This is a genomic window from Microcoleus sp. T3_D1 (assembly GCF_036700405.1).
In the GTDB taxonomy this organism is placed as follows: domain Bacteria; phylum Cyanobacteriota; class Cyanobacteriia; order Cyanobacteriales; family Microcoleaceae; genus Microcoleus.
The window spans coordinates 1-83,495 of the sequence record NZ_JAUBOV010000026.1; the positions used below are offsets into that span (position 1 = coordinate 1).

The 83,495-nt window shown below is 45.4% G+C and carries 73 protein-coding genes and 1 tRNA gene; 44 read left to right on the forward strand and 30 right to left on the reverse strand.

Going from position 1 to position 83,495, the window contains the following annotated elements; translation table 11 throughout:
- The 13 genes from QT992_RS13910 to crtB all read left to right on the forward strand — a co-directional run.
- The coding region (locus QT992_RS13910) for a hypothetical protein (protein ID WP_333339762.1) at positions 1-218 on the forward strand (218 nt) is incomplete at its 5' end.
- Between the two features lie 73 nt (positions 219-291).
- Complete coding sequence (locus tag QT992_RS13915; protein ID WP_333339760.1) at positions 292-453, forward strand: hypothetical protein; 162 nt, start codon at positions 292-294, stop codon at positions 451-453.
- Between the two features lie 90 nt (positions 454-543).
- Positions 544-1,242: a hypothetical protein gene (locus QT992_RS13920; protein ID WP_333339757.1), complete on the forward strand. Its 699-nt coding sequence runs from the start codon at positions 544-546 to the stop codon at positions 1,240-1,242.
- Entirely contained in the window at positions 1,185-1,379 is a 195-nt protein-coding gene (locus QT992_RS33605; RefSeq protein WP_445299889.1) for a universal stress protein, read from the forward strand. Before QT992_RS13920 ends, QT992_RS33605 begins: the two co-directional genes overlap by 58 nt.
- A gap of 290 nt (positions 1,380-1,669) precedes the next feature.
- Positions 1,670-1,924, forward strand: coding sequence for a hypothetical protein (locus tag QT992_RS13925; protein WP_333339755.1), 255 nt, complete (start codon positions 1,670-1,672; stop codon positions 1,922-1,924).
- Positions 1,921-2,328 (forward strand): type II toxin-antitoxin system tRNA(fMet)-specific endonuclease VapC, encoded by a 408-nt coding sequence (vapC, locus tag QT992_RS13930; RefSeq protein ID WP_333339753.1) that lies wholly within the window; start codon positions 1,921-1,923, stop codon positions 2,326-2,328. The genes QT992_RS13925 and vapC overlap by 4 nt, the downstream gene beginning before the upstream one ends.
- Before the next feature lie 80 nt (positions 2,329-2,408).
- The gene (locus QT992_RS13935) at positions 2,409-3,158 is read left to right on the forward strand and encodes a Uma2 family endonuclease (protein ID WP_333339751.1); all 750 of its coding nucleotides are present in this window, start codon (positions 2,409-2,411) and stop codon (positions 3,156-3,158) included.
- Positions 3,159-3,281: 123 nt separating this feature from the next.
- On the forward strand, positions 3,282-4,370 hold the full coding sequence (locus QT992_RS13940; RefSeq protein ID WP_333339748.1) for an SPFH domain-containing protein: 1,089 nt from the start codon (positions 3,282-3,284) through the stop codon (positions 4,368-4,370).
- An 86-nt stretch (positions 4,371-4,456) separates the two neighbouring features.
- The gene (locus QT992_RS13945) at positions 4,457-5,767 is read left to right on the forward strand and encodes a hypothetical protein (RefSeq protein ID WP_333339746.1); all 1,311 of its coding nucleotides are present in this window, start codon (positions 4,457-4,459) and stop codon (positions 5,765-5,767) included.
- Positions 5,768-5,955: 188 nt separating this feature from the next.
- On the forward strand, positions 5,956-9,369 hold the full coding sequence (locus tag QT992_RS13950; RefSeq protein WP_333377130.1) for a helicase-related protein: 3,414 nt from the start codon (positions 5,956-5,958) through the stop codon (positions 9,367-9,369).
- 280 nt (positions 9,370-9,649) lie between these two features.
- A complete protein-coding gene (locus QT992_RS13955) occupies positions 9,650-13,111 on the forward strand; it encodes an Eco57I restriction-modification methylase domain-containing protein (protein ID WP_333377132.1) in 3,462 nt (1,153 codons plus the stop codon).
- Positions 13,112-13,596: 485 nt separating this feature from the next.
- Positions 13,597-14,970: a 15-cis-phytoene desaturase gene (gene pds / locus QT992_RS13960; RefSeq protein WP_333377134.1), complete on the forward strand. Its 1,374-nt coding sequence runs from the start codon at positions 13,597-13,599 to the stop codon at positions 14,968-14,970.
- Between the two features lie 91 nt (positions 14,971-15,061).
- Positions 15,062-15,991 carry a 15-cis-phytoene synthase CrtB gene (crtB, locus tag QT992_RS13965; protein WP_333339733.1) on the forward strand — a complete coding sequence of 310 codons (930 nt, stop codon included), beginning with the start codon at positions 15,062-15,064 and terminating at the stop codon, positions 15,989-15,991.
- A 154-nt stretch (positions 15,992-16,145) separates the two neighbouring features.
- Here crtB and QT992_RS13970 read toward each other — a convergent pair whose 3' ends face one another.
- A complete protein-coding gene (locus tag QT992_RS13970; protein WP_333339730.1) occupies positions 16,146-16,622 on the reverse strand; it encodes a hypothetical protein in 477 nt (158 codons plus the stop codon).
- A 435-nt stretch (positions 16,623-17,057) separates the two neighbouring features.
- Positions 17,058-19,808, reverse strand: coding sequence for a valine--tRNA ligase (locus tag QT992_RS13975; RefSeq protein WP_333339727.1), 2,751 nt, complete (start codon positions 19,806-19,808; stop codon positions 17,058-17,060).
- A 160-nt stretch (positions 19,809-19,968) separates the two neighbouring features.
- Here QT992_RS13975 and QT992_RS13980 point away from each other — a divergent pair, with 160 nt between their 5' ends.
- A complete protein-coding gene (locus QT992_RS13980; protein ID WP_333068154.1) occupies positions 19,969-20,331 on the forward strand; it encodes a hypothetical protein in 363 nt (120 codons plus the stop codon).
- Between the two features lie 381 nt (positions 20,332-20,712).
- On the opposite strand, the gene QT992_RS13985 is transcribed toward QT992_RS13980, so the two are convergent.
- A complete protein-coding gene (locus QT992_RS13985) occupies positions 20,713-22,365 on the reverse strand; it encodes an FAD-dependent oxidoreductase (RefSeq protein WP_333339724.1) in 1,653 nt (550 codons plus the stop codon).
- Positions 22,366-22,573: 208 nt separating this feature from the next.
- Here QT992_RS13985 and QT992_RS13990 point away from each other — a divergent pair, with 208 nt between their 5' ends.
- The 3 genes from QT992_RS13990 to QT992_RS14000 all read left to right on the forward strand — a co-directional run bounded on the left by QT992_RS13990 (position 22,574) and on the right by QT992_RS14000 (position 26,245).
- Positions 22,574-22,801: a hypothetical protein gene (locus QT992_RS13990; RefSeq protein ID WP_333339721.1), complete on the forward strand. Its 228-nt coding sequence runs from the start codon at positions 22,574-22,576 to the stop codon at positions 22,799-22,801.
- Between the two features lie 547 nt (positions 22,802-23,348).
- The gene (locus QT992_RS13995; protein WP_333339717.1) at positions 23,349-24,992 is read left to right on the forward strand and encodes an AAA family ATPase; all 1,644 of its coding nucleotides are present in this window, start codon (positions 23,349-23,351) and stop codon (positions 24,990-24,992) included.
- Between the two features lie 56 nt (positions 24,993-25,048).
- Complete coding sequence (locus QT992_RS14000) at positions 25,049-26,245, forward strand: 5-methylcytosine restriction system specificity protein McrC (protein WP_333339714.1); 1,197 nt, start codon at positions 25,049-25,051, stop codon at positions 26,243-26,245.
- A 91-nt stretch (positions 26,246-26,336) separates the two neighbouring features.
- On the opposite strand, the gene QT992_RS14005 is transcribed toward QT992_RS14000, so the two are convergent.
- Positions 26,337-27,341, reverse strand: coding sequence for a phosphoribulokinase (locus QT992_RS14005; protein ID WP_190739441.1), 1,005 nt, complete (start codon positions 27,339-27,341; stop codon positions 26,337-26,339).
- Between the two features lie 864 nt (positions 27,342-28,205).
- Between QT992_RS14005 and petH the strand changes: the two genes are divergently transcribed.
- The 4 genes from petH (at position 28,206) to QT992_RS14025 (ending at position 32,981) form a co-directional block, all read left to right on the forward strand.
- Positions 28,206-29,411 carry a ferredoxin--NADP reductase gene (gene petH, locus QT992_RS14010; protein WP_333339710.1) on the forward strand — a complete coding sequence of 402 codons (1,206 nt, stop codon included), beginning with the start codon at positions 28,206-28,208 and terminating at the stop codon, positions 29,409-29,411.
- Between the two features lie 142 nt (positions 29,412-29,553).
- The gene (locus QT992_RS14015; protein WP_333339707.1) at positions 29,554-30,309 is read left to right on the forward strand and encodes a Uma2 family endonuclease; all 756 of its coding nucleotides are present in this window, start codon (positions 29,554-29,556) and stop codon (positions 30,307-30,309) included.
- Between the two features lie 132 nt (positions 30,310-30,441).
- A complete protein-coding gene (locus QT992_RS14020; protein WP_333317890.1) occupies positions 30,442-31,758 on the forward strand; it encodes a homoserine dehydrogenase in 1,317 nt (438 codons plus the stop codon).
- A 371-nt stretch (positions 31,759-32,129) separates the two neighbouring features.
- Positions 32,130-32,981, forward strand: a complete 852-nt coding sequence (locus QT992_RS14025) for a hypothetical protein (RefSeq protein ID WP_333317888.1) — start codon at positions 32,130-32,132, stop codon at positions 32,979-32,981.
- A gap of 168 nt (positions 32,982-33,149) precedes the next feature.
- Here the strand turns inward: QT992_RS14025 and QT992_RS14030 are convergent, their stop codons facing one another.
- The 12 genes from QT992_RS14030 to QT992_RS14085 form a co-directional block, all read right to left on the reverse strand.
- Complete coding sequence (locus QT992_RS14030) at positions 33,150-34,034, reverse strand: PhzF family phenazine biosynthesis protein (RefSeq protein WP_333317886.1); 885 nt, start codon at positions 34,032-34,034, stop codon at positions 33,150-33,152.
- A gap of 157 nt (positions 34,035-34,191) precedes the next feature.
- Positions 34,192-34,527: a type II toxin-antitoxin system RelE/ParE family toxin gene (locus QT992_RS14035; protein ID WP_333317884.1), complete on the reverse strand. Its 336-nt coding sequence runs from the start codon at positions 34,525-34,527 to the stop codon at positions 34,192-34,194.
- Complete coding sequence (locus QT992_RS14040) at positions 34,514-34,765, reverse strand: hypothetical protein (protein WP_333317881.1); 252 nt, start codon at positions 34,763-34,765, stop codon at positions 34,514-34,516. Before QT992_RS14040 ends, QT992_RS14035 begins: the two co-directional genes overlap by 14 nt.
- Positions 34,766-34,880: 115 nt before the next feature.
- Entirely contained in the window at positions 34,881-36,494 is a 1,614-nt protein-coding gene (locus QT992_RS14045; RefSeq protein ID WP_333317880.1) for an anthranilate synthase component I family protein, read from the reverse strand.
- Between the two features lie 131 nt (positions 36,495-36,625).
- Positions 36,626-37,486 carry a GNAT family N-acetyltransferase gene (locus tag QT992_RS14050; RefSeq protein WP_333317878.1) on the reverse strand — a complete coding sequence of 287 codons (861 nt, stop codon included), beginning with the start codon at positions 37,484-37,486 and terminating at the stop codon, positions 36,626-36,628.
- Between the two features lie 163 nt (positions 37,487-37,649).
- Entirely contained in the window at positions 37,650-38,075 is a 426-nt protein-coding gene (locus tag QT992_RS14055; protein WP_333106609.1) for a photosystem I reaction center subunit II PsaD, read from the reverse strand.
- 428 nt (positions 38,076-38,503) lie between these two features.
- Positions 38,504-39,004: a peptidoglycan-binding protein gene (locus QT992_RS14060; protein WP_333319047.1), complete on the reverse strand. Its 501-nt coding sequence runs from the start codon at positions 39,002-39,004 to the stop codon at positions 38,504-38,506.
- A gap of 423 nt (positions 39,005-39,427) precedes the next feature.
- Positions 39,428-41,419 carry a DICT sensory domain-containing protein gene (locus tag QT992_RS14065; RefSeq protein ID WP_333319046.1) on the reverse strand — a complete coding sequence of 664 codons (1,992 nt, stop codon included), beginning with the start codon at positions 41,417-41,419 and terminating at the stop codon, positions 39,428-39,430.
- A 129-nt stretch (positions 41,420-41,548) separates the two neighbouring features.
- Positions 41,549-42,745, reverse strand: a complete 1,197-nt coding sequence (locus tag QT992_RS14070; protein ID WP_333319044.1) for a transposase — start codon at positions 42,743-42,745, stop codon at positions 41,549-41,551.
- Positions 42,746-43,231: 486 nt separating this feature from the next.
- Positions 43,232-43,543, reverse strand: coding sequence for a DUF2973 domain-containing protein (locus tag QT992_RS14075; RefSeq protein ID WP_333106625.1), 312 nt, complete (start codon positions 43,541-43,543; stop codon positions 43,232-43,234).
- 608 nt (positions 43,544-44,151) lie between these two features.
- Complete coding sequence (locus QT992_RS14080) at positions 44,152-44,481, reverse strand: DUF2605 domain-containing protein (protein WP_333319042.1); 330 nt, start codon at positions 44,479-44,481, stop codon at positions 44,152-44,154.
- A 93-nt stretch (positions 44,482-44,574) separates the two neighbouring features.
- Positions 44,575-44,766, reverse strand: a complete 192-nt coding sequence (locus QT992_RS14085) for a hypothetical protein (protein ID WP_333319040.1) — start codon at positions 44,764-44,766, stop codon at positions 44,575-44,577.
- Positions 44,767-44,889: 123 nt separating this feature from the next.
- Here QT992_RS14085 and QT992_RS14090 point away from each other — a divergent pair, with 123 nt between their 5' ends.
- The 4 genes from QT992_RS14090 (at position 44,890) to QT992_RS14105 (ending at position 48,607) form a co-directional block, all read left to right on the forward strand.
- Positions 44,890-45,039: a hypothetical protein gene (locus QT992_RS14090; protein ID WP_333319039.1), complete on the forward strand. Its 150-nt coding sequence runs from the start codon at positions 44,890-44,892 to the stop codon at positions 45,037-45,039.
- On the forward strand, positions 45,032-46,861 hold the full coding sequence (gene thrS / locus QT992_RS14095; RefSeq protein WP_333319037.1) for a threonine--tRNA ligase: 1,830 nt from the start codon (positions 45,032-45,034) through the stop codon (positions 46,859-46,861). The genes QT992_RS14090 and thrS overlap by 8 nt, the downstream gene beginning before the upstream one ends.
- 109 nt (positions 46,862-46,970) lie before the next feature.
- A complete protein-coding gene (locus QT992_RS14100; RefSeq protein WP_333106636.1) occupies positions 46,971-47,762 on the forward strand; it encodes a DUF4058 family protein in 792 nt (263 codons plus the stop codon).
- 32 nt (positions 47,763-47,794) lie between these two features.
- Entirely contained in the window at positions 47,795-48,607 is an 813-nt protein-coding gene (locus QT992_RS14105; RefSeq protein ID WP_333319035.1) for a DUF4058 family protein, read from the forward strand.
- Here the strand turns inward: QT992_RS14105 and QT992_RS14110 are convergent.
- Both QT992_RS14110 and QT992_RS14115 read right to left on the reverse strand, forming a co-directional pair.
- Positions 48,604-49,539, reverse strand: coding sequence for a DUF1350 family protein (locus tag QT992_RS14110; RefSeq protein WP_333319033.1), 936 nt, complete (start codon positions 49,537-49,539; stop codon positions 48,604-48,606). The two genes, QT992_RS14105 and QT992_RS14110, sit on opposite strands and share 4 nt — an antisense overlap.
- A gap of 99 nt (positions 49,540-49,638) precedes the next feature.
- The gene (locus QT992_RS14115; RefSeq protein ID WP_333138388.1) at positions 49,639-50,457 is read right to left on the reverse strand and encodes a hypothetical protein; all 819 of its coding nucleotides are present in this window, start codon (positions 50,455-50,457) and stop codon (positions 49,639-49,641) included.
- A 434-nt stretch (positions 50,458-50,891) separates the two neighbouring features.
- On the opposite strand from QT992_RS14115, the gene QT992_RS14120 reads away from it, so the two are divergent.
- The 6 genes from QT992_RS14120 to QT992_RS14145 all read left to right on the forward strand — a co-directional run bounded on the left by QT992_RS14120 (position 50,892) and on the right by QT992_RS14145 (position 55,593).
- A complete protein-coding gene (locus QT992_RS14120; protein ID WP_333300442.1) occupies positions 50,892-51,110 on the forward strand; it encodes a DUF3285 domain-containing protein in 219 nt (72 codons plus the stop codon).
- A 206-nt stretch (positions 51,111-51,316) separates the two neighbouring features.
- Positions 51,317-51,853: an rRNA maturation RNase YbeY gene (gene ybeY, locus QT992_RS14125; protein ID WP_333319031.1), complete on the forward strand. Its 537-nt coding sequence runs from the start codon at positions 51,317-51,319 to the stop codon at positions 51,851-51,853.
- A gap of 161 nt (positions 51,854-52,014) precedes the next feature.
- Positions 52,015-52,527, forward strand: a complete 513-nt coding sequence (locus QT992_RS14130; protein ID WP_333319029.1) for a diacylglycerol kinase family protein — start codon at positions 52,015-52,017, stop codon at positions 52,525-52,527.
- A 177-nt stretch (positions 52,528-52,704) separates the two neighbouring features.
- On the forward strand, positions 52,705-53,292 hold the full coding sequence (locus QT992_RS14135) for an aminodeoxychorismate/anthranilate synthase component II (RefSeq protein WP_333103343.1): 588 nt from the start codon (positions 52,705-52,707) through the stop codon (positions 53,290-53,292).
- A 702-nt stretch (positions 53,293-53,994) separates the two neighbouring features.
- On the forward strand, positions 53,995-54,777 hold the full coding sequence (locus QT992_RS14140; protein ID WP_333319027.1) for an MBL fold metallo-hydrolase: 783 nt from the start codon (positions 53,995-53,997) through the stop codon (positions 54,775-54,777).
- A 165-nt stretch (positions 54,778-54,942) separates the two neighbouring features.
- Entirely contained in the window at positions 54,943-55,593 is a 651-nt protein-coding gene (locus QT992_RS14145) for a fasciclin domain-containing protein (protein WP_333319025.1), read from the forward strand.
- Between the two features lie 138 nt (positions 55,594-55,731).
- Here the strand turns inward: QT992_RS14145 and QT992_RS14150 are convergent, their stop codons facing one another.
- Both QT992_RS14150 and QT992_RS14155 read right to left on the reverse strand, forming a co-directional pair.
- Positions 55,732-56,649, reverse strand: a complete 918-nt coding sequence (locus QT992_RS14150; protein WP_333338978.1) for a cobalamin-binding protein — start codon at positions 56,647-56,649, stop codon at positions 55,732-55,734.
- Between the two features lie 91 nt (positions 56,650-56,740).
- Positions 56,741-59,461, reverse strand: coding sequence for a glycosyltransferase family 39 protein (locus tag QT992_RS14155; RefSeq protein WP_333338981.1), 2,721 nt, complete (start codon positions 59,459-59,461; stop codon positions 56,741-56,743).
- A 133-nt stretch (positions 59,462-59,594) separates the two neighbouring features.
- Between QT992_RS14155 and QT992_RS14160 the strand changes: the two genes are divergently transcribed.
- Positions 59,595-59,667: transfer RNA gene (locus tag QT992_RS14160), tRNA-Phe, on the forward strand.
- A gap of 112 nt (positions 59,668-59,779) precedes the next feature.
- Here the strand turns inward: QT992_RS14160 and QT992_RS14165 are convergent.
- Both QT992_RS14165 and QT992_RS14170 read right to left on the reverse strand, forming a co-directional pair.
- Positions 59,780-60,046: a hypothetical protein gene (locus QT992_RS14165; protein WP_333138405.1), complete on the reverse strand. Its 267-nt coding sequence runs from the start codon at positions 60,044-60,046 to the stop codon at positions 59,780-59,782.
- Between the two features lie 111 nt (positions 60,047-60,157).
- Positions 60,158-60,541 carry a DUF4339 domain-containing protein gene (locus QT992_RS14170; protein WP_333319021.1) on the reverse strand — a complete coding sequence of 128 codons (384 nt, stop codon included), beginning with the start codon at positions 60,539-60,541 and terminating at the stop codon, positions 60,158-60,160.
- Positions 60,542-60,741: 200 nt separating this feature from the next.
- Here QT992_RS14170 and QT992_RS14175 point away from each other — a divergent pair, with 200 nt between their 5' ends.
- Entirely contained in the window at positions 60,742-60,873 is a 132-nt protein-coding gene (locus QT992_RS14175) for a type II toxin-antitoxin system HicB family antitoxin (RefSeq protein ID WP_445305347.1), read from the forward strand.
- On the opposite strand, the gene QT992_RS14180 is transcribed toward QT992_RS14175, so the two are convergent.
- Positions 60,870-61,043 (reverse strand): hypothetical protein, encoded by a 174-nt coding sequence (locus QT992_RS14180; RefSeq protein ID WP_333338984.1) that lies wholly within the window; start codon positions 61,041-61,043, stop codon positions 60,870-60,872. The genes QT992_RS14175 and QT992_RS14180 overlap by 4 nt on opposite strands.
- 99 nt (positions 61,044-61,142) lie before the next feature.
- Between QT992_RS14180 and QT992_RS14185 the strand changes: the two genes are divergently transcribed.
- Positions 61,143-61,475 carry a DUF433 domain-containing protein gene (locus tag QT992_RS14185; RefSeq protein ID WP_333054723.1) on the forward strand — a complete coding sequence of 111 codons (333 nt, stop codon included), beginning with the start codon at positions 61,143-61,145 and terminating at the stop codon, positions 61,473-61,475.
- Positions 61,450-61,782 (forward strand): DUF5615 family PIN-like protein, encoded by a 333-nt coding sequence (locus QT992_RS14190; RefSeq protein WP_333338987.1) that lies wholly within the window; start codon positions 61,450-61,452, stop codon positions 61,780-61,782. Before QT992_RS14185 ends, QT992_RS14190 begins: the two co-directional genes overlap by 26 nt.
- 282 nt (positions 61,783-62,064) lie before the next feature.
- Here the strand turns inward: QT992_RS14190 and QT992_RS14195 are convergent, their stop codons facing one another.
- Positions 62,065-71,046 carry a PA14 domain-containing protein gene (locus QT992_RS14195; RefSeq protein WP_333377138.1) on the reverse strand — a complete coding sequence of 2,994 codons (8,982 nt, stop codon included), beginning with the start codon at positions 71,044-71,046 and terminating at the stop codon, positions 62,065-62,067.
- Between the two features lie 356 nt (positions 71,047-71,402).
- Here QT992_RS14195 and bchI point away from each other — a divergent pair, with 356 nt between their 5' ends.
- Together bchI and ruvC are read left to right on the forward strand one after the other, a co-directional pair.
- Positions 71,403-72,518 carry a magnesium chelatase ATPase subunit I gene (bchI, locus tag QT992_RS14200; protein WP_333338995.1) on the forward strand — a complete coding sequence of 372 codons (1,116 nt, stop codon included), beginning with the start codon at positions 71,403-71,405 and terminating at the stop codon, positions 72,516-72,518.
- A gap of 96 nt (positions 72,519-72,614) precedes the next feature.
- Positions 72,615-73,148 carry a crossover junction endodeoxyribonuclease RuvC gene (gene ruvC, locus QT992_RS14205; RefSeq protein ID WP_333338998.1) on the forward strand — a complete coding sequence of 178 codons (534 nt, stop codon included), beginning with the start codon at positions 72,615-72,617 and terminating at the stop codon, positions 73,146-73,148.
- A 75-nt stretch (positions 73,149-73,223) separates the two neighbouring features.
- Here the strand turns inward: ruvC and QT992_RS14210 are convergent, their stop codons facing one another.
- Together QT992_RS14210 and QT992_RS14215 are read right to left on the reverse strand one after the other, a co-directional pair.
- Positions 73,224-73,817, reverse strand: a complete 594-nt coding sequence (locus QT992_RS14210; RefSeq protein WP_333339001.1) for a Uma2 family endonuclease — start codon at positions 73,815-73,817, stop codon at positions 73,224-73,226.
- Positions 73,818-73,940: 123 nt separating this feature from the next.
- Complete coding sequence (locus QT992_RS14215; RefSeq protein WP_333319009.1) at positions 73,941-74,423, reverse strand: hypothetical protein; 483 nt, start codon at positions 74,421-74,423, stop codon at positions 73,941-73,943.
- 561 nt (positions 74,424-74,984) lie between these two features.
- Here QT992_RS14215 and QT992_RS14220 point away from each other — a divergent pair.
- Complete coding sequence (locus QT992_RS14220; RefSeq protein ID WP_333319049.1) at positions 74,985-75,359, forward strand: hypothetical protein; 375 nt, start codon at positions 74,985-74,987, stop codon at positions 75,357-75,359.
- A 127-nt stretch (positions 75,360-75,486) separates the two neighbouring features.
- Here QT992_RS14220 and QT992_RS14225 read toward each other — a convergent pair whose 3' ends face one another.
- Positions 75,487-75,756, reverse strand: coding sequence for a hypothetical protein (locus tag QT992_RS14225; RefSeq protein ID WP_333339004.1), 270 nt, complete (start codon positions 75,754-75,756; stop codon positions 75,487-75,489).
- A 220-nt stretch (positions 75,757-75,976) separates the two neighbouring features.
- Between QT992_RS14225 and QT992_RS14230 the strand changes: the two genes are divergently transcribed.
- From QT992_RS14230 to QT992_RS14240, 3 genes are all read left to right on the forward strand, one after another.
- Complete coding sequence (locus tag QT992_RS14230; protein WP_333339006.1) at positions 75,977-77,200, forward strand: hypothetical protein; 1,224 nt, start codon at positions 75,977-75,979, stop codon at positions 77,198-77,200.
- Positions 77,201-77,210: 10 nt separating this feature from the next.
- Positions 77,211-77,444, forward strand: a complete 234-nt coding sequence (locus QT992_RS14235; protein WP_333339009.1) for a hypothetical protein — start codon at positions 77,211-77,213, stop codon at positions 77,442-77,444.
- A 244-nt stretch (positions 77,445-77,688) separates the two neighbouring features.
- A complete protein-coding gene (locus QT992_RS14240) occupies positions 77,689-78,327 on the forward strand; it encodes a restriction endonuclease subunit R (protein WP_333319002.1) in 639 nt (212 codons plus the stop codon).
- Between the two features lie 80 nt (positions 78,328-78,407).
- Here the strand turns inward: QT992_RS14240 and QT992_RS14245 are convergent, their stop codons facing one another.
- From QT992_RS14245 to QT992_RS14255, 3 genes are all read right to left on the reverse strand, one after another.
- Positions 78,408-78,743, reverse strand: coding sequence for a ribulose bisphosphate carboxylase small subunit (locus QT992_RS14245; protein ID WP_190745620.1), 336 nt, complete (start codon positions 78,741-78,743; stop codon positions 78,408-78,410).
- Positions 78,744-78,788: 45 nt separating this feature from the next.
- Positions 78,789-79,199 (reverse strand): RuBisCO chaperone RbcX, encoded by a 411-nt coding sequence (gene rcbX, locus QT992_RS14250; RefSeq protein ID WP_333258351.1) that lies wholly within the window; start codon positions 79,197-79,199, stop codon positions 78,789-78,791.
- A gap of 137 nt (positions 79,200-79,336) precedes the next feature.
- Positions 79,337-80,767 (reverse strand): form I ribulose bisphosphate carboxylase large subunit, encoded by a 1,431-nt coding sequence (locus QT992_RS14255; RefSeq protein WP_333045238.1) that lies wholly within the window; start codon positions 80,765-80,767, stop codon positions 79,337-79,339.
- 67 nt (positions 80,768-80,834) lie between these two features.
- Here QT992_RS14255 and QT992_RS14260 point away from each other — a divergent pair, with 67 nt between their 5' ends.
- The 3 genes from QT992_RS14260 to QT992_RS14270 all read left to right on the forward strand — a co-directional run bounded on the left by QT992_RS14260 (position 80,835) and on the right by QT992_RS14270 (position 83,352).
- On the forward strand, positions 80,835-81,077 hold the full coding sequence (locus tag QT992_RS14260) for a hypothetical protein (RefSeq protein ID WP_333319000.1): 243 nt from the start codon (positions 80,835-80,837) through the stop codon (positions 81,075-81,077).
- 294 nt (positions 81,078-81,371) lie between these two features.
- Positions 81,372-83,129, forward strand: coding sequence for a serine/threonine-protein kinase (locus QT992_RS14265; protein WP_333339013.1), 1,758 nt, complete (start codon positions 81,372-81,374; stop codon positions 83,127-83,129).
- A gap of 19 nt (positions 83,130-83,148) precedes the next feature.
- Positions 83,149-83,352: a hypothetical protein gene (locus QT992_RS14270; protein WP_333318996.1), complete on the forward strand. Its 204-nt coding sequence runs from the start codon at positions 83,149-83,151 to the stop codon at positions 83,350-83,352.
- The last annotated feature ends 143 nt before the right edge of the window (positions 83,353-83,495 follow it).

The window sequence follows — 83,495 nt, forward strand, 5'->3', positions numbered from 1 at the left end:
TATTTAGTTGTCCTAACCAATTGGTTAGGCTAACCGTCCCTGAGTATTTCTACCCATTTAGGTTAAACGAATCGCACATGATTGCACTTATTGTACCGCGTCGAGAAGCGGGGGCTGCAGGGGGATTGCCTCACCTGCGGTTCAGGTTGCTGGGGTTGGCTGGGTGCGATCGACCTTTTTTCGATCGGCTTTGGCGCAGCAACCGAGGAGCAAATTGATTAGAATTGAGAGCAAATTAAGGAATTAATTATAATGACCAATATCAAATAAATATTAAAATCCGTTCAATTTGTGGTTGATGCTAACGGTAAAAAGAAAGCCACACAGTTGAGCATATCGGCTTGGGAAGCTTTGATCGACTGGATCGAAGTTCGGGAAGACGAACAGGTTTTCTTGCACGGCGATGGCGCAATTGCAAAAATGCGGCAGTCCAGAAAAAGCGGGTTGGCTTGATTGGGAAACCGTTAAAGATGAATGGGATGAAGATTGAGGTTATTATCAGTAGAATAAGCGTTGATACAAAAATCATACAGAGGAAGAGCAGTGGACATACTACCTACCTTTATCACCCATTACTATTGGGGCAAGCATGAGATGCTAAAAAATTTGTGTAATCTTCCTCTGAATGAAGGTGAAATTATTATTGCCAATCTTAGAAGCAGTGGAAAACGTGTCTGGCTCCACTCAGGCTACCTCAAGGATCGGCATCGCGTAGAGGAATGGCTCTATCACGAGTTTGAGAACAAGGGAAAAAAGCCCCGCCTCCGTCACCCACTTTACTTTGTTCTTGGTGAGAATGATGATTTTTTTAGTAAGAATGGTTTCTTCAGTGATAAAGAGCCTGCAAAACTTCAGCTTCCTCTGGCTATTTTTACCAGTGATACGATTTCTTTTACCTATCCTGACAGCATGACTAGCCTTAATCTAGTGAGTCCTCCCCCACCAGATACCTATGAGCTTAGACCTCGCGAGGATGGTCAAATGCCGACATTGGAGGAAATTGATGAAGAGATGAGAAGGTTTGCAGAATCGTACCGCAAGCCTCAACACGGTCAAGTGTTTACGTTGTCAGAAATTGCAGACGTGGTGAAAAGGTATGGAATGCCAGGAACAAAATGGCAGTCCGAGCCACAATGGAGGATCGATCGCTATATTGAGGCTCAAGTCTGGGATGAGCGCCCTATATGGGAGTTTCTATCCACAAACACGTTAGACTGCAACGATTACAGCAAGCAGCTTTAGCGCAAGGACTGCGATTGCAGGCGGAACTAAAACACAGGGAACCTGCGGCTGAGATTTTAGCAATGGCAGAAGCGGTTCAAGCAGATTTGATTGTGGTGGTCTCAACTATAATTAAGTTATACCTATTATCAAAGTAGAGGTAGCCTGAATGACCGGATTAGAAGTATTGCAGTCAGTTAAGTTTCTCAATCTAAAAGGCAAACAACTTGCTGTCTTAGATGTCGAAAATTGGCAAGCACTCATCGAATAGTTAGAGACTTTAGAAGAGTTGCAAATTCCCAAACAAGCATTAAATGAGTTAAAAGCTGCTGGTGGAAATCGCGATCGTGCCGGTTGGCTGGATTGGGAAGGACTTAAAGATAAGTGGGATGAAAACTGAGGTTATTACCCGATTAAATTTCAGTACAAACTTAAGGAGGCAAGAGTTATGCAAAGCATTAAACTACGATCGCACGTCGGTTCGGACGGGATGTTGCATTTGCAAATCCCCGGTGGTATCAAAGATACAGATTTGGAAGTTATTGTAATTTTCCAGCCTATAGCAACTGCAAGTGAGGCTAAAACACCGGAAGATTTAGGCTGGCCGCCCGGTTTTTTTGAGAGAACTTTCGGGTGCTTTCAGGATGAACCTTTAGTTCGAGGAGAGCAAGGGGAATATGAAGAGCGAGAGGAATTGCTGTGATTTATTTACTGGATACCAATACCTGTATCGGTTACTTGAACGGCAGATCGATTGGAGTTTTGCGAAGGTTGCAGGCTCTACCTTCACAGGATGTCGCAGTATGTTCTGTTGTTAAAGCTGAACTGTTCTATGGATCTATGAGAAGCAACAATCCCGGTCGATCGCTTGCCCAACAGCAAGATTTTTTGAATCGCTTCATATCTCTTCCCTTTGATGACCAGTCTGCCCTAATTTACGGTCAAATTCGCACTCAATTAGCTGCATCTGGAACACCAATTGGCCCTAATGACCTTTTGATTGCCTCTATTGCTCTCGCCAACAACCTAATTCTTGTAACTCACAATACCCGCGAGTTCAGCCGTGTTGAGGGTTTGCGTCTGGAGGATTGGGAGATAGAGGTCTGAGTTAGATGTATCGAGTTTCCATCTACTCAAAATCAAAACTTCTTTCAAAACAAAACAATGCTTGCGACCCAAATAACATTATGAAATTCACCTTAGATGTAGAAAACAATCCCACAGGCTGGCCCGACCACACTCAGCTACCAGAATCCGACGGTACTTTTGTGAAAAACTTTCAAGAACATCCCCAAAGCATCCTACTAACAGATTCAATTACTCCTGTTTTAGAAAGAATTCACGCTGACGGTAACTACTGCATCGGTCAAGATAGCGGTATTTATTGGCGATTAACTGAGCCACTAGAACGGGGTGCAGAAGCACCTGACTGGTTTTATGTGCCTAATGTCCCGCCAACACTAGACGGTCAATTGCGCCGTTCTTATGTGATGTGGCAAGAATTCGTAGCACCGTTAATTGTGTTAGAATTTGTATCGGGCAATGGTGCAGAAGAACGGGACAGAACGCCTTTGTTGCGATCGGGTCAACAAGAAACTAAGCCGGGTAAATTCTGGATTTATGAAAATGTCATCCGTCCGGCATTTTACGGGATTTATGAAGTAACTAAGGCTAGCGTTGAAGTCTATCACCTGATCGAAGATAGGTATCAATTAGTTGCTGCAAATGAGCGCGGTCATTATCCCATTGAACCGTTAGGAGTGGAATTGGGAATTTGGCAAGGAAGGTATCAAAATGTTGAGTTACCTTGGCTGCGCTGGTGGGATAGTGAAGGGAATTTGCTGTTATCGGGAGCAGAAAGAGCCGATCGCGCCGAAGACCAATTAGAGCAATTGCGCGCTCAGTTGCGATCGGCTGGAATTGAACCAGAATTGTGAATTGGAGTGCAAGGGCGATCGCCCCCATCGCCAGCGATCGCACGTAAAAACTTTACAATGGCGATCGGGAACATCGATCGCTCCTATTGAAGCTAAAATCGAACAACAACCCCAAATAAATCTATGGGACTCTTTGACAAGATTCGCGGCGAATTTGTCGATATCATCGAATGGTTGGACAATACCAGCGACACCATTGCCTATCGATTCGAGCGCCACCAAAACGAAATAAAACAAGGTGCTAAACTAACTGTACGACCCGGACAAAGAGCAGTCTTTGTCAGCGAAGGCCAAGTGGCCGATGTCTTCGATCCGGGAATGTACGAACTGTACACCCGCAACTTACCCATTCTGGGCACCTTAAAAGGTTGGCCCTACGGTTTCAACTCTCCCTTCAAAGCAGAAGTCTACTTTTTTAACACGAAAATATTTACGAACCTGAGATGGGGAACCTCTAACCCTGTAATTATCCGCGATCCAGAACTCGGCCCAGTGAGAATGCGGGCTTTTGGCACATACAACATTAAAGTTTCCCATCCAGAACAACTCTTAAAACAACTAATCAGCACTGACGGACTATTTCAAGTAGATGAAATCACCGATCAACTCCGCAATACAATAGTCAGTGCCTTTGCCAATTGGGTTGGCAATTCCCGCGTTCCCCTGCTGGACTTTGCAGCCAACTACACCCACATGGGCGAACAGGTGCGAGTTGCCATAGAGCCAAGTATCCAGCAGTTTGGGTTAGAGTTAACTCAGCTATTAATTGAAAATATTTCGATGCCGCCTGAAGTTGAAGAAGCACTCGACAAACGAGCCTCGATCGGACTTCTGGGAAATATGCAGCAATATACCCAATATCAAGCTGCTAACGCCATAGAAGCATCAGCAAATAACCCTAGCGGCGGCAATCAAGCATTAGAATTTGGCATGGGAATGGCACTAGGTCAGCAAATGACAAATATGATGCAGTCACCAGGATCGCAAACTCCGCCGCCACCTCCCCCGCCAACACAAACTCAGTGGTATATTGCCCAGAACGGTCAACAATCAGGCCCTTTTGAATTGCATCAACTTTTGCAAAATGGTTTGACACATCAGGTAATGGTGTGGCGTGCGGGATTTGACGGCTGGAAGTTAGCATCGCAAGTGCCGGAATTAGCATCTTTGTTGGCGACAGTACCGCCGCCTCCGCCGCCAGCCGCCGCCTAAAATTTTGCATATTTAGTTAATTGGTAATTGGTAATTGGGATGCTTTCCCGATTACCGATTAGCAATTACATCACCAATTAACCATTATGAATACTTCTGAACCTGCTGTTAAACGTTTTCCCTGTCCTAGCTGCGGGGCTTATTTAGAGTTCAACCCCCAAGCAGGAAAGCTCAAGTGCGCTTACTGCGGCTGGGAGGATGCAATTCCCCAAACTGCCCAAGAGGTAAAGGAGAACTCTTACGAACAATATCTACAACTCGACGAAACGGCGCTGACAACTTTATCAACAACAGCCCTTGAAGTAAAATGCAATGATTGCGGAGCAAGTGTTACTTTTGAACCGCCGAAAGTAGCGGGTAAATGTCCATTTTGTGCTTCTCCAATTGTGACGCAACCTGAAAAAGCTAGCCCCAGTGTGCATCCAGAGGGAATTGTTCCTTTTGAAGTTACTGATAAACAGGCCAGAGAAAGCATTCAGAAGTGGCTAAGCAATCGCTGGTTTGCTCCTTCTGCTTTGAAATCCCTAGCGCAACAGGAGAAAATTCAAGGGGTTTATTTGCCGTTTTGGACTTACGACACTTATACCGTTAGTTACTATCAGGGTTCTCGCGGAGAACACTACTACGTGACTGAAACTTATACGGAAACAAACTCGCAGGGCGAAACAGAAACTAAGACTCGCGAAGTGCAACATACCAGGTGGTGGCCTGCTTCTGGCAGAGTCGATCGCTCTTTTGACGATATTCTGATTCCCGCTACAACTTCAGTCGATCGCCCCCGCCTGGATGCGTTAGAACCTTGGCATCTCAAGGAGTCGCTGCGCGCTTACAATTCATCTTATTTAGCTGGGTTTGAAGCGCAGCGATCGCAAGTCTCTCTCACTCAAGGATTTGAATCTGCTAAAAATGTCATGGCCGGTACTATTCACTTCGATGTTTGCAGGAATATTGGTGGCGACGAGCAGCGGGTTCACAGCATTTCTACTGATTACAATGCTATCACTTTTAAGCATATTTTGCTCCCTGTTTGGTTGTGTGCCTATCGTTATCAAAACCAACGATATCAAGTAATGGTTAATGCACGCACCGCTGAAGTTCAAGGCGAACGTCCCTACAGTGTTTGGAAAATTACTGCTGCTGTTGTTAGCGGTGTCGTGCTTGCGGGTGTTATGTACCTATTGTTTACTGGTAATTGGAAATATATCCGTGTTCCCGGTCTGCCTCAACCGCAACCCCAACCAACTTCCTTACCTGTACCGAGCCAAAAATTACCCCCAGCGCCTGTTCCCTCTACCGCACCTGTACCGAGCCAAAAATTACCGCCAGCGCCTGTTCCCTCTACCGCACCTGTACCGAACAAAAAATTACCGCCAGCGCCGGTTCCCTCTTCTAATTAGTTCATTAGCATTTCTTACCCTACTATGGAAAAAGCCGTCTTCAAAAGACGGGGTTTTAAACCCAAATCTCTGATATATGTCATTGCGAGCTCTTAGGGAAGCAATCGCATAGTCTCGGTGATTGCTTCCCTAAAAGCTCGCGATGACATATATATAAAACTTACTATAATCATCACAGAGGAAACCCAGTGCCACGCATTTTTGACAACATTGAACTGCGGCTGCTACCAGCATTGCGAGACACCATTAAACTCTCCTATCGGGCAGATTTTTGTGTGGGCTATTTCAATCTTCGGGGATGGCGGAGAATTGGCGATTTAATAGAAGCATACGTGGGAAACCAAGGAGCCTGCTGCCGCCTTTTGGTGGGAATGCAAAGTTTGCCGACTGATGAATTGAATGCTAGTTTTAGCCTGATTCCCCATCACGGGGGGATTGACAATAATGCCATTATTCGGCTCAAAAAACGGATGGCTGAGGAATTTCGCCACCAGTTGACGATCGGCGCTCCCAACGATCGCGACGAGCAGGGCTTACGCAGGTTAAGCTATCAGATTAAAAGCGGAAAAGTTATTGTTAAATTATTCTTAGCTTACCCACTGCACGCTAAACTTTATCTCGTTCATCGTCAAGACCCAAACAGCCCAATTGTAGGTTTTTTGGGCAGCAGCAATCTGACTTTATCGGGACTGTCAAAACAAGGGGAATTGAATATTGATATTTTAGATTTTGATGCTTGTAATAAGTTGCAAAAATGGTTTGACGATCGCTGGGAAGAATATGGCTGTGTTGATATTTCCAAAGAACTTGCAGAAATTATCGATCGCAGTTGGGCGAGATCCGAACTAATTCCACCTTATCACATCTATCTCAACATTGTCTATCATTTGTCCCGCGAGGCGATCGCAGGTATTGCTGAGTTTCAGATTCCCCGCGCTTTTAAGGGTTTATTTCAGTTTCAAGAAGAAGCCGTTAAGCTAGCCGCCCGTCACATTACCAAACGGGGAGGCGTGATTATTGGCGACGTTGTAGGGTTGGGGAAAACTTTAGTCGGTACGGCGATCGCCAAAATTTTACAAGAAGACTGTTTCTTGGAAACCCTGATTATTTGTCCCAAAAACTTAGTCAAAATGTGGCAAGAGTATGCAGATAAATATCGACTGCTGGCAAAAGTTTTATCCATCAGTCGGGTGCAGCAAGAATTGCCAGAATTGCGTCGCTATCGAGTTGTGTTAATTGATGAAAGTCACAACCTCAGAAACCGCGAAGGCAAGCGATATCGCGCGATTCAAGAATATATTGCCATCAATGAAAGTAAATGTATATTGCTTTCGGCAACTCCCTACAACAAAACCTATTTAGATTTATCTGCTCAGTTGCGGCTGTTTGTTCCCGAAGACCAAAATTTAGGATTGCGGCCCGAAGCTTTGCTCAATCAATTGGGCGGAGGCAGTCAAGGAGAGTTAGAATTTATTAAGCGGCATCAATGTTCCGTGCGCTCTTTGGCGGCTTTTGAAAAAAGCGATCATCCTGATGATTGGCGAGACTTGATGAAGCGCTACATGGTGAGGCGAACTCGCTCGTTTATTAAAGGAAATTATGCGGAAACTGATGCACAAAACGATCGCAAATATCTAGAATTTGCCGTTAGCGAAGCCCTCGAAGAGGATCGCACGCGATCCTATTTTCCCGATCGCCTTCCCAAAACCATTAAGTTTTCCTCAGAAACCTCCGCAACTAACTCCCAGCTTGACTTTGAGGAAATTGTCGAAGTCATCAATGCACTAAATCTGCCGCGTTACGGGCTGGGAAATTACATCGCCAAAAAACCCAAACAACAGCCGACTGAAGCAGAACAACGGCAGTTAAATGCCCTATTTCGTGGGGGTCGCCGGTTAATGGGATTTTCGCGGACAAACCTGTTTAAACGCCTAGAAAGCAGCGGCAGTGCCTTTATTCAGTCGATCGAGCGCCACATCCTGCGGAATTTTATCTACTTATATGCGATCGACCAAAACTTCGATATTCCGATCGGCACCCAGGATGCAGACTTGTTGGATACCCGCAACAGCGATGAAGATGCTGATTCAGTGGTGGTTAGCAGTTTTGAAAGCGAAGAAATCGAAGAGGATGCGGGCGAATTTTTAGATATGGAAGCCGAATTACTGTCAAGCGAAAAGAGTTTTAAACAGCGGGCAGAAGTTGTTTATCGAGAATATCAAACGCGCTACCAGCGCAGGTTTAAATGGCTCAAATCTGAATTTTTTGATACCAAGAAGTTAAAACGGGATTTGCTAGCCGATGCCCGCTGTTTGATAGAAGTATTGCAAACTTGCGGTGAATGGCATTCTCAACCCGATGAAAAGTTAGCTGCTTTGGTGAAATTGCTCACAGAAACTCACCCCCATGAGAAAGTATTAATTTTTACTCAGTTTGCCGATACAGTCCGCTATATAACTGATAATTTAACTAAGCTAAATATTGCGGGCGCTGCATCGGTGACAGGTAAATCAAAAGACCCCACAGAACTCACATTTCGGTTTAGTCCAACTAGCAACGGTAAGCGTGACAAAATCTCCCCAGAACGAGAATTGCGAATCTTAATTGCCACCGACATTCTGAGTGAAGGTCACAACTTGCAAGACAGTGCGATTATCGTTAATTATGACTTACCTTGGGCAATTATTCGATTAATTCAGCGGGCGGGAAGAGTGGACAGAATCGGGCAACAAGCCGATCGCATTTTGTGCTATTCGTTTTTGCCAGACGAAGGAGTCGATCGCATTATCAACCTGCGCGAAAGACTGCGCCGGCGCTTGCAAGAAAATGCCGAAGTCGTCGGAACTGATGAGACATTTTTTGAGGATGACTCACCTCAAGTCATTCTCGATATTTACAATGAAAAATCAGGAATTTTAGATGGCGAAGAAGATGCCGAAGTTGACTTAACATCCGAAGCTTTTCAAATTTGGAAAAATGCCACTGACAACAACCCAATTTTGAAAAAAACCATTGAGTCAATGCCAAATGTAGTTTATTCAACTCGCAATCATACTCCCGCACCCTTGCAACCAGAAGGCGTTTTATTGTACATGAAAACCGCCGAGGGAAATGATTCGTTAATTTGGGTCGATCGCGATGGCAATAGCGTTAGTCAATCGCAAATCGGAATCTTAAGAATTGCAGCTTGCGACGAAGCGACACCAGCAATTCCCAGAGACAAACAGCATCACGAATTAGTTACAAAAGGTGCAGAGTTGATAGCAGAAGAAGAGTCAACAGCGGGCGGACAATTGGGCAGGCCTTCCGGGGCCCGCTTCCAAACTTATGAACGTTTGAAGAGTTACTTTAAGGAAATGAATGGTACAATATTTGCATCCGATGAGTTGTCAAAAGCCATTGATGAAATTTATCGCTATCCCCTGCGCCAGTCGGCAATTGACACGTTGAATCGGCAGTTAAAAAGCGGTATTGGCGATCGACAATTAGCCGAATTAGTCGTGGGTTTGCGGATGGATGACCGTTTGTGTATAGTTAGTGAAGATGGAGACAAACGGGAACCGATGATTATTTGTTCTTTAGGCTTGTTTCAGGACAAATAATTATTGGGAGTCGAGAAACCGGGTTTTTGCGAAAATACTTCGCTGTAGCCCGCAAATTCAGTAAAAACCCGGTTTCTGATTTATCGATTTAGCGACTCCGCCCAAGAAACCGGGTTTTTTCCGAGATTAAAGGCTATCAACCAGTATTCTCGCAAAAACCCGGTTTCTAACCACCCACCCCTAATTCCATAACATCCGTTAAATCCGTTACAAAATCCGTTGCCAAACATCCGTTAAATCCGTTACAAAATCCGTTGCCGAACTTCCTTCATATATAACCATGCCACAAACACTTAAAGAATCCCGCGAACTTCTCCAAGACTTTGAATTTAATAAATTGTTCGTCCAAAAACTCGGTTGGGATAATCCATCTTCCCACAAAACCGTACCTCTAGAAATAGACGGCGAGACTTATTCCCGAAAAGCCATTTCCCAACTTAACAAAGTAGTTGTATATGAAATTACCAGCGCTAGCGGAAATATCCCCAACAGCGCCCAAAGACTGACAATTTATCGCGAAATCGTCCACATTTCTGCCGAAAACCTATTGATTTTTATTGACAAAAATCGCACTAAATGTCTGTGGTATTGGGTAAAGCGCGAAGGTACAAAACTTTATCCCCGCGATCATGTATACGTGAAACGGGAACCTTGCGATTTGCTACTGAGTAAAGTCACAGCTTTAAAGGTTGATTTAGCAGAATTAGAAAAGCTTTCGGTGATTGAGGTCGTCCAAAGATTGCAGGCTGGATTGAATGTCGAACCAGTTACTAAGAAGTTTTTTGAAGAATTTAAACAGCAACACGTTGAATTTTTAAGTGTGATTCGCGGCATTGACAAAGAAACAGATAGGCGCTGGTATACTTCGGTTTTACTCAACCGCTTGATGTTTGTTTATTTTTTGCAGCGCAAAGGATTTATCGACAATCAAAAATTGATGTATTTGCAGGAAAAGTTAGCCGAAAGCAAGCAGCGGGGAACGGATTTATTTTACTCGCAATTCTTGAAAACACTGTTTTTTGATGGATTTGCTAAACCTCTAGATTTGCGGGAGGAAGGGGTTAAAGAATTAATCGGCGATGTTAAATATTTGAATGGGGGATTGTTTCTGGAACATCCCATCGAACAAAATTATCCGAATATCGCCATACCAGATGCTGCTTTTGAGAAAATATTTAATTTATTTGCAGCCTATTCTTGGAATCTCGATGATACAGTGGGCGGGAAGGAAAACGAAATTAATCCGGCGGTTTTGGGATACATCTTTGAGAAATACATTAACCAAAAAGCCTTTGGTGCTTATTATACCAGGCCGGAGATTACTGAATATTTGTGCGATCGCACAATCAACAAACTAATCCTCGATAGAGTTAACCAATCCCTTAACTCTTCCTCCCATGCCCAATTCCCCATGCCCGATGCCCAATGCCCGATTCCCCATCACTTTGAAACTATCACCGAACTCCTCACCAATCTCGACGCCAATCTCTGCCGCAGCCTGCTAACAGACATCCTCCCAAACCTAACATTATTAGACCCAGCCTGCGGTTCCGGCGCGTTTTTAGTCGCCGCCATGAAAACGCTAATTTACATCTATTCAAAAGTCTTTGGTACAAGCAAGTTTTTAAATGATCGTTACCTCAATGACTACCTAAAAGACATCGAAAAAGAGCATAGTTCACTTAACTACTATATCAAAAAACGGATTATTAGCGACAACCTCTATGGCGTGGATATCATGCCGGAAGCAGTGGAAATTGCTAAACTGCGACTGTTTTTGGCCTTAGTTTCGGCGGCGCAGAATGTCAGCGACTTGGAACCGTTGCCGAATATTGATTTTAACATTATGGCCGGTAATTCCTTAATTGGATTACTTCGGGTAGATGACGCAGAATATGAAGGAAGTCGAGCACAGTTAAATTTGTTTCACAAGACATATAGACAAGTAGTAGAAGAGAAAAACCGTCTAATCTCTATTTACCGTGATGCGACTACCTATAGCCAAAACTTGCAGAGTTTACGAGATGAAATTGCAGAAAAGAAAGCGCCGGCTATCGAAAATATTAATAAGATTTTGTTGGAAGATTTCAAGGAGTTAAAAATTAAGTTTGAACAAGCACAGATTAGCGGTAAGCCTATTAAGCGTACCCTGACTCTCGCTGATATAGAAGCTTTGAAGCCTTTTCACTGGGGCTATGAGTTTGATGAGATTTTGCATCAACGGGGCGGATTTGATGCGATTATTACCAATCCACCTTGGGAAATATTCAAGCCAAATGCTAGAGAGTTTTTTGTGCAGCATAACGAACTAGCCAAAAAAAGTAAGATGGATATCAAAACTTTTGAAAAAGAGCAAAATAAAATTCTGCTAAATCCAGAGATTGCTGAAACTTGGTTAAAATATTTGAGTGAATTTCCCCATGTTAGCGCTTACTACCGTTCAGCCGAACAGTACAAAAATCAGATTTCAATTGTCAACGGCAAAAAGTCTGGTACTGATATTAACTTCTACAAGCTTTTTCTAGAGCAATGTTTTAACCTCTTACGCCCAAATGGCGAGTGCGGCATCATCATTCCTTCAGGAGTTTATACTGATTTGGGAACTAAGCAACTGCGGGAAATGTTATTTGTTGAGACTCAGATTGATTCACTGTTTGGTTTGTCGAATGAAAAGTTTATTTTTGAAGGAGTACATCACAGCTTCAAGTTTTGCTTGCTCACTTTTGAGAAAGGTAAAAGTACAGAGTCATTTCAAGCTGCTTTCCGCATCAATCCGCGAGAAGCGATTCGGGTGGAAAAACTCGATACTTTTCTGAACAATCAAGATGAATGTATTGAGATTTCTGTTAACTTGATTCGTCGCTTATCTCCTGACTCTCTTTCGGTGATGGAGTTTAAAAATGAGGGAGATATTCGGATAGCTGAGAAAATGCTGCAATTCCCTTTGCTGGGCGAACAGATTGAGGGAAAATGGAATCTGCGGTTAACTCGTGAATTTGACATGACGAATGATAGTCATTTATTCAAGCAAGAACCAGGGAAAGGGAGACTGCCACTTTATGAAGGTAAAATGATTCATCAGTTTACTCATCTATATGCTGAACCAAGATATTGGGTGGATGAGAAAGAAGGGAGGAAAGCTTTATTGGGAAGGAATGGCGTAGATAACGGTCAACAATTGGATTATCAGTGTTACCGCTTCGCATATCGTTCAATTGCTAGCAGCACAAATGCTCGAAGCCTTATTGGTACAATACTGCCTAAAAATGTTGTCTGTGGTCATTCTCTCAATATTTCCTCTCCTATTAAAAATAACAAATATATGCTGTTTATTGGTGCCGCTTTAAATAGCTTTTGTTTTGACTTTACATTGCGTCAAAAAGTATCGTCAAATTTAACTATGTTCTTTATTTACCAGACACCGGTACCGCGATTAAAATCAGGTGACAAATACTTCACCGACATCGTACAACGCGCCGCCAAACTAATCTGCACCGCCCCAGAATTTGACGAATTAGCCCAAGAAGTCGGCTTAAACTCCCACCGAGAAGGTGTTACCGATGAAACAGAACGCGCTCAATTGCGAGCCGAATTAGACGGCATCATAGCCCACCTTTACGGCTTAACCGAAGCCGAATTTGCGTATATTTTGACTACTTTTCCCATTGTCCCCGAAACCGTCAAACAAGCAGCATTAGCGGCCTATCGCACCTTTGCAGCATCACCCGGAGATCCCCCCTAACCCCCCTTAAGAAGGGGGGGACAGGAAGTAGATCCCACGTTTGCAGGGGAAAGAAGAGGAGAATGCAGTGCCGTTTCCCTAAAAATAATAGGGGGGTAGGGACACCGCATTGCCCATAGGTGTCAACTTAAGCCTAAAACCCTTGATAAATATCATTTTCACCATAGTCTAGAGCCCCCTAAATCCCCCTTCAGAAGGGAGTAGGGTGTGAGTAGGGGGTGACTTTGATCGGACTCTTGTCCCCCCCTTAACAAGGGGGGCGCCAGGGTGATCTGGCCCTAATCGTCAAACAACAGTCTCTGACTGGGTTTGACGTTAAGTTGACACTAATGGGCATTGCCGTGTCTTCCTGCCTCGCGCATGAAAATCGATTCTTTTACGGTAGGGAAACGGCAGTTCCGCGTCCCTACAGATTTCCCAAAAAAATGTAACGAGTTGTAAAGTATAATTAAACCGAAGCGAACACAGAGGCCAAGTAGTATCAAATGCGAGTTGCGATCGCCGGAGCAGGCTTAGCAGGACTTTCCTGCGCTAAATATCTTACCGACGCGGGCCACACCCCCATCCTCCTAGAAAGTCGGGACGTACTCGGCGGCAAAGTAGCCGCCTGGAAAGATGCAGACGGCGACTGGTACGAAACCGGCCTTCACATCTTCTTCGGCGCATACCCGAATATGCTCCAACTCTTCAAAGAACTTGACATCGAAGACCGGCTGCAATGGAAAGAACACTCGATGATTTTCAATCAGCCGGAAACCCCCGGAACCTATTCCCGCTTTGACTTTCCCGACCTTCCCGCCCCCTTCAACGGCGTCGCAGCCATCTTGAGCAACAACGATATGCTCACCTGGCCCGAAAAAATCCGCTTCGGTATAGGTTTGATTCCGGCGATGCTTCAGGGTCAAAACTATGTCGAAGCAATGGACAAATACTCGTTTTCCGACTGGCTCAAAAAGCAAAACGTCCCCCCCAGGGTCGAAAAAGAAGTATTCATCGCCATGTCCAAGGCGCTCAACTTCATCGACCCCCACGAAATATCCGCAACCATACTGCTGACAGCCCTCAACCGCTTCTTGCAAGAGAAAAACGGCTCGAAAATGGCCTTTTTAGACGGTTCCCCCACAGAGAGGTTGTGTCAGCCGATGGTAGACTACATAACTGAGCGCGGCGGCGAAGTCCGGCTGAATGCACCCATCAAAGAGTTTTTGCTCAACGATGACAACACGGTGCGCGGCTTCCACATTCGGGGAGTAGAAGGGGCAGAGTCAGAAATTCTGACGGCCGATATTTACGTTTCCGCGATGCCGGTTGACCCGCTCAAGTTGATGATGCCGAAACCTTGGGGCGAAATGGATTATTTCAAACAGCTCGAAGGCTTGGAGGGAGTACCCGTCATTAATGTACACTTGTGGTTCGATCGCAAGCTAACTGAAATCGACCATTTGCTGTTCTCGCGATCGCCCTTGCTGAGCGTCTACGCCGACATGAGCAACACCTGCCGCGAATATGCCAACCCAGACAAATCAATGCTGGAACTGGTTTTAGCACCGGCCAAAGACTGGATAGGCAAATCTGACGAAGATATCGTCGCAGCCACAATGGTCGAGTTAGAAAAACTCTTTCCCGATCAAATCCCAGAACCAGCCAAACTGCTCAAATATCACGTAGTCAAAACCCCTCGTTCCGTCTACAAAGCCACTCCCGGACGCCAGCAGTGCCGTCCCACACAAACAACTCCCATTAGCAATTTCTATCTAACGGGGGATTATACAATGCAGCGTTATCTTGCGAGTATGGAAGGTGCCGTGCTTTCTGGTAAGCTGACAGCGCAGGCTATTTCAACGGCCAATAACCAATGAAAAATTAAGAATTTTTCATAAAGACGTAAAAAATCTCCCGTTTTCTAAACGGGGGAAAATCAGTTCTAATCTTTAAATTTCTTATTCTCGGATGCTGCAACTGTCAAAACTCCAGTGCATGAGAACTCTGGCTTCTGTGGATGACTCTTACGAACTGTGCCGCCAAGTCACCGCGAGTTATGCCAAAAATTTTTATTTAGGCACTCAACTCATGCCCGAAGCCAAGCGTCGGGCGATTTGGGCGATTTACGTCTGGTGCCGCCGCACCGACGAACTCGTAGACGGGCCGGGTTCTGATGCAACGACCCCTGAAACCCTCAATCTGTGGGAAAAACGCCTAGAATCTGTGTTTGCCGGCCACCCCCACGACGACTACGACGTAGCTTTGGTGGATACGCTGTCTCGTTTCCCGATCGACATTGGGCCGTTTCGAGAAATGATTGCGGGCCAGCAAATGGACTTGTACCGCAGCCGCTACGAAACTTTTGAAGAGCTCAATCTTTACTGTTATCGAGTAGCGGGTACTGTAGGGCTGATGTCGATGTCTGTCATGGGTGTAGGCGAATCGAGCTCCGCTGCTAACTGGAATTGGCACTGGGGTAATAGAATTCCCAAAGAAGAAGCGATAGCCCTGGGTATTGCCAAGCAGTTGACTAATATTCTGCGCGATGTCGGAGAAGACGCCCGCCGCGGCCGCATTTACCTTCCCTTAGAAGACTTAGCCTTGTTTAACTACACCGAAGAAGATTTATTCAACGGTGTAATTGACAACCGCTGGCGGGAATTGATGCGGTTTCAAATTCAGCGAGCTCGCAAATTATACGCCAGCGCGGAACCGGGAATTAAAGTGCTCAGTCCCGATATTCGGTGGACTGTTTGGGCTGCTACAATGCTCTACAGCAGAATCTTAAATGCGATCGAACGCAATCAATATGATGTGTTTCAGAAGCGGGCTTATGTTAGCAATTCTCAGAAACTGCGGTGTCTCCCCGCTGCTTGGATGAAGTCAAAAGTGCTTTAGCCGCAGCCCGTATTGCTGGCGATTCGGCAACGGGTAAGGGGTATTTGTCAAGTTACAAATTATATGATGTCCAGCAAATTGCATATTAGGTTAGTGGGGACGCGGTAGTGCCGTGTCCCTACGTTTGGTGTGTTAAATTAAGTCAAATTCTAAGTCAAATTAGTGGAGTAGCGGGCGGAATTGGCAATTGGGCGATCGAACTTTCCAACAATTGCTTTTCCTGCTGGAGTTTTGCTTCTAAATTTTGAATTTGTTCTCGGCGGGCTTCAACTTCAATCAAGCGGCGAGACAATTCTTGACTCTGCAAAGTGAGAGATTGCCTCCAATCTTCTGCTTTCTGGGCTTCTTGCTGCAAAAAATCGGGAGTAAAGCCTGTTGTTAAATATTTCTCAACTAATTCTAGCACCCAGTTTGTAGCTGCTTGAATATCCAAAACCTGGCTATTTTCGTCAACATTTGCTAATACTAGCATCCCTTCATTTAAAACATTTTGATCTAAATCTGACGGTACTGTCAAGAGAGTTTCTTTACAAAGCATAGCCCAAGTGTCATCAGAATTTTGGCAAGCCAGCAATTGCAGACTTATCTCGCCTAAAATTTTCTTCTTTTGTACTTGGGCTAAATATAGCATAAGGGTAATTAGTAATTGGTAATTGGTGATTAATTGCCCGTGTTAGCACAATTGGTTCTATTATTGAAACCAAATTTGTAGGGGCGGGTTCGCCAACCATTTATGGTAAACATCAATAATACTATAAACCCGCCCCCGCCCACCAACAATAAAAATGTACGATGAATTTAGAGGTAAAATTGTGATGTAAATAATGGCTGAGGAGAGGGCGGGTTTACGAGATTGTTTGTGTATTTCATAGATGGCTGGTTAACCCGCCCCTACGGGATTTTGGGATGTTTTTATACAGCGATCGCCCAGCATAATAAAAATCATAATCTCCTCAGAAACCGGGTTTCTTTCAATATTTTTCGTTACTCAACCGAAAAATTCGTAGAAACCCGGTTTCTCACCCCACCCGCGACTAATGACTGCTGACTAATGACTAATGACTCCTTAAAACACCTTTAGCCGATCGCGCAAAATCTCCGCCTGTTTTTGGGCTTCCGCCAAAGCATCCCTCGCCCCCTGAACCACATCAGGAGTAGCCTTATCCACAAACTTCTGATTAGTCAAGCGCGCCGCAGTATGCTTAATTTCAGCTTCCACCTTGCTCAACTTCTTCTCTAATTTAGCACGCAAAGCCGCCAAATCGACAACCCCAGCCAGAGGAATCAATACTTGCACAGTACCGACAACCCCAGCAATTGTCTGTCCCAAATCTGCATCCAAACTAGCAGTAACTGTCAGATTTTCGACTTTTGCCAAATCCTGAATGTAAACACCTCCATCTGAGAGGATTTGGCGTTCTTTCTCGCTTTCGCTTTGCAAAATCGCCGTCACCTTCACACTGGGTTTGATATCAGCATCTGCCCGCAAATTGCGAACTGTGCGAATTGTACCGAACAACAACTCAAACTGCTGTTCCAAATCAGCATCAATTAGCGAGAGGTCGGCTTCAGGATAAGCTTGCAAAGCCAAACATCGATCGTCACCTGTTTGAGTCAGAGTGTGCCAAATCTCCTCAGTAATGTGCGGCATAAAAGGATGCAGTAGTTTCAGAATCCCTTCCAACACAAAAGCAAACGTTTGCTGGGCCACTTTCTTAGAATTTGGTTCAGCATCCTGTTGCAAGCGAGACTTGACCAACTCAATATACCAGTCACAGAAATCGCCCCAAATAAACTCATAAAGTCCCTTGGCCGCTTCTCCCAAACCGTAAGTTTCCAAAGAATTGCGGCTTTGCTGCACAACTTGATTGTAGCGAGAAAGAATCCAGCGATCGCACAATTCCAAGGGCGGGCACGGGGGCACCGCCCCTACGGTGGGCTGGGGGTGAGGACTTCCCAACTGCTGCGGCGTCTGTCCCTCCAAATTCATCATCACAAACCTGGCCGCATTCCACAACTTATTCGTGAAATTCCGCGAAGCTTCCACCGATTTCGATTCATCAGTTTTGCGATCGTACTCCATGCGAATATTTTGACCGGCCCCAACCACTTCCTTAACCAAAGTGTAGCGCAAAGCATCAGTACCGTACTTACCAATCAACAGCAGTGGATCGATACCATTGTTTTTACTCTTAGACATTTTTTGACCGTTTTCATCCAACACCAAACCGTGAATGTAAACAGTATCAAAAGGCATCTTTCCAGTAAAATGTCCTGCCATCATCGTCATTCTAGCAACCCAGAAAAAGATGATATCAAAACCTGTAACTAAAGTAGTTGTCGGATAGTAAAAATCCAAATCCTTAGTTTCATCCGGCCATCCCAAAGTTGAGAAAGGCCACAACCCGGACGAAAACCAAGTATCCAAGACATCTGGATCTCTTGCTAACTGCACGTCATTTCCAAATTTAGCCGTTGCTTTTTCCTTAGCTTCAGCTTCCGTTTTCGCAACTATAAAAGGTGTTGTATCAGTAATTTCGCCGTTAGTTTCGCTAACAGCATACCAAGCCGGGATTTGGTGTCCCCACCACAATTGTCGGGAGATACACCAATCCTTCAGCTTCACCAACCAATCGCGATAAACCTTTGTCCATCTGTCAGGAACAAAGACGGGTGAGTTACTTTGATCTAATGCCTCTAAAGCACGTTGAGAAAGAGGATCTATCTTCACAAACCATTGCGTAGATATCAAAGGTTCGACCGGAACTTTGCCGCGTTCGCTGTAGGGAACTGTATGCTTATAATCTTCTATTTTAACCAAAACCCCGTCAGTTTCTAACCGCTTCACCACATTTTTCCGGGCAACAAATCGGTCTTGTCCTTGGAACTCTCCGGCATTTTCATTTAAAGTGCCGTCCTTATTCATGATGTTAATAAACGGCAAATTGTGACGCTTACCCATCTCGAAGTCATTCGGATCGTGGGCCGGAGTCACCTTGACACAACCAGTTCCGAAAGTCGGATCGACAAACTCATCAGCAACGATCGGTATTTCGCGATTGACGATCGGCAAAGTCACAGTTTTACCGATAAGATGTTTGTAGCGATCGTCCTGTGGATTCACCGCCACCCCTGTATCGCCCAACATCGTTTCCGGCCGAGTCGTCGCCACCTCCAAATAACCAGAACCATCCGTCAAAGGATAGCGGAAATGCCACAAATGGCCCTCAACTTCCTGCTGGTCTACCTCCAAATCCGACACAGCAGACTGACTAGCCGGACACCAATTGACCAGGTAATTGCCGCGATAAATCAGCCCCTCATCGTACAGACGGACAAACGCTTCTAAAACCGCAGCAGATAAGCCTTCATCCATCGTAAAGCGTTCGCGCGACCAATCCACAGACACGCCCAAACTGCGTAATTGATTAGTAATAGTATTGCCCGATTCAGCTTTCCACTCCCAGGCCCGTTCCAAGAATTTTTCTCGGCCTAAATCGTGGCGAGTTTTGCCTTCTGCTTTGAGTTGCTTTTCGAGAATAGTTTGAACGGCGATGCTAGCATGATCCGTTCCCGGCAACCACAGGGTATTGCGTCCAGTCATGCGGTGATAGCGGACGAGGACATCAATCAGCGTCTCTTCAAAAGCGTGTCCCATGTGGAGGCTGCCGGTGACGTTGGGCGGCGGGATGACTACGCAGTAAGGTTCGCCGCCTTTTTCGGGGTCAGCTTTGAAAGTTTGGTTGTCTTCCCAGTATTTTTGCCATTTGGCTTCGGTGGCTTGGGGGTCGTATTGCGGGGGTAGGTTTGCGGTCATTGGCGAGAGGGTGCAGGTTTTATATATAAGATTGTGCCACAGCGGGGGGAAGAGAAGAGGTTTGAACCACATCCGCGTCAGAGGCAGAGGGAAGACCGATATTCAAGGCGGGGCGGGTTTACGTTAAAATCAAGGTAAAATTAAAAGGTTTGATGGCATTATGAATGTAGCAGCACTTCGACATCAAATCGATCGATGGCTCGATCGACTCTCTCCAGAACATCTGGCATTAGTTGCGAGTTTTATAGAGTTTCTAAGCCAAAAGCAACGTCAGGGGGTAATCATTTCGCAAAATAATCTGCCAGAGGTTTTCTCAGCAGAAATCCAAGAGATGCCTCCTGCTAATTCTTTTAGTATTCCAGAACCCTCAGAAATTGACGGAGAGGGCCAATCTAAAGCAGCGCTTCTACAAGATTTTCGGCAAGCTTGGCACGAAGCCATGACTGGGCAAACCATTTCGGTTGCTCAAATGTGGGAAGGAATTGAAGAGGTTTCGACATCTTCAGTGGTTAAATCCTTTTAATATCTTATTTGACAGAAATCCCTAATCCAAAACCCGCCTTCTCTCGGAGAAAGCCACGATTTTGCAGAGAAACCGGTTTTCTTTTGGCCTTAGTCCTACTGGTAAAACAAATTGAAATAATTAAGAATCGCAATGAATAACAGTTATCAAACTCCAGGAATTGCGTTTTTTGTTCTCAAACTCAAACAAAAAATTCTAGTTTGTAGGCGGGGTTTAAAATAGTATAGGATCGTTGATTAAATAACTTCCGTAGGTTGGGTTGAGGAACGAAACCCAACGCCACGATTGATTGTTGGGTTTCGTTCCTCAACCCAACCTACAAGAAATGCAAGTTATTTAATTCTCATTCCATAGCAACACGGGCGACAGCTAGATCTCTAATTATTTCACCTCCTTGTAATCAACTCCATAACTCGTATCTCTCCCCGACAAATACGTAGTTTTCCCCGTTAAAGTCTCCAGAGTTTTTTTCGTTTCAGCCGAAGTAATCGAATTCAGCGGCACGCCGAACTTGCTAGCCAAACCAGCCGCCACGCCTACACCTTGTCCTTGATAAATATTCACCGTCGCAATTCGCCCGACGGATACAGCCATACCGACATAACCGGACGATCGCCCGACAATGGCTAAATTCTTGACTTTGCTAGCCAAAGCGCTTTCTATGCCGAAATTATACACTGGCAGCGGCGGAATTCTCGCAGATAAATTCTTGACTCCGCCCCGCATATCGAAATCGTAGGAAAAACTGCCGATCGACTTGGAAGCTGCTGTTCCCCCTTTGATAATCTCCTTCCCCGTCAGCGGATCTACCACATCGCGAACGTTCAAAGTTTGCCTGATATAAATCTCGTCTGGAATAAATACTCTCACATCTTTACCAGACTTCTTTTGTAGCCAGTGTTGGAGATGTGACATTTCTCTAATCATCTCAGGAGTCGGTTTTCTGCCGTTAGCTTCCATCTTCATGATTTGGTCAACTTGATATTTAAACAGAAACCCGTTCCAGGAGAGCACATTTTTGTTATAAACGCAGACATTGCCCTTATCGAAAAAGAATCCTTTATTTTGACTAAAGGGCAGATTTCTGTCTATGTGATACGCTGCTCCTATGGCTACACTTCTGATGTCGTAGCCGTCTGTATATGGCTGATAAATCGTACTCCAGAAATTCCTCAGCCAGAATTTTGTACTGGCCGGATCTTTATATTTTGTAATGCTTTCTTTAATCTTTTTTACCAAAGGCCTGTTGTATAGAATGTCATCTTCTATTCTGCGGAATTCGGACATCGTTATACCTGTAATTGTCGGAACTACAGAGACTGCTAAAGTTTCATTTTTGGATTTTATATTTTGAGATTCATATCCTGTATAATAAGATAATCCGGCTTTTCTGGCTAATTCTGCGTCTTGAGTTACGTCAATAAAAGAGTTGGCTTTAATTCTTAAGGTGCTGCCTTTTACTTCGGCATATTCGATTTTTTTATCTACGACGTGGGGAGTAAGAGTTGAGTTGGAAATAACTCTGACTTTGGCTGCTGAAAGCATTTGTCTGAGAGCTTGATCTGCCTTTTTTGGGTCTAAGCAAGATTCGCGCGCATTCGCTTTATCTAAGAATTCCTTAAAACATTGGGCGTAGGGTTGGCGGTACCAATGGGGGATTTTATCTAAATCGATGTAAGCTAAACCGCCGCGAGTGAGTAAGCCACCTAAAGCTGCGCTTTCATGGTTCGATCGCACTACGGCTACTTTTCCGTTTGCACCGAGGGTTTTCTTTGCCCAGATAGCTGCACATATCCCCGGTACTTCATCGCCATATACTACTACATCAAAGGTTTGCTCAGGTGGTTTTTTGGGAAGTACCGGAGGCGGGGTGCTGGATTTTTGTTGCAGAGTTCCATTGTCTAAGGTGGCACTTGCTGGGTTTCTATTTGCGATATAATTTTCTATTTCTCGGAAAGGCGGATAATTAAGTAAAAGTTTTACGGCGGCAAAGATGATTGCAATTGAAGCTAGTTTCTTGAAAGTAGAGAGCATTCAGTTGACTCGTTTATAAATTTGCATTACCTGAAAGCGCAGTTCAGGGTTTACGGAGTTGAATATAGCACGTTTAGATTGTTTCTACACAATTTTAACTTTTCCGGGAACCGTGGTAAACGAATCTTCTCCACCCAAACCTGGTGATGCTGTCCTTGGCAGCCAAAATGCTACAATTACATCAATCACAAATTGAAACATAAAAAACATGACTTTTGAGGCGGTTTTAAATCTTGTTAAGCACTTGTCTCTTGCCGAAAAGTTACGATTGATTAAGTGGATAGTTCCTGAAATAGAACGAGAATTAGTTGTTGGGCAGACTCCCCGCAAATCATTGTGGGGTTTATGTGCTGACTTGGGAATTGCACCCTCTGCCGCTGATATAGATGAAGTTCGTAGCGAAGAATGGGCGAATTTCCCAAGGGAGGATTTCTAATGCTGCGTGCTGTAGCTGATACTCATGCTGTTATCTGGTATATTTTTGCCGATTCACGACTTTCAGTGACCAAGAATTTCTTGATAGTACAAGCCCCCGGATTCATTCCGAAAGCAGACTCAGGACGGAGAAATAAAAAACGTCTATCCGAGAAACTTGCCCCCCGAATTTATCCGTGGAGTCAATGCTTCAATCTAAAATCTAAAATCTAAAATCTAAAATCGATTGACCGATCGCAAATTCCCGATTTGCCCGATCGCATTATTGCTGCTACTGCTTTGTATCTTAATGTACCCGTTATTAGTCGCGATCGCCGGATTCAATTATCTAGTATAGACACAATTTGGTAAATCTGAGCACTCGGCGCAAGTTTAACTTTTCCGGGAACTGTTGTTAGCGGTTTTGCCAGTGTTACTGGTTTGGGAGGGCTATTGATGTGGGTAAGGATGGGGGGTGCGATCGCATCTCAGATATCTGGTGTCGGGAAGGGCGATCGGCTACAATAATTTAAGAACAACAATTGAGTCACCTTAAACATACAGAAAAAATGGAAAAAGTTTTTGTACATCCTGAATGTCCTTTTTCAGCAGAGACATTTAACCTATTGACCGATTTTTATGAAGACCCTAGATCGGATTTTTACAGGACACACAAACAAGTTTTCTTTAAATATGTTGAAAATCCCTTAAAGTATATTTTAAGCCAGGTGGAATATCTGTTACCTGATTTTATCAAAAATTATATAAATTTCAGGATTGACCAATTTGGTTCTCTCCTTATATTCCAAGGAGTCCCATCAATATCCTACAGTGTAGCTTTGGGTATGGGAGATATAAATTCTTTAGATAATGGGCAGTTCATGCTAAATATTGAACCTGGAAAAATCACTTTTGGATTATACTCAAAAATAATAAATTTAAAAAATATAATTAACAATTATAGCTCTCAATGTAGAAGTGATTCCTGGAAAACATTGCTTGAATTATATAAGCTGCCCCATCAAAATTTTTGCGAGTTAAATCGCCACGTTCATTCTTATAATTACGTAATTGAAGACTCTAGGTTCGTAAAGAGTGAAAATTCACTATCTGTTTTTAGTTTGCTAGAAGAGATTTTTTGTTGGCAAGAAATACCCAAGAATTTATTAATCACACATAAAGTCAATAACATTCAGGTTGCTGTCTCACTAGAAGCATCAGAGGTATTAGGATATTCTGCTAAACAGTTAATCGCAAAAATAGCACAAACATTTAAAAAAATATTTCCCTTGTTTTTATTATTTAATCTTTATGAGAATGACTTATCTGTTCTGGTAAATGAATATTTTTTATTATACAAGAAAGAATTTAATCAAGCCTACTATCTCGAAGAAATTTCGGATCTAACTGGTTTTCAAACATCGGAAATTAACCGCTGGATACGCACCATTAACCGCAAGCAACAAGCCATCATTCAAGGCCCGCCGGGAACCGGAAAAACCTTCCTAGCTCAAAAACTCGCCCAATACTTAATCGGTGGCGGCGACGGCTTTTCAGACATTATTCAATTTCATCCAGCTTATACTTATGAAGACTTCATTCAAGGCATCCGTCCGCAAAGTCAAGATGGAGGATTAACTTATCCCCTAGTTCCCGGCAGATTCCTAGAATTTTGCAAACAAGCCGAAGCCCGTGAAGACACTTGCGTTCTTATTATTGATGAAATTAACCGTGCAAATTTATCTCAGGTATTTGGAGAATTAATGTATTTGCTGGACGATCGCGATCGCACTGTTAAACTAGCCAGCGGCCAACAATTTACAATACCTAAAAATGTCTGCATCATCGGTACAATGAATACGGCAGATCGCTCTATAGCCTTAGTTGATAACGCACTCCGCCGCCGCTTCGCATTTATCCCCCTATCTCCTAACTATAAAGTTTTGCGTCACTATCACAAAACATGGCAAACAGGTTTTCCCATTGCTAGATTAAATCGCTTAATTGGTATTTTAAAAGATATAAATGTGGCAATTAACAACAAACACTATGAACTAGGCATCTCCTTCTTTTTGACAAAAACCTTAGCTGAAGATATCCAAGATATTTGGCAAATGGAAATTGAGCCATACCTCGAAGAATACTTCTTTGATAGCCTGGAAAAAATGGATGAGTTTCTCTGGGAGAATATCAAGAATAAATTGGACTATTGACAATCTAACGCCGTCATTAACGCCGATACGGTGGCGTTACTGCATCCACCACAATTATGAAACCAGAATCCCGCCGAATTATCGAACTTACAGAATATCAATTCTCAACTTTTGACCAAGACTCAATCCCCGAATCATTAGGACAGAAAATATACCATAATTATGCCAAGGAAATCGATATAGAATTTCCCAACTTTAAAACAAAATATCAATGGCACTTAAAATCTAAAGGCAGAGTGGGCAACATTCCCATCACTCCAGAATTTCACATCGCCATCCGCCCCAAGGTTCCCATAAACAACCTCTTTGGAATGCTTGACTATGCCTACAACCTTAAGATAAAATTTCCCCAAGGATCGATTCAGTGCCAATCTTTACAAGAAAGTTACGAGACATTAGCTAACATTCTTGCCCAAAAAATTCTCGAACGCTGTCGCAAAGGATTATATCGCGATTACTTATCCAAAACCGAAAGACTCGCCTACATTCGCGGCCGCGTCGATTTGCGGTCAGCCCTGCAAAAACCTTGGGATGTTAAACTAAAATGCCACTATAACGAACAAACAGGCGATATCGAAGACAATCAAATACTGGCTTGGACACTCTTCATCATTGGCCGCAGCGGTTTGTGCCGTGAATCTGTTTCATCCACTGTGCGAAAAGCCTTTCACGCACTCCAAGGATTTGTCACATTAAAACATTTTAAATCAGAAGCTTGTATTGATAGAAATTATCACCGTTTGAATGAAGATTATCAACTTTTACACGCCTTATGTCGATTTTTTTTAGATAACACAGGGCCCAGTCACGAAACAGGCGATCGCGAAATGCTCCCTTTTCTCATAGACATGGCTAATTTATATGAACAATTTGTCGCTGAATGGCTCAAAGCAAATACACCAAAACGCTTTAAGGTCGAAGAACAATACCCAGTTAAACATGACAAAGATTATTTCGATGAGATTGACTTAATTATACGCGATATTGAAACAAATGAAATCCTGTACGTCCTCGATACAAAATACAAAGCTCCCAATAGAGTAGGCAGTGATGACCGTAATCAAATAGTTGCTTACGCAAATGCCTTAAATTGCCAAAATGCAATTCTCGTTTACCCGCAAGACCTCACAACGCGACTAGACATAAAACATGGCGCTATCCGAGTTCGCAGTTTAACTTTTTCCCTAGATAGCGACCTCGATGAAGCCGGAAAAACCTTCTTAAAATCTCTACTTCTAAACACCCTCCCCTAACTCTTCTCTGCGCCCTCTGCGCCCTCTGCGGTTCATTTCTTTACAAAAAAAGAGGCGCAATTGCGCCTCTCAAATCTTTCATGTCTGCGTTCTAAACACTCATAGCCACTTTCGCTTCTTTTGCGGTCAACTTCTCGTAAGTCGCCCGCATTTTCAATCCCACTAACACTTGGAACAAACCGGTTCCATTGTTGGAACCGGGATATTCGCGGTGCTGGAGCAACAGGTGAGTTAACTCGCCTTCATACTTCGTAGAAGTCTTGCTCAAATGGCTTTCGATGTAAATAACTTCTTCGAGATTCTCGAATTGACCATCTACTTCCAAAATCGAGACTTCGTGACCGTAGAAAGCATCGGGCCCGTAGTACATCTTAATTCCGGGATAGGAACAAGTCAGCTTGCGGCCGCAAGGAACCCAGTTAATTGTTGAACCTTCGTCAAACAAATACGCAGGCTCAAAATTGGCGATGCCTTCGCGCTGGATCATCTGCACGCGCAGAACCTTCCGCTCTTTGTCATCTTTGATCAAGTTGGTCGGCAACACTTGAATTACCACATCAGCATATTGCTTTTGCGGGTCGATGTAGGCGGTAAAATCCGGTTTGCGAGCATTGATCGCAAACAGCACGTCTTCGTAACGGTGGCCCCGTTCCGCCATGTCGCGCTGGATTTTCCAAGCAATTTTTACCTCGTCGCTGATGTCGAGGTAGACGCTGAAGTCGATGAGCGATCGAACTCGCTCGTCGTACAGGGGATGCAGCCCCTCAATCACAATCACGTGATTCGGCTCTACCCTTTCGGGGGGGTCGATCATACCGGTTTCGTGGTTGTAAATCGGCTTGTCGATCGCGTGACCTTCTTTGAGCGCCTTCATTTGCTCAGCCATCAGGTCAAAATTGTTGGCTCTGGGGTCAAGGGCTGTAATTCCTGTTTCCTTGCGCTGCTTGCGATCGAGACTGTGATAGTCGTCAAGGCAGATTACAGTAACGAAATCTTCCCCGAACAAATCTGTCAATCGGCGTAAAAAAGTAGATTTTCCGCATCCGGAATCTCCGGCAACGCCAATTAAAACCACGCGATCCGGCTTACTTGTCATAGTTTCCCTCTAACAAAATCACTGTTTACTAACTAACTCAAGTCTAGATTCCACAAAATTTCAGCCCGCAGGTAGCGGCAAGCAGGCTTTGCGCTGCTTTGCTACCCCGAGACGATCGAGTTCTCACCAGCATACAGCAGTGAGTTGACTGCCTGCCCGGGCAGACCCAAGCAATCTTCAAGGCAAGTAATTAATAGCTTGTAAAAGTATAGTCATTTATGTATGACATGGGAGGCGTGAATCCCTCCCCTTTCTTTTTTACTTCGAGCGGATTGACCCGCCTGGGCTGAACTACGCAGCTCCCTATCCCATCGCACAAGGCATTTGGGATTGCTTGGGGCCTAAGATCGTCATATCTATTAACACTAACTTTAGTAGTTGATCTTACCAGAATGCGATCGCCCACTACAAGCTCAACGTCGATAGATTTTAGATTTTAGATTTTAGATTTTAGATTGTAGAATTGACCCGTCAGTCAGCCTGGGAGTCATAAATCCAGGATCTTGTACCTGGCTGCTTTCGGTCAATAGGAGCTATTTGTTGCCCGATGCCACACTCCATCACCGATCGGCAATCACAATGACTTATCGGGGCAGATCCCCCGATCGGGTAAAATATTGGCAGTACGCAGACAACAATAGCTATAGGTCAACAGCCGAACGCAAAGCGGGCTCGGTGAGCGCGGCGTTCGGCTAGTAGGGATGTGATACGCGAGCGATCGCAACTTCAACACTCCCGCCGGCGTGGCGAGGCCCAAAAATTGGCAGGGCCAATTAGTCCCGATGGCCTTAAGAAAAAAGTAAATTGAGTCTAACGTCACATTCTCTTTCTTTATAACTCTGTATCGTGAAGGACAAGCAACAAATGTACAGCCCAAGCATATCTGGTGTGGCGGCCAACTCAGAATCAGGCAGCCGCATCTTTGTTTACGAAGTGGAGGGTATGCGTCAGAGCCAAGCAACTGACCAACTAAGTAACCCGATTCGCCGTAGCGGCAGCGTATTTATCTCCGTGCCCTACGATCGCATGAATCAGGAAATGCGCCGGATTGCTCGCATGGGTGGAAGAATTGTCAGCATCCGCCCCTCAAACAGCGCTCCCGAAACAAATGGCAAAGTCGCACCAGAAGCAGGGCTACAGAGTCAGAAATCTGGAGAAGAAACTAAGCCCATGACTCAAGCCAAGGAAAAAGTTCAGGTTCCTGTTAACCTCTACAAACCGGCCAATCCCTATATTGGTAAGTGCATTTCTACAGAAGAATTAGTCAGAGAAGGCGGCGACGGCACAGTCCGCCACGTCACCTTCGACATTTCTGGAGGCAATTTGCACTATCTCGAAGGTCAAAGTATCGGGATTATTCCCGATGGCACGGATAAAAACGGCAAACCTCACAAAATTCGGCTTTACTCGATCGCCTCCACCCGTCACGGCGACCACCTCGACGACAAAACAGTCTCGCTGTGCGTGCGCCGCCTAGAGTACAAAAGCCCAGAGACCGGTGAACAAGTCTTTGGTGTTTGTTCGACTTTTCTCACCGGTTTGCAACCTGGGGATGATGTCAAAATCACCGGCCCCGTAGGCAAGGAAATGTTGTTGCCCGACGACGAGGAAGCCACCGTGATTATGATGGGTACCGGTACGGGTATTGCTCCTTTCCGGGCTTATTTGTGGCGGATGTTTAAAGAAAACAATCCCGATTACAAATTCAAAGGTTTAGCTTGGTTGTTCTTTGGAGTTGCTTACACTCCCAACATTCTTTATAAGGAAGAGTTGGAGCAATTGCAGCGCGAGTTCCCCGATAATTTCCGCTTGACTTATGCCATCAGCCGCGAGCAAAAGAATGTTGACGGCGGCAAGATGTACATTCAAAACCGGATTCAAGAGAACGCAGACGAACTGTGGGAATTGGTTCAAAAGCCGAATACTCACACTTATATCTGCGGTTTGAAGGGTATGGAAGGCGGAATTGATGAGGGAATGTCTGCAGCGGCTGGCAAGCACGGTGTTGACTGGGCTGGCTATCAGAAACAGTTGAAGAAAGACCACCGTTGGCACGTTGAAACTTATTAATGTGTTACCTGATTTAATCTGATTTGTAGGGCGGGCATTGCTCGCCCTATAATTGTTTTAAACAGTTGACAGTTGATATAGCAATCCTAAATGAAAAGTGTACAATATACAGTAAGCTCACGAAAAAGGGAGATGACTGAACATGGTCTTAATTTCTACCCAAAAAATGACATTTGAAGAGTATCTGAACTATGAGGGAGAATCGGGTGTTTGTTATGAATTATATCGAGGACAGATAATTGAAATGCCAACACCCACCGCTATACATATCAAAATTATTGAATTTTTAGTTTACCAGTTCCGGCGCTTCTTTGCAGCACACAATCTGCCGCTAGTTGCAGTTGTCACTACCGCAGTCCGAACCGAGGAAAACTCATCCCGCGTTCCTGATGTTGTGATTTGCACTCAGAGTCTTTGGGAACAAGTCTGTGCCCAACCTGGTTCCGCAGTCTTGGACTTTGAAGAAAAACCGCTGTTAGTTATAGAAGTTACCAGTCAAAATTGGCGGGACGACTACATCCGTAAACGGGCAGAATATGACTTGATTGATATTCCTGAATATTGGATTGTAGACCCCAATTTACTAAAAATACGAGTGTGTAGCCGTCCAGAAAATGAAGGTAGTTACTCTCAGCAGGAATTTTTGCCGGGACAGCAAGTTCAGTCTGTACAGTTCGCTGAATTTATTCTATCGGTGAATCAAGTGCTATGTCCGCCGCTAGTAGAAGATTTAATTCGAGAAGAAGAAGCACAGCGACAGCAGCTAGAACAGCAAAATCAGGAACTAGAACAGCAAAATCAGCAGCTAGAACAGCAAGTTAATGCAGAACGCCAGCGGGCCGAAAGATTGGCCCAGCGACTCCGAGAAATGGGGGTAGACATGGATTCAGAACTGTGAATTGTCATCTCAAATTAGATCCCCGACTTATTAAAGAAGTCGGGGATCTGGATATTGAGCTTACTTAAATGACAAATTGCTTGATTAGCATACAATGATTGTAGGTTAATTGAGTTTCTACGGGTCAAAGTCGTGGCTTTCAAAATTGGTTTGTTAGGTTTGGGTACAGTTGGCGCGGGAACAGCAGAGATTTTGCTCTCCCCAGATGGCCGCCATCCGCTGTTGCAGGAATTGGAAATCTATCGGGTGGGAGTGCGCGATATTTCTCGAACTCGGTCTTTACAATTGCCAGAAAATGTGCTGACAACTGACCTAGAAGCGATCGCAACTGACCCGGAAATTGATATTGTAGTAGAACTGATTGGCGGATTGGAACCAGCGCGATCGCTCATTCTGCAAGCTATTGCCAGCGGCAAGCACGTCGTCACTGCCAACAAAGCAGTTATCGCCCGCTACGGGAATGAAATCTTCGAGGCCGCCAACAAAAAAGGCGTTTACGTAATGCTAGAAGCTGCTGTCGGCGGCGGCATTCCAGTCATTCAAAGCCTCAAACAATCTTTAGGTGCAAACCGCATTCAAACTGTCACCGGCATCGTCAACGGCACAACTAATTACATCCTGACGCGGATGCAAACAGAAGGTGCAGACTTTGCTGAAGTGCTCGCCGACGCTCAGCAATTAGGTTATGCTGAAGCTGACCCCACAGCAGATGTAGATGGATTAGATGCTGCCGATAAAATTGCTATTTTAGCCTCGCTAGCTTTTGGCGGACGCATCAAATTAGCAGATGTTCACTGCGAAGGTATCAGAAAAGTTAGTGCGGCGGATATTGACTACGCCGACAAGCTGGGATTTGCGATCAAATTGTTGGCTATTGCTCAAGAAACAACCCCCTACAATGGCAAGCAAGCGGAGGGAGAAAGCGAACTGCTGTCAATTCGAGTGCATCCTACTTTTGTGCCGAAAACTCATCCGCTGGCGAGTGTTAACGGGGTTTACAATGCAATTTTAGTCGAAGGAGAGCCGATCGGGCAATTGATGCTGTACGGGCGCGGCGCCGGTGCAGGCCCAACAGCTAGCGCCGTAGTATCCGACATCATGAATGTCGCGGCCATCCTGAAAACCGAAACTGTTCCGATTCCCCATCCTTTGCTGAGTTGCAGTCACCAACACTACTGCAAAATTGCTCCGATGCAGGAACTTGTTACTCGCTTTTACGCCCGTTTCCTGACGCGCGATACTCCGGGAGTAATTGGCCAACTCGGCACTTGTTTCGGCAATCACAAAGTTAGTTTAGAATCTGTTGTGCAGACGGGAATTCACGGCGATTTAGCAGAAATTGTTGTCGTGACTCACGATGTTAGGGAAGGGAATTTTCAACAAGCACTCGATGAAATTCGCGCGATGGAAGCAGTCGATAGTGTTGCTAGCACGTTGCGAGTTTTGTAAAAGTGATTTGCTAGGGGCGGGTTTCAGATACAATATTTCCTAATAATTGACAATCTATAAAACCCGCCCCAACCCAAGCATAAATCATCATGTACCGGGTGCTTGTAGGGGCGGGTTTTACCAACAATAATTGCCTGAAACAAACAATCTCGAAAACCCGCCCAAACCGAACCATAAATCATCATGTACATTTTTCGATGCGATGCAAATTTCTGGTTGACCTAGGTTATCGGTGGTGGGGGGCGGGTTTATCTAGATTGTCGGTCATCGTTAGATATGGTTGGTGAACCCGCCCCTACCAAATCTGGGTAAAGGTATTTTGCAAAAATACCGGGTTTTCCCCCCACAAGCAGTTAAAAATGAGATTTGGGATGAAAATAACAAAATCAGATTTTGTCGATGGCAAAACGGGGAGGCACTTGCTAGACTCTCTGTATGAAAAGTTTGCCAAACCCCAACTGCACGATACTTTTAAACCCAATAATCCTTCAATTTACATTCGGCACGGGGAAGGGCAAGTTATTGAGGGAAATTATATCATAGAAAAAGTGTTTGAAGACTCTCGCACGGGTTTTTATGCTGAAAGTCGCGTTCCCATTTCTGGCAATAACCCACCTGTTTTAGTGATTCGTGGCTACGGTTCTTGGTATCCTTTCGAGCGCGTTTTGGAAGATACGCCCGATGTATTTATGGCAAAACTAGAACGCCAGTTAAAATCGGCGCAAACTGTGGGTGCTATTGATTGGATAAAGCAGCAATTTCACAGCGGGAATCCGCCGGATGTCATCGGAGAAAGTTTGGGCGGCAAAGTTGCTCAGCAAATAGCCGCAAAATACCCGGATTATATTCGATCCACTGTAATTTTTAATTCTTTGGGCGTTTCGGAAAAGTTAGCTAAAACTTCTACGGCTAAGAATGTTTTTCACTACTTTACTTTAGGCGAAAGGTATGCTTTCTGGGCAAATGAAGGGGATTACATACCGGGAACGATTTTTGTGATTTCCCCCAAAGGCAACAACTGTTGTTATAAACTCGAAGAGGCGATCGTCCGAATGGCGCGTTTTGAAGGCAAGTTTCAGAAAAGACGAGCCCTGGTGGTAGTATTGGCTCAGTTGCTTTTGGTAAACAGACACAATGCGATCGTCCTCAACAAACGGCGGCCAGTAGTCGTTGAGATCGATCGCACTCAATTGCAAATTTTCCGAAAAAAGCGCTTTGTTTAAACTCAGACAGAATTGCTTCAGGCCGCAGATGGCTGGTTTTCCCGCGCTGCGACGGCGAGAACCAGACAAAGTGCTGCGATCGCTATTAGCAAAATTGTAATAAATCTAGCTGTACATATCTGCGTATATCTGCGTGTATCTGCGGTTAAAAATTTCCCATTAAATATTCTACACAAATTCTCCCTTAGCAACCATCACCACCTTACCACCAACCAAAACTGCTATTTCCCCTTCATTTTGGGCGGCTTGTAACAACAGCAAAGAAGGTCGATCGATTTCATAACCCTGCTCTACTCTGACATCAATCTTTGTTTCCCCATAATAAGCGTATTCTACCAAATATCCAGCCAAACAGCCGTTAGCACTGCCAGTCGCCGGATCTTCTGGAATTCCTAATGAATGGGCAAAAACTCGCACGCTTAAATCATTAAGGTCGCTGTAGGTTTCTGGGCAAAATATCAAAATTTCTTTTGCTTCCATTGTATCAACTAGCTCAAAGTATTTATCTAAGTTGACTTGAGCTTTTTTGAGCGATGCGAGAGTTTTTAATGGGACAATTATAAACGGCACTCCGGTCGAAACTTCTTGAATTGGGAAGTTTGCATCAATTTCATCTGGTTCTAAATTCAGGACATTTGCCAGACTTTCGGCTGATAAAACTTGACCAAAACTAGGCGGGTTTTGTCGCATCCACAAAATATCTGCCGATTCATTGTGATAATTAAAAGTAACTGGAATTTGACCGACGGCTAGATTGAGAATTACTCGATCGACCTTTTCGCGAATAATCTCTTGCTGCAACACAAACGCAGTGCCCAAAGTCGGATGACCCGCAAAGGGCAATTCCTTCTTGGGCGTGAATATCCGCACGTCATAGCCGCCATCTCGCGGATCGGGCGATCGAATAAACGTAGTTTCTGAATAATTAATTTCTCTGGCTATCTGTAGCATTTGGGCTTCAGATAGTTCGGCAACTCCTGCACCGCAAAATACAGCTAGCTGGTTGCCAGCATATTTTGACTCGGCAAACACGTCAACTATATAAAAATTCATAATTATGTTTCGGGTAAAAGTCGATCGACAAGTGATATTTTACATCGGGCAGCCTGCATTTCCTGGGATTAGAGGGACTTAGCGGGGGGGTGTCTTCAACCCTTTTTGTGCGCGTCAGTGTTTGTGCAGGCGCGGTTGAAACCGCCAATTTAGACGATCATTCACCCTCATTCGCGATCGCTTCCGACAACAATTGACGCAAATTTTCATACTGATAAGGAGGCCGTTTTCTAACAGTTAACACAGTCAGTAACTGTAAATCTTCTTCCACTACATACACAACTCGCCAAGATTCTACCCTAATGCGATATAGCCCGATACTTGAAGGCAATTCACCACCCAAGTTTAATGTATCCATCTGCTTGGTGCTGTCGGGTCGGGGTTGTGAGGATAGTGCTTTCAGAAGTCCGAGCACTCGCTGTCGCATATTACCCGGTAGAGCGCGAATTTCTAGACGTGCCGAGCTAATTACTTCAACTCTATACAAGGCCATCTGCGATCAATTCCTGCTCCAAATCTTCCAAAGAAATAGTTTCCACCTGACCGGCATCCCGCTGTTGCATCCACTCTTGGAAAATCCCAATATCTTCTCGATCTTCCAATCTATCGATCATTTCTTTCCAAGAAGCTAGCAAAGCCTCCCAAACTTCTAGCGGGACAAGCACATCAGTTTTATTCCCATTTGCATCAGCAACGTATTTTACCAATGCTGTAGCCTGTGTTACTTTCATTTTTTTAGCCTGGTTTCAATCCATCTTTTTATTATACATTTTGTTATGCGATCGACTCTTCAACCCGTTTGGAGTGCGTTTTGTGTGTAAACGCGGTTTCAACCGTCGGTGCGAGCTACTTCAAACAGCGAATTGCCTCCAACATTCCCCTGGCTTTATTGAGCGTTTCTTCGTACTCCATATCCGGGTTAGAATCAGCCACCAAACCAGCACCTGCTTGCACAGAAACCGAATGTTTATCGCCTCCTTGAGAACGAACAACCATAGTCCGAATTGCGATCGCACTATTCAACTGCCCCTCAAAATCATAATACCCGTAAACCCCAGAATACGGCCCCCGGCGACAACCTTCCAACTCGTGCACAATCTCCATCGCCCGAATCTTCGGAGCACCGCTAACCGTACCCGCAGGAAAACCCGCTTTCAACAAATCCCAAGCTGTCTTATCCTGGGCCAATTCTCCCACCACATTGCTCACAATGTGCATGACGTGAGAATAACGCTCAATTTCCATTAATTCGTCAACTTTTACAGTACCGTTTCGGCAAACTCTGCCTAAATCGTTCCTGCCCAAATCAACTAACATAACGTGTTCCGCAATTTCTTTCGGATCTTGCAGCAATTCAGCAGCCAAAGCATCATCTTCTTGAGGAGTTTTACCCCGGCGGCGAGTGCCGGCGATTGGCCGCAAAGTTGCTATCTTTTTGCCATCAGCAGTGTTTTCCGCCTTCACCATAATTTCGGGACTCGAACCGATAATCTGCCAATCTCTGAAATGAAAATAAGCCATGTACGGAGAAGGATTTATGAGACGCAAAGAACGGTAAAGTGCAAAAGAATCGCCACTGTATTCAGCCTCTAGTCGCTGCGAAATAACTACTTGAAAAATATCTCCGGCTTTGATATAATCCTTAGCTTTTAAGACATTGGCACAATACTTTTCACGGGTAATATTGCTAGTGTAAGCCAATTCTGTATTTCCCGTTGTGGAACGGGCATCTTGCCCGTCCTTATCTCTTGTGGAACGGGCATCTTGCCCGTCCTTATCTCTTGTGGAACGGGCATCTTGCCCGTGACTGGGAGGTGTCCATTCTATGAGAGTAGATTGCCGGGAAAGCGGCGATTGCAGCTTCTCAACTAACTTGCCAACGCGATCGCACGCTTGCTGATAAGCATCGGCCAAATCAACGCCAACCTCGCGCAAATCCGCATAGGCGACGGCCCAAATTTTCCGCTTCACCTGGTCGAAAATCAGCAAATTATCCACCTGCATCCACAATCCATCCGGCAAATCATTCTCGCTTGCTGGATGCACGGGAACTCGCGGTTCTATCCACTTAATTAACTCGTAACCCCAAAAACCGAATAGCCCGCCAATTCCCGCCGGTAACTGCGGCAATTTCACCGGTTGATAAGACTCCAAACATTCAGTTAAAGCTACAAACGGATCGCCCGTAAATACTTTTTCGGAACCGTCGCGGTAAACTTGAGTTGTGCGAGATCCCCTTGCCTCCAAAATCCACAACGGATCGCACCCTAAGAAACTATAACGCCCAAGTTTTTCCCCACCTTCCACCGACTCCAGCAGAAAACTGTAAGGTTGACCCGCACAAACCCGATACCACGCAGACACCGGCGTATCCAAATCAGCAACCCATTCTTGATACACGGGTACAAAATTGCCTTGTTTCGCCAGTTCCGAAAATTGTGAGAAATCGGGGAATATCATATATATCAGAAGGAATAAGGAAGTTCGGCAACGGATTCTGTAACGGATGTAACGGATGTAACGGATGTCAGGAAGAAGGAAAATGCAATCCTAGGATTTCAGCGATTAAAAGCGTCCTAACCGTCTTGGGATCAATAGACAAAAGACGGAAAGCAACATCCCTCCGGCGACTGATACTCGCCAACTGCCATCACCGCCATCGGCTTGAGGGCGCGCAGCCCCTCTTGCAAGCACCAGCGAAACAAACTTGCGTAACGCACCGGCAAGTGAAAAGAAACCTGTGCTTCGGAGTTCGACGCAGCAGCCCCCAACAGTAAAGCCTGCATATCGGCTTCAGTTTCTGCGACGCTGTGGCTCAAAGCCGACACCGCACAAGTATAAGCCACAATCCGACCTTCTTTGCAAGCAACCCAAGGAGAAAACAAATTCAGGGCGTCTTCAATCTCCCAAGTTCGATCGCACCCGCACAGTTTTTCGCACAAAGCGGCACATTCACCAACATCCTCACTAGCCAGCGGCCGCACCTCAAACCCATGCGGAGGCTGGCTGCGAAACTTCCCTTCCATTAACACGAAAGGTTCCTTCACCTCAAAACCCAAAGAAGCGTACAGCGACAGCGACGCCATATTAAAAGATTCCTGAACCAAACGGATGCCCACAGCGTCCTGTCCGCGTTCCAGCAAAGCTTTCATGATTTCGCGTCCCGCGCCGCGGCCTTGAAAAGTTCGATCGACACTGACGGGCCCGATACCGCGAATCGGGTTGCGTTCGTCCATAAACCCGCAGCCGACAACCGCACCGGAGTTCTCGGCTACTATGCCAAAAAATACCGGACTTTCGATCAGAAGACCAATAATTTCAGTGGAAAACTCCAGCGTCGGAAAATCTGTAGGGAATTGATGGCGATCGGAAATACATTTAAAAGCTTCATAATTAATGCGGGCGCAAACATCAATATCCTGATGAGTCGATCGCCTGATTACGAGATTCATTCTTAATTTAATTATTAATTTTTAATAAGATTTGAAGTTTGCAGTAGTATTCTGGCGCTGCGGGCTTAGCCTCCCGCGCCCGAATACTACTGCAAAAACAAGTTTACAAGCTGAGCCTTACAGGAAATATTACCTATGTTTTGCTCAGCCATGAACTCATTGTCTAAGGATCGAAAGTCTTCTTACCTGTGAACTTGAGCGTAGCCGGATTTGGATTGCTGCCAATATTGCGGTCAATCTTACCGTTGTAGGGACGACCTTCGTTCACCTTCTCAGGGAACACGCCATCCTTGGGATGCAGGTACTCAGTAGTACCGTCTGGAAACACGCGGTAAATTTTGTAGTTGGTGATTTTGAATTTAGCCCGCAGTTGCTGGCCGCCCAAAGCGATGCACTGCTCCTTCCGGGGCAGATGCAGCAAGTTGTCGCCTTGACGCATAATCGCAGCGCCACCCGTAGGCATTTCAAACACCTGCTCCTTGGGGCTAGTCCAAGTGATAGCGTACTTCTCTTCAACTAGCGCCTTGGTCAGCAAGCCGCCTGTGCTGCCGCCGAAGATTGGGGGTTGTCCAGTAAGTTGTTCGGCCATAGATATATCCAAAGGATTTTTACGGCATCGTATCATCGAGACTGCACGCTGTTCTCGAAATTGTAAGGAAAGTTAACAGTTTTTTGGCGATCGATCTTTTCTGATAACTGATAATTAGTAATTAATAATTCATAATTGGTAATTTCCACCAAAGTTAGAAAACAAAATTAGGCAGCACGAATTCCGAAAAATTTATCAAAAAAAAACAGCAATTATTCTGGTGCTTGTGGGGCACCAGAATAATCGCACATTCCCCCAATTTCCGGGAGCATCTCAGTTTTGTAAAAAGCATTTTTTTTATTGTAGTGCGAGCGTCCCCGCTCGCGTATTGTACAATACGCGAGCGGGGACGCTCGCACTGTAAATGCAAAACTGAGATGCTCCCCAATTTCCCCCCACACACGATCGAACAATTTACCGCGTCAACCCTAAGTCAAGAACGAATTAGGGTCATAGCCGCGCGGAATTTGGCTCAAAGCAGTCCAAGTTTCTTGATTGACAATCCCGTCAGCCTCAATCCCAAAGCTTTTTTGAAATGCGCGAACAGCTTTGTCCGTCAAAGTAGAAAAGTCGCCGTCAACTTTACCGCCATAATGCTGGGAAAGTTTGAGAACTTCCTGAACAGTAGCAACTGCTTTTCCAGAACTGCCCAATCTGAGTACCGGCATATTAACTGGAGCTTCAGTATAAAGCGCCTGCCAAGTGAGCGGCCCGACAATGCCGTCGGGCGACAAGAAAACCCGAAACTGAAACAGCTTCACAGAAAATTCAACGGTTTTGTTAAAAATTCCTTTAGCAGGCTGCCGGTAAAGGTGCAACTTGGTTAGCAGTTGTTCGAGTTCCAATACCGCTTTACCTTGAGAACCTAATTGTAGTTGTGGCTTTTTGGCCATAGGTTGAGTAGATTTCATCTGGCTTGTAGGTGACATAATCGATTTTCCTACCCTCTAGGTTTGAGTCTTCTTCTGGAAACAAACTTTTTCCGGGCGAAACATTTGCATCCTCAACTTTTCAGGAATCAACACTGGCGTCGGCAGTGCCTCAACAGATTCGCTCGACTTTTACCATGTCACGGCTTGTGGACAGGAGACTTATACCATTTTAGATTTTAGATTTTAGATTTTAGATTGGGCAAGACTGATGACTATCGGGGTTTGCAGCTTGCCTACAGTTGCATTCTTTTTTTAAACTGATATTAATTTTCGGCAGCCTCCCTAGGTATTCTGTCGCCAAACCGGGTTTAAGACGGCAAGCGCATCCTGAATCAGCTTTAATACTTTCGATTTTAAAGCTGAACACCGCTCCCGCCACATCACCTTTAAGAGTGATTAGTTAACTATTATCACTTGAGTCTAAACAGTGGGAATAGTAAAGTGAAATTCACTCCCTCTATCTTTTCCTGCGGAATCTACCCAAATTTTACCGCCCCAGCCGGCAACAATCTGTTTGCAAATTGCCAATCCCAAACCGGTACCGCCGGCGCTGCGGCGCAAAGCTCCTTCTTCTTGATAAAATCGATCGAACACTACTTTTAAACTGTTCGCCTCTATTCCCCTCCCCGTATCGGCTACGAGCACTTCCACCATCCGAGAACCGTTGCATTTGGCTCTTATGGTCACGCTTCCTTGAGGTGTGGTGAATTTGCAAGCGTTGTCTAGCAGTTTGGAGAGAACCTCCACCAACCACTCTCCGTCAGCTTGCACTAAAGGCAATTCTGCGGACACTTCGGCGATAATTTCCGGTAACTGTCGATCGAGTCCGCAACGCGATCGCACGCTGCTGAGGGCTAAATCAACACATTCTTGCAGCGTCAGCGATTCTACATTCCATTGAACTCGCCCGCTTTCTAAGTGAGAAAGAGTTAAGAAATCCTGCACGAGTTTCCGCATTCGATCGGCATCACCGAGGGCAGTTTCTAACATAATTTGCCGCAATTCGGCTGGCATATCTGGTTCCGAGTTCAAACTTTCCAAACAAACTTGAATCGTAGAAAGTGGAGTGCGAAGTTCGTGTCCGGTGATGGCAATTAGATTGCTGCGAGTGCGGTCTAATGCTTCTAATTGTTGGTTGAGTTCTTCTAAATGAGCGTAGGTTTCTGCTTGAATTAAGGCTGCTCCTAGTTGGGTGGCGATCGCCTCTACTAAAGCAATTTCGTCTTCTTCCCAAGCCAAAGTCGATCGGCACTGGTGCATTTCCACCATTCCCAAAACCCGCCCCTGATAAAGCACTGGCACCATTAACCAAGAGACAATTTGCCCATTTTTTACAGTTTTTTCCAGGAATTTTCTATTGACAATTAGCGGGTGTTGTGCTGTGTCTTGGATGTAAACTCGCTCTTGCCGCGCCACCGCGTCGATCCATATTTGATTTTCCTGCAACAGCCAAGTCTGATCCAGCATGGAACTAGCGCCGGGAGCCAAAAACTCGCGATCGATTTTGACCGCCACATCTGTGGCCTTGCACCGATAAATCAAACATCGGCTTGCTGACAGGACAGTGCCGAGTTCTTGAACTGCAACTTCGACGATTTCTTGTGGGTTGAGAGACTGCCGCATTGCCGTTGTAATTAAGTTTACCAGGCGTTCTTTGCGTTCCTGGGCGGCGATGGCGGCGTATGCTTTGAGCAGTTTGTGCTGGCCTGCTTGCAAGTAGGTGACTAAGCGTTCGGTAAAAGCATCGCTCAATTTTGGATTGGGAATTTTTGAGCTTTTTGCCGTACTTTTGTCGGGTTTGGCGGCTTTGGAAGCGGCGGATTTCCTCGTTTTTTTCGGTGTTTTGAGCTTGTAAGTAGTTCGGGCTCGATCGATCTTTTCGGCCAATTCCGGGCGATAGTTGACTATTCTATCGAGCAACAATGCGGCCGCTTTGGAGCTTACCTCGCGATCGAACGTCCAAATTCCTTCAAATCTGCGAGCTTGATCCATCACCAGCGGCCCGCTATCGTCCTGGTTGTCGATCGGCACAATTTTTTCTTGACAAATCAGGCAAGTTGAGTAGTTTTGCCCCAGCACCACTAAGTGCCACTCTTTACTTAATCCGTCCTCCGGTTCAAACGCCACAGTTTCGTGACACTCCGAAGAATTTTTAAACTCAGTTTCCGGTGCTGCTAGCACGTATACCTGAGAGGATCGTGAGGCAATTCGCCGGTAGCGGTGAGCTTCCTGGCGGTAGAAGCGCTCTCGCTGAAAGCTGGCAATCACTAGGGGTTCGTCGTCGGAACCCGCCAAAACTAAGTCTTCCATAGCGTGAGACAGGGCTGTCATGGAAGATTTGAAATAAATTTGTGCCCGCAGTTGGGGCAAAGCTTGCAGAAGTTCTGCCAGTAGCGAAATAGGGACGATCATCTAGCTTTAAACGTGCATTTTTGCCGATGACAAAACAGGATCGATAGGAGCTTTAGAGCGCTCCTTCTTCAGTATCTGATAGATTTACAGCACTTGTTGACACTCTCCGCCCTATAAGCGCGAAGATTCTTAACTCGTAGGGAGTCCAACGACTTTGCCCTCATTAAGCATCTTGACGGTATGTCCTACCGCTGCAAGTCCTCGTCGTAGAACTACTTGGGCTGCGGCAACATCTCTATCAGTTGTATACCCGCAGCTATTACATTTGTGGATACGTTCTGACAAATCTTTTTTACCTGTCTCCACTCCACAGTTAGGGCAAATTTGACTTGTTTTTCTAGAGTCAACTTCCCTGAAAAAGACTCCACGCTTAAAACAACACTGTTTCAGAATATTGAAGAATTGTCCCCAAGCCGCATCTAGGCAGTGCTTGGCTAACATTCCCGCAGCTAGAGCTTTGCAATTTAAGTCTTCAACAAATATCATTCCTGCCTGATTGCAAAGCAAGTGAGCAGTACGCCAATGAAAGTTCTTGCGGGTGTTGCTTATATGTTCATGGAGTTTTGCCACTTTCGTTTGAGCTTTACGCCAATTATTTGACCCAAGTTTCTTTCTGTTGACTCTTTGTTGCAGCAATTTAAGCTTGCGTTGAAGGTCTACAAAAAACCTCGGTCTTGGTAGTGTTAGCCCAGATGATGTAGCGAGAAAACTGATTAATCCTACGTCGATTCCTACTGCTTCTCCTGATGGTGTTGCTTGAGGTACAGATACGCCCCATTGCAAACTAAGCATCACGTACCAACCGCTAGATCGTTTAACAATTCGAGCTTGTTTCACCAAGGCATCACCAGGTATCTCCCTTGATTGTCGGAACTTAACCCAACCTATTTTAGGTAGGTTAATCATCCCGTTTTTCAAAGGCGATTTCCCCAGTTGTGGAAAAACAAAAGATTTACAGCGACCAGACTTCTTGTACCGAGGAAAGCCAAAGTTTCTCTCCCACATTGAAACAAAAGCTTGTTCTAACCGTTTAAGTGTTTGTTGTAGAACTTGCGATTGAACTACCCTCAAAGCGGGGATTTTTTCTTTTGCTGCTGTTAAACTTTTGCACTGAGAAGCATAAGTAGGACGCTTAGCATCAGCAGGAATAATGTACTCGGAATGTAGGGAACAAGCATTAACCAGGCAACTACGAGACTTATACCAAGCCTTCCGTTCAGCAAGTGCGTAGTTATACACCCGCCGACACTGTTCTAGCCAGTCTTCAAACAGTGAAACTTGGCTGACGGTAGGTTTGAGCTTAAACTCGTAGGTTAGAGAAAACACTTGTAGTACCTCCTTGTCTCAGTATTGTACCATACTGTTACAAAGGGACAACACGATTGATAAGAAAAAAGCCGCCCTAGAAGGGCAGGGCTTTAAACCCATTTTCTCGGTAAGTAAAGTACAAAGAAATCGGTTTCGCTCTCCAGGAGTATCCCGGTGTTCGCCCCAATTCGCTCCGCCGTGCCCGCCCCGATTCCTAGTTTCCCTGTACTTGAGTGTCAAACTATCCTCGCTCTATTGGATATCAGTGCCATAATTATCGCTTTTTGGCGATCGATCTGGTTAATCGGTAATTAAACTTTAAAAAAGCGCAAATAATTAGCCATTAGTTAAAAACTAACGACCAATTATTTTGACGACTGATCCCAAGAAACCCGGTTTTTACCCACCATCTATGAATAAACCGGGCTTCGGACACCTACCGTGTAAGTCCTATATTTTTTTGAGGCATCGCCCCTGAGTATAAATGCTGCGGCTGTGGTTGTATCAGGCTAGTTCGCCCCCTTCGTCGCTGCCGCCCGGAGATGATTTGTAGAGAGCATCTAATTGTTCGCGGGCGTCTTGGACAGTCAGCGAACGCATCACTAACAGCGGTTCATTGACAACATTTCCGTGTTCGTCTAAAAGTTCTGGATGCGGTACAGATTGAGAGCGAGGATAGGATGCGTAGGGATTATTTGCCCTGAACTGTTGAGGGCGCTGGGACTCCATACCAACGGTGACGAGACTGCGGATTAAGTTACCGACTGCCAGAAAAGCAAGAACGGTAAAAGCTAAAATATAAAGCAGGTGCAACATTATCTTCTCCTCCGGGCTAAACAGCCACACAGCAATTTACAAAAGTGTTTCAGCAAGTATTGACACTCCCGGCCGTAAACGCGGGGATTCTTGGTTCACTGACATACCTTTAAACTATTCATCCCTTCGGCAATATTTAAACCAAAAACCCGTCCAATTGAACGAAGCTTCGAGCCTAATTTGAATAGTCCCAGAGGGCTTGTCTCCCCAAGCGTTAAGGGTTCATTCCCTTTGTTCCCGTATGCCCTTGGCGTACATCTAACTACTAAGATTTTGAGTTTTCTGGTATGGGTGCGCGATGGCTACCCTAGCTATGTTTTTGTGGTTTTCGCCACCCACGAGACATTATTGTTTCTCAAGCGGGTCATTTTGGGGTTGGTTATCCATTCGATGCTCGCGGTTATTCTACCTGTATCTCTTTGTAGTATAGGGTACTATTTGGGAAACTTTTAGAACTTTTTGGAAATAAAGCCTTCCTAAAAGGACGGGCTTTTAAACCCAATTTTCTGATAACTTATTAACTGGAAATCTGTTTGAGGTGGTCAAGTGGGCCGCCACATTTCCCAAGATTGGGGATTTGACTGCAAATTTAACTTGAACTCGCTTCCTTATTTTCCAGGGGGAGCTGACTGCAATGAGCGAAAGCGCGCCGATACTTGCCAGCATTCGGCGAGCAGTCTGTGCCACGGCATCAGTGCTGCTGTTTCAATCCCAACTTGACCTCCGGTTGCTTGAAATAGAGCTTTAGCCGCGCCTACTTCTTGCTGAGCCTGTTTGACTCGCGCCAGCAAGTCAGATTGATCTTCGTCGCCCAGAAAGGGAATTTCTTCAGTTTCTAAGAGTTTTGCCGATCGGTCGAACCAGTAATTGAAATCCTCTAAGAGCGGTTCCAGTAACGCTTTGAGCAATTCTGGCTCGGGCAAGTTGGAATTAGGCATGGATCAAAATTGGGTTATTTATCTATTATAGTCTTAGACGGTCTTTACAAATTGTAACATATTTTTAATAAAAATTCAAGGGTTTCACAACAATTAGTAGGTGGGTGTGAATAAATTTAATGGTGTCAGCAGCGATTTTTGAGTCGAAATCCCCAAATTGTGCAATATCGGCTCAGACTCGCTAGCAATAGCCCATAGCAGAAGGAAGTTCGGCAAGGGATTCGCTTTCTTCGGATGTAACTCACATCTTGCACCATTCTCAATTACTTCTTTAGGAACAGGCAAGATGCCTGTTCCACAAGAAAACTCATTCTTTGTGGAACGGGCATCTTGCCCGTTCTTGACAATGGTGCAACATCTGAGATGTAACGGATGTAACGGATGAAAGGAAGAAGAAAGAAAAAAACTATGCCCAATGCCCAATGCCCCATGCCCCATACCCAGAATGACCTAATTTCCCAGGGTGTCCCCCAACCTGAAGTCGGCGCTTGCTGTCCCAATCTGAGTAAGATAGAAGCAACTGCAACTAAATTAATTGCTAATTCAGCCGATGTCTAGCTCAGAATCCATGTCCGCTCCAGAAGAGTCCGTTAAAATTGAGTTGCCCCGCACGAGTGAGTCGGAATCACTAAAAAAAATTCGCCACACCACCTCCCACGTTATGGCGATGGCGGTGCAGAAGTTATTTCCCAAGGCGCAAGTGACCATTGGCCCTTGGATTGAAAACGGTTTCTATTATGACTTTGACACTCCCGAACCTTTTACGGAACAGGATTTAAAAGCCATTAAAAAAGAGATGATCAAAATCATCAACCGTAAATTGCCTGTAATTCGGGAAGAAGTCAGCCGCGAGGAAGCGGAACGCAGAATTAAGGAGATTAACGAACCTTACAAATTAGAAATTTTAGAAGGTTTGATAGAACCGATTACTCTTTACCATGTGGGCGAGGAATGGTGGGATTTGTGCGCCGGGCCTCACTTAGATAATACCAGTGAGTTGAATCCAAAGGCGATCGAGCTAGAAAGCCTAGCAGGCGCGTACTGGCGCGGCGACGAAACCAAAGCTCAGTTACAGCGCATTTACGGTACTGCTTGGGAAACTCCCGAACAGCTAGCAGCATACAAACACCGCAAAGAAGAAGCATTAAGGCGCGATCACCGCAAATTAGGCAAAGAATTAGGCTTATTTATCTTTGCCGATGCAGTTGGGCCGGGTTTGCCTTTGTGGACGCCGAAAGGCACTGTTTTGAGAAGTATTTTAGAAGATTACTTGAAACAAGAACAAATCAAGCGGGGCTATTTGCAAGTAGTGACTCCGCACATTGCCAGAGTCGATTTGTTCAAAATTTCTGGACATTGGCAGAAATACAAAGAAGATATGTTTCCGCTGATGGCGGAGGATGAGGAAGCGGCAGCAAACGAACAGGGTTTTGTGATGAAACCCATGAATTGCCCTTTTCACATTCAAATTTACAAAAGCGAATTGCGTTCCTATCGCGAATTGCCGATGCGGTTGGCAGAATTCGGCACAGTTTACCGCTACGAACAATCGGGAGAATTGGGCGGTTTAACGCGGGTGCGCGGCTTTACGGTGGATGATTCCCACTTATTTGTCACGCCGGAACAGTTGGATGCTGAATTCTTGAATGTGGTGGATTTGATTCTGTCAGTATTCAAGAGTCTGCAACTGAAAAACTTTAAGGCGCGTTTGAGTTTCCGCGATCCGAACAATTTAGAGAAATACATCGGTTCTGATGAAGCTTGGGAAAAGGCTCAAGGTGCAATCCGCCGCGCGGTGGAAACTTTGGGAATGAATTATTTTGAGGGAATTGGGGAGGCGGCTTTTTACGGGCCGAAACTCGATTTCATTTTCCAAGATGTTTTGGATAGAGAATGGCAATTAGGAACTGTTCAGGTAGATTACAATTTGCCAGAACGTTTTGATTTGGAATACGTCGCTGAAGACGGTATTCGCAAGCGTCCGGTGATGATTCACCGCGCTCCTTTCGGTTCTTTGGAACGTTTGATCGGGATTTTGATCGAGCAGTATGCGGGCGATTTTCCGCTGTGGTTGGCGCCAATTCAGGTGCGGTTGTTGCCTGTCAGCGCGGAGTTTTTGCCGTTTGCGAAGGAAGTGGCGGCGAAGATGAAGGCGCTAAATATTCGCGCTGAAGCTGATGAGGATAGCGAGCGTTTGGGCAAGTTGATTCGCAATGCTGAGAAGGATAAAATTCCGGTGATGGGTGTTGTGGGTGCGAAGGAAGTTGAGGCGAATAGTTTGAATATTCGGACTCGGGCTTCTGGGGAGTTGGGGGCGATTTCGGTTGATGAAGTGATTCGCAGGTTGCAGGGGGCTATTAGTAGTTATGGCAATTTTTAGGTCATTTTAATCGCAGAGGCACGCGGATTAACGCAGATGATATGTTGATATTGTCTGCGTTTTTTTTATTGAGCTGCTAAAATAGTAGTGGTAAACGGGAAGTACGCTCATGCCTAATCCATTTCCGGGGATGAATCCTTATTTAGAACATCCTGATTTTTGGCCAGAAGTCCATCATTTACTGATTAGTGTGATTAAGGAGTCGTTAACTCCGCAATTGCGCCCGAAATACCGCGTCGCTATTGAAAAGCGAATTTACGAAATCAAAGGTGAAAATTCTCTATTAGTAGCGATTCCTGATGTCTCTATCCAACAGAAACGCCTTCCCGCAAGTGCGATCGCATCTAATGCTGTCGCCGTCGCTTCCCGAACTGTGCAGCCTTTAAAAGTGAGAATCCCAGTGTCGGAAGAATTTAGGGAAGGATATTTAGAAGTAATCGATATGACAACCAAGGAAGTTGTCACGGTTCTTGAAGTGCTTTCGCCTGCAAATAAACGCCGGGGGGAAGGTAGAGAAAAGTATGACAATAAGCGAAATAAAATATTTGATAGCAGTACCCATTTAGTCGAAATAGACTTGTTGCGTGGTGGGGAACCTTTGCCAGTTTTCGGACATTCCCATAAAAGCGACTGCCGCGTTTTAGTCAGCCGCAGCAATCAACGCCCGATCGCAGATTTATACTTATTTAACCTTCCCGATACAATTCCTGCATTTCCCTTGCCTTTGCGTCCCGAAGATGTAGAGCCGGTTCTGGATTTACAGGCGCTGATTAATCAAGTATACGATCGCGCAGGTTATGATTTTGAAATTGATTACACAGCCGATGCAGTGCCCCCGCTGTCAGAAACGGATGCTGTTTGGGCCGATTCTCTGTTGCGGGACAGAGGGTTAAGGGGATAATAGAAGTAGGTAAATTAACCGGAGCTAGATTAATGCCTAATCCGTTTCCAGGGATGAATCCTTATTTAGAACATCCTGATTTTTGGCCTCAAGTACATCACTTGCTAATTAGTAGCATTTTTGAATCATTAGTGCCGCAGTTGCTGCCAAAATATATCGTCGATATTGAAAAAAGAGTTTATGAGCTTAGCGGGGACAATTCCCTATTAGTGGGGATTCCTGATGTCACTGTGCAACGTTCTCCTAGTCCAACCAACCCTACTTCTTCTAATGTTGCAGTTGCCGCACCGCCTGTGAAAGCTTTGAAAGTAAGACTGCCAGTACCTGTGGAATTTAGGGAAGCATATTTAGAGGTACGAGATACAGCAACTAGGGAAGTTGTGACAGTGATTGAAGTGCTGTCACCAGCCAATAAGCGCACTGGCAAAGGGCGAGAAATGTATGAAGCAAAGCGAGAAAAGGTGTTTGGTAGTCGCACTCATATGGTTGAAATTGACTTGCTGCGAAGTTACCAACCTCTACCAGTTTTTGGTAACGATATTGAGGCAAGTTATCGAATTTTAGTGAGTCGCGGAAATCAAAGGCCTTTGGCGGATTTGTACCTTTTCAATTTACCCGATATGATTCCTCAGTTTCCCCTGCCTTTGCGCGCGGGTGATGCGGAACCAATTGTAGATTTACAAGGGTTATTAAATGGGGTTTACGATCGCGCCGCCTATGACTTTAGAATAGATTACACCGCCGCACCAGTTCCCCCACTGTCCGAAACTGATGCTGTTTGGGCCGATTCTCTGTTGGAGGAGAGAGGATTGAAAGGGCGATCGCAAATAACAACCGATATTTAAGCGCCTAACCGCTTTTTCAAAACCTCCAAAAAATGAACAGACCAATATTCAAGAAATCGGCTTTTCAGAGGTTTGATGAATTTATCCCAAGGATTGAGGTCAACAATATAATAACCGATTTTGATGCCAATCGGCTCTAAATGTTTGCCTTCTATTTCCTGGCTCAATAAAGGCAATTTTCTATTACTTAGCTGTTGTATGAGCCAAAGTACATCGCTGTTTTTTTGTTCTTCGGGACTTTTGTTGATATCTTTGATAGAACCAGCAATATCATCTAGCTCGAAAGAAATTATTGCAGTCAAATTAAACAGAGAACTATTAGCAATAAAGCATTGAGTTTGTTCTCTGGTTGGTAGCACTCCTAAGCGGAATTTGTCTAACAATTGTGCTAGCGATCGCACTGGAATAGCGCTCTCTGTATTGCTGATATCAGGAGCAATTAATAAGGACGGCTGGCCTTTAATTGAAGGTCGGTCGATGCCCAGATTTTCGATTAACCTTTGAATCCGTTCGTAGTCAGGGCGATCGCAGAATTTCTCCACAATATTTGGATACCGATCGTCGCTTAAAAATTCTAAAAGAGCAATGTACTTGCATCCCAGACTGTGACCCACCCAAAAATAACTCGATGGTTCTTGATAAATTTCGCTTTCATAGCCTAATCTTTGAGCAATCTCGGTCAGTTCGGTTCTCAGTATCTCCTGTTCTTTTAATAACCCAATAGCGATCGGCCAGTGACGAAAAGTAAATCTAAATGGCAAAGCAACTACGGTATAACCTTCTTCAAACAACTGCTGTAAAAAATATCGATAAAACAAAGTTGGCAAACTACCAAAAAAAGTTCCACCAATAAATTGAACAACACCTTTGGGCTGCGGATGAACAGCAACCCAACTAAAAGAAACAGGCTGAAATTTAAATGAGTTCGACATTTGAATAAAGCTCAGTGAGTGTATAAGTGGGGGTAATTAAACGTAAGTAAACGTAAAGTGGGCATTGCCCACCCTACAGTTACTTACCATTTAACAGTTCTAGCCGCGAGACATTCTGACAGGAATATCGAATTTATCCATCACTGTATTTAGCTCTTTCAAATTGACATCATTGGCATCGAGTTGGGCCAGCAGTTGCACGAGCATTTGAGCTTTTTCTGAATTGTCTGCTTCCAAAGTAGCCAAGTCCAAATTACCGTTGCGTAACTCTTCCAAAATTGGGCCAACAATTGGTAAATCGATGATAATTGGTTTACCTGGTTCAGGCGTAATCTCGTTCAAGCCTTTTCCACTGGCGATCGCTAATGTGTAATTAATTTGATCGAAGTCGGGTAAAGTTGGATTTTCGGATGGGAAATCGTTTGGCAAGAAAGTACCGCGAATTTCGGGATTCAATAACACCTTGACTGGTTTCTTGCTTTGGGGTTGAGGCTTTGGAAAGATGGAGCGCGCTGGCACAAATAGCGAGACATAGCCGCGCACTTCCAACAAACCTGGAGTCAGAGTTTTTGGCAGAATGGGCAACAATTGAACAGATGCAGTTTTGTGAGCGGGTATTGTGAAAAATGCGCGATATACCTTCGGTTTCCCTGGCTGCTGAGTCAGAGGTACCTCGATGTTAGTGCCTTCCACGTCAACAACTAAGAAAGCGTTGTTGAGCAAGATTTTATTAGGATTTGCCGGCACGGGTAAGCTGATGGTAAACTCAATCCGATATCGCAAGTCGATCGCTTCGAGATTGGAGATGGTGAGAAAGTATCCCTGAACGATTCGACGAGCCACTGGGATGAGTTGTGGAGGGATGCCCATCACAGGTGCGATCGGTGCGGCGAGGATTTCAAAGGTGGAAACTTCCATGTTTTTGTGCGAGTAATTTAACTTTTAGCTTGGGTTATTTAGCCGGAAAATTTTGTTTCTGTTTTTCCGTGGCTATATCTATGAATAACTGCCCGTCGCGGTTGGTTAACAGTCGCTTTTTCTGGTGACACTCATTTGAGTTAACTCAAGTGAGTGTCGCTTGATTGTGCGACTTGACAATCTAAAAATTTTTGTTAAAGCGCACAGGAACACGGATCGGGAATTTAATTTATCCCTGTGTATCTGAAGATGAAAAGAAAATATCGAATTGATAATCAGGGCGATCGCACATTCATCTGTTGGTATAATCCCCCTTTAATGGGCCCGGGGCGATCGAAAAGCTAAAAAATCCTACACAAAACGTTACATATTTGTTAACATCGGGACGAGCCTGTCCTCAACAGTCCCTCTCTTAACCTTTTAAACTAACCGTTATGAGTCAACCTCCCTCAGCAATTCCCGCCTCAGAAGAGTCCGCCGAAACCCCGGCTGCACCGACAAACAATGCACCTCCACCGAGTTATGTCAAGCTGGCGATGCGGAACATGGTTCGCAAGCGGGCGACTTCTCTGTTTCATTTTGCCTTGACAGCGATCGGACTTTTAGGCGTACTCGTCGGTTTGGCTTTTCTCGATCGATATTTCAATTCTTAATCGCGGATTCAAACAATCAGCCTCTAATTTCTGCTGATGTTTTTCATCTTTCTTAATCGGGAGTTAAGCTGATTGTTCTGCCTGCCTGTTGCAATCTCTAAAAGATTACTGTATCTTTCCAGCAACAGCAAAATCCCCTGCCGTTCGATCGCGCAATTGGAATTTGTAAAAAAATTGAATATATCCCTTGACAGGAGAGCAAAAAGATGTTAATTGAGGTGAACGTCGAGGACTGTTACGGGCTAGCCCAGCAGTCAGCCGACGCTTCCAACCTCGCTGAGAGTGCAGCCAGCGGGGAGATTTGGGCCGAAACCTGGGAAAATTGGTTTAGCGTTTGGCTGGAAAACCAGGCGGCGGATGTGCCAGTTGCCCCGGGCTACGAAGTCAGTCTGCGTTTAACCGCCGATAGGGAGATGCAAGCCCTCAACCTCCAGTACCGCCAGCAAGATCGACCGACCGATGTACTAGCTTTCGCAGCTTTAGAGGTAGACTGTCCTCAGCTAGAGGAAATGCAGTCATCTGAACCCCTATACTTGGGTGATATCGTCATCTCGATCGATACAGCTAACCGACAAGCCCAGCAGCAAGGACATCCCCTGAAAACCGAACTAGCTTGGCTGGCAGCCCACGGTTTTCTGCATCTTTTGGGCTGGGATCACCCGGATGAAGAAAGTCTGACTCAAATGCTCGATCGACAAGAAACTTTGCTGCGGGCGATCGGTCTTACGATCCAAACAGCATAACTTAAGTTGATGGTTACTTAACAAATCATGTCAAGCCCAACATAACTTTCTGAAATTAAACCAAAACTTTAGTAAAAACTTAGAAAAGTTACCTAGACTTGATGTAGTTAATTTGAAAAGTTTAGCTTTCATTCATCTCTGTAAATTAAAGTTGGTTCTTTATGACACTAGATAGACCCTCAATTTCATCACAAATCGCACAGTTTCTGCCCATGCCTCAAGACTCTTCTAGCCAGACAGTCCACGAGTCTAAAAAAGCCTTGAAATACAACCGAGATCTGTCCTGGAAAATCGCATCTAGCTTAGCTACGAGTTTTAGATACGCTTGGGGGGGTCTGAGTTATGCTTTTGAAACTCAGCGCAATTTTCGGATTCACACTGTTATTGGCACTTTGGCGATCGGACTCGGCCTATTTTTACAACTGAAACCTGTAGAAATATCTGTGATCGGCGTCACCATTGGCATAGTTTTAGCAATGGAACTGTTGAATACGGCGATCGAATCGGTGGTAGACTTGACAGTCGGGCAATCTTACCACGAACTAGCCAAAATTGCCAAAGACTGCGGGGCCGGAGCGGTTCTGGTATCGGCAATGGCTGCTACGATCGTCGGTGCTGCACTTCTGCTTCCTCCTTTGTGGGCAGTCGTTCAAATTGCGATCGCCCGTCAGTAACTTATTGGCCTCAGCAAATTTTAGGTTTTAGATGACCAATGGGAGGTTTTTAGTTTTATTCGTCTATATTGCAACTATTTTTATCTGGGGCATCTATCTAAAATCTTAAAACCCTTGCTTTCAGGGAGCGAGTTAACCTAAAATCTAAAATCTCAAACCTAAAATCCAACTTAACCCGTGATTATAGTAATCGATAACTACGACAGTTTTACATACAATTTGGTACAGTATCTAGGAGAACTCGGTGCCCAGTTGCCGGTAGCCCGCGAAGTGCAAGTCTACCGCAACGACCAAATTTCCTTAGCAGAAATTAGGCAATTGCAGCCTGCTGCAGTGGTGATTTCTCCAGGCCCGGGGCGGCCGGAAGATGCGGGAATTTCTCTGGAATTAATCAAAGAGTTGGGGCCGACTCTACCAATTTTAGGCGTGTGCCTCGGACATCAAAGTATCGGTCAAGTATTCGGTGGCAAAATTGTTTCTGCACCCGTGTTGATGCACGGCAAAACTTCTCAGGTAGAACACGCAGGAACCGGAGTTTTTAAGGGCGTGGAATCGCCGATGATTGCAACTCGCTATCACAGTTTGGTAATTGAAAAGCAGAGTTGTCCAGAAGTTTTGGAAATTACGGCTTGGGTTGAAGACGGAACGATTATGGGCGTGCGACACCGGGAATATCCGCACATTGAAGGTGTGCAGTTTCACCCGGAAAGTATTTTGACGACTTCGGGGAAGCAATTATTGCGAAATTTCTTAGAAAGACTTTAGTTGAATTTCTCTGAATTTGTAGGGTTCGCTCTTATAGCACCTTACCGTGAGAGTAGGGTACACATTTTCGCACCTGAACCGCCCCAAAAAGGATACAAGCCCCCCACTCCTGTCGTGGTGAACCCCAAATTTTACACTCCTGTTCGAGATTCCAGATTCAATGCTGCAAGTAAATCTAAAATCTAAAATCTAAAATCTAAAATCGACTGACGGTGTTTTGTGGTATAACAACAAACGACCAACACCCGATAACCGCAACCACAAGGTCAGGAACTCAGGGAATCAACGCCACTGAGCTTGTAAGAAATTGCAAGCTGTTCTGACCAGACCCCTCTTTACAGAGGAGACGTTATTTAGGTCATGACACCGGAGAATGCGACGCTAGTTTTCCGCTCTGTCATCTGCAATTAAACAGTTTTAAAGTCACTGAAACAGTGTTGCAGGTCTAACAAGCCTTTATAACCAGGTCGAAGCGAACATTACCCCGAAAGGGAGGCTCCATAAGAGCAAACATTATGCGTACAGAGTTGCAAGGTTTGAGGCAGTAACTGTCCTGCCGAAAGTGCATTACAAAAGTACACTCCTGTCCAGCAACTCCAAGGCGGTAATGGATACAGAAAGATTCAAGGCGATTGAAATCGCCGTGTCCTTTCCCTCTCAGGTCTTTCATACCCTGAGTTTCCCACTTACCGAGTGTTTTTGATGAAACGGCGACAATTAATACGTTACGCACAGACGGGTTTGCTAGCAGCTTTCTCCACTGGTTTGCCATCTGGATGGGAAAGCTATCAAGCTCAAACTACTAATTCCTTGTCGATTCAGTGGTTGGGCCACACTTGCTTCTTGTTCACCGGTGGCGGTGCGAGGGTGCTGGTGAATCCTTTTCGCCCCCTGGGCTGTACCGCAGGCTATCGCCCTCCTAAAGTGCCAACAGATTTGATTCTGATTAGCAGTCGGTTGCTCGATGAAGGGGCGATCGACGGATTTGCGGGCAATCCCGGCCTTTTGTACGAACCGGGGTCTTACAGGTCTAACGGGCTGCGGATTCAAGGGATTCGTACCCAAAAAGACCGTGAGGGAGGACGGCGATTTGGGGTCAATGTGGCTTGGCTGTGGCAGCAAGCGGGCGTTAAGATTTTACACTTGGGCGGAGTTGCTGGCCCGATCGGCATTGAAGAACAAATCTTGATCGGGCGGCCCGATGTAGTGCTGATTCCCGTGGGCGGCGGGCCGAAAGCTTACACTCCGGCGGAAGCGAAGCAAACTTTGCAACTTCTCAAACCAAAGATGGTGATTCCGACACATTTCAAAACCCAAGCCGCCGATGCTGCTGCGTGCGATTTGGTGCCGCTAGATGAATTCTTGGCGCTGATGGATGGTACGCCGGTGCGCCGATTGAATAATGACACGATTTCGATCAAATCTGCTGACTTACCTCAAACTGGTTCGGTGATTGAGGTTTTGAGTTACAGATTTAGCGGTTGATGCCAGATTTCTTAGGTTGCGTTATATTAAGGAAGTTTTGGTCGATCGGGGATCGAAGAGAATTTTCTCTCTACCTTAGCCTCTGGCAACCTTGCTTTTTGTCGAGATTTGGCTAACATAACAATTCATGTTCACTGTTTGATCTCATAAGGAAATGCAAGCGAAATGAAAAATCAAAATTTACCTAGCTGGATGAAACAACTCACAGGTTTCGCAGGAATAATCGGCGCTAGCGCGTTGATTGGTTTCCCGGCTTGGGCTCACATCACCTCCAACACCAATGTTGCTAATGCAACTCAAACTCAACAAGTTGCAGGAAATGTGAAAACCGCTGCTTCACAGGCACCAACTGGCGTTTCACAGGCACCAACTGGCGCTTCACCGGCACCAACTTCCGCTACTAAGGATATTGTTGCTATTGCATCTGGCGACGCTCAATTCAAGACACTGACGAAGGCTTTGGGATCTGCAGGTTTGGTTACAACTTTACAAGGAAAAGGCCCTTTCACTGTTTTTGCACCGACAGACGCGGCATTTGCTGCTTTGCCAAAAGGAACTGTGGAGGATTTGCTCAAACCGGCAAACAAAGCCAAACTTACTAAGATTTTAACTTACCACGTTGTTCCTGGTTCGGTTTTATCTACTAGCCTGAAATCCGGCGATGTTAAAAGTGTCGAAGGCAGTTCGCTGAAGGTGGGAGTTAACGCAGGCAAAGTTACTGTCAGCGGCGCTAATGTTGTGAAAGCTGATATCAAAGCTAGCAACGGCGTTATTCACGTAATTGACAAGGTTTTGATGCCCCCTGATGCGAAGTAAGACTAGCGGTTTTTGCATCAATTGATGTCAGATTCGGTTAAATGAAAGCGAAATAAGGACACAACAATGTTGTGTCCTTATTTGTATGGCCCGCAATTCAGAATTAATATAGATAAAGCTTTAGCTAGCTGCGGGTACTTACAAAAATGGCTGCCAACCCTTACCTTGATGGCCAAAATCGAAGATTTCGGGATGGAGAATTTCTGCTAAAATTTCTAACGAATCAACCAATCTCGGCCCGGGCCGATTAAAGTAAGAATTGCCGTCAGTTATGTAAACTTTCCCGGTTTTTACTGCTTGCAACTTAGGCCATTCTGCGTATTTAGTTATCTGCATTGCTTCGCTGCGAGTTCGGCTTAAATCAAAGCCGCAAGGCATGAAAATAATTACATCGGGATTAGCTTCTACTAGCGATTCCCATTTTAACCAAGGGGAATGTTCGCCGACAATTCCAAATAGCGAATTGCCTCCCGCCATTGCCACTAATTCGGGAATCCAGTTACCCGCAGCCATCAAAGGCTCAATCCACTCGATGCAAGCTACTTTAGGTTTAACGGTTAATGTTTTGGTTTTTAAGATAATAGCATCGATGCGGGATTGCAAAAGGTCGATCGCACTTTTGCCATTTACGCCCAAAGCATCAGCAACTCGCTGAATATCCGTCCAGATTTCTGCTAGCAGATTCGGCTGCAAAGAAATAATTTCCGGCTTGCTATTTACCAGAGTGCTTACCGCTTGTTCAACCTCTGTTAGAGAACAAGCGCAGACTTCACATTGAGCTTGAGTAATAATGTGAGTCGGCTGCAATTTTTCCAAAGTATCTATTTCTACTTTATAGACACTCAGCGCATTTTGCAACAATTCGGTCACGCGGTTGTGAATTTCGCTGCTAGTTCCTTCGGGATTGAATTTAGGCTGAGTGCAAACAGGTAAATTTTGGATTTCTGGGGGATAATCGCATTCGTGGGAACGGCCCACAATTGCATCGGTTAATCCTAAAAGTGCTACAATTTCGGTGGCACTGGGAATTAGAGAGACTATTCTTGGTTGGTTCATTGGTTTTCTGTTTTTTACCGATTCGGAAGCACAGGCGAAGCACAGGCGAAGCACAGGCGGGACGCCCGTGCCACAACAATAAAAGGGATTGTTAAATTTTTAGTTTTTTTAAGTATTGCAACTCTTGCCATGCTTGAATGAGATTACCTTGCATTAGTTCCGCTACACCGTTTAAAACTCTAATTTCCGGTAGATTGGAATTGAGAGCGAGAGCAGGTTTTAAGGCTGTTTGAGCGGCTTTGGGATGCCAGCCGTACAGGTGTACGAAAGCTAGATAGGCGTAAGCGTAAGGGTTTTTTGAGTCGAGTTGGGTGACTTTTTCTAAGGCTGCGATCGCACTTTGGACATTCTGCTGCAATACTCTAGAAAATGCCAAAGCATAAGCCAATTCTAGATTATTGGGTTCCTGTTTCAACCGATATTCTAACGCTTGTTCCGCTTGCACGGTATAATCTTGAATTGGATCGTACTGATTGATGCGCCCAATCTGCTCGAAGACAGGTTCTAAACCAGGCAATCCTTTGGGTAAATTAACCGCCATCACCCGCAATTGAGTCACTAAATCTAACTCAGGCTTATCTTTATTATTCTCGTTTCCAGGTGCTTTCTCCTCGTTCCCAGGCTCTGCCTTGGAACGCATATCCAGAGGCTCTGCCTCGATCTTAACACTAACTGCCGGCACATTAATCGGATAAGTTTCCCCAGTTTTCCGATTTAGATAAGTAGCTTGCAGATTGTAAGTTCCCGGTGCAATATTAGCAGGAGGAAGCATCGCCGTGCGATCGACAACTCGAAACCCCACAGCAAATTTATCGGCTTCCAGAATCCCCGGATGCAAAGTCGCCTGGGCGATCGCGCGATCGTGTAAAATCCTGAAAGTCTGTCCCGGTGGAATATCGCCAGACTGCTGATTTTGCCACGTTACCAACACTAAACCAGACTGCAACTGCTGCCAAGGCCCAGACCAAGTATATGTTACCGATAGCGCCACTCCGGGAACTGCTTTTCCCCCGACAGTAACTCGATCTAATTGTACTTGCGATCGCGCTTCATTCAACGGCTGTATTTCGACAGGCTGCACTCGCTTGCGATAAAGATTTAAATTAGTATAATCTGGCAAAATCCAAGTTTTTTCTAACTGAAATTTCTCACCTTTTTCAATCGCGGTTACGGCTGCATTTTGCGCTTTTTTAATCCGTTCGCGAATCGAACCTTGCGGGCCAGTTTTAGTTACGAACCAAGAGAGCGATCGCACATCTTGCGGCACGTCTTTTAAATTCGTTCCCACCTGCCGCCCGTAAACCTGAAAATTCGCCAAAGCACCGTAATAATTCAAATTATGCTGGTTAATTTCCGGCGTCGAAGGCAACACGCCTAAAGTAGATTGTAAATAAGGTTCCCTATCAATAATTTCTGCAATTACCTCTCGATGCGGCCACTCTTTCCCCAAGTAAGGATAGTTAGAATTGCCGGGACTGATAATTTGGACTAAGCTATGTCCAAAAGCCCCTCCCAGCGGCCACAGATGGAACAGCATCGCCAGAATTGCCAAGCCAATTGTACCCCAGCGAATTTGTCGTCCCCACCGAGAAGGCCACAACGTTAAACAGTAGGCTAAGAAAATAGATAAAACTGGCAAATAAGGTATCACATATCGGTCGTCTTTGTTGATATTTAGAGAATTAATTAAATAAGCTCCTCCCCAGAAAACAGCCAGCCAGCGACAAGATTTGAGATAAAAGATTGACGAACTATCTTGCCGGCGACGCCAATAAAGTATCAATCCGACTAAGGGAACGAGTAACAGAGGCCAAGAAATGTGTTCGGGTAAGTGTTGACCGTAGTAAATCCAAGCGTCGATCGTATTGAGGGCCGGATCTCCTTCGGCGATCGCAGAATCCACCGTTGCCCGTTTTCCCCCGGTCAAAATTAACAGCCAATTGGTTTTCGCCCAGGGCCCAAACACCGCCACCGACAGCAACAAACTACCTGTTAATTGAGCTAATCTTCCCCAAGCTTTTTGCCGCACAGCACCAACAGCCAGCCACACAATCGGGGTAAATAGAAATAATACGGTAGTGTGTTTAACTAATATTGATAAACCGAGAGAAATTCCAAAGGCGATCGCCCAAAACCAAGACGATCGAGAAAGAGAAAAAAATTCTCCTTCTTCTCCATAATTCATCCGTGTATCCGCGCCAAAATCCGTGTCGTGCCTTCCTCCTTCCTTCTTCCTTATTTCTCCTTCTCCTCCATAATTCATCCGTGTATCCGTGTCAAAATCAGTGTCGTGCCTTCCTGATTCCTGCTTCCACATTGTCAGACAATAGAAACAAAAAGTAATCGCCGCAGTGAGGGGATAGTCGAGCAAAAATTGCAAGCGGAACCGATAAAGTCCCGGTAACAAAACGCAAATAGCAGCGGCCCACAAACCGACTTGCCGGTTAAATAGTTGGACGCCCAGACTGTAGACTGATGCGAGGAGAATTGCACTAAATAATAAATGAACGAGGGTTGCCCGATCGCCCCCAGTACCGAAAACCTGAAGAAACGGAACGGTTAAGATGTATGCCAAGGGCGGAATTTTCGTCGAAAGTAGCCAGAAGTTTGTCCACCACTCCCCGGAAAACCACTGAGGATGCTGCAACGCCTGCAAGTATTTCAGGGTGCTAGTCAGGTAATCTGCTTGATCCCACGCCGGGACAGATCGATCGAGGGCAAACCAGAGGCGATCGCTAATTGCCCCCAGCAGCCAAATTATGCCTAAGACAAGCAGACTCTTGCCCTCGCTGTCCCGATGTTGCTGTGCCATTGCGATTCTTGGATTTTAGGTTGCAGCTTTTAGCTTACAGGGGGGCGGTTCCGGGCGATCGAAAAATTAATTGAGAAAAGTGCTTGCTAAATTCTGTATGTGTCTGCTAAGATAGTAAAGCGCGAAAAAACAAGCCGGGATAGCTCAGTTGGTAGAGCAGTGGACTGAAAATCCACGTGTCACGAGTTCAAGTCTCGTTCCTGGCATCGCAAAGCCCTCACAAAGTTGAGGGCTTTTTTTTATATAAACTTGAGCCAACAAAATAATCACCAATGGCATTCAAGTCTCGGCTTGCAGTTGGAGAGACAAAGCATCGGCTCATCCCTGAACCTCTCGTGCCTTGCGAAACTTTTCCTGTAATTGCTCGATGGCAGTCTCTAAGGGGATTCCCTCACCCCGCGATAGTTCCGCCTCCGCTTCCTCCACCGAAGAGCGCACCTCCTCCACCCACTCCCAATAATGCTGGCGTGTTTGAGTCAAAGTCTGGAGGGCTTTTGTAATCACCTCTTCCGGCGAGCTAAACTGCCCCAGTGCTAATTGCGCTTCGATCAATTTCACCTGCTCAGGACTCAAAGTAATATTCATAAAAATCTCCGGGAGTCTCGCTGACACAAATCCCTTTTCTAAGAATAGCGTTACTTTCTGGGGAGTGCGATCGTCTTAAGCGCCGATCGACGTGCGGTGACGTGTACTGTCTTATTTTTGAGTGAGGTACGACGCTAATTCTGGAATTTCACCGCCGCGCTGCCACTCGGCTTCCCCGCGCCGCACTTTGGTTCGGGCTGTGATTTCCTGAACCTCCCATAATTGCAATTTGGTATAGGGCCCTTTGGCTTCACCGCTGCGAAACACATACCATTGAGCAACTTCAGGAGTTGGCTGGGTCGATCGTCTCACAGGCTTCATCCGATTCATTCCAGTTGTCGCTTTGAGCTGATTTAGTTCTTGTTCTACCGGATTAGGAGAGGCTGAATTAGAATTGGGCGATCGCTTTTTCTTAGCCTCCGGCTTACCTCTAGCAATTTCTACTTCCCCCGGCCACCCCCAGAAATGCCACACCGCCACCCAAACTAGCGCCACAGCAGATCCTAAAATCTCTTCTTGTGTTGAGGATACACCATTGTATTTGGAGAACTTGTTAAAAAAAGCAATTCAAGAGTTAGAAACAATTCTTCAGCAGAGGAATCAGAGGAATGAATTACCGCTAGAGTTTATTAATTCAATGGTCACAAGAGGATGGACTGTATTTGGTAACACTGCCAGAGTTTGCAACAATTGCAATGCAGCCCTGTACTTATGGGAAAACTTATGAAGAAGCGATCGCCAATGCTAAAGAAGCGATCTCCAGCTACCTTGAGTATTGCCAAGAAGAAGATTTAGTGCCTCCGAGTCCGGCAATCGTGGCAGCTTAAAGAAAAGTCGATCGCCCTTTTTGACTCAGAACAAAAGAGATATCGACTTTTCCAACCCAAAAGAGCGATCGCACTTGTTGACTTATTCCAAAAGGGCGATCGCCTTTGGTTGAGAAAAAGCAAGAAAGGGCGATCGCACTTGTTGACAAATTCCAAAAGGGCGATCGCACTTTTTGACTTATTCTAAAAGGGCGATCGGCTTAGTTGTCAAGTAGGCACGGTTTGGGATAAACTAATATAAATGCTAACTTGAATTTTGAGGAAATTATATGACAGCAGTGATTGCGGAACATATTGAAATTACTCCGGGTGTTTGTGGCGGTAAACCGCGCATTGCCGGACATCGGATTAGGGTTCAAGATGTTGTAATTTGGCACGAAAAGATGGGAATGTCTCCTGATGAAATTGTGTCGCGGTATCCTACAATTACTTTAGCAGATGTATACGCAGCCTTGACTTATTACCACGACCATCTTGAGGAAATTCGACAACAAATTCGAGATAGCGATGCTTTTGTGCGGGAATTGCAAGCAAAAACTCCTTCCAAGGTACAGCAGAAATTGAGAGGGCAGAATCTTGGAAAAGATCCGATTTCATTGTGATGAACAAGTCGAACGGGCGATCGCAGAAGCTTTAAGAAGGCGCGGTATTGATGTCACGACTACACCAGAAGCCCGACTTTTAGGTGCTACCGATGAAGAACAGTTAGCTTTTGCCATTTCTCAAGAACGAGCAATCTTTACCCAAGATGATGATTTTTTGGCAATTCATCAGCGGGGTTTAGAGCATTGCGGTATTGTTTACTGTCACCAAAACAGCCGTTTACTTGGTGAAATTGTGCGCGGTTTGATTCTGATTTGGGAGGTACTTGAACCGTCGGATATGCAGAACCATATAGAGTTTATTTGAAAAGGTCGATCGCCCTTTTTTGAGAAAAATTAATAAAGGTCGATCACCCGATCGCACTCACGACAGCCCGTCGCACTCAAAAACCAACCGTCACTTATCTATCTGGAAGAAGGCGCTAGTTTTATGCAGAACGCGGCCTAATCTTCAGAAAATTTGACAAATCGCAAATTTGAGTCGGGAAAAGTTGACTCAGGAAGGGCGATCGCCCTTGGTTGAGAAAAAGGAGTAAAGGGCGATCGCTTAACTCAGGTAACAAAAGAATTCATTAAACTGATTATGAGTCTACGAATTTGCCCGATTAACCGCATCTACTGGGTTAATGCTTTGACTGTAGTGTGGAAAGCCTTTATTGTGCCATCCTGGACGTGCATCAAAGTGAAGGTGATCGCCAGTTGCGTAACCTAGACGGCCTTCTGTTCCTACTTGCTGACCTTTGCTCACGGTTTGACCTGTGCTAACATTCCTGGACTTCATGTGTAAGAACCTGAAAGTGATGTTGCTCTTTTGATTGTAGAGATATACTAACCCGTGAGCTGAATCAATTCCAGTAACAACTCCCTCTACAGGAGAATAGATAGGTGGATTTTTGCGGAGGGATTGACCTGTAGCAGCAAAGTCAATTCCAGGATGCGTACAGTCTGGATGAACGCTTCCCCAAATATCACAGTTCTTAAATCCATAATGCGCTGTAACGGTAGCGGAAACACTCCCATATAGGAGTTTTTGAAGACCTGCTAAATTAACTGGACTATTGCCACTGCCACCACCGGAACCGGGTTTTGGCTCAACAGGCGGAGTAGGACGGTGGACTGTTGCTGTTTGACCATTGAAAGTAATGTAACCCCCTTCAAAGTTTTGACGAGTAACTCCTCCTTCCTGAAAAGGATCGCTAGTGGGATAACCTAACCAACCGGGGGCACCGTTGTCGGTGTTACGGTAAGCTTCCCAGATTTTGCCAGAAACATAATAGAAGACTGTCGTATTGTGACGGCGCATCAGAATGCCCCAACCATTCGCCCCGCCATCAAAATCTTGGACATAACCATTACCCCACAAATGAACGTTATTAGTGGGCACACCAACTCGGTCATAGCCCCCATGTTTATTAAAAGCATCAGGCAATTCTATGCTCTGGTTATTGTTAGCTTCAAGACCGACAACAAAATCAGAAGCTTTCTCCATGCGAAGTTGAGCCGTTGCACCCCCACCATACTCCCGATATTTCAATTGCACTGGATATTGACCGGGTTGAGTAAAAGTTCCATAACCAGTTGTCTGTGTTGCCACTTCTATCATTTTGTCAATGGGTGCTTGACCATTAACTTCCACTTTAAAACCGTCATCGTGGTTGCCAACAAAGCGATAGGTTCCTCGGTCAAACGGTCGATTCGTCGTCCAGCGCACCGAGAAATTGTCAGCTTGCACCCCAGGCCCAGGGCTACCAAGCACCCATTGTTTATCCAAATTACTAGCTGAAGCACTATCACCGCGAACCATAGCAGGACTTCCTGCCCAATCCCGATTATTGAAATATTCACCCCGCCAACTATCAGCAGGAATAGTCAAACGGTTGTTGAAATATTCGTAGTAAGTGGGATTCGTCATTCCCGGTGCCCAGAACAACTTTCCATTTGGCAAATCGAGTTCATAAGCACCATTGCCCAAATCCTTTTGAGAAGACAAAGGATAACCCAAAGCATTAGAACCACCAGCTTTTTGATAAGCCTCCCACAACTTGCCGAACACATAGCTAACAGTGGAACTTCCCGATTTTTTCAACAAAGCTCCCCGCCCCAAAGTACCTCGGAATTCCTGAATTTTATTACTCAAAGGGTTCGGCGGTAACTGAGTAATCGCAACTCCGATCGCGCTTGTACCTAACTGAGTTGCAAAACTATTGTAGGCAGACTGCAAAGCAGGATCGATCGGGTAATTAGGGCTATTAGGAGAGTAATCCCAATCTAAATTCAGATAAGCTGGTGCGACATCTTCCGAGTGTTCGACTTGCAGCGTATGCAGTCCAGCCGGGAGAGTAATTTCTACTTCGTGACCGTTAAAAGGCGGATTGTTCCAGCGGTCAATAACCTTTTCACCATTAATATACAATCGCGCCCCGTCATCAGCTTGCAACTTGAACTTATAAGTGCCAGCAGGCAATTGTCGGTGAGTTGTCAGTCGCGATGAGAAATTATCCCTTTGAATTCGGCTGTCAGGGCTGCCCTCACCCCAGTTTAAACTCAATCCTGGGGTAGCAGAACGATCCGCGCGAGTTACAACAGGTGCCCCACTCAAATCTCGATTATTGAAATACTCAGCCACCCAAGGTTCCTGTTGAACTAAACCGATGACACCTGGGCCGAGTATTGGCAAAAATCGTAACTTCTGCCAGCTCAGCTTATTCGCTGCAATCCCAGCATTTTCAAAATGCTCGACTCGAATTCTGTGATGACCTTTATCCAGCGAAATTAGCACCTCATTGCTAACAAATGGTTGGTTGCCCCACTTATCAATGACCAGCTTATCATCCACCCATACCCGGACACCATCATCGGCTTGACTGGTAAACTTGTAAATTCCCGGCGAATCGAAATAGCGAGTTGTTGCCCAACGATCTGAAAAATCGTCGTCACCAATGGGCACGCCCGCTTCATGGCTATTTCCCCAATCTTTATCTAAGAAACTCGTTCCGCCACCGCGATTTCCAGCGAAGTTGTTATCATTTAGATCCTTCCCTCGATAGAACTCACCAGCCCATTCTTTAGGAGGATTTGCTTGTTCCCACTTCAGCGTATTAGCGGCCGCAGAACCATTCTCAAAATACTCCACCATGACCTGATGGTATCCAGGCTCAATAGCTGCAAAAGCTGTTTTCTTTTCAAACGCCGAGTCTTTCCATTTGTCAATAGTCAGTTTGCCGTCCACATAAACCCGTACTCCATCATCAGCTTGATTGATAAAGTTGTAGATGCCACCGTCAAAATAGCTAGTGGTAATCCAACGCGCCCCGAAATTATCTTCTTTAATTCCTCTGGTATTGGGCGGCCCCCCTTCACCAGCCGCGAACCGCAATTCACCTTTTTGTTCGTATTGCGACCACTGCGGAGAACCAACTAAATTCTTATTGTTCCAATACTGACCGTGCCAGTCCGAAGTGCTACCATGACCGCTATCTGGTGGCAAGCTTTCTATTGCCTTAGTATTGTAAGCAATGGTTGGCATTCCTTCTTTATAAAGAATGTAACCTCTCTCAAAATTCTGAATAATCCAACCGTCACCCAGACCTATTTCACCGCTAGTGGGGAATCCCAGAAAGCTGTTTTCTGCTCCGAGCTCGAAATATTTTCCAGCCATCCCGCCAAAGATAGGGAAGGTTCCGTTTTTAGACTTGAGAATGGCACCCCCTTGGAAATTTTGTCGTTGGCCAGACTTAGTGAAGTAACGGTCAGAAGTCGGATATTTTAAAATACCGTCAGCACCGCCAGTTGCTAAAAGGGTTGTCCAGAAATCGTTGCCAACCCAGTAAGAATTATCGTTGGCGTTTGACTTCATAATCGCGCCTTTGCCGTCAGAGCCTCCCTCAAAATCTTGAGTGTAGCCTTGGGTCCAAGGATGGACTTTATTAATCGGATAGCCAAGTTTGGAAATGCCGCCATTGCGCTGATAGCTGTTGAGATAAGTGTCGTGAACTGCTCCGCCATCGTAACCGACTGGACGCAATTCACCTGTCCAATTTTTCAGAATATTTGACGCTTCCCACCGCAGGTTATTAACTGCATTTCCAGCATTTTCAAAGTATTCGACAACTATTTTATGTTGACCCTTCGGTACGGCGACAAAAGCATCATTGCGAGCAGCAGCTTGGTCTTTCCACTTGTCAACAACTTTGACACCATCAATGTAAACTCTCACGCCATCATCTGCCTGACTGATGAAGTTATAAAAACCGCCTTCAAAATTGCTAGTGGTTTCCCAGCGGGCTGAAAAGCCATCCGCAGGAATTCCAATAGTCCCGGATGGAACTCCTCCAGCAGAAAATCGCAATTCTCCTGGTGGTTCGGCGCGAGTAAAAGTTGGATTACCTGAGAGATTTTTGTTATTCCAAAATTGCACTTGCCACCCCCCTGTGCTGCCGTGAGGCGACGGCAATACTGTAACGGGCTTTGGAACCGGAACTGGCAGCAATGGCAACGCACTCGAACCCAAAGCGTACCAACTTTGCTGCCCATTTGGCTGCACCATCAAATATCCGTTCTGGTAGTAGTGAGTGGTTACTTGATTGCTGACTACTGTCTTTATAAACGAGCCTGCATTAGCTGGCACTTTTCCTTGTCCGGGTAAAAGGGCAGGGGGGAGAGGTTGTGGCGGCGCTTGAACAGGTGGTAGCGGGGTAGATCCGGGTGCATTCCCGAAAACAACTGCACTTGCCATCCAGTTATTTGTACCTGCGATCCGATACCACCGCTCATCGGGTGTTCCTAGTTGCTCGTCAGGAATGCGCTCCCCATAAGTCCAGCCGTCAAATTGGATAGTTGCTTGATAAGGCGAGACACTCACGATCGCAAAATTAGTTCCGGGGCCCGATCGCACATTTGCACCATTAGTCGGCATTACCCAAGCAGAAAAGTTGGCTGATTCGACAGTGGGCCACAAGGGACTAGCAGCCGCTCGTTCGCTAGGTGTTACCTTCCCTTCACCACTCCATGTTTCAGGAACTAACATTGCTGATACGTCATACTCTTGCGGTATCGTAGCTAGAGCCAAAGCGACAGCAGCTTCTAAATTTACCACTCCAGCACCCGTCTCGCCATCCCAATTGGGAGTCTTTAAATCAGTAGCTGTATCCTTGATGATTTGAATTACTTGGCGATAACTCAAACTTGGATTTGCCGCCCAAACTTGCGAAACAGCACCCGTGACTTTCGCTGTCGCTACCGATGTTCCGGCCATTGTCCCGACACCATCACCCACTGTGGATAACTCTGGATGCTGAACAGTTCCTCCCGGTGCCAAAATATCTAAACCTTGACCGTAGCTGGAATAATTTGTGCTATCGTAAGCTTTGGAAAGTGCAATTTCATCATTAACCCGATCGGCCGCACCAACAGTAATGATATTGTCAAATTCTTGGGAAGCTTGACCCAAAACTGACATCACACCGCCATCGTTACCAGCCGCAACTACCATCAATACTCCATTTTGACGAGCATATTCGATCGCACTTCTTTCCTCCGGCGTAAATTCATAGCGAGTTGTTGTCGTACCATCGGGATTAACTTGAGTAAGATCCATACTCAAATTAATGACTGCATTCTTTGTCCCGGAAGCTTTGACAAAATCAACATATTCAACTAATGAATCTGCCCATTTTCCAGAACCGATCGCCCTTCCAGCCCAAATAGGTGCTTTTTCATTAATGCCGTCAATACCAACACCGTTGTTTTGAGTGGCGGCAATAATTCCTAAAACATGAGTGCCATGTTCGTTGCCTTTACCAGGTTCTAATCTGGAGTCAGCATCGCCATCTACCCTGTCTTGTCCCCAAGTAATTCGCGAGTAGTCAATATCAGGATTGTTGCCAGCAAATCCCGTGTCAATGACTCCGATTATCGGCTGATCGGCAGCAGAAAAATCGAATTGTGCTGTCTCAATCGACGGTAATGGTGGCTGGATGGGCGGTATGGTTAGTCGATCGACAGTCTCTTCCAGGCGATCGACTAAAGCCACAATCTTATCGGAAACAGTAGTTGATTCATTGAAAATCATCAACTTTTGAGTCACGCTTTCCAAACGGGCAATCAAAGTCTCGTTGCTGCTATTCCCACCCGGCTCGTCGGCACTTCCCAAGTTAGTCAAACTTTGTTTCATGCTTTCCAATCGCGCTATCAAATTGGCCGAAATAGAATAATCTACTTCAGAACCCGTGGGAAAAACATCAATAGATGGTTGGGGATTTTCAACAGTAGCGGAATCATCCTCTGTTGATTCATCAACTATCGGCCAACTCGGCAAAGACTCTTTTGGAATCACCACATCACTAACAGCCGGAGTCTCGGCAATTATTTCCTTCGTCTGCGACTCTTCACTCTTGTTAGCAGTCGTCAATTCCAAAATTTCCCAATCAGTTTCTTGCAGGGGCAATGAAGGCTTAACTTCCGCAGTCTCTTGACTCTCAACAGTCGCTGTTGGCTGACTTTCCTTCACCGTTGAATAAACACTACTTTCAGCCAAAGTAACTGTGGATATTTCAGCTTTCTCAGTCTCTGTCAACGGCAATGACGGCTGCTTATCTTCAGCAGTTTCTTTACTCTCAACCGCCCTCGTGGGCAGAATTTCCTTCACCGACTCTATAGGGTTTGCGGCTACAACAACTTTAATAGGTTCAGTTGTATGTACGTCCGTTAGTAAAGCCGGATTCGATTCCTCTTTCGCCTTAGTTTCCGCTGGCAACACTTCCGATTTTGTCTCTACCTTTGTCAGACTTTCCGCTGGCAAAACTTTGGGGTTTGTCTCTACTTTTGCCTGACTTTCCGCTGGCAAAACTTCGGAGTTTGTCTCTACTTTTGCCTGACTTTCCGCTGGCAAAACTTCGGAGTTTGTCTCTACCTTTTCCGTTGGTGTCGTTGCAGCAACTTCCGTCTCACCATTAAATTTGGCTGGCAAAGTTGGCGTTGCGGCTGCTTCGGTAACTTTGTCTTTTACCTCAGTTATCGCTACGGGAAGAGGCGTTTTCTCAACTGGTAATTTTCCCGTTGAATCCGCCACAGTATCTTTGCCCGAAGTTGGTGTATTTGTCGCACCTGCTGTTGGCTTTGTATCTACCTTGTCGGTTATTTCAAGCTGAGTATAATCACCAGAATTATTCGCAGTATCTTTGACTTCTTCCTCAGTCGTCACCGCTGGAGTAGTAGGCTTTTTATCTACCTGATCCGTTGTTTCAACCTTAGTCGAATCACCAAAATTATTCGCAGTATCTTTGACTTCTTCCTCCGTCGTCACCGATGGAGTAGTAGGCTTTGTATCTATTGTGTCGGTTGTTTCAACCTGAGTCGAATCACCAGAATTATTCGCAGTATCTTTGACTTCTTCCTCAGTCGTCACCGCTGGAGTAGTAGGCTTTGCATCTACTTTGTCTGTTGTTTCAACCTGAGTCGAATCACCAGAATTATTCGCAGTATCTTTGACTTCTTCCTCAGTCGTCACCGCTGGAGTAGTAGGCTTTGCATCTACTTTGTCGGTTGTTTCAACTTGGGTTGCATCAGTAGTATCTTCGTCGGTAGTAGTGGCAGGCGCTGGAGTTTGTGGAGTCTCTATATCTGAAGTTGATGGATTCAGAATTTCCGTTTCTAAATCATCAAGTAAATCGGATAATTCAGCATCTACATTTGGTTTTGGTTCCGGGGTAATGTAAGGTTTCGCATAAGCAATAAGTGCCTTGCCCAAATCAGTTTTCCGCCACTCTTTATCGGGGTTAATCACACTATCCACCAAAGCAGTTGTTGCCGTCGCACCCCGCACTTGGAAAATGAGATCATTGTAATCCCTGTCAGTCCCCGAATCTAACCGCATATCCTCCATAACAAAGGTATTGCCTTCTCCCGTGACATCGGCAATTTGACCAAAGTGAAATCCCTCCACAGGATTCGCCATTGCCATAGAAAATAAAGGACGTTGATCGCCGCCAACAGTCGGATTATCGTAGACGAATTTGACACTACCGTTGGGTACCAACATCACCCCATATTTACCCCCAGGAGTTACGGCAAAACTCTTGACTCCTAAGTAGACTCCTTCGTTGGCATTATTCTCTCCTAAGAAACCGGAAAACCGTGCACCTTCTGTAGCATCATTAATCACTACATGACCTTTCACCGAGTTACTTAAAGAACGCGCAGCTACTTCTTTAATGAATGCTTCCGAACCGGGTTCAAATTTGTCTAAATCGTCTAAGCTGAAAATAGCTAACTCACCTTGGAACCTCCCACCATCAAATGTGTAGTCTACACTTATTCGACCAGTTTCATCGGTAGTAAATACCCCGGATGTAAAGGGAGAAATTAACTTTTTGTCCGTAGTCGGTTCTGGTTCTTTTTTGGTTTCAGTTGTTGCTACGGTAGTAGTTGAATTCTCTTTCTTTGTTTCTTCCCCGTTGCTAGTGTCAGTATTTGTTTCGTCCCTTGGCTTGCTGGAATCTGGGGAAATAGCAACTAAAGTCTCGCCTGTTTTTTGTTCTTGAGTGGCGACAGTTTCGCCTGCAACTGCATCTGTTTTGGTGGCGGTTGTGCTATTTAGATTGTTTGTGGCAACAGTTTCGCTGGGTTTTTCGGCGGTTGAAATTGCAGAATCGGTTGGTGGTTTGTCTGGTGGAGATGTAGTCTCTTCACTTGGCAGTTTTTCGCTAGCAGATTCACTTGTTGCTACAGGTTTTTCTGGTTCAGATGTGAGAGTTGTTTCGGAGTCTGTAGTGACTGGTTTGTCGGGAGTTGTTGATGTTTCTGTGGCAGATTCAGTCGTTGCTACAGGTTTTTCTGGTTCAGACGTGAGATTTGTTTCGGAGTCTGTAGTGACTGGTTTGTCGGGAGTTGTTGATGTTTCTGTGGCAGATTCAGTCGTTGCGACAGGTGGTTCCGGTTCAGATGTGAGAGTTGTTTCGGAGTCGGTAGTGACTGAATTTTCGGTAGTTGTTGAGGTGATTTCTGCCGCCGATTCAGTCGTTGCGACAGGTGGTTCCGGTTCAGATGTGAGAGTTGTTTCGGAGTCGGTAGTGACTGGTTTGTCGGTAGTTGTTGATGTTGTTTCTGCAGTCACAGTCTTCTCATCAACAGGAGTTCCTGTAATTACATCTATGTTTGCAGTGGGTTTTTCCGAAGTTTCGGCGCTGTTTGAGGGAAGTGGAGAATCTGATTGTGCACCGATGAGGGTGTCTGCGTCGGATGATTTTTGAGTGCTAGTTGGTGCTAAATTCAGCGTGTATGTCATGTCGCCGCTGATTTGCGAAGCTTTGACTTTGAGTGAATAGTCTCCGGCTACTAAGCTGTCAGCGCTAATTCTTTCTGCCTCGGTTCCCGCGTTGGTGGAACTGTAAAGTGGTGCGCCACTAGAGTTTAATAAAAATACGTCGGCATTCCCGCTCAAACCGTCGATCGTGAATTTGAAACTTCCCGGACTGTTGATGTTAAATTTGTAAAGGTCAAAAATATTTGTAGTGTCAACACTACCTGTGTAGCTTGTGCTGTCAGTCAATGCCCCGATGTTAAGTTCAGTCATACTACCCCTGAAAAATAGTTGGTTGAAAATGCTCTTAATTATCTATCTGGGGGAAGTTGAGGTTTTTATGCGAAGCGCGGTGAATCGTTACATAAGTTTACATTAGGGTTGCCGATCGCCCAAAATTTGCAATCTACCCGCATTTAATTTACTGGTGATTTTGCTTAAAACTCCTGTGGGGAGTAGGGGTTGGGCATCCTGCCCGCCCAAAGATGCTATGCAAATACAGAAAAGCTTAGTTGCGCTTAGGTGTTGAAGTGGCTTTGTGCTTCGCGTGCACCCTACAAGTGCGATCGCCCCAGACAATCCCTTATCCCCTACAATAAACAAGCAATTATTATATTTTGAGTTATCCTGTGAGTCCTACTGCCGAAGTCAGCAATACCCTAAATGCGGGCGCTCTACCAACCGTTACCGCTACCGCAGCCCGTCGCGCTGTTTTTCCCTTCACTGCAATTGTTGGTCAGGAGGAGATGAAACTGGCGCTGCTGTTGAATGTCATCGATCCTAAAATTGGCGGGGTGATGATTATGGGCGATCGAGGTACTGGTAAATCTACCACAATCCGCGCCCTCACTGATTTGCTGCCGGAAATTGAGGTGGTGGCTGACGATCCTTTTAACAGTCATCCCAGCGATCCAGATTTGATGAGTGATGAGGTGCGCGATCGCACGATGTCTCAAAATGACATTAAAATCGCCCGCAAAAAAGTCCAAATGGTAGATTTACCTTTGGGCGCGACCGAAGACCGAGTTTGCGGTACGATCGACATCGAGAAAGCTTTGTCGGAAGGTGTTAAAGCTTTTGAACCCGGCCTTTTAGCTAAAGCTAACCGCGGCATTCTGTACGTTGATGAAGTCAATTTGCTCGACGATCATTTAGTCGATGTTTTGCTCGACTCCGCCGCCAGCGGTTGGAATACTGTTGAAAGAGAAGGCATTTCGATCCGCCACCCGGCTAAGTTTATTTTAATCGGTTCCGGGAATCCAGAAGAAGGAGAATTGCGGCCGCAGTTGCTGGACAGATTCGGGATGCACGCAGAAATTCGGACTGTAAAAGACCCGAATTTAAGAGTGGAAATTGTCGAACAGCGATCGAGTTTTGACCAAAATCCGCCGGAGTTTCTCGCGAAATATCAGCGCGAACAAGATGATATGCAGCAGAAGTTGGTGGAAGCCCAGGAAAGGTTGAAATCGGTAACTATCGATCGAGAGTTGCGGGTAAAAATCTCCCAAGTTTGCGCGGAATTGGACGTAGACGGGCTGCGGGGCGATTTGGTGACGAATCGGGCTGCGAAAGCTTTCACGGCTTTGGAATGTCGCACAGAGGTGACTGTGGACGATATTCGCCGGGTGATGACTCTGTGTTTGCGGCACCGGTTGCGGAAAGACCCGCTAGAATCAATAGATTCGGGGTATAAAGTGACTAAAGTGTTCGATCGGGTATTCGGCCTAGAAACAACTGAGGGGTAATTAATAATTGGTAATTGGTAATGGGTAATTGGTGGTGATGAAGCATTCCCCAAATTTTCATACCTTATTTCCCATTTCCAATTACTAATTCTGGCAATGGAAAAACGAATTTTAGGATTAGATCCGGGCTTAGCAAATCTTGGCTACGGGGCAATTTCCTGTCAAATTGTCCCCGGCCAACAAGATAAAAACAGCGTTTCCATGATTGATTGCGGCGTCATACAAACAACGCCAAAACAGGAAATGGGACAGCGCTTGAAAACAATTTACGACGATTTGCACGAGGTAATTGAACAGATTAAACCTGATATAGCAATTGCCGAAAAACTGTTCTTTTACAAGATGGGAAATACCATACTGGTAGCGCAAGCGCGGGGCGTTTTGACCCTAGTATTGGCGCAGTGTGGAGTGCCGCTGTTCGAGTTTACGCCGGCTCAAATTAAGCAAGCTTTGACCGGCCGCGGTAATGCGGATAAATCCGAAGTGCAAGAGGCCGTGGCGCGGGAGTTGGAGTTGGGTTACATTCCGAAACCCGACGATGCGGCAGATGCTTTGGCGGTGGCTTTGACTGGTTGGTACGATGATGATATTTGTCCGAAGAAAATAGAGTTGGAAACAGGAAAAATTTAATCTAATCTTTAGTCTCGCGTTGCGCGGACTTGGTTTGTGTAGTAGCGATTTCAATCGCCGATTCCTAATTCCCGTTCAAATCATGGGCAAATTAAGCACAAATCCGGGCAAGACATCTTCTCCCGATAAACTTACAGGAAATTGTACAATCTCTACTTGGCGAGAAGGGCGATAAATCTCCACTTTTTCGTCTAGAGGATTAATTAACCAACCCAAGCGTAAACCGCTGTTTAGATACTCCTGCATTTTCTCCTGAAGCGGCCGCAGCGGGTCTGGGCGCGATTCCCTACGGGATAGCTTCGCTTCACGCAATTCTATGGCAAAATCAGGACAAATTGGCGGAAATTTCTCTTGTTCTTCTGCTGTTAAAGCAGACCATCTTTCTAAGCTAACCCAAGCGGCGTCTGGAGCTCGATAGCCATTATTAGGCAAGCGAAAAATTGTAGAAGAACTAAACACTCTCCCTAGCTGCGTTTTACGGTTCCACAAGCCCAAATCTGTAATTAAATAGGCTTTTCGATTGCCGCTGACTCCGCCTACGGGTGACATAATAATGATTTCTCCTTTAGGTGTCCGTTCAAATTGCCAATCTCGATTCATCTGGCATAAACGGTAAAACTGTTCGTCTGTTAGTTCGACAGTATCTAAGTTTAAAATAATGGTTGTCATTTTATTATCTTTCCTCTCTTCAGTCCGGGAAGGCGGACTTTGTTGTATGTGTAGAAGCGATTTCAATCGCCGCTTAATCTATTTTAGCGCCCTTTTCTTGAGAATCTCTGTTTTGAATCAATCCTATGTTGCACCATTTTGAAGAATAGGTTTTCCGGCCTGTTTCACAAATAGTTGATTTTGGGGTAGGGAGTAGGGTTGGGGGAGCATCTCATATTTGTAAAAACACTTTTTCTGCCTCTTTCCTTCTTCCTCTTTCCTTCTTCCTCGCAGCAAGAGAGCCTCCTGCCTAAAAACTCCAATTTCTAGGTGGGCTGCTTTCATTGAGATGCCCCCGTTCTCGCCCTCCAAGAATCGAGTCGCCAACCTCCGCAACCAAGCCGCCAAATCACCATTTTTAATCCGTTTGGCGATTAAGAATCCCACAACATCGCCTCTTCCCCAGCCCTCATTCACCCCTTCGAGAAGTTCCATCAACTTCGCCTCGTATTCCGCATCAGTCAAAGTTGGCCGCGGTTGAGGAGGTGTCGGTTGAATCTTCGGGGGAGTCGTACCCAATAGCCGCTGAATTAATTGTTTGAGGAATCGCCAGATTTTATCTAACATTGGTGAGATGGTGAGGCGGTTGTTTTTTTTGATTGTAGCAACAATTGCCGGGATTCGTCGTCAGTCGGATAGTCCGTCAGGGGTTGAAAAGGCGATTCGGATTTGTCGTTAGTCCCATAGTCCGCCAGGGGTTGAAACCCCTGTCTCATAGCGAAAGTCCTCTGAAGAGGACTGAAGATGTGCACAATGTTAATTAAGGGTGACATTTTGAACATGATTAATTACCAGTGAAATCCTTCTCATCAGTCCTATGCAAGAGGACTTCAGCTATGAGACGGGGGTTTCAACCATCGTCGGACTTCGCCACATCGCAATCTAACATTGTGAAGATGATTAATTAGCATTTAAATCCTTCTCATCAGTCCTATGCAAGAGGACTTCAGCTATGAGACGGGGGTTTCAACCCTCGTCGGACTCCGCTATGAGACGGGGGTTTCAACCACATTGAACTATTGCACCAGTGATAAAATTCAAACAATCAATCCCAACCTCAAAAAAAATGCTATAATAGCAACTTTAATTGCTAAGCTTATCCCCAAGCCGAAAACACAGGAAAATAATATGGTAATTATTACCTCACAACAAATTGCCCAATTTCGCTCGCAATTAGCCGAATATCCCGAAGCCCTAAAAGCCCTAGACGCAATCGAAGATTGCGAAGGTAACATCGAAGATGCAGCGATATCTCTAGCAATTCAAGCCGGACAAGAACCGAATATCTCAGAAAATTGGTTAGACGGATTGGCCAAAAGATGCCGCGTTGCTATCTGCCAATCTGAGGTTAAAGAAGAGTTGACAGACGGACAATTGAATGCAGCATTTAGAGATTTAGTCGCAGCAAAAATTTGCCCTGATATTTTGGTGACTTCGGTGATTATTTATGTATTTAAAACTGGGGTGAATGAGTTTTGCGAACCTCTAGAATATAAACTGTAAAGCCATCAATGCCTTGAAAAAGTACGTGAAGCAAAGCTATCCCGAAGGGTAGGGAATCGCCCTCATTTCTCAAAACATGATACAACGAGGCGATCCTCTTCGAGGGCTTCGCTAACGCACTTTTTCTCTACCCCTTTGCACTACTGTACCCAGCCGGCACCAAATCCGGCGACAAACCCAAAGATTTCCCCAGCAAACGAGCAAGTTGCACTAAAAAATTAGCAGTATCTTCGTCACCTTCGCGGGCCATTGAAGCCGATATCTGGATTAGCATTTGCACAAATCCCGCATCAATTAAATCGGAACAGGAACTCAAAACCTCTGGTTCTTGGCCGTTGGGACAGGTAAGCACTCGCTCGATTAAGTTCAAATAAGCCTCTTGGCGTTCTGGATTCATTTTGGGAGGGTTTGTACAGTAAATAATTTATTATTACGCTTAACTGATTCCTGTCAATCAGGCGATCGAATATGCGATCCCCGTCTTTCCTCTAGAAACTCCATTCAGTCAGGAATAGACAGAAGCTTAAAGAAAATCTTAAGTTTTTCAATGCTAGTTTAGTCGAGGTAAGATGCGCCCAAGAGCACCCTACTATTCAAGGGAATTAGGAATATAAAAAATGAAAATAGGAATATTTTTAGGAAATCTAGGAAACCCCGTCATCTACTATCCCAAACTAGCCAAAATCACCGGCGGAGTCACAGCCAGTATTTTTCTGTGCCAATTATTGCAATGGCAAGCAGAACATTCCTACTCCGGCGAATGGGTGAAAACTAACAGCGCAGAAATAGAAAAAGCAACGGGTTTAAATCAGGAAGAACAGGAATTAGCGAGAAAGCAGCTCAAAGTGCGATCGCTCCTCAAAGAAAAATTAACAAATCCCCACACGGACACCCTAGAACTCTGGGCGGACATTGACGCTTTCGAGGAAAAACTCAATAACTTTTGGACATCCAATCCTGCCGGAATTATACCACAGACAACCCACGAAAGCAACAATCGCCCTGTAGAAATAATCCCCGAAACATCACCCCCAAATCATGTAGTTAAAACCGACAAATATTTCGGGCAACCCCGCCAGCAAATAGCCGTTGCTGTCACCCCGAATTACCGATTTAGCGGCCCTTGGAATTCCCAAGAAAAACTGCACAACTTTCAGCGAGCTTTAGAAGCATATGCTCAAGAGCGTAATTTAGGATTTGGCAATCCTTCGGGATGGGCATTTAAAATTATTGACAGCATGACAAAAGGCTTAACCTCGACTTTCTGGGATGAATTTATCGCCGGAATCCCTTTAGGAGAAAGTCAGAAAGTCCAGCGGGATTGGGAAATCGAGCCAGAAGTGCCTTATCCTGCTTTTGAAGAGGAGCGAATTCAGTATTACGTGCACAAAGGCGAACCGCTAGAAGCAGCAGTCTCCAAAGCCCGTGCTGACTTGAGAAACCCGGTTTTGGGCAAAGATTTGTGGGAGGGATTTTTGCGAAAGTGCGATCGCCTTGCTGATGATGCACTCAAAGCAAAACAGCAGGGCGTTGACACACCATATCTGCCCTCTTCCTTCAACGAAAAACCGCAAATCACCAAGGATAGCGTTATGCGGAAGTTAGGGGCGATCGCGCCTCAATCGGCCCTCAATCAATCCACATCTGAAACAATTGCTGAACCGCCAAAACTCGAACAAAAAGAGCCGCCAACCGCCGCCGAAATCCCCAGTATTTCCTCTTTGCAAAAAGCTTACCAAACTCCTCTGGGCCGAAGTATTGTTGAAAAACAAATCGCTGCAAACCCAGAATGGGGCTACGAAATAGTTGACGGTGAAATAGTCGAATCAATCCCTTTTTAATGAGGCTGATATGAAACGAGTTAGCGATATTAATCCGCTGGGGGAAGAGCGACCCAATCCTTCTGAGGAAACTCGGGAACAACTGCGGCGGTCAAGATTGCAGCGACAAAGAGATGAAGGATATCAAAAGTTAGTTGAACTCTGCAATTTAGGTGAGTATGACATGGCCCAGCAGTTGGCAAATCGCAACTCTAATTGGGGTTATGAAATAGTTGATGGAATTGTGATGGAAAGGATAGATTAGGTTCGCAGTTATCCCATTTGTCACTTTCATGGGTGGGCAAGATGCCCGCCCCACAAAAAATTTAATATGTCGTGGAACAGGCATCTTGCCTGTTCCTAATAATATGGGCCGGCTCTCCGGCATACCCCACAAGAAACTTGATATGTTGTGGAACAGGCATCTTGCCTGTTCCTAAGAATGGTAGAAATTGACTATCACAATCTCTATGTTAAAATTATAGCTAAAACTTAAATACCTCTCAAACATGACAACAACTATTAATGCCAAAAACCTAACATTAGCAGAAGTACACCGTCTGTTCGGCTTTCAAAAGCAGTACACGAACTCCTTTACCTCTCTGTTATCCCTTGAAGATATCACAGAACACGAACAGCAGGAACTTATACAAATTAGGGATGATTTCGATGACTACATTTCAACGGATCGAGTTTCTGAAGGACTGGTAAAAGCTCTGACTACCTTTCCCCTAATGCGATTGGCTGGCTTCTACCGCCGCCCGATTAAAATTAGTTTAGAACAAGACATCGCCGAAATTAGCATTGAAGATGAAGATACTATCATTAAAGGACGCTTTGATATCTTGGCTGTCAACAAATTAAAACCCATCAGAAGCGATACATATTTTTGGGTTTTGGTGATTGAAAGTAAAAATTCTGGAATTAACGCATTGATGGGTTTATCCCAATTGCTAACCTATGCTTATCAAAATTTAAAGTATCAAGACACAATCTGGGGTTTGACAACCAACGGAATGCACTATCAGTTCGTCAATATTCAGGGGGGCCACAACCCAACCTATCACCTAATGCCTTTGCTAAACCTGATGGAGTCCGACTCTTCAATTTTGTTGCTGCAAGTGTTAAAAGCTATTTGCAAACTATAAAAAAAGAGGCAGAGAAAATTCTCCGCCTCAAATCTGCAATGACTGTTAACCTAAAAGTTAGATTAGCCAGCCAATACTTTTTAGTAGCCTCTGGTGTTAGGCTTGTGCACGATGAAGCTGAGCACTTGGCATTGCTTCACGTTGTCAAAACCCATGACGCGGATATAGCAGCTAGGATTTTCTTGGCGGCAAGCTTGAACTTCAGCCATGATTTCTTGGACGCTGCGAGCACCAAACAAAGGCAACTTCCACAAAGTCCAGTAGCGCATTTCAGCGGCAGAGGTTTCGTTGAATTCTACGCCGGGAATGTAGCCTTGATCCAAGATGTATTGGAGTTGCTTGGCAATTTGCGCGTCTGTCAGCGGGGGCAAATAGGACAGAGTTTCGTAACGACGCTCTTTAGGTAAAGTCTTCATTTTTTGTATCTCTAAGGTGTGTGTTCGATCGCACTTGTCGATCGATTAACTCGACAAATTATCCAGATTCGGTTCAGAATCTATTGATGTTTCAGGATTACTGCTAGAAACAGACCAATTAAGTTGCGTAGTTCGCTCTAAATGCTGGCGTCTGTGTTCCATATTCGCCTGTTGAATGCCAGTACAAACCATTTCTGGCAAATATTCTGTCACATCGTGAGCCAGATACTCTCGCACAGTCATGATCCGAAAGCCTAAATCTTGATTTTCCAAAAGCAACTCTTGAATGTAAGCTTCTCCATCTTGGATTTTGCCCTTAGTGGAAAACTCATTCAACCAGATTGCCAGAGGAGGATTGGTTTCGCTCAACTGAGCGACCACCATCCGCACGGATTGATAGGTTAGGTAACTTGCCAGCACCTTAGCGGTGTCTTTCGCAACTTGTTTGAGATCCATTTTTGACCCCAGCCCCCTCAAATTTTAGATTTTGGATTTTAGATTTTGGATGCAAACTTACTTGTAAATCTTCTTCAAAGATAAAGACTTCCCAGCAAGTTTGCGACCTAAAACCTAAAATCTCAAACCAAAAATCCTTAAAGGGTATCCATTGCCTCGAACTCAAACTTGATTTCTTTCCAGAGTTCGCAAGCAACAGCCAGTTCAGGAGACCATTTGCAAGCTTCGCGGATCACGTCGCCGCCTTCGCGCATCAAGTTGCGGCCTTCGTTACGAGCTTGGACGCAAGCTTCCAAAGCAACGCGGTTAGCAGTTGCACCAGGTGCGTTACCCCAAGGGTGGCCCAAGGTGCCGCCGCCGAACTGCAAGCAGGAGTCGTCGCCGAAGATTTCAACCAAGGCTGGCATGTGCCAGATGTGGATACCACCGGATGCAACTGGCATGACACCAGGCATGGAGGCCCAATCTTGGGTGAAGTAAATACCGCGGCTGCGGTCTTCTTCGATGTGGTCTTCGCGCATCAAGTCTACGAAGCCCATCGTGATGCCTTTTTCGCCTTCGAGTTTGCCCACAACTGTACCGGAGTGCAGGTGGTCGCCGCCGGACATCCGCAAGCACTTGGCAAGCACGCGGAAGTGGATACCGTGGTTTTTCTGACGGTCGATAACTGCGTGCATGGCGCGGTGAATGTGCAGCAAAATACCGTTGCGGCGGCACCATTTGGCCAAGGTCGTGTTTGCAGTGAAACCACCGGTCAGGTAGTCGTGCATGATGATGGGGGTTTTGATTTCCTTAGCGAACTCAGCCCGCTCCATCATTTCTTCGCAGGTAGGGGCAGTTACGTTGAGGTAGTGACCCTTGACTTCGCCGGTTTCTGCTTGGGCTTTTTCAATAGCTTCTTGAACGAACAAGAAACGATCGCGCCAGCGCATGAACGGTTGCGAGTTGATGTTTTCGTCGTCTTTGGTGAAGTCCAAACCGCCGCGCAGAACTTCGTAAACTGCACGACCGTAGTTCTTAGCAGACAGACCCAATTTGGGCTTAATTGTACAACCCAGCAAAGGACGGCCGTACTTGTTCAATTTGTCCCGCTCAACGGTAATACCGTGAGGAGGGCCTTGGAAGGTTTTCAGGTAAGCGATGGGAATCCGCAAATCTTCCAAACGCAGAGCGCGCAGAGCTTTGAAACCGAACACGTTACCGACCAAAGAGGTCAGCAAGTTGGTGACGGAACCTTCTTCAAACAAATCCAAAGGATAAGCAATGAAGCAGATATATTGGTTGTCTTCACCGGGAACTGGTTCGATGTCGTAGCAGCGACCTTTGTAGCGGTCGAGGTCGGTCAGGAGGTCAGTCCAAACAGTCGTCCATGTACCTGTAGAAGATTCAGCAGCCACAGCAGCGCCTGCTTCTTCTGGGGGAACTCCCGGCTGCGGTGTGACGCGGAAGGCAGCCAAAATATCTGTATCTTTCGGCGTGTAGTCCGGCGTGTAATACGTTAGTTTATAGTCTTGAACTCCGGCTTTATACCCAGCCTTTGATTGAGTTTGGGTTTGCGCGTAAGCCATATCTCGCTTCCTAGTATTCGCTTAATTTTTTTGCCCGATCGCAGGCTGTTAAAAATATATCAACAAAGTGTCACTCTCCAATTTTAATATTCTTTTAATCATCATAAGTATTGTTTATTTTGCTTTACATTCCGAAAATATTTGTAACATATCTTATGAAATTCCCGTGGCGAAGGATGCAGGAGGAAAGGCTGGGGATCGCAGAGTGGGGGGGGATTTCGATCGCGCGAAAGATATGGTGCAGCGAGCAGAACAGCGGTTCAATACGATTTATGTAAAGAATTTAATACTTAAAAATCAGAATTGGTAAGGGGTAATCGGCAAGGGGGAAGTAGTTAGAAATACCTAAAGTTATGGTTGGGAGTTAAGATCGATCTCAACTGTGATCCAGTATGCAATCCAAAATCCCAAATCCAAAATCTAAAATCCCGTGACTTCCAGACCGCGAAGTCAAAAATCGACAGCATAGCACATAATATGGACAGGACTTGTGCTCTCAAACCCAATCCGTCGTTACAGCCATTTGACCAGGCTGAAAACCGGGTTTCTGCGTTAGCGGCGCGTAAGTCTACTATGGATATTTAGCCCCATTTTTACTCTGGTTGTGCCTCACCCCCCTTCAAAAGCCGTCCACTGCATCAATCCAGATTGCCCAAGGCCCTACCCTCAGACTTGGGGCAACAATTTTTGTCATAGTTGCGGGGCTCCGCTGCAGCTAAAAAATCGCTATGTGCCTCTAGAAAGCCTCGCTTCCGGGGGTTTTGCAGCAATTTTCACAGTTTGGGACAAAGAAACTGAAACCGAGCGCGTCCTGAAAGTGTTGCTCGAAACTGCCCCGAAAGCGCTGAAACTGTTCGAGCAAGAAGCTTGGGTTTTGGCCCATTTGCAGCACCCAGGCGTCCCTAGAGTGGATGCTGACGGTTATTTTCACGTCCAAACGCAAAATTTTGCAGGCGGCGAGGGAAATCCTGCGGCGAAGCAGCTGCCTTGTTTGGTAATGGAAAAGATTCACGGCAAAACTTTAGAAGAGGTTCTCGACGAGCACCCTCAAGGATGTCCGCAGGAATGGGTGTTTAGTTGGCTGAGTCAAGCTGTGGAAATTTTAGAGGAGTTGCACAGGAGTCAGATTATTCACCGCGACATTAAACCCTCAAATTTGATGCTGCGAGACCCGGAATCGCCCCAAGTTCTGCTTAGCAAGGGTTTGGGCGGACTGCAATTGGTGACGATCGACTTTGGGGGAGTTAAACACATGGGCGGTGTCGAACCGGTGGGGAAAGATTCTCCGAGTTCGACGCGGTTGATTTCGCCCGGATACAGTCCGCCGGAACAAATTGTGGGAGGCGGTGTAGTGCCGGCAACGGATTTTTATGCGCTGGGGCGGACTTGCATTCACTTGCTGACAGGGAAGTATCCGGCGGAAATTGAAGATCCGATGACGGGGGAGTTGCGATGGCGCCACATTGTATCTGTGAGTCCGCCTTTGGCGAATTTGTTGGACGATATGGTGCGATCGAACCTGCGGGAACGTCCGGCGACTGCTGGCGATGTTCGGGCGCGTTTGCAGGAGATTTATGCTAGGAGTAAGGGCAAAATCGCGATCGCCCCAATGGGTCAAGCTATTGTAGAATTCTGCCGGCAAGTAGTGGTGGCGGGGGCGCAAAAAACGGGAAGTTTGATGGTTGTGCTGTTCGGCGCGATCGCCCAAATCGTGGTAGCTTCTCTGGATACAGGCTGGGAAATGGTGCTGGGTGCCGTTGGTGGAAGTGCGGGGGCGATCGGCGGTTTGGTTTTGGGTTATGCTTCGCCTATTGGCCCGGAAATTGCCAGTTTTCTAAATGAAGGTTTGCAGCAATTAATTCCTAATATGACTTTCGCTGTCGGGCCGGAAGTGCTGCTGTTTGGATTTGCGGGGTTCGGAACTGCGATCGGTTTGACGGATGCGGGGAGTTTTCGCCAGCAAAAACAGTATTGGCTGTCTGGATTAATGGGAGCTCAGGGCTATTTGTTGGCGGGTTTGTGCTGGATGGAAGCAACAGCTTCTAGTGGTGTGCAGGGGGTTATTTTGGGAGCTTTTGCGATCGCCTCTATGACTGTGGGAATGGGTTTGCGGAGTCATCAATTAGTTCACGCTTTGGTAGTGGCTGTTTTCTCTACGGGAATGTTTCTGTTTCTGAATGCGTGGAACATTTTTCCGGGGAGTTTCTTTGGGATTTTGTCACTGTCTAACGTTACCTTCGGCTGGCTGCAAGTTTGGGGCTCAATTGTGTTTTTTGGTTTGTTGGGAAGTGCGATCGGGCTTTGTTTGGGAGTTAGTCATTATTTAGTTGTGCCCGTGCTCCGGTGGTTGGGCTGGAAGTAGGAATTAACACCAAATCACTATGCTAATCGAGTGGTTATCAATTAAGTCTGTCTCAAGATTTTCAATGGTTGGTGCTGTGGCGATCGCCCTTGTCCTCAGCAGCCCCAATCTAGCCAAAGCCGAATCGCGCGATCGAGCTGTTGATAGATTAACGGATTTCTTGTGGGAGCATCTCAGTTATGCAATAAGTAGAAATACTCAGAGAAAAAGTATGAGAGAATAGGACAAAAGATAAAAGGAAAAATAGATGACAGCCGAAGAAAGTAAAATCTTACAAAAACATTTGCAAGCTGCTGCCGCCATACTTCTCAAGAATACACCAAAAGAACAACTCAAAGACTTTGCTAGCATTGAACTAGCAGTCAG

Excerpts from the sequence above, each read along its gene's own strand:
- QT992_RS33605 (WP_445299889.1), top strand. The coding sequence starts at position 1,185 with ATGGGAGTTTCTATCCACAAACACGTTAGACTGCAACGATTACAGCAA.
- QT992_RS13925 (WP_333339755.1), top strand. The coding sequence starts at position 1,670 with ATGCAAAGCATTAAACTACGATCGCACGTCGGTTCGGACGGGATGTTG.
- QT992_RS13935 (WP_333339751.1), top strand. The coding sequence starts at position 2,409 with ATGAAATTCACCTTAGATGTAGAAAACAATCCCACAGGCTGGCCCGAC.
- QT992_RS13940 (WP_333339748.1), top strand. The coding sequence starts at position 3,282 with ATGGGACTCTTTGACAAGATTCGCGGCGAATTTGTCGATATCATCGAA.
- QT992_RS13945 (WP_333339746.1), top strand. The coding sequence starts at position 4,457 with ATGAATACTTCTGAACCTGCTGTTAAACGTTTTCCCTGTCCTAGCTGC.
- QT992_RS13955 (WP_333377132.1), top strand. The coding sequence starts at position 9,650 with ATGCCACAAACACTTAAAGAATCCCGCGAACTTCTCCAAGACTTTGAA.
- pds (WP_333377134.1), top strand. The coding sequence starts at position 13,597 with ATGCGAGTTGCGATCGCCGGAGCAGGCTTAGCAGGACTTTCCTGCGCT.
- crtB (WP_333339733.1), top strand. The coding sequence starts at position 15,062 with ATGCTGCAACTGTCAAAACTCCAGTGCATGAGAACTCTGGCTTCTGTG.
- QT992_RS13970 (WP_333339730.1), bottom strand. The coding sequence starts at position 16,622 with ATGCTATATTTAGCCCAAGTACAAAAGAAGAAAATTTTAGGCGAGATA.
- QT992_RS13975 (WP_333339727.1), bottom strand. The coding sequence starts at position 19,808 with ATGACCGCAAACCTACCCCCGCAATACGACCCCCAAGCCACCGAAGCC.
- QT992_RS13980 (WP_333068154.1), top strand. The coding sequence starts at position 19,969 with ATGAATGTAGCAGCACTTCGACATCAAATCGATCGATGGCTCGATCGA.
- QT992_RS13985 (WP_333339724.1), bottom strand. The coding sequence starts at position 22,365 with ATGCTCTCTACTTTCAAGAAACTAGCTTCAATTGCAATCATCTTTGCC.
- QT992_RS13990 (WP_333339721.1), top strand. The coding sequence starts at position 22,574 with ATGACTTTTGAGGCGGTTTTAAATCTTGTTAAGCACTTGTCTCTTGCC.
- QT992_RS13995 (WP_333339717.1), top strand. The coding sequence starts at position 23,349 with ATGGAAAAAGTTTTTGTACATCCTGAATGTCCTTTTTCAGCAGAGACA.
- QT992_RS14000 (WP_333339714.1), top strand. The coding sequence starts at position 25,049 with ATGAAACCAGAATCCCGCCGAATTATCGAACTTACAGAATATCAATTC.
- QT992_RS14005 (WP_190739441.1), bottom strand. The coding sequence starts at position 27,341 with ATGACAAGTAAGCCGGATCGCGTGGTTTTAATTGGCGTTGCCGGAGAT.
- petH (WP_333339710.1), top strand. The coding sequence starts at position 28,206 with ATGTACAGCCCAAGCATATCTGGTGTGGCGGCCAACTCAGAATCAGGC.
- QT992_RS14015 (WP_333339707.1), top strand. The coding sequence starts at position 29,554 with ATGGTCTTAATTTCTACCCAAAAAATGACATTTGAAGAGTATCTGAAC.
- QT992_RS14025 (WP_333317888.1), top strand. The coding sequence starts at position 32,130 with ATGAAAATAACAAAATCAGATTTTGTCGATGGCAAAACGGGGAGGCAC.
- QT992_RS14030 (WP_333317886.1), bottom strand. The coding sequence starts at position 34,034 with ATGAATTTTTATATAGTTGACGTGTTTGCCGAGTCAAAATATGCTGGC.
- QT992_RS14035 (WP_333317884.1), bottom strand. The coding sequence starts at position 34,527 with ATGGCCTTGTATAGAGTTGAAGTAATTAGCTCGGCACGTCTAGAAATT.
- QT992_RS14040 (WP_333317881.1), bottom strand. The coding sequence starts at position 34,765 with ATGAAAGTAACACAGGCTACAGCATTGGTAAAATACGTTGCTGATGCA.
- QT992_RS14045 (WP_333317880.1), bottom strand. The coding sequence starts at position 36,494 with ATGATATTCCCCGATTTCTCACAATTTTCGGAACTGGCGAAACAAGGC.
- QT992_RS14050 (WP_333317878.1), bottom strand. The coding sequence starts at position 37,486 with ATGAATCTCGTAATCAGGCGATCGACTCATCAGGATATTGATGTTTGC.
- QT992_RS14055 (WP_333106609.1), bottom strand. The coding sequence starts at position 38,075 with ATGGCCGAACAACTTACTGGACAACCCCCAATCTTCGGCGGCAGCACA.
- QT992_RS14060 (WP_333319047.1), bottom strand. The coding sequence starts at position 39,004 with ATGTCACCTACAAGCCAGATGAAATCTACTCAACCTATGGCCAAAAAG.
- QT992_RS14065 (WP_333319046.1), bottom strand. The coding sequence starts at position 41,419 with ATGATCGTCCCTATTTCGCTACTGGCAGAACTTCTGCAAGCTTTGCCC.
- QT992_RS14075 (WP_333106625.1), bottom strand. The coding sequence starts at position 43,543 with ATGTTGCACCTGCTTTATATTTTAGCTTTTACCGTTCTTGCTTTTCTG.
- QT992_RS14080 (WP_333319042.1), bottom strand. The coding sequence starts at position 44,481 with ATGCCTAATTCCAACTTGCCCGAGCCAGAATTGCTCAAAGCGTTACTG.
- QT992_RS14090 (WP_333319039.1), top strand. The coding sequence starts at position 44,890 with ATGCCCAATGCCCAATGCCCCATGCCCCATACCCAGAATGACCTAATT.
- thrS (WP_333319037.1), top strand. The coding sequence starts at position 45,032 with ATGTCTAGCTCAGAATCCATGTCCGCTCCAGAAGAGTCCGTTAAAATT.
- QT992_RS14100 (WP_333106636.1), top strand. The coding sequence starts at position 46,971 with ATGCCTAATCCATTTCCGGGGATGAATCCTTATTTAGAACATCCTGAT.
- QT992_RS14105 (WP_333319035.1), top strand. The coding sequence starts at position 47,795 with ATGCCTAATCCGTTTCCAGGGATGAATCCTTATTTAGAACATCCTGAT.
- QT992_RS14110 (WP_333319033.1), bottom strand. The coding sequence starts at position 49,539 with ATGTCGAACTCATTTAAATTTCAGCCTGTTTCTTTTAGTTGGGTTGCT.
- QT992_RS14115 (WP_333138388.1), bottom strand. The coding sequence starts at position 50,457 with ATGGAAGTTTCCACCTTTGAAATCCTCGCCGCACCGATCGCACCTGTG.
- QT992_RS14120 (WP_333300442.1), top strand. The coding sequence starts at position 50,892 with ATGAGTCAACCTCCCTCAGCAATTCCCGCCTCAGAAGAGTCCGCCGAA.
- ybeY (WP_333319031.1), top strand. The coding sequence starts at position 51,317 with ATGTTAATTGAGGTGAACGTCGAGGACTGTTACGGGCTAGCCCAGCAG.
- QT992_RS14130 (WP_333319029.1), top strand. The coding sequence starts at position 52,015 with ATGACACTAGATAGACCCTCAATTTCATCACAAATCGCACAGTTTCTG.
- QT992_RS14140 (WP_333319027.1), top strand. The coding sequence starts at position 53,995 with ATGAAACGGCGACAATTAATACGTTACGCACAGACGGGTTTGCTAGCA.
- QT992_RS14145 (WP_333319025.1), top strand. The coding sequence starts at position 54,943 with ATGAAAAATCAAAATTTACCTAGCTGGATGAAACAACTCACAGGTTTC.
- QT992_RS14150 (WP_333338978.1), bottom strand. The coding sequence starts at position 56,649 with ATGAACCAACCAAGAATAGTCTCTCTAATTCCCAGTGCCACCGAAATT.
- QT992_RS14155 (WP_333338981.1), bottom strand. The coding sequence starts at position 59,461 with ATGGCACAGCAACATCGGGACAGCGAGGGCAAGAGTCTGCTTGTCTTA.
- QT992_RS14165 (WP_333138405.1), bottom strand. The coding sequence starts at position 60,046 with ATGAATATTACTTTGAGTCCTGAGCAGGTGAAATTGATCGAAGCGCAA.
- QT992_RS14175 (WP_445305347.1), top strand. The coding sequence starts at position 60,742 with ATGCAGCCCTGTACTTATGGGAAAACTTATGAAGAAGCGATCGCCAAT.
- QT992_RS14185 (WP_333054723.1), top strand. The coding sequence starts at position 61,143 with ATGACAGCAGTGATTGCGGAACATATTGAAATTACTCCGGGTGTTTGT.
- QT992_RS14195 (WP_333377138.1), bottom strand. The coding sequence starts at position 71,046 with ATGACTGAACTTAACATCGGGGCATTGACTGACAGCACAAGCTACACA.
- ruvC (WP_333338998.1), top strand. The coding sequence starts at position 72,615 with ATGGAAAAACGAATTTTAGGATTAGATCCGGGCTTAGCAAATCTTGGC.
- QT992_RS14210 (WP_333339001.1), bottom strand. The coding sequence starts at position 73,817 with ATGACAACCATTATTTTAAACTTAGATACTGTCGAACTAACAGACGAA.
- QT992_RS14215 (WP_333319009.1), bottom strand. The coding sequence starts at position 74,423 with ATGTTAGATAAAATCTGGCGATTCCTCAAACAATTAATTCAGCGGCTA.
- QT992_RS14220 (WP_333319049.1), top strand. The coding sequence starts at position 74,985 with ATGGTAATTATTACCTCACAACAAATTGCCCAATTTCGCTCGCAATTA.
- QT992_RS14225 (WP_333339004.1), bottom strand. The coding sequence starts at position 75,756 with ATGAATCCAGAACGCCAAGAGGCTTATTTGAACTTAATCGAGCGAGTG.
- QT992_RS14230 (WP_333339006.1), top strand. The coding sequence starts at position 75,977 with ATGAAAATAGGAATATTTTTAGGAAATCTAGGAAACCCCGTCATCTAC.
- QT992_RS14235 (WP_333339009.1), top strand. The coding sequence starts at position 77,211 with ATGAAACGAGTTAGCGATATTAATCCGCTGGGGGAAGAGCGACCCAAT.
- QT992_RS14240 (WP_333319002.1), top strand. The coding sequence starts at position 77,689 with ATGACAACAACTATTAATGCCAAAAACCTAACATTAGCAGAAGTACAC.
- QT992_RS14245 (WP_190745620.1), bottom strand. The coding sequence starts at position 78,743 with ATGAAGACTTTACCTAAAGAGCGTCGTTACGAAACTCTGTCCTATTTG.
- rcbX (WP_333258351.1), bottom strand. The coding sequence starts at position 79,199 with ATGGATCTCAAACAAGTTGCGAAAGACACCGCTAAGGTGCTGGCAAGT.
- QT992_RS14255 (WP_333045238.1), bottom strand. The coding sequence starts at position 80,767 with ATGGCTTACGCGCAAACCCAAACTCAATCAAAGGCTGGGTATAAAGCC.
- QT992_RS14270 (WP_333318996.1), top strand. The coding sequence starts at position 83,149 with ATGCTAATCGAGTGGTTATCAATTAAGTCTGTCTCAAGATTTTCAATG.